Origin of the sequence: Corynebacterium sp. MSK204, from assembly GCF_030229885.1 — a bacterium.
Taxonomy (GTDB): Bacteria; Actinomycetota; Actinomycetes; order Mycobacteriales; family Mycobacteriaceae; genus Corynebacterium.
This window is the reverse complement of sequence record NZ_JASPGQ010000008.1, coordinates 1-111,602: the sequence shown is the minus strand read 5'-3', so window position 1 is coordinate 111,602 and position 111,602 is coordinate 1. Positions and strand designations below refer to the sequence as shown.

General features: G+C 61.3%; 107 protein-coding genes and 1 pseudogene. 33 read left to right on the top strand and 75 right to left on the bottom strand.

Annotated elements, in window-relative coordinates; all coding sequences use genetic code 11:
• Window positions 1-130: 130 nt before the first annotated feature.
• The 11 genes from QP908_RS06895 to QP908_RS06845 all read right to left on the bottom strand — a co-directional run bounded on the left by QP908_RS06895 (window position 131) and on the right by QP908_RS06845 (window position 9,833).
• Complete coding sequence (locus tag QP908_RS06895; protein WP_239275584.1) at window positions 131-955, bottom strand: alpha/beta hydrolase fold domain-containing protein; 825 nt, start codon at window positions 953-955, stop codon at window positions 131-133.
• A 179-nt stretch (window positions 956-1,134) separates the two neighbouring features.
• Window positions 1,135-1,812, bottom strand: a complete 678-nt coding sequence (locus tag QP908_RS06890; RefSeq protein ID WP_239270099.1) for a type 1 glutamine amidotransferase domain-containing protein — start codon at window positions 1,810-1,812, stop codon at window positions 1,135-1,137.
• A 31-nt stretch (window positions 1,813-1,843) separates the two neighbouring features.
• Window positions 1,844-2,755 carry an amidohydrolase family protein gene (locus tag QP908_RS06885; RefSeq protein WP_370657803.1) on the bottom strand — a complete coding sequence of 304 codons (912 nt, stop codon included), beginning with the start codon at window positions 2,753-2,755 and terminating at the stop codon, window positions 1,844-1,846.
• Window positions 2,756-2,800: 45 nt separating this feature from the next.
• Window positions 2,801-3,694 (bottom strand): RDD family protein, encoded by an 894-nt coding sequence (locus QP908_RS06880; protein WP_239270101.1) that lies wholly within the window; start codon window positions 3,692-3,694, stop codon window positions 2,801-2,803.
• Window positions 3,695-3,749: 55 nt separating this feature from the next.
• On the bottom strand, window positions 3,750-4,829 hold the full coding sequence (locus QP908_RS06875) for a YhjD/YihY/BrkB family envelope integrity protein (RefSeq protein WP_239270102.1): 1,080 nt from the start codon (window positions 4,827-4,829) through the stop codon (window positions 3,750-3,752).
• Window positions 4,830-4,923: 94 nt separating this feature from the next.
• Window positions 4,924-5,955, bottom strand: a complete 1,032-nt coding sequence (gene trpS / locus QP908_RS06870; protein ID WP_284771954.1) for a tryptophan--tRNA ligase — start codon at window positions 5,953-5,955, stop codon at window positions 4,924-4,926.
• An 11-nt stretch (window positions 5,956-5,966) separates the two neighbouring features.
• A complete protein-coding gene (locus tag QP908_RS06865; protein ID WP_284771953.1) occupies window positions 5,967-6,446 on the bottom strand; it encodes a DinB family protein in 480 nt (159 codons plus the stop codon).
• 15 nt (window positions 6,447-6,461) lie between these two features.
• On the bottom strand, window positions 6,462-6,653 hold the full coding sequence (locus QP908_RS06860; RefSeq protein ID WP_239270105.1) for a hypothetical protein: 192 nt from the start codon (window positions 6,651-6,653) through the stop codon (window positions 6,462-6,464).
• A 50-nt stretch (window positions 6,654-6,703) separates the two neighbouring features.
• On the bottom strand, window positions 6,704-7,651 hold the full coding sequence (locus QP908_RS06855; RefSeq protein ID WP_284771952.1) for a trimeric intracellular cation channel family protein: 948 nt from the start codon (window positions 7,649-7,651) through the stop codon (window positions 6,704-6,706).
• Window positions 7,651-8,544 carry an exodeoxyribonuclease III gene (locus QP908_RS06850; protein ID WP_284771951.1) on the bottom strand — a complete coding sequence of 298 codons (894 nt, stop codon included), beginning with the start codon at window positions 8,542-8,544 and terminating at the stop codon, window positions 7,651-7,653. Before QP908_RS06850 ends, QP908_RS06855 begins: the two co-directional genes overlap by 1 nt.
• Window positions 8,545-8,579: 35 nt before the next feature.
• A complete protein-coding gene (locus tag QP908_RS06845) occupies window positions 8,580-9,833 on the bottom strand; it encodes an MFS transporter (RefSeq protein WP_284771950.1) in 1,254 nt (417 codons plus the stop codon).
• 191 nt (window positions 9,834-10,024) lie between these two features.
• Here QP908_RS06845 and QP908_RS06840 point away from each other — a divergent pair, with 191 nt between their 5' ends.
• The 3 genes from QP908_RS06840 (at window position 10,025) to QP908_RS06830 (ending at window position 15,967) form a co-directional block, all read left to right on the top strand.
• Window positions 10,025-12,238, top strand: coding sequence for an NADP-dependent isocitrate dehydrogenase (locus QP908_RS06840; protein ID WP_284771949.1), 2,214 nt, complete (start codon window positions 10,025-10,027; stop codon window positions 12,236-12,238).
• 200 nt (window positions 12,239-12,438) lie between these two features.
• Entirely contained in the window at window positions 12,439-13,860 is a 1,422-nt protein-coding gene (locus tag QP908_RS06835; RefSeq protein ID WP_284771948.1) for a PepSY-associated TM helix domain-containing protein, read from the top strand.
• 55 nt (window positions 13,861-13,915) lie between these two features.
• Window positions 13,916-15,967, top strand: coding sequence for a M3 family metallopeptidase (locus QP908_RS06830; RefSeq protein WP_239270111.1), 2,052 nt, complete (start codon window positions 13,916-13,918; stop codon window positions 15,965-15,967).
• Here the strand turns inward: QP908_RS06830 and pdxT are convergent.
• Both pdxT and pdxS read right to left on the bottom strand, forming a co-directional pair.
• Complete coding sequence (gene pdxT / locus QP908_RS06825) at window positions 15,964-16,572, bottom strand: pyridoxal 5'-phosphate synthase glutaminase subunit PdxT (protein WP_239270112.1); 609 nt, start codon at window positions 16,570-16,572, stop codon at window positions 15,964-15,966. The genes QP908_RS06830 and pdxT overlap by 4 nt on opposite strands.
• A 10-nt stretch (window positions 16,573-16,582) precedes the next feature.
• Window positions 16,583-17,470, bottom strand: coding sequence for a pyridoxal 5'-phosphate synthase lyase subunit PdxS (pdxS, locus tag QP908_RS06820; RefSeq protein WP_126318381.1), 888 nt, complete (start codon window positions 17,468-17,470; stop codon window positions 16,583-16,585).
• 81 nt (window positions 17,471-17,551) lie between these two features.
• Between pdxS and pdxR the strand changes: the two genes are divergently transcribed.
• Complete coding sequence (gene pdxR / locus QP908_RS06815; protein WP_284771947.1) at window positions 17,552-18,868, top strand: MocR-like pyridoxine biosynthesis transcription factor PdxR; 1,317 nt, start codon at window positions 17,552-17,554, stop codon at window positions 18,866-18,868.
• A gap of 37 nt (window positions 18,869-18,905) precedes the next feature.
• Window positions 18,906-19,103, top strand: a complete 198-nt coding sequence (locus tag QP908_RS06810) for a hypothetical protein (RefSeq protein WP_023016815.1) — start codon at window positions 18,906-18,908, stop codon at window positions 19,101-19,103.
• Between the two features lie 4 nt (window positions 19,104-19,107).
• Here the strand turns inward: QP908_RS06810 and QP908_RS06805 are convergent, their stop codons facing one another.
• From QP908_RS06805 to QP908_RS06795, 3 genes are read right to left on the bottom strand one after another with little or no spacing between them, the layout of a single operon-like run.
• A complete protein-coding gene (locus QP908_RS06805; RefSeq protein WP_370657789.1) occupies window positions 19,108-19,944 on the bottom strand; it encodes an SPFH domain-containing protein in 837 nt (278 codons plus the stop codon).
• Window positions 19,945-20,589: a hypothetical protein gene (locus tag QP908_RS06800; protein WP_239275580.1), complete on the bottom strand. Its 645-nt coding sequence runs from the start codon at window positions 20,587-20,589 to the stop codon at window positions 19,945-19,947.
• A complete protein-coding gene (locus QP908_RS06795; protein WP_239268996.1) occupies window positions 20,589-23,153 on the bottom strand; it encodes a nitric-oxide reductase large subunit in 2,565 nt (854 codons plus the stop codon). Before QP908_RS06795 ends, QP908_RS06800 begins: the two co-directional genes overlap by 1 nt.
• A gap of 220 nt (window positions 23,154-23,373) precedes the next feature.
• Here QP908_RS06795 and QP908_RS06790 point away from each other — a divergent pair, with 220 nt between their 5' ends.
• The 3 genes from QP908_RS06790 to metX all read left to right on the top strand — a co-directional run bounded on the left by QP908_RS06790 (window position 23,374) and on the right by metX (window position 26,258).
• Entirely contained in the window at window positions 23,374-23,586 is a 213-nt protein-coding gene (locus tag QP908_RS06790; RefSeq protein WP_239268998.1) for a hypothetical protein, read from the top strand.
• A 252-nt stretch (window positions 23,587-23,838) separates the two neighbouring features.
• Complete coding sequence (locus QP908_RS06785; protein WP_239269000.1) at window positions 23,839-25,155, top strand: O-acetylhomoserine/O-acetylserine sulfhydrylase; 1,317 nt, start codon at window positions 23,839-23,841, stop codon at window positions 25,153-25,155.
• Window positions 25,152-26,258, top strand: coding sequence for a homoserine O-acetyltransferase MetX (metX, locus tag QP908_RS06780; protein WP_239269002.1), 1,107 nt, complete (start codon window positions 25,152-25,154; stop codon window positions 26,256-26,258). The genes QP908_RS06785 and metX overlap by 4 nt, the downstream gene beginning before the upstream one ends.
• A 283-nt stretch (window positions 26,259-26,541) precedes the next feature.
• Here the strand turns inward: metX and QP908_RS06775 are convergent, their stop codons facing one another.
• From QP908_RS06775 to QP908_RS06765, 3 genes are all read right to left on the bottom strand, one after another.
• Window positions 26,542-27,510 (bottom strand): HNH endonuclease signature motif containing protein, encoded by a 969-nt coding sequence (locus QP908_RS06775; protein WP_239269004.1) that lies wholly within the window; start codon window positions 27,508-27,510, stop codon window positions 26,542-26,544.
• A 115-nt stretch (window positions 27,511-27,625) separates the two neighbouring features.
• Window positions 27,626-27,940, bottom strand: a complete 315-nt coding sequence (locus QP908_RS06770) for a DUF3017 domain-containing protein (RefSeq protein WP_239269006.1) — start codon at window positions 27,938-27,940, stop codon at window positions 27,626-27,628.
• Complete coding sequence (locus QP908_RS06765; RefSeq protein WP_239269008.1) at window positions 27,937-28,785, bottom strand: bifunctional methylenetetrahydrofolate dehydrogenase/methenyltetrahydrofolate cyclohydrolase; 849 nt, start codon at window positions 28,783-28,785, stop codon at window positions 27,937-27,939. Before QP908_RS06765 ends, QP908_RS06770 begins: the two co-directional genes overlap by 4 nt.
• 23 nt (window positions 28,786-28,808) lie before the next feature.
• On the opposite strand from QP908_RS06765, the gene QP908_RS06760 reads away from it, so the two are divergent.
• Complete coding sequence (locus QP908_RS06760; protein WP_239269010.1) at window positions 28,809-29,279, top strand: tRNA (cytidine(34)-2'-O)-methyltransferase; 471 nt, start codon at window positions 28,809-28,811, stop codon at window positions 29,277-29,279.
• On the opposite strand, the gene QP908_RS06755 is transcribed toward QP908_RS06760, so the two are convergent.
• Both QP908_RS06755 and QP908_RS06750 read right to left on the bottom strand, forming a co-directional pair.
• A complete protein-coding gene (locus tag QP908_RS06755; RefSeq protein WP_239269012.1) occupies window positions 29,263-30,579 on the bottom strand; it encodes a PH domain-containing protein in 1,317 nt (438 codons plus the stop codon). The genes QP908_RS06760 and QP908_RS06755 overlap by 17 nt on opposite strands.
• Window positions 30,576-31,037, bottom strand: coding sequence for a PH domain-containing protein (locus QP908_RS06750; protein WP_239269014.1), 462 nt, complete (start codon window positions 31,035-31,037; stop codon window positions 30,576-30,578). The genes QP908_RS06755 and QP908_RS06750 overlap by 4 nt, the downstream gene beginning before the upstream one ends.
• 307 nt (window positions 31,038-31,344) lie before the next feature.
• Between QP908_RS06750 and QP908_RS06745 the strand changes: the two genes are divergently transcribed.
• From QP908_RS06745 to QP908_RS06735, 3 genes and pseudogenes are all read left to right on the top strand, one after another.
• Window positions 31,345-31,698, top strand: coding sequence for a hypothetical protein (locus QP908_RS06745; RefSeq protein ID WP_284771946.1), 354 nt, complete (start codon window positions 31,345-31,347; stop codon window positions 31,696-31,698).
• On the top strand, window positions 31,682-31,909 hold the full coding sequence (locus QP908_RS06740) for a helix-turn-helix domain-containing protein (protein ID WP_255716931.1): 228 nt from the start codon (window positions 31,682-31,684) through the stop codon (window positions 31,907-31,909). Before QP908_RS06745 ends, QP908_RS06740 begins: the two co-directional genes overlap by 17 nt.
• Before the next feature lie 42 nt (window positions 31,910-31,951).
• Window positions 31,952-32,216, top strand: a pseudogene (locus QP908_RS06735) (helix-turn-helix transcriptional regulator).
• A gap of 113 nt (window positions 32,217-32,329) precedes the next feature.
• Here the strand turns inward: QP908_RS06735 and QP908_RS06730 are convergent.
• Entirely contained in the window at window positions 32,330-35,449 is a 3,120-nt protein-coding gene (locus tag QP908_RS06730) for an error-prone DNA polymerase (RefSeq protein WP_284771945.1), read from the bottom strand.
• Between the two features lie 136 nt (window positions 35,450-35,585).
• Between QP908_RS06730 and QP908_RS06725 the strand changes: the two genes are divergently transcribed.
• The 3 genes from QP908_RS06725 to QP908_RS06715 all read left to right on the top strand — a co-directional run bounded on the left by QP908_RS06725 (window position 35,586) and on the right by QP908_RS06715 (window position 38,236).
• Window positions 35,586-36,449 carry a MetQ/NlpA family ABC transporter substrate-binding protein gene (locus tag QP908_RS06725; protein WP_239269019.1) on the top strand — a complete coding sequence of 288 codons (864 nt, stop codon included), beginning with the start codon at window positions 35,586-35,588 and terminating at the stop codon, window positions 36,447-36,449.
• Between the two features lie 72 nt (window positions 36,450-36,521).
• A complete protein-coding gene (locus tag QP908_RS06720) occupies window positions 36,522-37,559 on the top strand; it encodes a methionine ABC transporter ATP-binding protein (RefSeq protein ID WP_023025305.1) in 1,038 nt (345 codons plus the stop codon).
• A complete protein-coding gene (locus QP908_RS06715) occupies window positions 37,556-38,236 on the top strand; it encodes a methionine ABC transporter permease (protein ID WP_005277229.1) in 681 nt (226 codons plus the stop codon). The genes QP908_RS06720 and QP908_RS06715 overlap by 4 nt, the downstream gene beginning before the upstream one ends.
• Here the strand turns inward: QP908_RS06715 and QP908_RS06710 are convergent.
• Complete coding sequence (locus tag QP908_RS06710) at window positions 38,223-39,095, bottom strand: sucrase ferredoxin (protein WP_239269021.1); 873 nt, start codon at window positions 39,093-39,095, stop codon at window positions 38,223-38,225. The genes QP908_RS06715 and QP908_RS06710 overlap by 14 nt on opposite strands.
• 110 nt (window positions 39,096-39,205) lie before the next feature.
• Between QP908_RS06710 and QP908_RS06705 the strand changes: the two genes are divergently transcribed.
• Complete coding sequence (locus tag QP908_RS06705) at window positions 39,206-39,763, top strand: AMIN-like domain-containing (lipo)protein (RefSeq protein ID WP_239269023.1); 558 nt, start codon at window positions 39,206-39,208, stop codon at window positions 39,761-39,763.
• Here QP908_RS06705 and QP908_RS06700 read toward each other — a convergent pair.
• Both QP908_RS06700 and imuA' read right to left on the bottom strand, forming a co-directional pair.
• Window positions 39,760-41,292 (bottom strand): DNA polymerase Y family protein, encoded by a 1,533-nt coding sequence (locus QP908_RS06700; protein WP_284771944.1) that lies wholly within the window; start codon window positions 41,290-41,292, stop codon window positions 39,760-39,762. The two genes, QP908_RS06705 and QP908_RS06700, sit on opposite strands and share 4 nt — an antisense overlap.
• Window positions 41,289-41,951, bottom strand: a complete 663-nt coding sequence (gene imuA', locus QP908_RS06695; RefSeq protein WP_502868888.1) for a DnaE2-dependent mutagenesis accessory factor ImuA' — start codon at window positions 41,949-41,951, stop codon at window positions 41,289-41,291. The genes QP908_RS06700 and imuA' overlap by 4 nt, the downstream gene beginning before the upstream one ends.
• A gap of 64 nt (window positions 41,952-42,015) precedes the next feature.
• Here imuA' and QP908_RS06690 point away from each other — a divergent pair, with 64 nt between their 5' ends.
• Both QP908_RS06690 and QP908_RS06685 read left to right on the top strand, forming a co-directional pair.
• The gene (locus QP908_RS06690; protein ID WP_005277210.1) at window positions 42,016-42,435 is read left to right on the top strand and encodes a hypothetical protein; all 420 of its coding nucleotides are present in this window, start codon (window positions 42,016-42,018) and stop codon (window positions 42,433-42,435) included.
• A gap of 137 nt (window positions 42,436-42,572) precedes the next feature.
• Entirely contained in the window at window positions 42,573-43,631 is a 1,059-nt protein-coding gene (locus QP908_RS06685; RefSeq protein WP_239269027.1) for an HNH endonuclease signature motif containing protein, read from the top strand.
• 63 nt (window positions 43,632-43,694) lie between these two features.
• Here the strand turns inward: QP908_RS06685 and guaA are convergent, their stop codons facing one another.
• The 3 genes from guaA to guaB all read right to left on the bottom strand — a co-directional run bounded on the left by guaA (window position 43,695) and on the right by guaB (window position 48,141).
• Window positions 43,695-45,269, bottom strand: coding sequence for a glutamine-hydrolyzing GMP synthase (gene guaA, locus QP908_RS06680; protein ID WP_239275576.1), 1,575 nt, complete (start codon window positions 45,267-45,269; stop codon window positions 43,695-43,697).
• 192 nt (window positions 45,270-45,461) lie between these two features.
• Entirely contained in the window at window positions 45,462-46,613 is a 1,152-nt protein-coding gene (locus QP908_RS06675; RefSeq protein ID WP_239269031.1) for a GuaB3 family IMP dehydrogenase-related protein, read from the bottom strand.
• 7 nt (window positions 46,614-46,620) lie between these two features.
• A complete protein-coding gene (gene guaB / locus QP908_RS06670; protein WP_023016786.1) occupies window positions 46,621-48,141 on the bottom strand; it encodes an IMP dehydrogenase in 1,521 nt (506 codons plus the stop codon).
• 120 nt (window positions 48,142-48,261) lie between these two features.
• Here guaB and QP908_RS06665 point away from each other — a divergent pair, with 120 nt between their 5' ends.
• Complete coding sequence (locus QP908_RS06665) at window positions 48,262-48,633, top strand: DUF5319 domain-containing protein (RefSeq protein ID WP_239269033.1); 372 nt, start codon at window positions 48,262-48,264, stop codon at window positions 48,631-48,633.
• Window positions 48,634-48,652: 19 nt separating this feature from the next.
• On the opposite strand, the gene QP908_RS06660 is transcribed toward QP908_RS06665, so the two are convergent.
• Both QP908_RS06660 and QP908_RS06655 read right to left on the bottom strand, forming a co-directional pair.
• A complete protein-coding gene (locus tag QP908_RS06660; protein WP_284771943.1) occupies window positions 48,653-49,411 on the bottom strand; it encodes a hypothetical protein in 759 nt (252 codons plus the stop codon).
• 65 nt (window positions 49,412-49,476) lie between these two features.
• Window positions 49,477-50,049: a sigma-70 family RNA polymerase sigma factor gene (locus QP908_RS06655; protein WP_284771942.1), complete on the bottom strand. Its 573-nt coding sequence runs from the start codon at window positions 50,047-50,049 to the stop codon at window positions 49,477-49,479.
• Between the two features lie 419 nt (window positions 50,050-50,468).
• On the opposite strand from QP908_RS06655, the gene QP908_RS06650 reads away from it, so the two are divergent.
• Window positions 50,469-50,765 carry a WhiB family transcriptional regulator gene (locus QP908_RS06650; RefSeq protein WP_239269039.1) on the top strand — a complete coding sequence of 99 codons (297 nt, stop codon included), beginning with the start codon at window positions 50,469-50,471 and terminating at the stop codon, window positions 50,763-50,765.
• A 374-nt stretch (window positions 50,766-51,139) separates the two neighbouring features.
• On the opposite strand, the gene groL is transcribed toward QP908_RS06650, so the two are convergent.
• The 5 genes from groL to QP908_RS06625 form a co-directional block, all read right to left on the bottom strand.
• Window positions 51,140-52,759, bottom strand: coding sequence for a chaperonin GroEL (groL, locus tag QP908_RS06645; RefSeq protein ID WP_239269041.1), 1,620 nt, complete (start codon window positions 52,757-52,759; stop codon window positions 51,140-51,142).
• A gap of 9 nt (window positions 52,760-52,768) precedes the next feature.
• Window positions 52,769-53,062, bottom strand: a complete 294-nt coding sequence (gene groES, locus QP908_RS06640) for a co-chaperone GroES (RefSeq protein ID WP_005277188.1) — start codon at window positions 53,060-53,062, stop codon at window positions 52,769-52,771.
• Between the two features lie 176 nt (window positions 53,063-53,238).
• Entirely contained in the window at window positions 53,239-54,480 is a 1,242-nt protein-coding gene (locus tag QP908_RS06635; RefSeq protein ID WP_239275574.1) for an ATP-binding protein, read from the bottom strand.
• Window positions 54,481-54,586: 106 nt separating this feature from the next.
• Window positions 54,587-55,846 carry an FtsX-like permease family protein gene (locus tag QP908_RS06630; protein ID WP_239269045.1) on the bottom strand — a complete coding sequence of 420 codons (1,260 nt, stop codon included), beginning with the start codon at window positions 55,844-55,846 and terminating at the stop codon, window positions 54,587-54,589.
• On the bottom strand, window positions 55,830-56,435 hold the full coding sequence (locus QP908_RS06625; RefSeq protein ID WP_239269047.1) for an ABC transporter ATP-binding protein: 606 nt from the start codon (window positions 56,433-56,435) through the stop codon (window positions 55,830-55,832). Before QP908_RS06625 ends, QP908_RS06630 begins: the two co-directional genes overlap by 17 nt.
• Window positions 56,436-56,547: 112 nt before the next feature.
• On the opposite strand from QP908_RS06625, the gene QP908_RS06620 reads away from it, so the two are divergent.
• Together QP908_RS06620 and QP908_RS06615 are read left to right on the top strand one after the other, a co-directional pair.
• A complete protein-coding gene (locus tag QP908_RS06620; RefSeq protein WP_239275572.1) occupies window positions 56,548-57,744 on the top strand; it encodes a sensor histidine kinase in 1,197 nt (398 codons plus the stop codon).
• Entirely contained in the window at window positions 57,741-58,376 is a 636-nt protein-coding gene (locus QP908_RS06615) for a response regulator (protein ID WP_239269051.1), read from the top strand. The genes QP908_RS06620 and QP908_RS06615 overlap by 4 nt, the downstream gene beginning before the upstream one ends.
• 11 nt (window positions 58,377-58,387) lie before the next feature.
• Here QP908_RS06615 and QP908_RS06610 read toward each other — a convergent pair whose 3' ends face one another.
• The 10 genes from QP908_RS06610 to QP908_RS06565 all read right to left on the bottom strand — a co-directional run bounded on the left by QP908_RS06610 (window position 58,388) and on the right by QP908_RS06565 (window position 70,123).
• On the bottom strand, window positions 58,388-58,816 hold the full coding sequence (locus QP908_RS06610) for a hypothetical protein (RefSeq protein ID WP_005277173.1): 429 nt from the start codon (window positions 58,814-58,816) through the stop codon (window positions 58,388-58,390).
• A gap of 89 nt (window positions 58,817-58,905) precedes the next feature.
• Window positions 58,906-59,949, bottom strand: coding sequence for a tRNA (adenosine(37)-N6)-threonylcarbamoyltransferase complex transferase subunit TsaD (gene tsaD, locus QP908_RS06605; protein WP_284771941.1), 1,044 nt, complete (start codon window positions 59,947-59,949; stop codon window positions 58,906-58,908).
• Window positions 59,949-60,470 (bottom strand): GNAT family N-acetyltransferase, encoded by a 522-nt coding sequence (locus QP908_RS06600; protein ID WP_284771940.1) that lies wholly within the window; start codon window positions 60,468-60,470, stop codon window positions 59,949-59,951. The genes tsaD and QP908_RS06600 overlap by 1 nt, the downstream gene beginning before the upstream one ends.
• On the bottom strand, window positions 60,467-61,159 hold the full coding sequence (gene tsaB, locus QP908_RS06595; RefSeq protein WP_284771939.1) for a tRNA (adenosine(37)-N6)-threonylcarbamoyltransferase complex dimerization subunit type 1 TsaB: 693 nt from the start codon (window positions 61,157-61,159) through the stop codon (window positions 60,467-60,469). Before tsaB ends, QP908_RS06600 begins: the two co-directional genes overlap by 4 nt.
• Window positions 61,159-61,668, bottom strand: a complete 510-nt coding sequence (locus QP908_RS06590) for a hypothetical protein (RefSeq protein WP_239269059.1) — start codon at window positions 61,666-61,668, stop codon at window positions 61,159-61,161. Before QP908_RS06590 ends, tsaB begins: the two co-directional genes overlap by 1 nt.
• Before the next feature lie 174 nt (window positions 61,669-61,842).
• On the bottom strand, window positions 61,843-63,432 hold the full coding sequence (locus tag QP908_RS06585; RefSeq protein ID WP_284771938.1) for an aspartate:alanine exchanger family transporter: 1,590 nt from the start codon (window positions 63,430-63,432) through the stop codon (window positions 61,843-61,845).
• An 88-nt stretch (window positions 63,433-63,520) separates the two neighbouring features.
• The gene (tsaE, locus tag QP908_RS06580) at window positions 63,521-64,021 is read right to left on the bottom strand and encodes a tRNA (adenosine(37)-N6)-threonylcarbamoyltransferase complex ATPase subunit type 1 TsaE (RefSeq protein WP_284771937.1); all 501 of its coding nucleotides are present in this window, start codon (window positions 64,019-64,021) and stop codon (window positions 63,521-63,523) included.
• Window positions 64,011-65,108, bottom strand: coding sequence for an alanine racemase (gene alr / locus QP908_RS06575; protein WP_284771936.1), 1,098 nt, complete (start codon window positions 65,106-65,108; stop codon window positions 64,011-64,013). Before alr ends, tsaE begins: the two co-directional genes overlap by 11 nt.
• Before the next feature lie 114 nt (window positions 65,109-65,222).
• Window positions 65,223-67,094 (bottom strand): glutamine--fructose-6-phosphate transaminase (isomerizing), encoded by a 1,872-nt coding sequence (gene glmS, locus QP908_RS06570; protein ID WP_023030137.1) that lies wholly within the window; start codon window positions 67,092-67,094, stop codon window positions 65,223-65,225.
• A 224-nt stretch (window positions 67,095-67,318) separates the two neighbouring features.
• Window positions 67,319-70,123 carry an FAD-binding and (Fe-S)-binding domain-containing protein gene (locus QP908_RS06565; RefSeq protein ID WP_239269066.1) on the bottom strand — a complete coding sequence of 935 codons (2,805 nt, stop codon included), beginning with the start codon at window positions 70,121-70,123 and terminating at the stop codon, window positions 67,319-67,321.
• Between the two features lie 202 nt (window positions 70,124-70,325).
• On the opposite strand from QP908_RS06565, the gene QP908_RS06560 reads away from it, so the two are divergent.
• On the top strand, window positions 70,326-71,159 hold the full coding sequence (locus tag QP908_RS06560) for a dienelactone hydrolase family protein (RefSeq protein ID WP_239269068.1): 834 nt from the start codon (window positions 70,326-70,328) through the stop codon (window positions 71,157-71,159).
• Window positions 71,160-71,181: 22 nt separating this feature from the next.
• Here QP908_RS06560 and QP908_RS06555 read toward each other — a convergent pair whose 3' ends face one another.
• The 4 genes from QP908_RS06555 to glmM all read right to left on the bottom strand — a co-directional run bounded on the left by QP908_RS06555 (window position 71,182) and on the right by glmM (window position 74,944).
• Window positions 71,182-71,460, bottom strand: coding sequence for a hypothetical protein (locus tag QP908_RS06555; protein ID WP_023016768.1), 279 nt, complete (start codon window positions 71,458-71,460; stop codon window positions 71,182-71,184).
• Window positions 71,460-73,190 (bottom strand): hypothetical protein, encoded by a 1,731-nt coding sequence (locus QP908_RS06550; RefSeq protein ID WP_284771935.1) that lies wholly within the window; start codon window positions 73,188-73,190, stop codon window positions 71,460-71,462. The genes QP908_RS06555 and QP908_RS06550 overlap by 1 nt, the downstream gene beginning before the upstream one ends.
• Complete coding sequence (locus QP908_RS06545) at window positions 73,190-73,504, bottom strand: hypothetical protein (RefSeq protein ID WP_034653448.1); 315 nt, start codon at window positions 73,502-73,504, stop codon at window positions 73,190-73,192. The genes QP908_RS06550 and QP908_RS06545 overlap by 1 nt, the downstream gene beginning before the upstream one ends.
• A 96-nt stretch (window positions 73,505-73,600) precedes the next feature.
• Window positions 73,601-74,944, bottom strand: a complete 1,344-nt coding sequence (gene glmM, locus QP908_RS06540) for a phosphoglucosamine mutase (RefSeq protein WP_005277129.1) — start codon at window positions 74,942-74,944, stop codon at window positions 73,601-73,603.
• A 195-nt stretch (window positions 74,945-75,139) separates the two neighbouring features.
• Here glmM and QP908_RS06535 point away from each other — a divergent pair, with 195 nt between their 5' ends.
• The gene (locus tag QP908_RS06535) at window positions 75,140-77,065 is read left to right on the top strand and encodes a BCCT family transporter (protein ID WP_284771934.1); all 1,926 of its coding nucleotides are present in this window, start codon (window positions 75,140-75,142) and stop codon (window positions 77,063-77,065) included.
• Between the two features lie 335 nt (window positions 77,066-77,400).
• Here the strand turns inward: QP908_RS06535 and rpsI are convergent, their stop codons facing one another.
• The 6 genes from rpsI to eccCa all read right to left on the bottom strand — a co-directional run bounded on the left by rpsI (window position 77,401) and on the right by eccCa (window position 84,429).
• The gene (gene rpsI, locus QP908_RS06530; RefSeq protein ID WP_005281349.1) at window positions 77,401-77,943 is read right to left on the bottom strand and encodes a 30S ribosomal protein S9; all 543 of its coding nucleotides are present in this window, start codon (window positions 77,941-77,943) and stop codon (window positions 77,401-77,403) included.
• On the bottom strand, window positions 77,943-78,386 hold the full coding sequence (gene rplM / locus QP908_RS06525) for a 50S ribosomal protein L13 (RefSeq protein ID WP_239269129.1): 444 nt from the start codon (window positions 78,384-78,386) through the stop codon (window positions 77,943-77,945). The genes rpsI and rplM overlap by 1 nt, the downstream gene beginning before the upstream one ends.
• Before the next feature lie 358 nt (window positions 78,387-78,744).
• Complete coding sequence (locus QP908_RS06520; RefSeq protein WP_005277116.1) at window positions 78,745-79,032, bottom strand: WXG100 family type VII secretion target; 288 nt, start codon at window positions 79,030-79,032, stop codon at window positions 78,745-78,747.
• A 44-nt stretch (window positions 79,033-79,076) separates the two neighbouring features.
• Complete coding sequence (locus QP908_RS06515; RefSeq protein WP_005277114.1) at window positions 79,077-79,391, bottom strand: WXG100 family type VII secretion target; 315 nt, start codon at window positions 79,389-79,391, stop codon at window positions 79,077-79,079.
• A 133-nt stretch (window positions 79,392-79,524) separates the two neighbouring features.
• Window positions 79,525-80,739 carry a type VII secretion-associated protein gene (locus tag QP908_RS06510; protein ID WP_239269072.1) on the bottom strand — a complete coding sequence of 405 codons (1,215 nt, stop codon included), beginning with the start codon at window positions 80,737-80,739 and terminating at the stop codon, window positions 79,525-79,527.
• A complete protein-coding gene (eccCa, locus tag QP908_RS06505; protein ID WP_284771933.1) occupies window positions 80,740-84,429 on the bottom strand; it encodes a type VII secretion protein EccCa in 3,690 nt (1,229 codons plus the stop codon).
• A 152-nt stretch (window positions 84,430-84,581) separates the two neighbouring features.
• Between eccCa and QP908_RS06500 the strand changes: the two genes are divergently transcribed.
• Both QP908_RS06500 and QP908_RS06495 read left to right on the top strand, forming a co-directional pair.
• A complete protein-coding gene (locus QP908_RS06500; RefSeq protein ID WP_239275519.1) occupies window positions 84,582-86,027 on the top strand; it encodes a ubiquitin family protein in 1,446 nt (481 codons plus the stop codon).
• Window positions 86,027-87,268 (top strand): S8 family serine peptidase, encoded by a 1,242-nt coding sequence (locus tag QP908_RS06495; protein WP_239269080.1) that lies wholly within the window; start codon window positions 86,027-86,029, stop codon window positions 87,266-87,268. Before QP908_RS06500 ends, QP908_RS06495 begins: the two co-directional genes overlap by 1 nt.
• On the opposite strand, the gene eccB is transcribed toward QP908_RS06495, so the two are convergent.
• The 12 genes from eccB to secY form a co-directional block, all read right to left on the bottom strand.
• A complete protein-coding gene (gene eccB, locus QP908_RS06490; protein WP_239269082.1) occupies window positions 87,265-88,548 on the bottom strand; it encodes a type VII secretion protein EccB in 1,284 nt (427 codons plus the stop codon). The genes QP908_RS06495 and eccB overlap by 4 nt on opposite strands.
• A gap of 92 nt (window positions 88,549-88,640) precedes the next feature.
• Window positions 88,641-89,522, bottom strand: coding sequence for a tRNA pseudouridine(38-40) synthase TruA (gene truA / locus QP908_RS06485; RefSeq protein WP_239269084.1), 882 nt, complete (start codon window positions 89,520-89,522; stop codon window positions 88,641-88,643).
• A gap of 381 nt (window positions 89,523-89,903) precedes the next feature.
• Window positions 89,904-90,416, bottom strand: coding sequence for a 50S ribosomal protein L17 (gene rplQ, locus QP908_RS06480; protein ID WP_005277082.1), 513 nt, complete (start codon window positions 90,414-90,416; stop codon window positions 89,904-89,906).
• A 67-nt stretch (window positions 90,417-90,483) separates the two neighbouring features.
• Window positions 90,484-91,494 (bottom strand): DNA-directed RNA polymerase subunit alpha, encoded by a 1,011-nt coding sequence (locus tag QP908_RS06475; RefSeq protein ID WP_239269086.1) that lies wholly within the window; start codon window positions 91,492-91,494, stop codon window positions 90,484-90,486.
• Window positions 91,495-91,608: 114 nt separating this feature from the next.
• A complete protein-coding gene (rpsD, locus tag QP908_RS06470; RefSeq protein ID WP_023016758.1) occupies window positions 91,609-92,214 on the bottom strand; it encodes a 30S ribosomal protein S4 in 606 nt (201 codons plus the stop codon).
• Window positions 92,215-92,235: 21 nt separating this feature from the next.
• Window positions 92,236-92,640 (bottom strand): 30S ribosomal protein S11, encoded by a 405-nt coding sequence (rpsK, locus tag QP908_RS06465; protein ID WP_005277076.1) that lies wholly within the window; start codon window positions 92,638-92,640, stop codon window positions 92,236-92,238.
• Between the two features lie 3 nt (window positions 92,641-92,643).
• Entirely contained in the window at window positions 92,644-93,012 is a 369-nt protein-coding gene (rpsM, locus tag QP908_RS06460; protein ID WP_023025213.1) for a 30S ribosomal protein S13, read from the bottom strand.
• A 182-nt stretch (window positions 93,013-93,194) separates the two neighbouring features.
• Window positions 93,195-93,413 (bottom strand): translation initiation factor IF-1, encoded by a 219-nt coding sequence (infA, locus tag QP908_RS06455; RefSeq protein ID WP_003854422.1) that lies wholly within the window; start codon window positions 93,411-93,413, stop codon window positions 93,195-93,197.
• A gap of 259 nt (window positions 93,414-93,672) precedes the next feature.
• Window positions 93,673-94,464, bottom strand: coding sequence for a L,D-transpeptidase (locus tag QP908_RS06450; protein ID WP_239269088.1), 792 nt, complete (start codon window positions 94,462-94,464; stop codon window positions 93,673-93,675).
• 68 nt (window positions 94,465-94,532) lie between these two features.
• Window positions 94,533-95,327, bottom strand: coding sequence for a type I methionyl aminopeptidase (map, locus tag QP908_RS06445; protein ID WP_239269090.1), 795 nt, complete (start codon window positions 95,325-95,327; stop codon window positions 94,533-94,535).
• Window positions 95,327-95,872 carry an adenylate kinase gene (locus QP908_RS06440; protein WP_126318292.1) on the bottom strand — a complete coding sequence of 182 codons (546 nt, stop codon included), beginning with the start codon at window positions 95,870-95,872 and terminating at the stop codon, window positions 95,327-95,329. The genes map and QP908_RS06440 overlap by 1 nt, the downstream gene beginning before the upstream one ends.
• Window positions 95,872-97,197, bottom strand: a complete 1,326-nt coding sequence (secY, locus tag QP908_RS06435; protein ID WP_239269092.1) for a preprotein translocase subunit SecY — start codon at window positions 97,195-97,197, stop codon at window positions 95,872-95,874. The genes QP908_RS06440 and secY overlap by 1 nt, the downstream gene beginning before the upstream one ends.
• Before the next feature lie 377 nt (window positions 97,198-97,574).
• Here secY and QP908_RS06430 point away from each other — a divergent pair, with 377 nt between their 5' ends.
• Entirely contained in the window at window positions 97,575-98,882 is a 1,308-nt protein-coding gene (locus QP908_RS06430) for a class I SAM-dependent methyltransferase (protein ID WP_239269094.1), read from the top strand.
• 11 nt (window positions 98,883-98,893) lie between these two features.
• Window positions 98,894-100,396, top strand: coding sequence for an FAD-binding oxidoreductase (locus QP908_RS06425; RefSeq protein ID WP_239269096.1), 1,503 nt, complete (start codon window positions 98,894-98,896; stop codon window positions 100,394-100,396).
• Window positions 100,397-100,502: 106 nt separating this feature from the next.
• Here QP908_RS06425 and QP908_RS06420 read toward each other — a convergent pair whose 3' ends face one another.
• The 7 genes from QP908_RS06420 to rpsH all read right to left on the bottom strand — a co-directional run bounded on the left by QP908_RS06420 (window position 100,503) and on the right by rpsH (window position 103,429).
• Window positions 100,503-100,643 (bottom strand): hypothetical protein, encoded by a 141-nt coding sequence (locus tag QP908_RS06420; protein ID WP_239269098.1) that lies wholly within the window; start codon window positions 100,641-100,643, stop codon window positions 100,503-100,505.
• A gap of 142 nt (window positions 100,644-100,785) precedes the next feature.
• Window positions 100,786-101,232: a 50S ribosomal protein L15 gene (gene rplO / locus QP908_RS06415; RefSeq protein WP_005277000.1), complete on the bottom strand. Its 447-nt coding sequence runs from the start codon at window positions 101,230-101,232 to the stop codon at window positions 100,786-100,788.
• Window positions 101,233-101,235: 3 nt separating this feature from the next.
• Window positions 101,236-101,421 (bottom strand): 50S ribosomal protein L30, encoded by a 186-nt coding sequence (gene rpmD, locus QP908_RS06410; protein ID WP_005276997.1) that lies wholly within the window; start codon window positions 101,419-101,421, stop codon window positions 101,236-101,238.
• 3 nt (window positions 101,422-101,424) lie between these two features.
• Complete coding sequence (gene rpsE, locus QP908_RS06405) at window positions 101,425-102,048, bottom strand: 30S ribosomal protein S5 (RefSeq protein WP_005276995.1); 624 nt, start codon at window positions 102,046-102,048, stop codon at window positions 101,425-101,427.
• A gap of 40 nt (window positions 102,049-102,088) precedes the next feature.
• Window positions 102,089-102,490, bottom strand: coding sequence for a 50S ribosomal protein L18 (gene rplR / locus QP908_RS06400; protein ID WP_023025204.1), 402 nt, complete (start codon window positions 102,488-102,490; stop codon window positions 102,089-102,091).
• 3 nt (window positions 102,491-102,493) lie between these two features.
• Window positions 102,494-103,030, bottom strand: coding sequence for a 50S ribosomal protein L6 (gene rplF / locus QP908_RS06395; RefSeq protein ID WP_023025203.1), 537 nt, complete (start codon window positions 103,028-103,030; stop codon window positions 102,494-102,496).
• A gap of 15 nt (window positions 103,031-103,045) precedes the next feature.
• Window positions 103,046-103,429, bottom strand: a complete 384-nt coding sequence (gene rpsH, locus QP908_RS06390) for a 30S ribosomal protein S8 (protein WP_005276990.1) — start codon at window positions 103,427-103,429, stop codon at window positions 103,046-103,048.
• A gap of 354 nt (window positions 103,430-103,783) precedes the next feature.
• Between rpsH and QP908_RS06385 the strand changes: the two genes are divergently transcribed.
• Together QP908_RS06385 and fdhD are read left to right on the top strand one after the other, a co-directional pair.
• Window positions 103,784-104,032, top strand: coding sequence for a DUF6457 domain-containing protein (locus QP908_RS06385; protein WP_005276987.1), 249 nt, complete (start codon window positions 103,784-103,786; stop codon window positions 104,030-104,032).
• Complete coding sequence (gene fdhD, locus QP908_RS06380) at window positions 104,032-104,850, top strand: formate dehydrogenase accessory sulfurtransferase FdhD (RefSeq protein ID WP_239269102.1); 819 nt, start codon at window positions 104,032-104,034, stop codon at window positions 104,848-104,850. The genes QP908_RS06385 and fdhD overlap by 1 nt, the downstream gene beginning before the upstream one ends.
• Here the strand turns inward: fdhD and QP908_RS06375 are convergent.
• Window positions 104,847-105,632, bottom strand: coding sequence for a formate/nitrite transporter family protein (locus QP908_RS06375; protein WP_239269104.1), 786 nt, complete (start codon window positions 105,630-105,632; stop codon window positions 104,847-104,849). The two genes, fdhD and QP908_RS06375, sit on opposite strands and share 4 nt — an antisense overlap.
• 610 nt (window positions 105,633-106,242) lie before the next feature.
• Between QP908_RS06375 and QP908_RS06370 the strand changes: the two genes are divergently transcribed.
• The 3 genes from QP908_RS06370 to QP908_RS06360 all read left to right on the top strand — a co-directional run.
• Window positions 106,243-106,767, top strand: a complete 525-nt coding sequence (locus QP908_RS06370) for a sortase (RefSeq protein WP_239269105.1) — start codon at window positions 106,243-106,245, stop codon at window positions 106,765-106,767.
• A gap of 233 nt (window positions 106,768-107,000) precedes the next feature.
• The gene (locus tag QP908_RS06365; protein ID WP_239269106.1) at window positions 107,001-110,417 is read left to right on the top strand and encodes a choice-of-anchor M domain-containing protein; all 3,417 of its coding nucleotides are present in this window, start codon (window positions 107,001-107,003) and stop codon (window positions 110,415-110,417) included.
• A gap of 1,002 nt (window positions 110,418-111,419) precedes the next feature.
• Window positions 111,420-111,602, top strand: a 183-nt coding sequence (locus tag QP908_RS06360) for a hypothetical protein (RefSeq protein WP_284771932.1), incomplete at its 3' end; no start/stop codon positions are given.

Here is a 111,602-nt window from a genome sequence, read left to right as displayed (position 1 = left end):
AAAACCGGCTACCGGGCGGCTACCGCCACCCCGGTACCTGGTACCGCCTTACCGGTCCCTAAAACAAGCCCGCGTCAGACTGGGGCGGTTGCTGCATTTTCACCTACACTTCGCGCCACATAAAGTGCGGCTAGAGGTGAGAACCGAGGTGCTCGATAAGATCTGCCAGCATTCTGCGCGACTGGGGCGCACGCGGGCGTACCTGATCGAAGCCGTGATAAGCACCTGCATACACATCAAGTGTGGTCTCGACTCCGGCGTTCTGCAGTGCGGTAGCAAAGGCTACGGATTCATCATGAAAAAGGTCGATGTCTCCCACGCCGATCCACGTGGGCGGCATCCCCGAGTGATCCGAACGCGTCGCCGGCGATGCATACGGTGGCAGCGGGGTTCCTAAATGGTCCTTGCCTAAGTACATATCCCAAGCGCCGCGATTTAAATTCGGAGGACAAATAAACTGCCCCACCGCACCCTCTTTAACAATGGTGCGGTGATCAAGCATTGGATAGACCAATCCAAGCGCTCGAATGGAATGACCTTCATCCACCGTGCGCTGGGCAAGGCCTGCGGCCAAGCCACCGCCGGCGCTATCGCCAGCGACCGCAATGCGCGAAGTATCCGCGCCTAAAAGCTCGCCATTTTCCTGCATCCAGCGCAAAGCGGCATAACACTCTTCCAGATCCGCAGGAAAAGGTTCCTGCGTGGATTTGTGATAGCGCGGTGCGATGACGATGGCCCCCAGCTCCGATGCGATGAGCGAAGTTTGGGGATCATGCATCGCGGGACCACCGAGCAGGTGACCTCCGCCGTGAATCCACATCACCACGGGACGTGGCTCGGCTGGCGCTCCATCTCCGCGTGGAGTAATAACGCGGGCACGGAATGCTTGGCCTTCAAAAGAACAAGATAGCTCTTCGATGTCCACCGGACGCCACTTCGGACGTGCCACGTCCATATTGGCAAATAACCTGCTCGTTCGAGCGAATCGATCACCCGAAAGCAAGTGCAGCGGCAGGTACAGTAATGGGCTGCGAAGCTCAGGAGCAACGCTGCGTAGATAAGGACGGCGGCTCTTTATATATGCCGCCGCCCCTACTACCGCACTACCTGCAGCGAGAGCTTTCAGCGCCCGCATTAAAAGTCGCGCAGGATGCGCTGTGCCAAAGGCTCAGAGGATGCTGGGTTCTGGCCCGTGTAGAGGTTGCGGTCAACCTCGACATAAGGCTGCATCGGATCGGTCTGCTTGAAATCAGCGCCGAGCTCGCGCAGGCGGGTCTCAACAACCCACTTGGCAGCGGCGATGGTCTCCTCGCCCTCTTCGGCGTTGGTAAAGCCGGTCATGGTGTAGCCCTTGAGTGGCCAGTTGTCATTGTCCAGCGCGAGCAATGCAGCCGGTGCGTGGCAGACCAGGGATAGCGCGCGACCGGAGTCGATGCGCTCCTGCAGCAGCTTGGCAGAGTCCTGGTCATAAGCCAAGTCCTCCATCGGGCCGTGGCCGCCGGGGTAAAAGACGAGGTCGTAGTCGGCTTCCTTAACATCGGCCAGGTTCAGTGGGTCTTCCAGGTCCGGGCCGATTTCTGCGAGGTAGTTCTCCTGCTCGGCGCGGTCGCCCTCAGACAATACCTCGAGGCTGTACTCGTCTACTACTGGTGCCTTTGCGTTCGGCGTAGCAAAGTCGATATCCCAACCAGCGTTCTTAAACACGCGGTGCGGAGCGATGAGCTCCTCGGCCCAGTAACCGGTAGGGCGGGCGCTGCCATCAGCAAGCGTCCACTTATCAGCGGCGGTAACAACGAATAGTGCGGAAGGCATGTCTTCCTCCTTTATGTAGATTAACTATCTATTACTCTTCGGAAGCGTTGTCATTCAGGTTCATTGAGAACCCGGAATCTTGGAGCGACTCCTCAGTATCGGGGCCGGCAAGTTCCGGATCGGAGAGGTCCTCGTAGGCCGGAAGGACAACGGTCTCAAGGATACGCTGCCTTGTTTCTTCGGTGTCGAAAATATTCTCAATCGCCTTCACGGTAAGATCGAAAAACTCCTCCAGTCCGTACCCAAAGGTCTCGCTCAAGGCGAGAAACTGCCTGCTCAGCGTGGAATCTCCGGAGGAGACCGAGCAGGTAAAACCAAGCTGCTGTAACAGCGGCAGCGGGTGATCAGTGAGTTCCTCAACATCGTCCACGGGCGAAAATACCAGTGGAATGTGTCGGTCACGGATCCATCCGGAGGCCTTGCCTGGGCGGATTCCATCGACATCGGCGGTGAAATCATCAATCATATTCACCGGTCGCAGCAAACGGTTCACGCCGGCCTGGGCGGCGCTTTCGGTAGCGGCGAAATCCTCGCCCACCGCGATCTGGGTAGGCAGGTACTTCGTGCGGAACTCCGCCGCGGCGGCAGCATTCCCCTCCGGCAGGGTGTAGCCAGCAATGCCCGCAGAGTCCTCGGCATTAGCCGCCGGCTCTGCCGCCTCGAGGACAAACCGTACCTCGAGATCTCCGAATCGTTCCGCGGCCACCTCGCGTACGACTGCGGACGTATCGAAAGAGTAAGCCGCAGGGTTGAGCTGCAGCTCGGCGTAGACCAGGTGGTCATCGGCAAGCTGGGCGCACTGCTCGCGGATATCCGCGTTCAATTCCTCCGCGGTGCTGGCCTGCGAGCGGACCGGTTCCCACAGGGATACCTTTGGAAGTTGTTCCACCACGCTCTCGGCGGAATCCTTATTTTCGGGGCTAATTAATGGTGCATCGTGCATGCGCACCATCGTAGGTATCTGCCCGAAGTTGCGCCATGCGGCGTTCTACTTGCGCGGCTTCCTCTTAACCACTTCGGCGTTTGCGAGATCGTCGTGGGAACCGCGCAGGTTGTTTTCCTCGTTGATGGTGGTCGCGTGCACCACCGCGCCCAGCATGCCCACCAATTGCCCAATGCCAGGGATCACGTTGATAAGGCGCCACCACTGGCGCTTGGCGGACTGGCTAAGGCTGAGCTTTTCCTTCGTATCCACGTCCCGCACGGTATAGCCGGCAAGAATCTTTGCCGGGCTAGCGCCCATCCATACCTCGCTGCCCAGGACGTAAACCACCATCACGATGCAGGCAACAACAAAGGACAACGCTTCCACATCCGCGAGCTCGTCGACGCCCGCGCCAACCGCGCTGCTGATGCCGCCGGCCAAGAAAAAGTCCAAGATGCCCATGCCGATGCGCGTTTCCTGGGACGGCCGTTTCTGCGCTTGGTGCTGGACTGGCGCCGGCGCGGCAGCGGGCGATGGCACCATCTGCTGCTGCGGCGAGGCATGCTGGGCGAATGGATCGCGCGCGTACGGGGAGGCATACGGGCTAGGCTGGGCAAAACCCGGCACCTGCGCCGGGCCCTGCGGTTGATCGTGGAAGCTCGGTTGCGGGCGCGGCGCCGGCGACCACTGCCCCACCGAGCTCAGCGTGCCGAGCTCGCCCCACGTCGGGCGGAGACCAGTGCGCAATGCTTCATCGTATTCGGCCCTCTTCTTCGCCGAACCCAGGATGCTGGCCGCTATGCGCAGCTGGACGCGCCGCGGCTCATCCTGGTTATATCCCTGCTGCCCGAGCTTGATGTCTTTTGCTTCCAATAAAACGGAAAGCTCATCCTCGCCACCATTGCGGTCGAGGTCCCACTTTTCGTAGAAGTCTGGGGCAATATCATCGGCGTTCATAGTGTCCTATCTTAAAGGTATAGCTCGGCGCACTCCTCCCCCGTAGGGAGGATTTTTATTTCCGGCGGAAAAGCTTCGCCACGCCCACGGCCGCAGCGCCCAAAGCGGCACCCACGCCGAAGACCGCGCCGGCCGGTGCGCCCTCGCGCACCTCATTGCGCACGCGAATAACGGCGGGTTCTGGAACCGGCGGGTGCGCATACTTCAGGGATTCTGCGGTCGTCGCAGTCCATGCGGAGATATACAGCACCACGCGCCACACCAGGTACATGACAATCATCAGGACGATGACCGGGCCAAAGACCGCACCGGCCGGGCTGCCGGTGGCAGAGGACATAATCACCGTGGACAGCTGCTTAATGGCCTCGAATGCCACCGCACCAATGGCAGCGCCGATAAAGCCGGACTTCTTAGGCACCTTCGTGCGCGGCAGGATCATAATCAGCCACCACATGACGATGAAGTTGGCGATAAGTCCCAGCAACAAGCCACTGAAGAAGAAGACATAACCCATGCCGGGGAAAGAATCGATACCTAAGAGGTCAAATATCTTCTGCGTAAGGCCGGAGGAACCCGCCGCGGTCACGCCGAAGGCGACGACAAAGGCAATGATCAGGCCGATAAGCCCCAGAAGGTCAGAGAACTTCTTTTTCAGGAAGGAGCCGCCGTCATTGGCATCGATGCCCCACATGGCAGAAATGCCGATGCGCAGGTGGTTCATCCACCCCAGTCCGGACCACAGAGTAGTCAAACCACCAATACCGAACATGGCGCCGCGCTGGTCGATGGCCGTATCCAAAATCTCATTGACCGACTCGCTGAGGTTCCCGTCAATGGAGTCGGTGATATAGGACTGCAAGTCATTGAGCAGGTCCTCACGGTTAGCAAGGACAGCGGCGATGGTGGCCACCAGCAGCATCGCCAACGGGAAGATGGACAGGACCGAGTAATAGGTAATGCCAGCAGAAAACTGGTTGCCGCCTTCTGCGGCATAGCGCTCCTGCATGCGCATGAGGTGGTCAACAAAGGGCGATTTACGCCGTACCTTATCTATCGCTCCCGGATCATCGGCGTTCGCACGCTCGATGCCGTAGTGGTCCGTCTTCTTAGAGGAGGATTGCGTGGTGGTGGACACGTGCTTCCCTTCTTGTTCGCACAGCGCTTATCCCGTATAGCGTAGCTGGCAAACACCCACTTGTCCCTCGGTGGGGTGGGTTAAGGGGTACCTACTACCTGCGCGGGCGAGGAAGGAAGCCGACTTTTTCATAGACGGCATCGACAAGCGGCTGCGCTACTTCCTGTGCGGTCTGGGCGCCGCGCTCCAAGATGCGCTCCAGCTCGCCGCGATCCGCCATGAGCTCGTCATAGCGCTGCTTGAGCGGGGTGGTAAAGGCCTCGAGCGCCTCCGCGGTATCCACCTTCAGGTGCCCGTAGCCCTTGCCGGCGTACTTTTCCACCAAGGAGTCGATGGACTCGCCGGTCAGCGCGGACTGGATGACCAGCAGGTTCGATACGCCCGGCTGGTTTTCCCGGTCGAAGGCGACCGAGCCCAGGTCATCGGTCACGGCGGACTTAATGCGCTTGGCAGAGGTCTTCGGGGCGTCGAGCAGGTTGACCAAGCCCTTGGGGTTGGGGCCGGACTTAGACATCTTGGACGTCGGGTCCTGCAGGTCATAGATCTTCGCCGCGCCCTCTGGAATGAACGGCTCCGGCACGTGGAAGGTCTCGCCGTATTTATTGTTGAAGCGCTCAGCCAGATTGCGGGTGAGCTCCAAGTGCTGGCGCTGGTCCTCGCCCACTGGCACGTAATCCGGCGAATACAGCAGGATATCGGCGGCCATCAGGATGGGGTAGGTAAAAAGGCCCACCGAAGTGCGATCGGCGCCGCGCTTGGCGGATTTATCCTTGAACTGCGTCATGCGGGAGGCCTCACCGAAGCCGGTCAGGCACTGGAATACCCAGGTCAGCTCCGCATGGGCGGGCACGTGGGACTGGACGAAGAGGGTGGATTTCTCCGAGTCGATGCCCAGCGCGATGAGCTGCGCCGCACCGGCCATGGTGCGGTTGCGCAGCTCCTCCGGATTCTGCTCCACGGTAATCGCGTGCAGATCCGGGATGAAGTAAAAGGCATCGTAGCCTTCCTGCAGATCGATCCACTGCTTGAGCGCTCCCAAGTAATTTCCCAAGTGATAGGAATCAGCGGTGGGCTGAATGCCGGAAAGTACGCGGGATGCAGAATTAGATGCAGTGGAATCAGTCATGTCAGGTAATGTTACTCCGTCATTTTTGCTTGTTGATTGGCCGCCCCAAGATGCTGCGCGGCATCATCAAAAATCGAGACCAGCCGGACACCGCGGGTAACGTGCGGCGTCCACGAGGTGTCGATCACGTCATCGAGGTTGTCATCCTCCAGCGAGGTCACATACGCCTTGACCTGCTCCAATGCTTCCTGGGTATAGCTGCGGAGCTTGCCGATGTCCTGCGTGGTCACGGCACGCGCTTCCTCCGCCGATTGGCCATAGCCCATGGCGTCCGGCAGGTCGAGGTCGTAGCGCTGCCACAGCTCTTCTTCCCCGGTCAGTTGCGCAAGCTGCAGGTCTGCCATGCGGCCAGTGTGCCATAGCAGCCACGTGATCGAGTTCGGGTGATCACCAAAGTGCGCATTGGCGGTCTCGTTGCTCAACTCCGGCAATGCGGAGAGCGCATCGAGCGGGCGCTGCGCCATGTCCGTGAGCAGATCGATAGCTTTCATCTCAGACCTTTCCCCTTAGACCTTGCGGGAGGTGGGGCTGACGATGTCCATGAAGATGGCGAAACCGGTCACCATGAAGGCACCGCCGACGCCCATGAGAACGATGGGGCCAAGGAAGGCGAAGGACGGTCCGACAGTAGTCCACCACCAGATGCTCAAGGCGAGGATTACGGCGCCAAGGACAAAAGGAATAATTGCGCGAGCCATGAACTTTCTCCGTTGCAGATTTCGAAATTTTTAACGTGTTTATACTAGCACTACTGCTTGTGCTTGGGGGTCCTTTGCCTGCCCACATCCTCCTTGTTGAAGGTCCATTGCTGCTGCGCATCCACTCCCCTCGCCCCAGGTGAGTGCTTGCCGCTGGGGCGGGTAATGGATGAGCGGGCGGTCGGCCGTGCAATCCGGTTGTTATTTAGCTCCTCGAGGCTGAGCGGGGAGGAAAAATCGCTTGCGTTGCGCTTGCTGCGGCCCAGCGGCCGGGTAATCGGGCTGGCGTAGCGGGTGGCCGCGCCCGCCTTCCGCTTTGCACGGCGGGCACCATCGCGCACGATGCGCGCCGATAGCCGCAGGCGCGGATCCATCTGTTGCTCACCATCGCGGTATTCAAAGACGGGCAGGCCCGTCTTGAAGTAGATAGCCGCAAGGCGCGCAGCGAAGCAGACCAAGGCGGTAATGATCGCCGTGGGTTCCTCCGATAGCCCGGCGCGCAGGAGAATCATGTAGAGTCCGGCCGCGAGGATCGAGATGGCCGCGTAAAATTCGCCAGAAAATACCAGCGGAATGCGGTCTGAGAGCAGATCACGCAACACGCCGCCGAAGACGCCGGAGATGACCGCGGATACCGAGGCGATGATGAAGCCGTAGCCCAAGTGCGCGGCAATCTGGGTGCCCAGCACGGAAAAGACCGCCAGCCCCAAGGCATCGAGGATGAGGAAGAGGTAGCGGAAATAGTGCATGAGGAAGGACATGCCCACCGTGACGATGGCGGCGGCGATGACGATGACCAGATAGATGGGGTGCTCCACCCAGGTCAGCGGCGGATCCGCGAGCACGATATCGCGGACGGTGCCGCCGCCTAGCGCCGTGATGGAGGCGATCATCGTCACGCCGAAGAGATCGAGCTTCTGCCGTCCGGCCGATAGCGCAGCGGTCATGGACTCGGCGGTAATACCAATGACGTACAGGACGCTAAATAGCGGCGACATCAGGCGTATTCCACCAGGAGCGGCGAGTGATCGGACCAGCGCTGCTCCACGGTCGGGGCCTTATCCACCCAGGTGCGCTGCGCGCGATCGAGCAGCGGCTGAGTTGCGGCTTGGTAGTCGATGCGCCAGCCCGCATCGTTATTGAAGGCCTGGCCGCGGTAGGTCCACCAGGTATAGGGCCCATCGGCCTCTGGGTGGAGCCGACGCGCCACGTCGAACCACTGCGGCGCGGTGGACGGCTCCCACGGCGTGGTGCCCGCGTAGTCCACGACGCCGAGCCACTCACCCAAGTTCTTTTTCTCCTGCGGCGTCTCATCCGGGAAGCTGCCGAAGACGTGGTCCAAAAAGGCGCGCTCTTCTGGCAGGTGGCCGGCCTTCTTCTCGTTGGCCTTATTATTCTTCAAATCCTGGGCGCGGTGGCAGATATTCCAGTCGCCGCCGATGACCATGTCCTTATCGGCGTTTTCTGCCAGCACGGAATCGAATTCATCCAAGAAGCGGTATTTTTCATCCAGCTTCGGCGAATCGGTATCGCCGGAGGGCAGATACAGCGAGGCCACGCGGATATCGCGGGTGGTAGCGGCAATCCAGCGGCCGGCGTCGGTGAAGGAACCGAAACCGATTTCGACATCGGCAAGCGGCGTGCGAGAGAGGATGCCTACTCCGGCGCGGCCCTTGGCGGCGGCATCGGCAAGCTCCAAGTGCCAGCCCGCCTCCAGGGCTGGTGCCAGGGCCTTTCTGGCTTGGTCCGGGGTGGCGCGGACCTCTTGCATCAGCACGATATCGGCCGGGGTCTGTTCCAACCAGGCATTCATGCCGGGGTTATTCTCATTGCGCTGCTTGCACGCGGCGCGGATTCCGTTGACGTTGACGCTAGCGATGGTAAGGCTCATGGTGCTCCAGAATATAGGCGTGTGCGGTGGTAGTTCTAGCCGCGATTGGCAAGGCGTTTTTTATCCCACATTGTTATCGCCCACACAACGCAACCCGCGGCCGCCAAGCCGGCGCCCGCCAGCGCCGGAGCAGAGTAACCCAAGCCCGCGCCGACGACGATGCCGCCGATGGTCGCACCGGCCGCGTTCGCGATATTGAGCGCGGACTGGTTGAGCGCTGCGGATAAGGTTTGGGCATCGCCCGCCACGTGGACCAAGCGTAGCTGCAGGGATGGCACCAGCGTGGAGCCCATAAACGCCACCATGCCAAAGCAAATGGTGGCCGGGATGGCGTGGCTGGACAGGAAGTAGAAGGCCGTGAGGATGATGATCAGGCTGGCCAAGGCGAAAATGATCCCGAATTCGAGGTTGCGGTCCGCCAACCAGCCGCCAAAGGCATTGCCAATCGTCATGCCAATGCCGTAGGCCATGAGCACGACCCAAATCAGTCTATCGCTCAGGCCCGCGACCTCGGTCATGGTCCAGGAAATATACGTGTAGACGGAGAACATGCCGCCGAAACCCACCACGCCCATGATGACGGTGAGCCACACCTGGCTGTTTTTAAAGGCGCCGAACTCGGTGCGGATATCGGTCTGTTTCATCTCCGTCATGTGCGGCATGAGGAAGAACAGGGCCACGGCGGTAATAAGGCCGATGACCACGACCACCAGGTAGGCCGCGTGCCAGCCCAGCGCGGAACCCAAGGCCTGTGCCGCGGGCACGCCGATGACCGTGGCGATGGCAAGGCCCATGCCCACAAAAGCCATGGCCTTGCCGCGCCCGCCGGGAGGGGCCATCGATGCCGCAGATAGGTTGGCCACGGAGAAATACGCGCCGTGGGGCATGCCGGCGATGAAGCGTGCCACCATGAGCACCCAGTAATTCGGCGCGAGGACCGAGAGCAGGTTGCCCACCACCAAAAAGCCGATGAGCAAGAGGATGAGGCGGCGGCGCGGGAGCTTGCCGGTAAACGCCGCAATCAGGGGCGCACCGACCACCACGCCGAGCGCGTAGGTAGTAATCAGCGTGGAGGCGGTATCTTCAGAAACCCCGAAATCCTCCGCGATCAGCGGCAGCAGGCCCATCGAGACGAACTCGGTAGTACCGATAGCAAACGCACCAAGGGCCATCGCCACCATGACGATGGTGCGGCGCGCAGTAGAAATCTCCGTCTGGCGGGGCAAAGGCCGACGGTGAATGCGGTGTTCATGGGCGCTGCGCGGGCTTAACTGATCGATAATTTTCACGAGGGGCGACGATACACCCCACCTGCGCATAAAGCATGTTCAGGGCGTGGACAGGTGAAGAGATTTACCCAGCGCATGGCCCCGTGACCGATGCCACCCAGCCCCAGAATGTACCGAGCGCTCCACATGGAGCGGACAAAATCGGTAATCTGGTCACCTGAAGAAATTTTCCCACATTTAATAGGAGAATCATGGCTAAGATTACGTGGACCCGTACCGATGAGGCGCCGCTTCTGGCGACCTACTCCCTCAAGCCCATCGTGGAGGCCTTCGCTTCCACCGCGGGCATTGACGTAGAAACCCGCGATATTTCCCTGGCTGCCCGCATCGCCGCGCAGTTCCCGGAGCGCCTCACCGAGGAGCAGAAGGTGGAAGACGCCCTGGCTGAGCTGGGCAAGATGGCCAAGACCCCAGAGGCTAATATCATCAAGCTGCCGAATATCTCGGCTTCCCTGGTGCAGCTGAAGAAGGCCATCGCCGAGCTGCAGGCCGCCGGCTACGATCTGCCTGATTACCCGGATAACCCGTCCACCGACGAGGAAAAGGACATCGCGGCCCGCTACGATTCCGTCAAGGGCTCCGCCGTTAACCCTGTCCTGCGTGAGGGCAATTCCGACCGCCGCGCGCCGGAGGCCGTAAAGAACTTTGTTAAGAAGCACCCGCACCGCATGGGTGAATGGTCCAAGGATTCCAAGACCAACGTCGCCACCATGGACGATAACGACTTCCGCCACAACGAGAAGTCCGTCATCATCCCTGAGGAAGACACCCTGTCCATCGTGCTGAAGACCGCCGACGGCGAGCAGACCCTGCTGCCGGAACTGCCGGTTCTTAAGGACGAGGTCATTGACGGCACCTTCATGTCCGCCAAGGCCCTCGATGAGTTCCTGCTCCAGCAGGTCAAGCGCGCCAAGGAAGAGGGCGTGCTCTTTTCCACCCACCTGAAGGCCACCATGATGAAGGTCTCTGACCCCATCCTCTTCGGCCACGTGGTACGCACCTACTTCGCCGATGTCTTTGATAAGTACGGCGATGAGCTCATCTCCGCCGGCCTGAACGGCGAGAACGGCTTGGGCTCCATCCTGGAGGGCCTGGACAAGCTCGACAATGGCGAGGAGATCAAGGCTGCTTTCGACACCGCGCTTGCCGATGGCCCCGATCTCGCCATGGTCAACTCCCACAAGGGCATCACCAACCTGCATGTGCCTTCCGATGTCATCATTGACGCCTCCATGCCGGCAATGATCCGCACCTCCGGCCACATGTGGAATAAGAACGACGAGGAGCAGGACACCCTCGCCGTCATCCCGGATTCCTCCTACGCCGGTGTGTACCAGGCCGTCATCGAGGACTGCAAGGAAAACGGCGCCTTTGACCCCACCACCATGGGTACCGTTCCGAACGTCGGCCTGATGGCCAAGAAGGCCGAGGAGTACGGCTCCCACAACAAGACCTTCAAGGTGCCCGCTGCCGGCACCGTTGAGGTCCGCAACTCCAAGGGCGAGGTGCTCATCGAGCACGACGTCGAGGCCGGCGATATCTGGCGAGCCTGCCAGACCAAGGACGAGCCGATCCAGGATTGGGTCAAGCTCGCCGTCAACCGCGCCCGCCTGTCCGGCATGAAGACCATCTTCTGGCTCGACCCAGAGCGCGGCCACGACCGCAATATCCAGTCCCTGGTGGAAAAGTACCTGAACGACCACGACACCGAGGGCTTGGACATCGAGAGCCAGGATCCGGTCACCGCTACCAAGACCTCCATCGAGCGCATCCGCCGCGGCGAGGACACCATCTCCGTGACCGGTAACGTGCTGCGTGACTACAACACGGACCTCTTCCCCATCCTCGAGCTGGGCACCTCCGCAAAGATGCTGTCCGTGGTTCCACTGATGGCAGGCGGCGGCCTCTTCGAGACCGGTGCCGGCGGCTCCGCCCCGAAGCACGTCCAGCAGGTGCAGGAAGAAAACCACCTGCGCTGGGATTCCCTCGGTGAGTTCCTGGCGCTGGCCGAGTCCTTCCGCCACGAGAACCAGACCAACGGCAACGAAAAGGCCGGCGTGCTGGCCACCACCCTGGACAAGGCCACCGAGCGCTTGCTCAATGAGGGCAAGTCCCCATCCCGCAAGGTGGGCGAGAACGACAACCGCGGTTCCCACTTCTTCCTGGCCACCTTCTGGGCCGAGGAGCTGGCTAACCAGACCGAGGATGCCGATCTCGCGGCCGCCTTCAAGGACGTCGCCTCCGAGCTTTCTGGCAAGGCCGATGAAATCTCCCAGGCTCTTATCGATGCCCAGGGTGAGCCCGCCGACCTCGGCGGCTACTACTGGCCCAACGACGAGAAGACCTCCGCTGTCATGCGCCCCGTCGCACAGTTCAACGAGATCATCGACGGCCTGAAGAAGTAAGAGCTTTCTTCACCAGCTAGATTTCACCGCGCGTTCCCTTTGCAGGGCGCGCGGTGTCGTCGTTTTCGCCCCCCTCGTTTTCACACAACTGAAAAAATTTTTCACCTTCCGGGAACCAGGGTTGCCTAAGTTCCGACTATTAGTGCAGTTGATATCAGCACCCATGCAACTGACCACTAAGCACGAAAGAGAACTATTTTATGAGTCGGACGGCTCTGCGTTCCTTCATCCAACGCATACACTTCTACGGCGGCATGTTCGTCGGCCCCTTTATCCTGATCGCGGCATTGACCGGCTGCCTCTACGCACTGGCGCCCACCCTGGAAAATTTTGCTTACCGCGACGTCATGACCGTCGAGGAAGTAAATAACCCGGTAAGCCTGGAGGACCAAATCAGCGCTGCCCAAAAGGAGCACCCGGAAATGCCGGTCTCCCAGGTGTGGCCGGCAGAATCGGCGAAGGACTCCACGCGCGTGCTGGTGGCGGATCCGGGCATCGACGAGAGCCTGCAGCGCACCGTGTTTATTAATCCGGCCGATGGCGAGGTCATTGGTGACTACCCCACCTATTCTGGCCTGGGCGAAATGCCGCTGCGCCGCTGGATCTCCTCGCTGCATGAAAGCTTCCACCTGGGCCAGCCGGGCGAGCTCTATTCCGAGCTAGCCGCCTCCTGGCTGTGGGTCCTGGCCTGCGGCGGCCTTTACATGTGGTGGATTCGCCGCCGGCCTAAGAAGGCTGCCGCGCCGCTAAAGAACCAGCCGCAGCGCTCCAAACGCTGGAAGGCCACCCGCCTGCACTCCACGATGGGCGCTTGGATTTTCATCGGGCTCATTGGCCTGTCTGCCACCGGCATCACCTGGTCCCAGCTGGCCGGCGGGAACGTCAATTCCGTGGTGGAGAAAATGAACTGGAAGGCCACGCCGGTAGAAACCGCGCTTACCACCGATTCCTCCGCCGATGCCGCACACGATGCCCACGCCGGGCACGAAGGCCACGGCGCCCACGGCACTCACGGTGGGGATGCGGAAGCTGCGGGCGAGGCACTGGAGCCGGCGGTCATCGCCGAGCAGGCCGAGCGCGTCTATGCCACCGGCCGCGCGGAAGGCCTAACCGGCCCGCTGCGCCTGTACGCGCCGGAAGACACCGACTCGGGGTGGAAGGTCAGCGAGCGCTGGGTCGAGTGGCGCTATACCTCCGACGAGGTCTCCGTCGACGGTTCCACCGGCGAGGTCATCGACCGCCTTCCATTCTCTGAGCTGCCGCTGTTTAGCAAGCTCAGCAGCTGGGGCATCTACCTGCACATGGGCATCATGTTTGGCCTGCCGCTGCAGATTGCCCTCTTCGCACTCGGCCTCGCCATCGCCGCCATGGTGGTGCTGGGCTACTACATGTGGTGGAAGCGTCGGCCGCAATTTGCACCTGGCTCCAAGCGGCACTTCTCCTGGGCCACCACCGGCCTAGGAGCGCTCTTTGCCGCCACCATCGGTGTATTTATGCCACTTTTGGGCATTACCCTTGCCGCATTCCTCGTACTAGACATCATCTTGATGAATACCGGAAAGCGCAAGACCACCGCGCCAAAGAAGCAGGATGAAGACGCGGAGCTCGTTCCCGTGGGCTAGCAATCTTAGTGAATACCATCACACAGGGTGGAGTTAATGGGTACATTGGTCATTTATGACTAATCCATTACTCCACCCTTCATCGTTGCCCTACCAACTCCCGCCGTTTGCGGAGATTAAGGTCGAGCACTACCGCCCCGCCTTCGACGAAGCGCTCGCGCGCCACGACGCCGAGCTTGCCGCCATTACCGAAAACACCGCCGTCCCCACGTGGGAAAACACCGTGGAGGCCCTCGAGCGATCCGGCCAGGACCTCGACCGCGTCATGGCGGTCTTTGGCAACCTTTCTGGCACGGACGTCACCGATGAGATGGAAGTAATCGCCGCCGATATCTATCCGCGCCTGTCCGCCCATTACGATGCGATGTACCAGGACGAAAAGCTCTACCAGCGCATCAAGGACGCCACCCCACCCGCCGGCGATGAGGAGGGCGCGCGCCTGCACGAACACCTGCTGCGCACCTTTGCGCGCCAGGGAGCGGATCTCGATGCCGCCGGCAAGGCCCGCCTCTCCGATATCAACCAGCGCCTCTCCGCCCTCTCGGAGGAATTCGGCCGCAATCTCATGGCCTCCACGCGCGAGCGCGCCGTCGAGTTCACGGAGGAAGAGCTCGAGGGGCTGCCGCCGGAGCGCATCGCCTCAGCCAAGGCGGATGCCAAGGCCCTAGGCCGCGAAGGCTATGTCATCCCGCTCGAGCTGCCCACCGTACAATCGGAGCAGTCCCGGCTGGCGCAGGAGGGGGCGCGCAGAAAGCTCTATGCGGCATCGGCAAGCAGGGGCTCCGAGAACAACATTCCAGGGCTTATCGAGGCCGTCCAGCTGCGCGCCGAACGCGCCGAGCTGCTGGGCTATGCCTCCCACGCCGATTACGTCATCGCGGAAGAAACCGCTGGCAGCGCCGATGCCGCGCGCGACATGCTCGCAGACCTCGCCCCCGCGGCCGCGGCCAATGCCGCCGGCGAACACAAGCTATTAGCCGAGGAAGCCACGCTCAACGAGCAAGACTTCCACGCCGCCGACTGGCCCTACTGGGAATCCAAGGTCCGCGCCCGCGACTTCTCGCTCGACGAGGAAGAGCTGCGCCAGTACTTCCCCCTAGACAACGTCCTTACCCAGGGCGTATTCGCCGCCGCCGAGCGCCTGTACGGCATTACCGTTATCCCGCGCGAGGACCTGGAGGGCTATGCCGAGGGCGTGCGCGTGTGGGAGGTGTTCGACAAGGATGTCGAACACAAAGAACAGGGCGAGCACGGAGATAAGGGAATCGGCCTGCTGCTCACGGATTACTTCGGTCGCCCCACCAAGCGCGGTGGCGCGTGGATGAGCCAGTTCGTGGGCCAATCGGGCCTGCTGGAGCGCAAGCCGGTCATCGTCAACGTGCTGGGCATTACCAAGCCCGCCGATGGTTCCCAGCCCCTGCTGAGCCTGGACGAGGTGCACACCCTCTTCCACGAATTCGGCCATGCCTTGCATGGGCTGCTTTCCGATGTCCACTACCCCACCTTCGCCGGCACCAACGTCCCGCGCGACTGGGTGGAATTCCCCTCGCAGATCAATGAGAACTGGGCGCTGGATAAATCGCTGGTCAAGCAGTACGCGCGCCACGTCGATACCGGCGATCCGATCTCCGATGAGCTGCTCGATGCCGTAACCGCCGCCTCCGAATTTGGCCAGGGCTTTGCCACCTCGGAGTACTTGGCGGCCTCCATTATCGACTTGGCGTGGCATTCGCTCAGCGCCAAGGATGCCGCAGCGCTGGATGCTACCTCGGAGGCGGTGGACTCATTCGAGGAGGAGGCCCTGCGCGCGGTGGGCCTGGATAACCCGCACATCGCCCCGCGCTATCGCTCGACGTACTTCAACCACATCTTCGCCGGTGGCTACTCCGCGGGCTACTATTCCTACCTGTGGGCGGAGGCGCTCGATGCCGATGGTTTTGAGTGGTTCAAGGAGCAAAGCGATCTGCGCGCCGCAGGACAAAAGTTCCGGGACCTCATCCTCTCCCGCGGCGCCTCCCGCGATTTCGGCGCGGCCTACCGCGACTTCCGCGGCCGCGATAAGGACGTCGCGCCGCTGCTCAAGCGCCGCGGCCTATCCGGCACCTAGCGGATACTGGCCAGCCAGGCGGCATGCACGCGCGCCTCATCGTTTTCTTCCGGGTGAAAGCTCAAAGCGGTGACGGTGCCGTGGCGCACGCCCACGACCGCCTCCTCCGCGCCGTCGTGCGGCACGGTCGCGATGACCTCCACGCCCTCGCCCACACGGGTGACCAGCGGGGCGCGGATAAAGCTGGCCTCGATGGGCAGCGTTTCTTCCCCGACCGCGACCGGCACGGTGCGCTCGGCGGAAAAGCGCTGGTTGCCAAAGGCATTGCGCCGCACGGTGATATCGAGCAGCCCCAGGGTCTGCTGGCCCGGCGAGGGGTTATCCAGCTCGCGGGCGCAATAAATCAGCCCGGCGCAGGTGGCGAGCACGGGAAGGCCTGCGGCTACAGCCGCCCGCAGTGGATCGGCCACGCCGAAGGTGCGGGCGAGCTTGTCGATGACACTCGACTCCCCGCCCGGGATCACCAGCCCATCCAGCCCCTCGAGGTCGTGCGGCACGCGCACCCGGCGCGTGTCCGCCCCCAGGCCTTCAAGGATGCGCAGGTGCTCTTCCACGCCGCCCTGCAGCGCGAGCACCCCGATCGTGGCGCTAGCTTCTTGTGGCATGACCACGCGATTACCAGCCGCGCTCGGCTAGGCGGTGCGGTGCCGGCACATCGCCGACATTGATGCCGACCATGGCCTCGCCCAGGCCGCGGGAGAGCTTGGCGAGCTCGGCGGGGTCATCGTAAAGCGTGGCGGCCTTCACGATGGCCTCCGCGCGCGCCGATGGGTTACCGGATTTGAAGATGCCGGAGCCCACGAAGACGCCTTCGGCACCCATCTGGCGGACGAGGGCGGCATCGGCAGGCGTGGCCACGCCACCGGCAACGAAGAGGACGACCGGCAGCTTACCGGTCTCCGCAACCTCCGCAACCAGGTCGTACGGCGCCTGGAGTTCCTTGGCGGCGACGTACAGCTCGTCGCGGTCGAGGTGCTGCAGGCGGGCGATTTCCGCGCGAATGGTGCGCAGATGCTTGACGGCCTCGGAGACATCGCCGGTGCCGGCCTCGCCCTTGGAGCGAATCATGGCCGCGCCCTCGGTAATGCGGCGCAGGGCCTCGCCCAGGTTGGTCGCACCGCACACGAATGGCACATCGAAGTCCCACTTATTGATGTGGTTGACGTAATCGGCGGGGCTGAGCACCTCGGACTCGTCGATGAAATCCACGCCGAGCTCGCCCAGAATCTGCGCCTCGACGAAGTGACCAATGCGCGCCTTCGCCATCACGGGGATGGATACGGCGTCGACGATGCCCTCGATAAGCTCCGGATCGGACATGCGGGCCACGCCGCCCTGGGCGCGGATATCGGCAGGCACGCGCTCAAGTGCCATGACGGCGCTCGCGCCCGCATCCTCGGCGATGCGCGCCTGTTCCGGGGTCACGACGTCCATAATGACGCCGCCCTTGAGCATGTCAGCTAGTCCACGTTTCACGCGCGTGGTCGCAATGTTTTCGGTCATGCGCTCTATACTGCCCTGCCCAAGTGGTACAAGTAAAGAACCATTTCCCGCGTGTTGGGTTGTACCACTTATACTGTTCTTATGCCCCTGCGCCTCGACCCCGCCGATACGCGCGCCCTGCCGGTCCAAATCGCCGCCGCCGTGCGCGCCGATGTCACCTCCGGCGCCCTGCTGCCCGGCGAACCCGTCCCCTCCACCCGCGCGCTGGCCACCCAGCTCGGCGTCTCCCGCGGCAGCGTCGTTACTGCGTATGAGCAGCTCACCGCCGAGGGCTACCTCAGCGCTGAGGTTGGTTCCGGCACCGTCATCAATCCCCGCCTGCCCCACAGCCCGCCGCCGCGCCCCGAGCCCGCGCCGCAGCCCGCTCCCACACCCGACCTGCTGGAATTGACGCCCGGCCTGCCCGATACCGCCGGCATCATCACCCCCGAATGGCGCGCCGCCTGGCGCGATGCCGCCGCCCAGCCGCTTTCCGATGCCCCTCCACTCCCCCACCACATAGCCAACCACCTGCGCCACATGCGCGGGCTGCGGGTGGATCCGCGCCGCATCGTCGTTACCGCCGGTGCCCGCGATGGCCTAGCCTTAGTGCTGCGCACGCTCGGTACCGCGCTGCGCGTCGGTGTCGAATCGCCCGGCTACCCCAGCCTGCGCCGCATCCCGCAGGCGCTTGGCCATGAGTTGGTGAACGTGCCCACCGATGCCGATGGCGTTACCGTTCCCGATACCGACCTCGACGCGCTCATTGTCACCCCAAGCCACCAGTACCCGTATGGCGCCTCGCTGCCGGCCGAACGCCGCGCCGAACTCGTCGCCTGGGCCCGCCAGCATGGCGCTTTACTCATCGAGGATGACTTCGATTCCGAGCTGCGCTACGTGGGTCAACCGCTGCCCGCGCTCGCCGCGCTCGCCCCAGAGCGCACCGTGTTGCTAGGTACGTTTTCCACCGTCATTTCGCCGTCCATCGCCTGCGGCTATGTGGTGGTCCCGGATGGGCTGCGCGGGGGCATCGACAAGCAGCGCGAAATCTTTGGCCAGCCGGTCGGCACCATCCCACAGGCCGCGCTCGCCCATTACCTGGCAAGCGGGGCGCTGCGGCGCCACACCGGCCGCATGCGCCGGACCTATAAGCGCCGCCGCGACCTCGTGGCCGATGCCCTGGGCACTCTCCCCGGCGCGCGCCTGCTGCCCATCAACGGCGGCCTGCACGCGGTTTTGCCCTGCGATCCGGCCATCGTCCCGCGCGCCGCCGCCCGCGGCATCAAGCTGACCCCGCTGCGCGAATACTGGGGCGGAGTGGACGCCGAAGACGGCGTCGTTTTAGGCTTTGGCCACCTAAGCGATGACGACCTGCGCCACAGCCTGAGCGCAGTCGCCGCAGCCCTGCGCGAGTGTTAGCCTGAAATTAAATACCCCCGCACAGAAAGGCGTAAGAATGACGCTTGGCCCGCTCGAACTTCTGCTCATGCTCATCCCGCTAGCTATCTACATCGGACTTATAGCCGGTGTCATTTATTTAATCGTGCAGGTCGCGCGTAATTCCAATGATATTAAGCAAAATTCGCAGGCCATCGCGCAGCTTCGCGAGGCACAGAAAAACGGCCCCTCCGCTGGGCAGGGGCCGCATTCTTAAATGCCTAGTCCGCAGGCTTTTCCGTATTTACCACCTGCGAGAAGTTCTCGCTGAATTCCTTGAACCCCTTATTAAAGGTGCCCAGGTTTTCCATGAAGCCACCCATGATGTCTATGGGCAGCGGAAAAACGATGGTGGAGTTTTGGTCCGCGCCGAGCTCCAGCACCGTTTGTAGGTAGCGCAGCTGCAGCGCCGCCGGAGCCTTGCCCAGCTCCTCGGCGGCCTCGCGCAGCTCGCGGGAGGACTGCAGCTCACCGTGGGCCGAAATAACCTTGGCGCGGCGCTCGCGCTCCGCCTCCGCCTCGCGCGCCAGGGCGCGCTGCATCATCTCTGGGATCTCAACGTCCTTAATCTCTACGATGCGGGTCAGCACGCCCCACCGTTCAGTTTGGCCGTTGATGATCGCCGCCAGGTCCTCGTTGAGCTCCTCGCGGTGGGCCAACAGGTCATCGAGGCTCGCCCGCCCCAAGAGCGAACGCAGGGTGGTCTGGGCAATCTGCGAGGTGGCCACGGCGTAGTTTTCGACCTCGAGGACCGCCTTGCTCGAATCGGTGACCTCGAACATGACCACCGCATTCACGCGCACGGACACGTTATCCTTAGTGATGATTTCCTGCGGCGGAATCGTCAGCGTCACCACACGCAAATCCACGCGCTCCAGCTTATCGATGCCCGGCAGCAAGAAATGCAGCCCCGGCTCCAGCATCGGCCGCAGGTGGCCAAAGCGGAAGGTCACGCCCCGCTCGTACTGCTTAATCACCTTGAGCGAGTAGGACAAAAATACCCCGATGAGGGCGATGATGATGCCGATGACGATCGGCCAGAATACGGGAGCGGACACTTAGACTTCCCCTTCCAGTTCTTGACGCACCGAGCGATAGCGCGTGGATTTTCCGTACTTCGAACCATAGCGGTCAACCTGCGCTGCCAATTCCGCCTCGTGGTTATCCATCTCCGGCACCACCAGCTGCGGCGCGTTCGAGGGAGTATTCCACAGGTGCCGGGCCAGCGGGTACACGCCGAACCCGGTGATGATGAGTACCGTGGCCAGCGTCAACGCCACCTCCGAGGGCGAATGATAGCTAATCAGCGAGGCCAGCGGCAGCAGGTAGCCCATCGCCGCGACCGCCAGCGCGATGCCGCGGTGGAAGCGCCCCGAATCCGAGTGCGGCCACGGGTCCAATTGGCGCGTGACCTCCCGGCCATGGTGCGAGACCGTGCACTGTTGCTTGACTGGGCAGGTATTGCACACGGTCGGGTTCGCACGGTAGCGCATGACGCGGTTTTCCGGGTCGAAGCTGGAGGGCCAGAGCCAGTGATCTTCGGGGCATCGCCAAGCATCGTGGTCTTCCAAGTACCGGAACGTGCCGGATTGGTTGGACATGGTGCGGTTGGCGGTTTGTTGCGCGAGCAAGTCGAATACCCAGGCCACTGCGAGCAGGAAAAGCCCGTAGCACGCGGATAGTACGGTAAATGCACCCGGCATTAGTCGTCCTTCTTATCCGAGCGGTAGGTACCGCCCCACTTGGTGCGCGATTCAAATTCCTGGCGCGGCGCGGTGGCGGAATCGCCGCGCTCGGCATCGGGATCTTCCTCCTCAACGAAGGCACCGCGCTCATCGATGTACCCGTAGCGCCGGCCCGTGGAGCTGCGCTTGTCGACGCGCCCCTTGCCGCCCGAAACCAGCCCCACCGAGGAGCCCACGGGGACCTCGCCCGCGTGGTCGTCCTCGTCCGGGGTGATGATGCTAAACAGCGGGTTGGTTGGGTGTTCCTCCACCGTTGGGATCTCCTTTTTGTAAAGCACGCCGCGCAGCGCCATCCAGAGGAAGGGCAGGACGCCGAGGAGGAACATGACATCGCCAGGCAGGCGCAGCCATTCCATGATGAAGTTGCCGGGCTGGGTGATATAGCCCAGCGACCGCGCTTCCACGTAGCCCGATCCGACGGATTCGTAGAGCTGCATGATGCCAAGCGGCAGGAGCGAAATGACCACCATCCACAGCAGGCCCAGGTTTTGCAGCCAGAAAGCCCAGCCCATGGCCTTATCGGACCACTTGTCCTTGGGGATGAGGTAGCGCAGCGCAAAGACCGACAGGCCCACGGCGAGGAATCCGTAGACGCCCATCATCGCGCCGTGTGCGTGGTTGGCGGTAAGCGCCGTGCCGATTTCGTAGTAGGAGACGATGGGCAGGTTGACGAGGAAGCCGAAGATGCCCGCGCCCAAGAAGTTCCAGAAACCGACGGAGACGAGGAACATGACCGCCCAGCGGTGCGGGAAGGGGCGCTCGCCCGAGGCGCGCTGGCGGGAGCCCAGCTGCATGAAGGTCCATGCTTCAACGGTCAACAGGGTCAGCGGCACGACCTCGGCGGCCGAGAAGAATGCGCCCAGGGCCATGTGCTCGACCGGGGTGCCCGAGAAGTACAGGTGGTGCATCGTGCCCAGCACGCCACCGGTGGAATAGAGGATGACGTCCAAGAAGATGATGCCTAGGGCGATCTTTTCGCGGACCACGCCGAGCAGGACGAAGACGTAGGCCACCATGACGGTGGTAAATAGCTCGAGGAAGTCCTCCACCCACAGGTGAACCACCCAGAAGCGCCAGAACTCAGCGACGGAGATGTGGGTTTCCGATCCCGCCAGGTTGCCCACCGCGTAGAACGCTGGGATGGCCAGGCCGGCGTAGAAGAAGAGCCACGGCATATTGGACTTGTGTTCATTTTTCAGGCGGCCGCGCAGCTGGCGGTAGATGATGCCAATCCACACGAACATGCCGATGGTCAGCAGCACCTGGAAGAAGCGCGGCAGGTCCAGATACTCCCACTGCTGAGAAAAGAGCGTGCCCTCTTCGATGTAGCCCATGGTGGAAAGCCATTCAAAGGCCATGGAACCAAAGACCACGACCGCGATGGCGCCGAGCAGGAACCATACGAGCCAATTCTGCTTCTTCGGTTCCTTCTTACCCACGAACGAGGCCAGGAAGATACCGGCTGCCAAGAGCCCGCCGGCGGTCCACAGGAGGGAGAGCTGCACGTGCCAGGTGCGCGAGACGTTATAGGGGAGGATTTCTTGCAGCGGTATGCCAAAGAAGCCGGTTAGCTCCGTGCGATAGTGCTGGCTGGCCGCACCCAGCAGCGCCTGAATCAAGAACAGCAACGCAATGACTAGGACGAACCAGGCCACCACCTTTTGCGACTTAGTCAGCCCGACCTCGCCCGGTTGCTTAAAGTCCAGGTTCGGCGCTTCTTCCGAATGCCAACCGATGGACTTGGACCACCGGCCGTAAATGGCAAAGATCAGGCCGGTACCGCCGATGAGCGCGATGAGCGAGAGCACCGACCACACCACGAGGTCCGCGGTCGGGCCGTTGTCCACGCGCGATTCCGCTGGCCAGTTATTGGTATAGGAATAGTCCTGGCCCGGACGCTCTGCCGCCGAAGCCCACGCGGTCCAGCCGAAGAAACCGACGAGGTTATTGATGTCTTGCTCATCGGTAATAAAGTCCGACGGCAAGCCACTGTTGTGGGAATCCGGGCCAAAGTACTGCGCGTAGTAGTCCTTATTGGCCTCGAATGCCGAAATCTGGTTATCGGTCCACTCCAGTACGCCCGTTTCTTCGTCATAGCGGTTGGTGCGGAATTCTTCTACCACGGCTTCTTCGGGAGTGGCGGAGGAATCAACGAAATCGGGCATACCATTCGCGTCGTTTTCCTCACGGGCATGGTCGAGGGCGCGGCGCAGGTACTCCGCCGTATAGTCTGGGCCCAAGTAGGCGCCGTGCCCCAGCACGGAGCCGTATTGCTGCAGGCCGCGGGCCTGGTACAGCGCCTGGCCGTTAGTGATTTCGTCCTTGGTGAGGACCGTTTCGCCCGTGGATTCGGAGACAATCTTTTCCGGCAACGGCATGGATGCGTCATAGGTGCGGTACGCCAAGAATCCCATGACCAAGAAGCCAAAGATCATCACGAGGGCGATGCCCTGCACCCACACGTTGCTCACCTTGAGGACCGGTTTCTTCCGGTCTTCAACCCCAGTCGTGGTGGTGGCCATAAAGTGTCCCTTTCACAGTTGTAGAGAGTTCGACATACATCATTATGAACGGGCAAAGCGGTGTTAAATAGTCGAACGGAGCACCTCTACCCCCATTCACCCTCATTAGACGGACCGCACGCGGTCACTATTGGAAAAATCGGTGCACCATATAGCCGGGTTCCGCCCCAGAATGCCCACCCAGCTTGTTTACCCCCGGTTTTTCCGTAACAATTAATGCATGACATTCGCAGAGCACACCAAGCGCAATTGGCTCATCACGTTCTTCGCCGCGATCTTCCTCGCCGCCATCGTCTGCATGATTTTCTTAAACGATCCGCACCGCACGATGGTGGTCGCCATGGTCTTTATCGCCTCGGCAATCCTGCTCTTCGGCGCGATCCTCGGAATCTGGTACCTATTTCGCCGCAAGGACACCAAAGACCCGCAGTAGTTAGGCTGGGCAGCTTCCCGAAGCCTGCGAGCAGCGGCGCCGCGATCACGATGCCCATCCATGACGCCGCGCTTTCCGATGTCGGCCGCCCCGCCTTCGACACCATGCTCACCAAAGCCGGAGTACAGGGCTATAAGCGGCTAAGCCCAAGCGATTAATTTACCGCTTAGTCTATTTTTATTCTCCGACTACCCTGCGGTTTCGCGCCAGGGTGCTGTACGTTACATACCGCTTGGTCTAGTCTTGCGTGGCATGACGACGAAATACGATAACTCCAACGCAGACTGGTCCTTCGCTACCCGCTCCGTTCACGCAGGCCAAAACCTCGACGGCGCGCACAACTCCCGCAACGTGCCGATTTACCAAACTACCTCGTACGTCTTTGATGACGCCGAGCACGCGGCCAACCGCTTTAACCTCTCCGATGCAGGCCCCATCTACACCCGCCTGACCAACCCAACGCAGGATGCGCTGGAAGAGCGCCTGGCCTCCCTTGAAGGCGGTGTGGCCGCCGTGGCCTTTGCCTCCGGCCAGGCCGCAGAGACCGCGGCCATTTTCAACCTCGCCTCGGCAGGCGATCACATCGTCACCTCCCCGCGCCTCTACGGCGGCACCTCCACCCTCTTTACCGTCACCCTCAAGCGGCTTGGCATCGACGTCACCCTCGTCGAAAACCCGGACGATCCTCAGTCCTGGCAGGACGCCGTGCAGCCTAATACCAAGGCCTTTTACGGCGAGACCTTTGGCAACCCGGTAGCCGATGTCCTCGACATCCCAGCCATCGCCGAGGTGGCCCACACTAACCAGGTCCCGCTCATCGTGGATAACACCATCGCCACCGCGGCGCTGGCCCGCCCGCTCGACTTGGGTGCGGACATCGTCGTGGTTTCGACCACGAAGTTCTACACCGGCAACGGTTCCGCGGTGGGCGGCGCGATTATCGATGGCGGCTCCTTCGACTGGACCGTCGAGCGCGACGGCAAGCCAGTATTCCCCTACTTCGTCACCCCGGACGAGGCCTACCACGGCCTAAAATACGCCGACCTCGGCGCCCCCGCCTTTGCACTCAAGGCCCGCGCCGGCCTGCTGCGCGATACCGGCGCCGCCATTTCCCCATTCAATGCATGGCTGACGCTCAATGGCATTGAGACGGTAGGGCTGCGCATCGACAAGCACAATGCCAACGCCCAGGCCGTGGCCGAGTACCTGGAAGGCCACGCCAAGGTGACGAAGGTCAACTACGCCGGCCTGGATTCCTCGCCGTATAAGAAGATTAAGGAGAAGCTGGGTTACTCCTATACCGGCTCCGTGCTGTCCTTCGATATTGACGGCGGGCGCGAGGAAGCATGGGCGTTTATCGATGCCCTGAAACTCCACTCCAACCTCGCCAATATCGGCGATACCCGCTCGCTGGCGGTTCACCCGGCGACCACCACGCACTCGCAATCCGATGATGCCGCCCTGGCCGCGGCGGGTATTGCGCAGTCCACCATCCGTTTGTCCGTGGGCATTGAAGATATCGACGACATCATTGCTGACCTCGAACTGGGATTTAAAGCACTGGCATGAGCTGTATAAGTATCGGCGATTTTCGCACCGAAGCAGGCGCCACGCTTTCCGATGCCCACATCGCCTACCACCGCTTCGGCCATTTCCTCGGCGATCCGCACGGCGGAAATAACGTCATTTTGGTGGAACACGCGCTGACCGGCAATGCCGATGTGGCCGAGTGGTGGTGTGATCTCATTGGCCCAGGCAAGGCGCTGGATACGACGAAGTGGTGCGTTATCGCCATGAACGCACTCGGCGGCTGCAATGGCTCCACCGGCCCCTCCTCCCCGCATGCGGATGGCCGCAGTTGGGGATCGCGCTTTCCGGCGCTATCCATTCGCGATTTGGTGGCCGCGGAGAAAAAGGCGCTAGAAGAGCTGGGGATAACGCGCGTGCATGCGATCATCGGTGGTTCCATGGGTGGAGCGCGCACCTTGGAATGGACGCTGATGTACCCGGATGCGGTCGATGCCGCGTGCGTTATTGCCGTCTCCGCGCGCGCCTCCGCGTGGCAGATTGGTATCCAGTCGGCGCAGATTTCCGCGATTGAACGCGATCCCTTCTGGCACGGCGGCGACTATTATTCCTCCTCTCAGCGTCCCCGCGAGGGCCTGGCGGCGGCGCGGCGCATCGCGCACTTGACGTATCGCGGCGAGCAGGAAATCGATGAGCGCTTTGGCGTCCAAGCCCAAACCGGCGAAGAACCGCTGGGGCCCTACCGCCGGCACGACCAGCGCTTCGCTGTGAATTCCTACCTGGATTACCAGGGCTCGAAGCTGGCGGATCACTTCGATGCCGGTTCCTACGTCACGCTTACCGAGGCCCTCAACCGCCACGACATCGGCCGCGGCCGCGGCGGCCTGAACCGCGCTCTCGGTTCCTCGCAGGTACCGACCATGGTCGTGGGTGTTGACACGGACATCCTTTATCCCTACCACCAGCAGGAACACCTCTCGCGCAACTTGGGCAACCTGCTGGCCATGGCGAAGGTAGTCTCACCCGTTGGCCACGATGCATTCCTCACGGAATCGCGCCAGATGGACCGCATCCTGCGCAACTTCCTCACCCTGTCCCAACCGCACCCGCTGGACGTGGACAGCACCATCGACTACGCCATCTAGCCGTCCCCGCCTGCGCACGGCCACTCGGCCCCAGACACAGCTGCTTGCAGTGACAGGTGGTTCGGCGTGGCTGGGCGAGCAGCGCACGGGTGGCCATCGATCTGGCGCGCAGGTTTACGGTCGCGGGTGGTCCGGCACACGAACAGGACGCGGCGCGAGGCAGGCAGTGGCGGGGTCCGGATCGAGGGGCGCGATGTGTGGCTAGCCAGGACTCTTTACAAAAGGCATACAGAAGGATCGCCGAAGCGGCGCAGCATTTACTGCGCTGGCTTCGGCGATGTTTTTATCGGGCCCAGGGCGGGCGCCACACGATTCCTTCGTGCGGGCGGCGCTCTAAGCGCCCACGACGGGGCGAGGCATTCGGGTCATCGTCGTTAACGGAGTTGTGGTACTTGCAGGCGATGGTCAGGTTCTCGGCATTGGTCTCGCCGCCGAGCAGCCACGGTTGCAGGTGGTGAACCTGGCATTCATCGGCCGGAATATGGCAATCGGGCCACGGGCACACCGGATTTTCCGCCATCGCCATCTGCCGCTGCTTCCAGGTGGCCAGCCGGCGCGTGTGGTACAGGTTCACGGGACCGGTGACGGGGTGGATGAGGGTGATGAGGCCGGCATCGGCAAGCGCGCGCTCCGCTAGCTGCGCACCGGTGATGGTGGCGCCGTTGGTCAGCTGCAGGGTGACCTCGTCCTCGCCGTGGGTGACCTTCACCATGTCATCCAGGGTTAGGACCACGTTGGTGGTGATGGTGGAGGTAGCCGCGCCCTCTGCAAAGACCCGGCGCGCATCGTCCACGGTGGAGACGTGGTTATTAATCTCGGCCACCAAGTCCGATTCCGCGGTGATGGTCAGCGTCCACAGGTCATCGGTGCGGCGGGTGAGCCGGACGCCCTCCGCGCGCTTCTGGGTGCGTTCCTCCTTGACGCGGCGGCGGGCGCGCTTTTCTATCTCGCTGGTAGAAACGTTGAGCCGGCACAGCTCCTCGCGCAGGGCCCACGCCGCGCGCTGGGTCTTCAGCTTCTGCGCGTGCACCTCAATGATTTTCAGCGCATCGAGCGGGAGCGCGGTTTTGCGGGCGGCGCGCTGCTTGGCGCTAAACGATGTCCTACCAAAATACGTATCCGCCAAGCGCGCGAATTCCGCGGCCTCTTTATCGCTGAAACCGCGGTCTACCAATTCGGCTTCGGATAGCCCGGCGCACTCCCCGATGAGCGCCATCGGGGAGTTTATCGCTGCGAGGTAATCCGAAATCATGGCCCCGAGCCTAAACCGCAGGTAGCGGCGGGCGCGAGGCCAAGAGTGCTGCGGCTGTGGATAACCACGCGACACGCCGCAGATTGGTGATACTGAAACAATCACCTGTGGATAACTAGCTGCCCAGCGCGTCCACGGAGTAGGCGAGAAAGGCCATCAGCGCGCCGATGACGCCTGTAAACGTGGCATCGAAGCGGCGCGAGCGCACCGCCAGCACGCCGACGCGGCTCGAATCGCACGTCAGGCGCACCACCGTCAGCCACAGCAGCGCAAGCCCGAGCAAAAAGGTGGCCCTGCGCCAATACTCGAAAATGGCGTAGCCGCCGGACAGGGCCACCCCGGCGATGAAGAGCCCGATGGCCACCCACTGCACGGAGGCGGGCAGCGGGGACGGTGTCAGGTGCGCGTCGTGGGGATTGTCTAAATTCACGCCAGTTTTTCCGCGCGCTCAACGATGTTGCGTACCAAAAAGGCGCGCGTGAGCGGTCCGACGCCGCCTGGGTTGGGCGAGACGTACCCGGCCTTATCCCAGCAATCGGGGGCGATATCACCGGTGAGCTTGCCGTCGACGCGGGACACGCCGACATCGAGAAGCGCGGCGCCTTCCTTAATCATGTCCGCGGTGAGCATGTGTGGCTGGCCGGCGGCGGCGATGACGATATCGGCATCGCGAGTTTCGGCGGCGAGATCCTTCGTGCCGGTGTGGCACAGGGTAACGGTGGAGTTCTCGCTGCGACGGGTGAGCATCAGGCCAATGGGGCGGCCGACGGTCACGCCGCGGCCGATGACGACGGTCTTGGCGCCGTTCAGCTCCACGCCGAAGCGGCGCAGCAGGTGCAAGCAGCCATTCGGGGTGCACGGCAGCGGGGCCTCCTCATTGAGCACGAGCTTGCCCAGGTTGACCGGGTGGAGGCCATCGGCGTCCTTTTCGGGATCGATGCGCTCGAGGATGGCGTTTTCATCCAGGTGCTTGGGCAGCGGGAGCTGGACGATGTAGCCAGTGCAGGCGTCATCGGCATTGAGCTCATCGATAACCGCCTCAAGCTCTTCCTGCGAAATATCCGCCGGCAGGTCCTTGCGAATGGAGTTGATGCCCAGCTTTTCGCAATCGCGGTGCTTCATCTTTACATAGGACTGGGAGCCTGGGTCCTCGCCCACCAGAACGGTGGCCAGGCCAGGGGTTATCCCCTTATCCTTCAAGGCGGCCACGCGCTCGGCGAGGTCCGCAAAAATCTCGTCACGGTACAAGGTGCCATCTAGTTTGGTAGCGCTCATAGCCCCCATCCTAGACTGAAGGCATGAGCCAGCTGCACATCGTCTTTGATAATCCCGTCATTCCCACCAATACCGGCAATGCCATTCGCACCGCGGCGGTAACGGGCGCGAGCCTGCACCTGATTGAGCCACTGGGATTTAACTTTGACGATAAGCACTTGAAGCGCGCCGGGCTGGACTATCACGACCTGGCGGATGTGCAGATTCATAAGGATTTCGACGCGTGCATGGAGGCGCTGCCCGGCGCGCGCGTTTTCGCGTTTACCACGCATACGGATAAGTGGTTTACGGAGGTCGACTACCAGGATGGCGACGTGCTGCTCTTCGGCACGGAGCCGACAGGCCTGCCAGATGAGCATGTCAACCATCCGCGCATCACCGATCAGGTGCGCATTCCGATGGTCCCGGCTAGGCGCTCGATGAACCTCTCCAACTCCGCATCAACCGCGGTCTTTGAGGCCTGGCGCCAGCTGGGGTTTAAGGGAGCGGTGTAAGTTCTGGCAGGTCGCGGGAGCGCAGGCGGTTGAGGAGGGCGTGGGCATCGGCAAGCGCGAGGTTGCGCGCCGCCATCTTGACGGGCCCCTGCACGAGGTCGAGCTCCACCGTGGCCAGGCCGAATAGCTGGGAAATCGGGCCGCGGCGCAGGGTGAGCTCCTGAATGTGGCGCAGCTCGATGGCCTGGACGCGGCGGTTGAAGCGGCCGGCGCGCACGATGACGTAGTCGCCGGCCAGCGCGACGGTTTGCTGCCGGTAATCGATGGGCGAGACCCATTTGGCGCGCGCGGGCGAGGCGTAGGTCGGGGCGGCATCGGCGGGCAGGAATTGCCGGGCTTGCTCGCGCTTGCCGACGGGCACGATCCGCGTCGACCCCGATCCCTCGCCGCTGGCCGTGCCACCGTAGCCGGCGACCGACACGCGCGTTTCGTACCAGCCGAAGGGCCGCCACAGGAACGGCTGGGTGACCTGGACGGCGTGGATGCGCTCGAGGCGGATGTTTTGGCGGCGGCGATCGGCAAGGCCGTAGGTGATATTGAGCACGTCATCATCAAGGCTGGCGGTGTAGCGCCACGAGGAGTCAATCACGTTCCAGGCGCGCGGGACAGTAGCCAAAAGGATGGGCAGCGTGATGGTCAGGGACATCGGCGTGACCACGAGGAAGATGAGGGCCGCAAGCAGGACGATCGTGGACGCGTGCAAGGCGGCCGCGGCCAGGGAACGCGCGATGGGGATTTCGGGGATGAGGACGTTGTCTTCCCCCTCGGCCAGCTGTTCCTCAGCTGGCCGCTCTTCAACTGGCTGCTCTCGCGGCTCACCGTGGACTCGGGAGAGGATTTCGGCGCGCAGGGCCTCGGCATCGCGCTTTGTCAGGAAGGCGATTTCGATGGCAGACGACTGCCCGCCGGCCGTTTCCACGCGCACGGCCGCGAGCCGAAAGAGGCGGGCGATAACGGGCTCGACGACGTCTACAGCCTGCGTGCGGTCATAGCGTGCCGTGCGCTGCTGCTTCGAAATAACCCCGCGGCGCAAGGTGAGTTCCTCCTCGCCCAGCTGGTAGCCCATCTGGCGCCACCACACGCCAGAGACGAGCCAGACCACCGCGCACACTGCGATGAACCCGGCCAGCGCGAGGCCAATATCGCGCAGGTCTGCCGCACTGTGTTCCCCGGTAACGAAGGCAAAGATTCCGCGCAGCGCCTCCATATTGACGTTTAAGGCAAATGCTGCGATGACGGCCAGGATGACCGACCACAGCCGCAGCAACGGGGTCAAGCGGTGGACGCGGTGGTACTTCATAGCCCGCTCATCCGTTCGCGGGCGTGGTGGGTGAGGCGGGTGCGGAGGGCATCGGCAAGCGGGGCTTCCAAACCCTTCACCGTGGCGTCCGTGGTTGCGGAGGCGGTGTGCAGCTGCAGCTCCTTGAGCCCGAAGGCGCGCTCGAGGGGGCCGGCGGTCACGTCCACGAACTGGATGCGGCCGTAGGGCACGACGGTGAAAGAATGCCACAGCTTGCCGCGCGTAATGAGCAGCTCATCGTCGGTTTCGCACCAGCCCATCCGGCGCACCTGGGCGGGGATGAGCCAAAGCAGCCAGAAAAAGAGGACGGCGAAGAGCCCCGCCGCCCAGTAGAACCACGGGGTCCACCAGTACCCTGCCGCTGCGGCCGCCGCGGCGAAGATAATCGTCCAGCCCAGGTGGCGGATGTAGCGCACCTTAACCAAACGCGGCGAGACGGGGTTCATTTCTTCGCTCATAGCTATTGACAGTAGCAATCGAGCCCGCACTCTTGCGCAACTTATCGTTAATCGATATTATCGAATTACGACAACATCGAAAGTCGATAAGGAGTCGACGGAAAGGATTGTCACGACCACCCCACAGGCCACCTCTCAAGCTGAGCGCCGCGAAATTAACGCGGCGGCCGCCTTCTGCCTGTTCACCATTGTCATCCTCGGCCCCACCTACCTTCGCGACCTTGTCACCGGACGCTTTTCCACCACACTGAGTGCGGCCATCCCGGAAGGCCTTAGCAAGCACAACCTCGACGGCGGGCCATTCTGGATGCTCACTGCGGGGCTCGTCGTCAAGATTGCAGAAATCTTGATTATCGCGTTCTTTGCCTACCGCTTGGTCAAACCAATGCTTCGTGGGCAGGTTTTCAATACGAAAAATATCCGCTTCCTTAATGGAATGACCTTTGGGATTTTCGTCTGGTTTATCGGACGCTTCCCACTCGAAGGGATGGGCAATAACTGGGCTTCCTCGCAGCTCGAAATTGACTGGTGGGCCAACCAGAGCGGATCCTCATTAGGCGAGCTTGCGCTGCCCTACCTTTTTGTCTGCACCCTCCAGCTCTTCTCAGTTGCCATCAAGCGCGGCAGCAAGCTCGAAGAGGAGGTTGAAGGCCTTGTCTGAGGGGCAAGAACCCCAGGTGATCTGCCACCTCGACCGGATAATGGAGGAGCGCGGTATTACCGGAGCGGCGCTCGCCAAAGAGGTGGGCATCACCCCAGTTAACCTGTCCGTCCTGAAGAATAATCGCGCCAAGGCCGTGCGCTTTAACACCCTTGCGGCACTGTGTGCGGCGCTGGACTGCCAGCCGGGCGATATTTTCGAAGTGGAATAGAAAACCTTGTCTTTACTTTGGGTTTATGCAATATTCTGACCCATATCTCCAAAGAAAAAGCCCTCCGCACCCATCTATAACCTGGGTACGTGTGCTGCGCGCCGAGCGGGACATGTCGCGCGCCCAGCTGGCTGAGGCCATCAACGTCAACCCGCAGACCGTCGGCGCCCTCGAGCGCGGGGACCACTCCCCCAGCCTGGACCTAGCCTTCCGCGTCTGCGAGGTCTTTGACCTCCCCGTGGAGGCTATCTTTTCCCGCCAGGAGCTTTCCCCGATGTCCACCGAAATCTATAGGAAGAACTCCTAATGGCTAACTAGCTCACCGCAAGCGCCTAGTCCTGCCCGGCGAACTTTTCCTCGGCCTGTCCACCGCATTTGGGCTGCAAATCTTCGGTGCGGAGCGGGTCGCAGCGCAGGAAACTAGCGGAAATCGCGGGAGCCGCGGGAGAGGAAATCGCCAAAATCCAGCGGCTCAAGCTTGTCTGCAACCACGCTTACCGCGCCGGTGGCATTTTGCACGATGCCGCGGATGATAAGGGCGCGGGCGGTGCGGGCGAGCACCTTCTGCCGGGACCACAGCCCGGGCGAGACCATGACATTCATCAGGCCGGTTTCATCCTCCACGCCCAAAAAGGTCAGGCCGGAGGCGGTGCGCGGGCGCTGGCGGTGCGTAATGATGCCGGCGATGCGTACGCGTGTGCCATCGGGGACGTGGGGAAGGTGGGAGGAAGGCAGGACATCGCCAAGCGCGGCCCTGACTAACTCCATAGGCTGCTTATCGTGGGTGACGCCGGTGGCGGCGACATCGGTAGCCATTAGCTCGAAGGCCGACATGCCGGGCAGGTGCGGCGAGGCGAGCGCGGAGGTGCCCGGCAACATGCCCTCGCGCTCGGTGGCGGCGACGCCAGCCTGCCAAAGCGCTTGGCGACGCTCCAACCCCAAGCACTCCAGCGCCCCCGCCGTGGCCAGCGCCTCCACCTGCTCCACGCTGAGATCCGCCCGGCGCGACAGATCGGAGACGCCGCTAAAGGGCGCGGCGGCCTCCACGCGCTCGGCGGCCTTATCCCCCAGCCCCTTGATGAGGTTGAGGCCCAACCGGATCTCGCCGGTGGGCAGCGCCCTGGCCTGCGCGCCGGAGTCGTTGATACTCACTGGCAGCACGCGCACGCCGTGACGCCGGGCGTCCTGAATGAGCGACTGCGGCGAATAAAAGCCCATGGGCTGCGCGCGCAGCAAGCCCACGCAGAACTCCGCCGGGTAGTGATGTTTGAACCACGCGGAGAAATACACCAGCGAGGCGAAGGACTGCGAGTGCGATTCCGGGAAACCGTAGGCGGCAAAGGCGGTGATCTTGGCCCAGAGCTTCTCCGCGACCTCGCCATCGATGCCGTTGGTGGCGCGCAGTCCCTCGAAAAAGCGGCTGCGCAGCGCGGCCATCTTGGCCGGCGAGCGCTTCGAGCCCATGGCGCGGCGCAGGTCATCGGCCTCGGCGCCGGTAAAACCGGCGGCATCCACCGCAATCTGCATCAGCTGCTCTTGAAAGAGCGGGATCCCCAGGGTCTTACCCAGCGATTTCTCCAGCACCGGGTGGTCATAGGTCACGGGCTCGAGGCCATCGCGCCGGCGCAGGTAGGGGTGCACGGAACCGCCCTGGATGGGGCCGGGGCGGATGAGCGCGACCTCCACCACGAGGTCGAAGAAGCAGCGCGGTTTGAGCCGCGGCAGCGTGGCCAGCTGCGCGCGGGACTCCACTTGGAAGACGCCGACGGCATCGGCGCGGCAAAGCATGTCATAGACCGCGGGTTCGGCCAAGTCGAGCTCCCACAGGCGCACCTTGCGACCGGTGGTGGCGCGCACGGCATCGATCATGTGGTGCAGCGCCTCCAGCATGCCGAGGCCCAGCAGATCGAATTTCACCAGCCCGGCGGCGGCGCAATCGTCCTTATCCCATTGCAGCACGGAGCGGCCTTCCATTCGGGCCCATTCCATCGGCACCACGTCCGCGATCGGCCGGTCACATAAAACCATGCCGCCGGAGTGGATGCCGAGGTGGCGCGGCTGGTCGAGGAATTGCTCGGCGAGTAAGGAGACATCGGCAGGCGGCTCAGCTATGCCCTTTGACCACGCATCGGCCGAGCCCTGCGGGTAGCCCAGCGCGCGGGCGGCGTCGCGGGTAGCCCCCTTGCGGCGGTAGGTAATGACGTTGGCAACCTGTGCTGCGCGGTCGCGGCCGTGGGTGCGATAGACGTACTGGATGACCTCCTCGCGCCGTCCAGATTCGATGTCGATGTCGATATCGGGCGGGCCATCGCGATCCGGCGACAGGAAGCGCTCGAAGAGCAGCTGCGCCGAAATGGGCTCGGCGTTGGTAATGCCCAGCGCGAAACAGACGGCGGAATTGGCCGCCGAGCCGCGCCCCTGGCAGAGGATATTTTCCTGGCGGCAAAAATCCACCAGGTCGCAGACGATGAGGAAGTAGCCCGGAAAGCCCAGCTGCTTGATGATGCCCAGCTCGTGCCGCATCTGCTTTTTCGCCTTGGCCTGTATTTCGGGCGGGCGCGAGGCGTAGCGCTTTTTACCGCGCCGCCACACCTCGTGTTCGAGCCAGCTCATCTCGGTGTGCCCCTCTGGGACGACAAAGTCCGGCAGGTTGGGCGCGAGGGCACCCCAGGTAAAGGAGCACTCGCGGGCAAGGCGCACGGTTTCGGCGATAAGCTCGGGCCGGCCGGGAAGCAACTGGGCCATCTGCTCGCCGGAGCGCATCCAGCCTGCGCCCATCGGGTGGGCATCCGGTGCGGCTTCCTCTAGGGATTGGCGGTGCGCCAAGGCGCGTTTGGCGGCGGCGAGCCGTACCTGGTCGCGCGTTGCTGCCGCAGGTCGAGCGGTTGCTATGGCGCGGAGATTATTGTACTTATCCAGGAAACTGTGGTGATCCGCATCTTCGGGAGACATTGTGCACGCATATTCGAGAACTATGCTGTCTATTTTTATTCTTTCGAGAACGTGATCGATTTTTTGTATAGCCTCCCACCCCAGCAGGAAAAAGCACTCTTCCTCCAGCTCGCGCGCCACGGCATCTAGGGGCGGGTACGCGACACTCCCCTTCTCGCCGGCGTCCATCCGCGCGCGGGCAATAAGGCGCGAGAGGCGACGATAGCCTTCCGGCGTGCGCGCCAGCACGGTCACTGGGCCCTCAGCGAGGGAAAGCTCCGCGCCATACATGGCCGGAAGGCCCGCTTTAGCTGCGGCTTCCGCAAATTTCATCAGGCCGTAGAAGCCATCCCGATCCACGACGGCCAACCCCTCGAGGCCAAGCTCTAGGGCGCGGGCGACCAGCTCTTCCGGCTCGGCGGCGCCATCGAGAAAACTATAGGAACTTACCGCATGTAGCTCCGCAAAGGGCACAGCGGAGCGCCCGCGCTGGACGGGGTCATCGCCGCCGCCAAGGTGATGTACGGCGGCGGGCGCGGCGGTATCCTTGCCGGATAGTATCCTTTCTAAACGCGACCACGGTAGCGCCTTTCCACCATTAAATTTCACCCTTCACAGGGTAGTGTCGAATCAGTGTTCTATACAACCCGGCGCGATGAGACGTGTTCAATAGACAAAGCGGTTCGCTTATTGCTAGATTGCTAAACGGTCAATTTATTTAAACTCCTACATGTAAGGGGACCTCATGCAGATTCGTCGCGCAGCGGCCACTACCGCCGCCGTTACCGTCGCCGCCACTAGCCTCGTGGCCTGCTCCTCCGACGCAGATGATGACAAGACCATCGCCGTTGGCACCACCGATGATGCAAAGCAGGCCTGGGTTGCCTTTGAGCAAGAAGCCAAGGACGCCGGCTACGACATCGACATCAAGTCCTTCTCGGATTACAACACCCCGAACCAGGCCCTGAACCAGGGCGAGCTGGATACCAATAACTTCCAGCACCTGAAGTTTCTGGCCGAGTACAACCACGGCAACGGCACCAACCTGGTGCCCATCGTTGCCACCGAAATCGTGCCGCTGGCGCTGTTCTGGAAGGGCCACGACTCTCTCGACGGCATCGAGGGCGAAGAAGTTGCCATCCCGAATGACTCCACCAACCAGGGCCGCGCCATCAACGTGCTGGTCCAGGCTGGCCTTATCACCTTGAAGAAGGACGGGCTTATCACCCCGACCCCGCTGGACATCGATGAGAAGAAGTCCAAGGTCAAGGTCGTGCCGGTCGATGCCGCCCAGACCCCATCCGCACACGGCGAGGGCACCCCGGCGATTATCAATAACTCCTTCCTGGAGCGCGCCGGCATCGACCCGGCCACCGCCGTCTTCCAGGATGACCCGAACTCCGAAGAGGCAGAGCCTTATATCAACGTCTTCGCCGTTCGCGAGGAAGACGCCGATAACGAGGACATCAAGAAGCTCGCCGAGCTCTGGCACTCCGATGCGGTACAAAAGGGCGTCGACGAGGACTCCGCAGGCACCTCCGTCGAGGTCGAGCGCACCCCAGAAGAACTCCAGGAAATCCTGGACAAGCTCGAAGCAGATTTGGACTAATCACCCTTGCCTTCTACCCCGCCGGTTTTCACCCCGGCGGGGTTTGGCACTTCCCCGCTAAGGACGCAACCCGTGGCAGATTCCACCCAGAACGGCACTCGCATCGAGTTCCGCAATATCACCAAGGTCTTCCAGCAGAAAAAGGCCGAGGTCAAAGCTCTTGACGATGTCTCCTTGACCGTCGATTCCGGCGAAATCATCGGCATCATCGGCTACTCCGGCGCCGGCAAATCCACCCTGGTCCGCATGATCAACGGCCTGGACACGCCCACCTCCGGCGAATTGCTGCTCGATGGCCAAAATATCGTCGGCATGTCCGAAAAGAAGCTGCGCGGCATCCGCCGCAATATCGGCATGATCTTCCAGCAGTTTAACCTCATGAACTCCCGCACTGCGGCGGGCAATATTGAGTACCCGCTGCAGCTGCAGGGCATCGGCAAGCGCGAGCGCCAACAGCGCGTGCAGGAGCTGCTGGATTTCGTTGGACTGGGAGATAAGGGAAAAAGCTACCCGGAGCAGCTTTCCGGCGGCCAGAAGCAGCGCGTGGGCATCGCGCGCGCCTTGGCCACGAATCCGTCGCTGCTGCTTGCCGACGAAGCCACGTCCGCCCTCGACCCCACCACCACGCAGGAGGTCCTCGACCTGCTGCGCCGGGTGAATAAGGAGCTCGGCATCACCATCGTGGTCATCACCCACGAAATGGAGGTCGTGCGCTCCATCGCGGATAAGGTTGCGGTGATGGAAAATGGCCACGTCGTGGAGCAAGGCAGCGTCTACCAGGTCTTTTCCAATCCCCAGACCGCCGTGGCCGCCAAGTTCGTCGCCACCTCGTTGCGCAATGAGCCCGACGTGGTGGAAACCGATGACCTGCTTGCCCACGAAGGCCGCCTGTTTACCATCAACCTGACCGAGGAATCCGGCTTTTTCGGCGCCGCCGCCAAGCTGAAGGATGCGGGCGTATCCATCGCCGTCGTCCACGGCGGTATTACCACCTTGCAGCAGCACTCCTTTGGCAAGCTCACCGTGCGCTTGAGCGGCGACGACGCCGCCATCGAAGAGTTCTACCGCGCCCTATCTGCCACCACTCAAATTGAGGAGATTGAACGATGAACGTCAACTATCTCGCCGCCGCCGACTGGGACCGCTTGGGCGGATCGCTTGTCGATGCCATCGTCGACACCCTCATCATGGTCTCGACCACCCTCGTCGTCGCCGGCATTCTGGGCCTAGGGCTCGGCATCTTGCTCTATACCGCCCGCCCGGGCGGCATCCTGCAGAATAAGGCCGTCTACCTGGTGGTCAACCTGCTGGTGAACTTCGTTCGTCCCATCCCGTTTATTATTTTGCTGGCGTTTGCGCAGCCGCTCACCGTCGCCGTGATGGGCGGGTCCATCGGCCGCGAGCCGGCCACCTTCGTGATGGTCATCGCCGCCACGTTCTCCGTAGCGCGCGTGGTGGAACAAAACCTCGTGGCCATCGACCCAGGCGTTATCGAGGCCGCCCGCGCCATGGGCGCTTCACCGTGGAAGATCATTACCTCCGTAATCATTCCGGAGGCCCTCGGCCCGCTGATTCTGGGCTATACCTTCCTGTTTATCGCCATCGTGGATATGTCCGCCATGGCCGGCTACGTCGGCGGCGGCGGACTGGGTGACTTCGCCATCGTCTACGGCTACCGCGCCTTCGAGTGGGAAGTCACCGTCGTGGCCACGCTTATCATCATCGTGCTGGTGCAGGCCGCGCAGTTCTTCGGCAACTGGCTCTCCTCCAAGGTTATGCGCCGCTAATAAGCTCCACGCCCGTGGCTACAAGCGCCTTGCCGGTCTTGGGCGCGTCGCCGCAGGAAGAGACCACTCCTTCCACGGCGCGCTGCTCGAGCGTCACGCTCCACCGCCGGCCATCGGCATGCGTGACCACGGGGCCCTGTTTTTCGTCCTCTGCGTGGAGCTGGCCGTAGTAGAGGTCCTCGGAGTCATCGATAAGCTCGCGCGCTACCGCCAACTCCGCCACCTGGCCGCGCGGGCCGAAGATGCCGCGCCCGCGATTGACCGGGTAGAAATACTTTCCTTGCGCCGCCGCCGCAATCATCTGCGCGGCGGCTTCTTTATTCATCCGGCCAAAGGAATAGGCCCAGGGCATGAGCATGACCGAGGGCGCGAAGCGGTGCCCCTTCGTGTGCGAGGTTTCCCACACCATATCCGGGTAATCCTCCACCAGCTCCGCGGCGAGCGGCCGGCCCTTCACGGCGCAGCACTTATCGCGCTTAGCATGGGTGCACACCAAAACCAGCGGCGTATCGAGGGTTCCTCCCCCGTTGCGGCCTGGCGCGGTGAGATCCAAATCCAGGATCTTTTCCGGGCCGGTCAAAAGGATCAATTCCATCACGCCCTGCTCGGCCCACACCAGGTAGCACCGGTGCATGGTGCCGATTTGGCGGCCATCGCGGCCGGGGCGACGAATCAATTGCAGCCCGGCCTGACCGTTGAGCTTTTCCTTCAGCTGGGCCGTGAGCTCCGGGCCAAAAGTATCGCCATCAAGCACATCGCGCGACCAGCCGCCGGGCCACTCAAAGAGGACAAACACGGACTCTTTTTTCGCCGTGCCGGGCAGCGGTTCCACCTGGTAATCTGAACAGAAATCGGTCATGTACCCTAGCCTAACCTGTCTGCAACTCAGCTCACATATTTGGCAACAATTCGGTCAAGATCTGCCCCCAACGATAGGCAGTAATTACTAGAAATTATACTCTAGTGGTCATGTATAAAGCCCGCCTCTCGCTCCTGCTTGCCGCCGCAGCCTTCCTCACCGGCTGCAGCACCGAATCAGCGGATGACACCACCATGGCGGCCTCTGTGGGAAACTCGCACATCAACCCTCTGGGTGAGGCGGATATGAGCATGAAAACGCTGCGCCCTGAGGCCCCCTCAGAACTCGTGGTGACCAAGGTGCGCGTGGGCCAGCACGATGGTTTCGAGCGCGCCGTCTTCGAGCTTGAGGGCGAAGGCTCCCCGGGCTGGTTCGTGGATTATGCCGATAATCCCAAGCAGCAAGGCTCCGGCCAGCCCATCAACTATGCCGGCGATACCGCGCTCAATGTCAATATCGACGGCGTTGTCTATCCGTTTGAGGCGGGCATCGACGAGCCGCGCATCGGCATCGTCGAGGCACCTGCCGGTGGCGTTATTACCCAAGTGGTCAACGGCCGCACCTATGAGGGGCGCAGTCAGTTTGTCATCGGCATGAACCAGCGCAAGCCTTATTCCGTACAGGTACTAGAAAATCCCACGCGCCTCGTGGTAGATATTCGCTCCTAATACGTCGCCTCCACGCGCCAGCGCCCCTCTGACCACACCAAGAGCCAGGCGCGCTGGCATTGCTCCCGCTCAGCCTGGCCCACAATTTGTAGCCGCGCCGCGTGCTGCGGCTTTTCGGTCCACCACTGCGTATCCACCGGCCACGGGCCAGCCCAGCCGATGACGCGGTAGCGGTGTGCGCCCCACCCGAGCGCCACGGGTACAGAGGATAGGAGGGCCTCGGCGGTGACGATGACGTCCCGCGCGGCGGCATCGATAAGCCGAATGCGCGCGGCCGGGTGGTTCGGCCCACCGCCTAGGCGCGCGGGAAGCGGCGCGGGGAGCCTGCCCGGCCAGCTGCCTTGCGGCGTGGCATCGCGCTGCTCCCCATAGGGAACGTACTCGATACGCTCGGCCGCCCCGCGGCCACCGGCGGCCCGCGGCTGCAAGACGCGATCTATGCCCAACTGCGATTGCACGCGCGAAATTACCCGCTTGACTTGTTCCTGTGAGGCATCCCCGCCCCATAGGCCATCGGCCTGCGGCCTAGCTACCTCCACAGGCTCGAGCACCAGCCGCACGATCGCGGCACCGTCCTTGCCGCTCGAACGCGCCGCCGTAAGCCACCCATCCAGCTGCCAGCGCACCCGGTTCGCGGTCGCTTGCTCCGTCAACGCCTCGTGCGTGCGCCATACCCGGGCCACAGTTTCACCAGTGGCCAGCTCCGCCACCACGCGCAGGCGCACGCACACCACTTCCGCTTCCGCCAACCGCACGTGCAGCTGCGCGGCCAAGTGCCGAGCCACGAATGCCGCCGCATCCACGCGCTCGATGGATTGCTCGCTGCTCACGGACAGATCAGGCCGCGCCATTTCCGGGGACACGCGCTGGTCCGCCCGCGCGTGCGCCACCTCATGCGCGCGTTTTCCCTGCTGCCCAAACCGGGTAACCACCTGCTTAAACGGCAGCGCCGCCACATCACCCAGCCGGCGCACGCCCAATTTCTGCAGCTGGGCCACAAACTCCGCAGAAAACCCCAGCGCGGCCTCCGCGGCTAAAACACTCACGGGCTGGGCAGCCAAGAAATCCCGCGACTCTCCCTCCGGCACCACCGCGCCTACCCCGCGGTGCCGAGCCGCGATGATGGCCGTGGCAATCTCGTCTGCCACACCAAGGGTGGAATCAAAACCGGCGTGCGCGGTGGCATCGGCAAGCATCTCCAACGCCTCCGGCCCGTGGTAGCGCAGCGCCGCCCCCGCATCCACGATGGCCAGGCCGGGCCGCAGCACCTCTACGGACGAGGCCACGGCATCCAAGCCCGCCGCAATCTCCGCGAAGGCCGCGCCGTCCCTATCCGGGTTCGCCTCCATCACCTTTACCTCAGGGCAAATCGCTTGGGCCTGGCGCAGGCGCATCCCGCGCCGAATGCCGGCCCGGCGCGCCGCGCTATCGCAGACCAGCACCGCATGATTGCGCGCAACCAGCACCGGCCCCGCCTGCGCAACCGCCTGAATGGGCCAATCCGGAAACCACACCGCAGCCACCCTCATACGGCCTCCAACCTGCGGGCTTCGCCCATGGTGAGACTGCCGCGCGCCGTGCCCTTTTTCGAGTCCACCGCAAGATCGATATCCACGCCGCGGATGCGCCCGCTGCCCTTGCCGATGCCCCGATACGTACTCACCTCCGCCCCAATGCGCACCGCGGTGCCCGGCAGCCGCGCACCCACGGTCAGCACCGCGGCCTGCCCGCCGCGGATCTTCGCCCACACCGGCCGCGCCTTGGCCGGGCTCAGCTCGCCGGGCGGGCCATGGTGGATAATAAGGTCCATGCCCTCTGCCAGCACGCTGGTTACTGCCCATGACTCCAGGCCCGGATCGGGGACGGTGACCACGTTATTGAGCTGCCCTATTTCGGCAACCTGTGCGAGAGAAAGATCCGGCCACCCCACTATCCCCACATGGCCCCCGCGGGCCGTAAGATGGCAGATAAGCTCCACCACGAGCGCGGGACATTCCGCGCACGAGACCACCTTCCGCCGGGCGAGCCCACCTGCGGGAAGTAGCCGCGCCAGCTGGGGAAGGGTGTCTACCAGCTCGTCTTCATCCTCCTGCTCCATCGCCTGCATGCGGGCGCGCAGCACCGCAACGCGGTCGGGCCTATCCAACCCTGCCACCGCTTTTTCCAGGCGAACGTTCGTTTGACTCACCCATACAGTATGAACCCCCAACCGGACACATGCAACTGTATGTTCGAATGGTAGCCTTAAGCGCATGAACCTGAACGAGGCCTACGGTGCTATGCGCGAGAATCCAACCCCCATCCCCACCCCGCCGTGGGTGCGCCTCGGATCCTCCATCCTGCTCGGCGCCACCGTCGCGCTGCTGACCACCCGCACCCATTTCTTCGCCACCCTATCTGGGGCCGCGGTCTGCCTCGTGGCGGCCTTCGTCTTGGTCTTTGCCCACCCCTACCGCCGCGAGATGCGATCCTATGCCGACCGGCACGATGCCGATCTCATCCCCACCATCGCGCAGCTAGTCCCGCTGATGATTCTATGGCTCCTCATCATGCTCGCGCCCATCCTAGGCCTGCCCGCGTGGGGCTCGGCGCTGGTGTGGGTTGCGGTCTCATGTATAAGTTTTATCGCCTTCCCCCACGTGGATGGCACGCGCCGGCTGGCCTTCGTCTAATCCATGCGACACTGCGGGGACTTATCCACAGGATTTCCCCGAGTTTTCGCGCTGCGGATCCGGGTTATCCACAGTTTGTGCCCTTGCGGTTGCCCTAGCAATTGAGCGCGGGCTGCTACCGCCCTAGCGTAGGCGGCATGAACGCACTCGAGACCTACCTCACCGCCCTCGCGCCCGGCATGGATATCATCGCCGCGTGCCGCGGTCTATCTGGGTCTGAGCTCATGGAGCGCGGCGCGCCCGATACCATCGCCGCCGACCTGCTCCTTTTGTGCGAAAGCTACTACGGCCGCACCGCCTTTAGCCGGATGCAGCGCCGCGCCATTGCCGATGCCCGCACCAACGCCCACCCCATTGCCCTCCTCGCCGGCATCGAGCGCGTGGTTAATCGCGCGCCCAGCAAGAAGCAGGCGTGGGAGCTGCGCGCGGAATGCTGTGCGATGTCCGCGGAGATGAGCGCCATTATCAAACACGCCCGGCGCCGGGTGCGCGAGATGAAAAAGTCCACGGTCAGCCCCGGCGTGCGCACCTATCGGCGCCCCAATGACTACTGGACGCTCGCCATTACGGGTACCTCCCGCTTCATTGCGGATCTGCAGGGCGCGATTACGGCCGCCGATAAAAAGCCGCTGCAGGCGGTGGAAGATATCTTCTTCGGTACAGGCAGCGCCGCGCGTTCCACGGTGGTCACCAACGCCGTCGTGCCGCTGGAGAAATTCATTCGCATTCGCGATGGCCACGGCGACGACGTGCAGCTCGATCTCACCAATGGCGCGACCATGTCCGGAACCGAGTACCTGCGCCGCGTGCTTAACGATGCCGGCTATTCCGCCCCCGGCCTCAGCGGCAGCGGTGACGGTGAAACGGGCTATGTCACCCTCGTACATCCGGTGGAGGGGCCGGTCAACCTCTACCGCACGGCGCGCGTGGCCACCGATAAGCAGAGGATGATGGCGGCCGCGGAAAATCCGCGCTGCGCCTGGCCCGGATGCAATCAGCCGGCCGATTTATCCCAGGTCCACCACCTCACGGCCTGGAGCCGCGGTGGGGAGACCAATATGAACAACCTCGTCGTGTGCTGTGCTTACCACAACGGCATCAACGACGACGATCCCAATGCCCCGCCCCGGCGCGGGCGGCTAGAAAGAGTGGGCGGTCGCATCGTCTGGCGGCCACCGGTGACACCCCGTAACTAGCCGCAGGCATGCGAAAAGGCGCTCAAGCACTGAGCGCCTTCTACGCATGCCGTTTTGTGGTTTTTACTCCCACTCGATGGTTCCCGGTGGCTTGGAGGTGCAATCCAAGACCACGCGGTTGACGTCCTTAACCTCGTTGGTGATGCGGGTGGAGATCTTCTCTAGCACGTCATACGGCAAGCGGGTCCAGTCCGCGGTCATGGCATCCTCGGAAGATACCGGGCGCAGCACGATGGGGTGGCCGTAGGTGCGGCCATCGCCTTGGACGCCGACGGAGCGGACATCGGCAAGCAGCACGACCGGGCACTGCCAAATCTCCTCGTCCAAGCCGGCGTTGGTCAGCTCGGTGCGGGCAATCAGATCCGCCTGGCGCAAGGTCTCGAGGCGATCCTCGGTAACCTCACCAATGATGCGGATGCCCAGGCCGGGGCCTGGGAAGGGCTGGCGGCCGACGATCTCTTCCGGCAGGCCCAACTCGCGGCCCACCGCGCGCACCTCGTCCTTAAAGAGTAGACGCAGCGGCTCGACGAGCTCGAACTCGACGTCATCTGGGAGGCCGCCGACGTTATGGTGCGACTTAATATTGGCGGTACCGTCGCCGCCGCCGGATTCGACGACGTCCGGGTACAAGGTGCCTTGGACGAGGTAGTCGACGGTGGAGCCGGCGGGGGCATCGGCAAGCACGCCGGCCACGGCGCGCTCGAAGGAGCGAATGAACTCCGCACCGATAGCCTTGCGCTTTTCCTCGGGGTCGCTAACACCCGCCAGCTTCTTGAGGAAGGCCGAACGCTCGTCGGCAGTGACCAGCTTGGCGCCGGTCGAGGCCACGAAGTCAGTTTCGACCTGCTCGCGCTCGCCCGCGCGCAGCAGGCCGTGGTCGACGAAGACGCAGGTCAGGCGATCGCCGATGGCGCGCTGCACCAAGGCCGCGGCCACGGCAGAATCCACGCCGCCGGACAGGCCGCAAATAGCGCGGCCCTCCTCGCCTACTTGGGCGCGAATATCCGCGATGAGCTGCTCGGCGATATTATCGGCGGTCCAGTTTTGCTCCAGACCGGCAATCTCCGTGAGGAAGCGGGTAAGCACTTCTTGGCCGTGCGGCGAGTGCAACACCTCTGGGTGGTACTGCACGCCGGCCATCTGCTTGGCCGGGCACTCCATCGCGGCGACGGGGGCGCCGGCGGAGGTAGCGGTTACGTCGAAGCCCTCGGGGGCGGCGGCGACGGCGTCGCCGTGGGACATCCACACCTTGTGCGTGGGCTCGAGGCCCTCGTGCAAGATGCCGCCCTTGACGTCGATATCGGTGCGGCCGTATTCACGCTCACCGGTAGACGATACGGTACCGCCGAGAATGTGGTTCATGGCCTGGAATCCGTAGCAAATGCCGAAGACCGGAACGCCAAGCTCTAGCAGCTCAGGCTTGAGCGCCGGGGCGCCGTCGGCATAGACGGACGACGGGCCGCCAGACAAAATGAGCGCGGCGGGGTCCTTGGCTTTGATTTCCTCGATGGAGGCGGAGTTGGAAACAACCTCGGAGTAGATTTTGGCCTCGCGCACGCGGCGGGCAATGAGCTGCGCGTACTGAGCGCCAAAGTCCACGACGAGGACTGGGCGCGGGGTAGTATTTGGCTTAGTCACGCCCCATAGTCTAACCCATAGGCCCCGCGGCCCAGGAAGCGCTTACCTATGTGGGGCATTGCGGCGGCTTTCGCGCCGTGGGGCGCGGGCCGCACAGGCAACTCGCCATGCAAGGGGGGGCGGGAGTGCAGCTGCGAGGGGCGCAGCGGTGCGGCGCGGGTCCCGCACGATGCGAGGCGCGCCGCGTGCTACTTAATAGCGCACCGCGAGCTCGACCTTCTGGAACGACTTCAGGTCGGTGTACCCACACTTTGCGAGGGCACGCCGCAGCGCACCCACAAGGTTGGTGCGGCCGAATGGCTCGCTGGATGGGCCATGCAGCACGGTTTCCAGGCTCGGCGCAGCCGCGGGTGCGGCATCGCCTGCGGTAAGAAAATCCACATCGAGGTCGGTATCGACGCCGGCGAACTGCGCATATCCGCGCGGGAACCGCGGGTGGCCTGCGGTAGCCGGCCAGTACCATCCCCTACCGCCTGCCTCTCGGGCCTGGGCGAGAAGGGGGCCGAGCGCGACGCTATCGGCACCGCAGGCAAAGGCCTTGGCGATGGTCCCGGAGTTATCGAATTCCGCATCCGCAATGATGTGCACGTAGCGACCTTCGGTCTCGTCGAGGTAGTCACGGCGGGCCGCGGCGGCATCGGCAATGGCGGTGGCCATGGCGGTATCGATGCCGACGGTTTCCGCGTTGGTCGTCACGCCCGCGCCCACGATGACGCCGGCCGCCCCTGTGCGCATTAGGTGCAGCGCCGTGGTGTAGTCCGCCACGCCACCGGCGATGACGGGCACTTCGAGCGAGCCGATAAATTCCTTCAGGTTCAGCGGCTCGCCGCCCGTGGCGACGTGCTCCGCGGACAGCAGCGTGCCCTGGATGAACAGTAACTCGGCCCCAGCCGCAATGGCCTTCGGCGCCATCTCGCGGGCATTTTGGGGCGAGACGCGCACGGCGACGGTCACACCGGACTCGCGCACTTGGGCAATGCGGGAGGCAAGGAGGGCATCGTCAAGCGGGGCGGCGTGCAATTCCTGGATGGTGGAGTTATCGCCCGGCTGGGAATAGATGCGTGCCAAGGCACCCTCAAGGTCCTCGTGGCGGCCCCACAACCCTTCGGCGTTGATGACGCCGAGCCCGCCCTGCTGGCCCATCTCGATGACGAACTCGGGCGTGGCGAGCGCATCGGTGGGGTGCGAAACGAAGGGGGTATCGAAGGTATAGGCATCGATATTCCACGTGGTATCCACGTCCTTGGACGAGCGCGTGCGGCGCTGGGGAACGATGGAGACCTGGTCTAAATCAAAGGTGCGGCGGGCCTCGCGGCCGATGCCGATTTCGGCGTATTCACGCATGTTTGTCCTAGCGGTAGTTCGGGGCTTCGGCGATTTGCTGCAGGTGGTGCGGGTGGGATTCCTTCAGGCCCGCGGCGGTGATCTGGACAAATCGCTTGGTCTTGAGCTCATCTAGGGTGGCCGATCCGGTATAGCCCATGGCCGCGCGCAGGCCGCCGATGATTTGGTGCACGATGGCATCGATCTCGCCGCGGAAGGGCACGCGACCCTCCACGCCTTCTGGCACCAGCTTGTCCTCGCTGCGCACGTCGGCCTGGAAGTAGCGGTCCTTGGAGTAGGAACGCTTTTCGCCGGAAAGCCCGCGGCCCTGCATGGCGCCCATGGAGCCCATGCCGCGGTAGCGCTTGTACTGCTTGCCCTGGTAGACCACGATGTCACCGGGCGCCTCGGTGGTGCCGGCGAACATGGAGCCCAGCATGACGGTATCGGCACCGGCGGCCAGCGCCTTGGCGATGTCACCGGAGTACTGCATGCCGCCATCGCCGATGACCGGCACGCCCGCGGGGGCGGCGACGGCTGCGGCTTCCATCAGCGCGGTGATCTGCGGCGCACCAACGCCGGCCACGACGCGTGTGGTGCAGATGGATCCCGGGCCGATGCCGACCTTGATGGCGTCCGCGCCGGCGTCGATCATCGCCTGGGCTGCCTCGCGGGTGGCAAGGTTGCCGCCGATGACATCGACCTTGTCGCCAAAGTCCTTCTTCACGCGGGAGACCATCTCGAGCACGCGGTTATTGTGGGCGTGGGCGGAGTCGACGACGAGGGCGTCAACGCCGGCATCGACAAGCGCGGCGGCGCGCTGATAGGACTCCTCGCCGGTACCAATGCCCGCGGCAACCAACAGACGACCGGAAGCATCCTTGGAGGCGTTGGGGTACTGCTCGGATTTGACGAAGTCCTTGACGGTGATAAGGCCAATGAGCTTGTTATTGGCATCAACAATAGGTAGCTTTTCTACCTTATTGGCCGACAGCAGCTCTAGGGCCTCGTCCTTGGACACGCCCTCGCGCGCGACGACGAGCGGCATCGCGGTCATGACATCGCTGACCTTGCGATCAAAGTCCGGCTCGAAACGCATATCGCGGTTGGTGCAAATGCCCAGCAGGGTGCCGTCCTTATCCACGACCGGCAGGCCGGAAATGCGGAAGCGGGCGCACAGGGCATCGACCTCGCCAATGGTCATCTCGGGGCGGGCGGTGACCGGGTCCGTAACCATGCCGGACTCAGAGCGCTTGACGATTTCTACCTGCTCAGCCTGCGCTTCCGCAGACAGGTTGCGGTGCAGCACGCCGATGCCGCCCTGGCGCGCCATGGCGATGGCCATGCGGGCCTCGGTTACGGTATCCATCGCTGCGGATGCCAGCGGCACGCCCAGGCGAATATTTCGGGTAAATTGCGCGCCGGTATCGACCTCAGAGGGCACGATATTGGACTCGGCGGGCAAAAGAAGCACGTCGTCGAAGGTCAAGCCGCGCAGGGCTACCTTGTTCGGGTCATCTCCACCAGTGTGAATAGGGTAATCGCTCATCGAGGTATCTCCTTAAACAGGTTCAGCGGCTACCCCAACTGTAGTGTGTGCCCGGCCAATGACACCATTCAGGCTAGGGGTTAATTGCCTTAAGCGGGCAAGTTCAATAGGCTCGCAGGCGTGAACTTCTTCGCCAATATGCCCCGCGATCCTTTTGCAGACGATCCGAATGACCCCGCCTCCTTCCTGGAGGAGGACGAGCAGGTCATGCCGCTTTCCGATGAAGACCGCCTCGCCCTCATCCACGATCTCGCCCTGGTAGAGAAATTCGCAAGTGTGCTCGGCCCGCGCGGGATCGATGGCATCTTCTTCCTGTGTGAAGACTGCCAGGAAAACCACTTCTACGAGTGGGATATTATGGCCGCCAATATGCGCGCAACGCTGGCGGGCGAGCTCGCCCCAGTGCACGAGCCTGGAGCAGAACCCGACCCGCGCCGCTACGTGCCGTGGGACTACGCGCTAGGCTACTTGGACGGCCTCGAGGGCCGCTAGGGTTGTAGCACTGCCCTCGCTACTCGGCGCCCGCCCCCAACTGAATAGTTGTGGTGGGTGCTTCTTCGGGCTCGCGCGTCTCCGGCTGCGGATTCGCTGGCGCCTGCTCCGTTACCACCACGGTTGAGGTCTCGTACTGCGTTTCCGTTACGGTCTTCGGCGCTGGCTCAGGATTCTCCTGCGACTTTTGGCCCGGCGCGGTCTCGGTGGCGGTTTCCATCACGGTTTTCGTCTTCGGGCGGGCAGGACGCTTCTTTTCGGCTTCTTCCTTGGCGGCGATGGCATTTTCTTCTTTGCCTTCAGCCTCTTCGAGCTTGGTGCGGGCTTCCTTCATAAGCTCGCGCGCACCTTCGATATCTCCCTCTGCCGCGCGGGATTCCATCTCATCTAAGGTGCCGGCCAACTCCACGTTGCGGGTCTCATCCGGCCTATCAAATACGCCAGAATTAACCATGACCCCGCCCGCACCGGCGAGGATGACTGTGGCGGCGGCCGCGCCGATAAGTCCATGCATCACGGGGCGATTGCGCCGGCGAGACCGCGCCTTATCGAGGCTGATGACGGCCGGTTCTTCCTCTACCCCATCCACGCGCGGGGCTGGCGGCATCTGCTTATCGATGTCCCCCTTCAGCCCCAACAGCAGCCCAGCGAGCTCATCGCTGCCATTGGAGGGATCCTTGCCCTGCGACAGCTCGGTGAGGAATGCATCATCATCTACCAAGGGCTGGAGCTGCTCCGTCAGGTCATCGTTATTCTTTTTAGAATGCTTGGAGGCCATGATGGTTTCTGTCCCTCCTTCCTTTCTTAAGGTTTACGCGTGTCTCTAGAGCGGGGGTTGTGGCTTTAGCCCTCGGTGGCTAATTGTTGCCCAAGGGCCTTTCGCAATTGTGCGAGAGCTCGGTGCTGTGCGACGCGAACCGCGCCCGGGGTAGACCCCACGATATCGGCGGTTTCTTCTGCCGAAAGCCCAACGAACACGCGCAAAATAACGATGTTTTTTGCCTTGTCACTTAAGGTATCGAGCAAGGCGCGCATTCTGTTACTACCATCATTTTCTAGCGCCCATTCCTCGGGAGTCGCCTCGTTTGCGGTGCTTTCTGGAAGCTCCTCGGCGGGCGTGGAGCGATCGCGGCCCATGGCGCGGTGGGCATCGGTTACCTTATTAAAAGCGATGCCGTAGACATAGGCCATGAAGGGTCGGCCCTTATCTTCATAGGATTCGATAGATGTGGCGACGGCGAGGCAGATTTCTTGGGTCACGTCCTCCGCGGTGGGCTGGCGCCCGCCACCGATGCGCGCACGACAATAGTGCAGCACCTGCGGATGAATAATTTGCAGGATAGATTGCAGTGCGCGGCGGCTTCCACCAGCGGCCAGCGGAACGAGATCCGCTAGCTCTTTATCCTTATCGCTCACGAGTGCACCCTCTGCAGACTATTAAATCGATATTCAACCATATTTCCTCTGGGGCAGGGAGTGCAAAGGGACAACTGCCTTGCACACCTCCGCCTCGGCACTGCCCTTGCTTGGCGATGCCCCAGCAAAGAAAACCCCACCAAGAAACCCGTGCCCAGCGGTTGTACCCGCTTTGAAGGCGGGTTTATGGCCCCTGCACAATAGAAAGAGGAAAATTCATAATTCGTTAACCTTAGCCATTATTGCAGGTAAATGGGCGCTAACGAGTCCCATAAATAGATACAATACCTAGAAGTTAAATACTAGTAACCCTTTGTTTACCAAGACGCGACACACTACAAATCGTTGCGGTTCGCGGATGACTCTCCACCGGCCGCCAGCGTAAGAATTCTCGTCCTGTTATAAGGAGCTTAAGAAACGTGTCTCAGTCCAAGTCTCTTCTCGGACCTACTGCAGATGTATGGGATTGGCAGTTGCAAGGTGCGTGCCGCGGTGAAAACTCGGACGTGTTTTACCATCCAGACGGAGAGCGTGGCCGAGCCCGCGCCCAGCGCGAAAATCGCGCCAAGGCCATCTGCAATTCCTGCCCGGTTATCGAGCTCTGCCGCGAGCACGCCCTGCGTTCGGCCGAACCGTATGGCGTCTGGGGCGGCATGAGCGAGTCTGAGCGCGTGGTGGCGCTGCGCAAGCGTCGCCGCGAGACGGTCAACGCTTAACCCAAAAATTAAGTTAGCGCGCAGAGCCCACACACCGCGTTCGTGGCGGGCGGGAGTGCGGGGTTCCGAATTATCCCTGCGTAGCAAGCGCCTGCTGCAAATAACGCCCTGTGAGGGACTCCTTCGAGCCCGCTAAGTCCTGGGGCGTGCCGCTAAAGACGAGGCAACCTCCAGCTGAGGAGGACCCCTAAGCTTGGCGCCTTTTGTGAACTATCCTCTCTTCTGCTGCCGCTGGCGGCTAAAAAGGCCTACCGTGGCATCGCACGGGTTATGTGGTTCCCGCGTGCTTTACGTATAAGCCAGAAGCCCGCCGCAGCCTCCCCAATAAGGCGGGGAAGGCGCGGCGGGCTATGGGGCTAGGTATAGCGCAGGAATTAGTGGTGGTGATGGCCGTGGCCGGCCTCAGCGTTATCTTCTTCCTGCGGCTTTTCCACGACGGATGCCTCGGTGGTAAGAACCATGCGGGCAACGGAGGTGGCATTGACCACTGCGGAGTGGGTGACCTTCACGGGATCGATGATGCCGTTATCAATGAGGTTGCCGTACTCCAGGGAGTTGGCGTTAAAGCCTTCACCGTTGGCCATCTCAGAAACGCGGGAGACGATGACAGAGCCATCGAGGCCTGCGTTTTCTGCGATCCAGAATGCCGGTCGGGTCAGAGCGCGGGCGACGGCGAGCACGCCGACCTTAGCCTCGCCCTCGAAGTCCTGGGCAAAGGACTCGAGTTCCTTAGAGATCTGCACCAGCACGGAACCGCCGCCGGCGATGACGCCTTCTTCTACGGCCGCGCGGGCGGCGTTGATGGCGTCCTCGACGCGCAGCTTGCGCTCGTTGACCTCGGTCTCGGTTGCGGCACCAACGCGGATAACGGCGACGCCGCCGGAGAGCTTAGCCAAGCGCTCCTCGAGCTTTTCCTTATCCCAGGTGGAGTCGGTGCGGGCGATTTCGCCGCGGATCTGTTCACGGCGATCATCGAGGGCTGCGGCGCTGCCGCCGCCATCGACAAGCACGGTGTCTTCCTTGGTGATGGTCACGCGGCGCGCGGAACCCAGCACCTCGAGGCCGACTTCGTTCAGGTTGACGCCCACCTCAGGGTCCACCACGGTGGCGCCGGTAACTACGGCCAAGTCATCCATGAAGCCCTTGCGGCGCTCGCCAAAGTACGGTGCCTTCACGGCGGCAACCTTCAGGACCTTGCGGATGGAGTTGACCACGAGCGCCTGCAGCGGCTCGCCCTCAACGTCTTCCGCGATGATGAGGGTCGGGCGGTTGGTCTCCGCAATCTTTTCCAACAGCGGCAAGAAATCCGGCAGGGAAGAAATCTTGTTGCGGACGAGCAAAATGGCGGCATCGTCAAGCACGGCGTGGTTAGTCTCTTCCTCCGTAGCGAAGTACGGGGAAAGGTAGCCCTTGTCAAAGGAAATACCTTCGGTGACATCCACGGTGGAGTCCATGGTCTGGGACTCCTCGACGGTGACGACGCCGTCCTTTCCCACCTTTTCCATGGCGCCGGCAACCATCTCGCCGACCTCCGGATCGCGGGAGGACACGGTGGCTACCTGCGCGATTTCGGAGGCGGAGTTGACCGGAGTGGCGCGTGCTTTGAGCTCCTCGACGGCCTTTTCCGCCGCTGCGGAGATGCCGCGGTTGAGCTCAATTGGGTTAGCGCCGGCTGCAACGTTGCGCAAGCCCTCAAAGATAAGCGCCTGGGCCAGCAAGGTCGCGGTGGTGGTGCCGTCGCCGGCGATGTCGTTGGTCTTGACCGCAACGGACTTAACCAGCTGCGCGCCGAGGTTCTCGAAGGGCTCCTCGACGTCGATATCGCGGGCGATGGTCACGCCGTCATTGGTAACGGTCGGGCCACCGAAGGCCTTGGACAATACGACGTTGCGGCCGCGCGGGCCGAGGGTGACCTTGACGGCATCAGCCAGCGTATCGACGCCGCGCTGAATTCCCTCGCGGGCTTCTTGGTCGAATGCAATAAGCTTTGCCATAAGTAGTTCCTACTTCTCGATGATGGCGAGGATGTCGCGCTGGCTCAGCAGCAAGTACTCTTCGCCGTCGTACTTCAGCTCGGTGCCGCCGTAGCGGGAGAAGACAACGGTGTCGCCTTCCTTAACGTCCATGGGGATGCGGTCATCGTCGTCTTCCCAGCGGCCCGGGCCGACGGCAATAACGGTTGCTTCCTGCGGCTTTTCCTTTGCCGAATCCGGGATAACCAGGCCGGATGCGGTGGTGGATTCTGCTTCTACGATCTGTACGAGGACGCGGTCCTCAAGCGGCTTAATAGTTGCCATGATGTTTCCTCCGTATTGTTCGTTTGCGCACCTTAATGGCGCGCGCGTGCCGGTTGTGGATGTCCAGCACAGCCGTCGTCGCGGGTGAACAACTGTGGGTCAAACAACCTGATTAGCACTCTACCCTCGTGACTGCTAACCCTCAACAATGACGCGATCCCCGCTGCCGGACCGCGCTACGGCGCCAAGTGCGTCAGGGACACCACGTGTACTCCGCTCGGATGCCGAAAGCTCAGGTTTCCTCCCGTCACGATCATTAAGACGGGCGGGACCTCCCATTCAAAGCGCTCTGCGAAGGCCTGCAAATTGCTTGCCGCCTTCTCAATGATCTCTTGGCTTTGCCCCAATTTAATTTCTACGAAAACGGTCCTGCCTGCCAGCTCAAATACCGCATCTACTTCCAGCCCAGATGCGTCACGGGCGTGAAAAATACGCTTTCCACTTAACACCGCTAAGTCGTGGACTACTTGGGATTCAAAAAGCTGCCCGGCAAAGGCAAGGTTGCGCAGCAACTTGTCTGGGGACGCGTCCACGGCAGCAGCGGCCAACGCCGGATCCGCCAGATGCCTCTTCGGTGCCGTTCGCAGACTAGCCCGCGAGCGCAGATGAGACGACCACGCCAGCTGTTCTTCCACGATGAAGATGCGCTGCAACGCAGCAAGGTACTCGCTGACCGTAGCCCTTTGCGCGCCAATATCGGCAGCAATAGAAGAAATGGACTGTTCTGTGGCTACCCCACGGGCAAGCGAACGAATAAGTGTCGTTACTTTTACCGGATCCCTTCGCACACCATCGGCGGCATTAATATCCACGTGGGCCACAGTATCGATATAACTGCGCAGATTCTCCTGCGCCGCCTCAACGGAATAATTCCGGTTTGCGGGCCAGCCGCCATGCGCCATGCGCGTAATGACCCCTGCAACATCCACGACCGTTTCCCCATTCGACTGCGGGGATTCCTGAGCTACCAATTCGGCTAATGATACTGCGCCATTAGAATGCCCCGACTCATAAAAACTGAAGGTCTTCATCCGCAGCCTGGCTATGCGCCCCGCACCCGAGTGCCTGGATTGTTCCTCCATTGGCGCAGTCGACCCAGTAAGAATGAACTGCCCAGGCGCTTGCCGACGGTCAATCTCATGCCGCACCAAGTTCCACAACTGCGGTTTTTCTTGCCACTCATCAAAAACTCGCGGCGTATCCCCCTCCAACGCCAAATCCGGGACGGTGCTGAGCTGCATGTCGAGGTTTAAATCCGTATCCACCTGGACAAGACTGCCCGCAATTTGCCGAGCGGTCGCGGATTTCCCACAGCCCTTTGGGCCTTCTATCAACACTCCACCGGATCGCTGCAGGGCTCCATGAAGCCGCGAATCCTCTACTCGCGGGAGATAAAAATAGCCTTCTTGACCAGTCATTTTAAACCCATCCATCAGTTTGAGTGCGTTCTACCCATCAGAATATCAGAGTTTCACCCATCAGTTTGAGTGCGTTCTACCCATCAGAATATCGGCGATCCATCCATCAGTTTGTACGGATCTGGGCGGTTGAGCGCAGGAATCCCGCGAGAATGAGCTTGACCGCACACAGCGCAAGAAACATGGCGCCAAAAATTAGACCGAATGGCGCCCACCACACTCCGGCAAGCCCCTCCCACAGCGCGCTCATCCCGGAATAGAAATCGGGATGCAACAGGTGGTTGAGCAGCGCGACCACCGTCACGCTCAAGGTGATGACTATGGCCGCGGCAGTAATGGTCAGGCAGAAGGCCTCGCCCACCTGCACCCGCGCCCACGCCACCGGCGCGGCGCCGGCCAATCGCAGGCCGCGCACATCGCTGGCGATGCGCGAGCGCATGATGAGTGAGGTCAACACCGCACCAACGATGCTTGGGGCAACGACTGGGCCGAGGAATGCCGCGAAGACTCGCCCCGATGACAGGGTGTCGAGGCTGTCCGTACCTTTGAGCATCATCACCCCAGAGCCCACCGCCACGATCAGGCCGCCGAGCAGCACCCACGGCACGATATGAGGCACGGAAAAGCGGCGGCGCACCCGCACGTTGGCCCCGGCGATGCCGCACAAGCGCGTCCATTGGTCCACGGCGGGCATCAGCCACGGCGTCATGAGTGCAACCAGGATGACCAGCCCCATAGAGGCGGCGAGGCTATCGCCCGGATCCTCTATCTGCAGGCAGCCGTAGACGGCACCGCCTACCAAACCAACGGCAACAAGGCAGCGCAGCACTACCCACACCGGGCGCGGTTCCACCCGCGGGCGAAAGACCCGGCGCAGCGGTATGAGGGCACCGCAGACCGCCGATGCCACGCAGACGGATACGGCGATGCGGATGACCAGCGGGGTAATGGCCAACTCCGGCATGGGAATCCCGTCGCTGCGAAAGGCCGCGGCCATGGGGTCGACCAATAGGCGCGCCGGGAAGGTCCCGATGAGCGCCGCGATAGCGCTCACGGCACTCACCTGCCCCACGATGAAGCTATTGATCATCCACCCAGGCATGCCGATCATGCGCCACGAACGGTACACGGGTTCGCGCTCCTCAATGATCAGCCGCATCTGGGACAACGTGATCAACACAACGGCGCAGACCGCCATGCCCAGCACGGTGCCGCCGAGCGGCCCAGTGGGATCTTCGTCCGCGTCCGAGGTGGCCACCAGCATCGATACCGCCAGCGCGCACGCGGCCGAGGAAACCACCATGGTTAGCGCCACGGCAAGCCATGAGAGCCAATTGCTTTGTAAGTCCTTAAGCCACACCAGCATGGTTGGCCTCCTGGAGCTCAATGATGCGGTCGGCGGCCTCTGCGGCGAGGTGCGAGTGGGTCACCATGACCACCGCGGCCCCACCCCGTGCGGCGGTGCGGAGGTGGGTGAGGACGAGCTGGGCGGTGGCATCGTCAAGCGCGCCCGTGGGCTCATCAGCAAAGATATACGGCGCACCGGCCAGCAAGGCGCGCGCAACGGCGACGCGCTGCTGCTGACCGCCGGACAGCTGCGCGGGCAGGCGGCGCTCCAGCCCGTCAAGCCCCAAAGACTCGAAGGTCTTCTGCACCGCGTCCCGGGTGCAGCGCCGGCCGGAAAAGTGCGCGGTCAACGTGGCATTTTTGCGGGCGTTGAGCGATTCCAGCAGGTTATAGTCCTGGAATACGAAGGCGCGCTCTGTGCGGGCCGGCGCGTTGACCGTGCCGGAACTGGGCTTATCCAGCCCGGATAGCAGGTTCAACAGCGTGGTCTTGCCGCTGCCGGATGGCCCCATAATCGCGACAAATTCCCCCGGCTCGATGCTTAGGTCCACCTCGGCGAGTGCGGTATGGCTGCCGTAGCGCTTGCTCAGATTTTGTGCTTTTAACATGCCTTCCATTCCACCGGCCGTGCCCCGCACGCGCGATGGGGAAGGCTGCCCGAAAAATGGTGGGGCTAGCTCTACTGCCACCACCCCGGCGCGGCGGCTAGGCTGAACGGATATGCGAACTGTCAAGGCCAACGGGTGGAGCCTCGTCCTCGGAATACTTGCCCTTCCGGGACTGGTGATTTCGGTGCTCATGCTGCCGTGGATTCCGCTGGTAGCCCGCGCCGCGGAGTTTATCGGCCGTTTTGGTGCGAAGTGGATGGGCGTTGATATTCCCCCACGGCGGGCCAACCGTTGGTTTGATTGGCAGCAGTTTTATCACCTTTTACTGCAGCTTCTTATTTGCGTGGCCTGCTTTGCCAACTGGGTCTCTGTCGGTTTTGTCGCGGGCGTACTGGTTATCGCGCCGTTTATTCCGCAGGCCGAGTTCAACGTCGGCGAGTGGACCACCGATAATCGCCCATTGATTTTTGTCGTGTGCTGGCTCGCGGCCGCCGTGCTCTTCGTCCTACTGGTGGTGCTCAACCGCCTGCTGGTCAAGGCCTCCATTTCCCTCACCCGGCTCGCCCTGAGCCCCTCTGCCCAGGAGTTGGCGGCCTCGCGCGCCACGCTTATTGATGCCTTTTCGGGTGAGCGCCGCCGCATCGAGCGCGAGCTCCACGATGGCCCCCAGCAGTACCTCACCGCGCTCAAGCTCAACCTGGCCGCGGCAAAACTCCAGTCCCCGCCCGAGGCTCAGCAGGCGCTTGCCGATGCCGAACATAACGCCACCCAAGCCCTATCCGCCCTGCGCGCTACCGTGCGCGGCATTGCGCCACAAGTGCTTTTCGATGACGGCCTCATCCCTGCCCTCGATGAGCTCTTGGCCCACAGCGGGCTCGACGCGGAACTGCACGTCGAAGGCGCGGAGCGATCGATTGGGGAAACCACGGCGCTGCTGGCCTACCACGCGGTAGCAGAGGCGCTGACCAACGCCTCCACCCACGGCGCGGCCACCGCCGCCACCGTGTCCATCTGTTTTGGCGACGATCTTCGCCTCAGGGTCCGCGATAACGGCACCGGTGGCCTCTCTACAGGAGGGGGCCCTAGCGCGTCTAGCACCGCGCATTCCCGTGTCGGTGCTGATACCAGCGCCGACGCGACTGCCGGCACGGACACCAGAAAGACCGCGGGAACGACTGGGGGCACTGGCCTGGCCGGGCTGCGCGAGCGGGCCGCGGCGCTCGGCGGCAGCGTCGACTTCTCCCCCGCGCACGCAGAAGGACAAGGAGCAACCTTAACCATGTCACTACCGCTGAAGGAGGCCCGATGAAACTCTTATTGGCAGAAGATTCTGCCCTCTTGCGCGCCGGGCTGGAGCAGCTGTTAACGACACTGGGCCATAGCGTGACCGCCGTCAACGATGCGGAGAAATTGCGCGCCTGCGCGGACAGCGATGACTTCGATCTGATCATTAGCGATGTCCGCATGCCGCCCACCATGAGCGATGATGGGCTGCGCGCCGTGCACGATGTGCGTGCGGCAGACCCGTCGCAACCGGTGGTGGTGCTCAGCCAATACGTGGCGGCAAGCTACTTGGACCGGCTTTTAGAGCACGGCGGATTCGGCTACCTGCTCAAGGAGCGCGTATCCGATGTGGACGAATTCGTACGCACCCTAGAAGAAGTGGCGGGCGGTGGCACCGTGGTCGATCCAGAAGTGGTCACCGCCCTGCTCTCCGCGCGGCGCACGGGGCTGAGCCAATTAACCGCCCGCGAACGCGAGGTTTTGGGGCTTATGGCGCAGGGCTTGAGCAATCAAGAGATCGAAGGCAAGCTGGTCTTAACCGCCGGGGCGGTAAGCAAGCACGTCTCCAATGTTTTTCTCAAGCTCGGGTTTCGGCCAGAAGACGCCAATCGCCGCGTCAAGGCCGTGCTAATGTGGCTGCGCCACACCGAGAGCTAAAGGAGGGGTGCTTACGCGCTCTTCGTGGAGTTAATGACCGCCGCGCGCCAGAGCGTGTACTCGTCAGGAAAATCCTCGCGGTAGTTTTTCACCGCGCGGATGCCGTGCTCGACGGAAGCGATGACCTCATCGATGGAGTCCTCCTCGCCCTCTGCATCCACGAAGATGACCGGGCCGCTAATAGCGCGGATGGGATCCTGCAAAAAGGCGGAGTTTCCAGTGTCCGCGGCATTGCGCGCTAGGGATGCTACCGGGTTGGGCTCGGCGCCTTCCTGCTTGGCTTCTGGGTTATAGAGCGCGGCGTAGGTCGTGCCGTCATCTTGAAAGACGACGGAGACGCGATCCTCGGTGGTGCCGCCCAAGAACTGGTTGGCGTGTTCTAATTCGAACTCGATTTTGCGGCGAGTGAGATCGGGGTTGACGAGGAAACCAACGGTCATGAGAGAAAGCTCCTTTAAAGCGGAGAAGGCGTGAACTCGTTAAAGGTTACCGCCGCTTCCCCCACCTCGCAGTGCGAGGAAGAAGAACTTTAGGTTAACTGCGGCTCTTCCACGTCCAGTTGCGTATCAGTGCCAATACCCAGGCTCGACGGTGCAGCCCTCTCATGAATGAGCTGGGCGCCAAGGGCGGCAATCATCACGCCGTTATCGGTGCACAGGTTAAACCGCGGCACGCGCAGCTCCACACCAGCGGCGTCGCAGCGCTCGGCGGCTAGCTCCCGCAGCCGGGAATTGGCCACCACGCCGCCACCGAGCAGGAGCACCTTCGCCCCGGTATCCTCGCAGGCGCGAATGGCCTTGGCGGTGAGCACATCGGCCACGGCCTCTTGGAACGAGGCGCATACATCCTCCACGGAGATGGTCTCGCCGGCCTTTTCGGCGCGCTCCACATAGCGCGCAACGGAGGTTTTCAATCCCGAGAAGGAAAAATCATGCCGGTGCTCGCCGCGCAGGTCCTCGGCGCGCGACATGCCGCGCGGGAAGTCGATGGTGGGTTTTCCGCGGCTAGCCAGCTTATCGATGACCGGCCCGCCCGGGTAGCCCAGCCCTAGGAGGCGGGAGACTTTGTCGTAGGCCTCACCGGCGGCATCGTCAAGCGTGGAGCCCAACTCGCGCATGGGCTTTCCCACGGCCTCGACCTCGAGCAGCTGGGTATGCCCGCCGGAGACTAGCAGCGCGACCGAGTGCGGCAGGCTCTCGCCCTCGAGGTTGGCCACGGCTACGTGGCCGCCGAGGTGGTTGACGCCATAAAAGGGCACGCCCCACGCGGCGGCATAAGCCTTGGCAGCGGAAGCGCCGACGAGCAGGGCTCCTGCCAGGCCCGGGCCCACGGTGGCGGCAATGGCATCGGGCTTATCGATGCCCGCCTCATCCAACGCCGCCCGCATCACCTGCGGCATGGCCTCCAGGTGCGCGCGGGAGGCGATTTCGGGCACGACGCCGCCAAAGCGCGCGTGCTGCTGCATCGACGAAGCAACGGCATTGGCGATAATCTCCATGTGGCCGTCCTGGTCGAGCTCGACGATGCCCACCCCGGTCTCATCGCAGGAGGACTCGATGCCCATGACCTTCATTACTGCTCCTTTGCTTCGCGCTGGCTTGCTTGTGGCGACTGGCTGGCGCGCACCATGACGTGCGCATCCGCGCCGGAGGGCTGATAATAATTGCGGCGAATCCCCTCGACGCTAAAGCCATAGCACCGGTATAGCTCGATGGCGGGATCGTTTCCCACGCGCACCTCTAAGAAGATGGGCGCGCTTTTTAAGTCCGCGATATAGCAAATATTGTCCATCATCATGCGCGCGATCCCGCGGCGCTGAGCCTTTGGATCGACGCCGATGGTGTGGATTTCAAACTCCGGGTCTGCGGCTGGACCCATCATGCCGATGCCCGCATAGCCCAATAAGACCGGCTCCTCGTCGCCTTCTGAAGCTGCGGGTTCGAGGGCGCCTTCCACCCCGAGATAGAAGTTGAAGGGTTGGGCCATTTCTTGCTCAAATACCGCTTCCGTCCACGGAGTTTCACCGGGAAAAAGCACCTTTTCCAGTTCGGCGCAGCGCGGGACATCGGCGGGGGTGAGCTCGCGCAGGTTCACAGGCGCACCTCTGGAATGGCTGCGGAAAGCTGCTGCTTTTTGGGAGGAACCGCATCGGGGCGGCGCAGGTACATGGGCACGAATGGCGCCGGATCCGCGCCGAGCTGCGCGACGGCCACCAGGCCCTCGGCGGTGGGTGCGGCCTCACTACGCGGCAGCGCGGCGAGTTCTTCCGGCAGTTGGTCGGCCAGCTTCTCTGGGATGACCACCTGCGCGATATCCTGCACGGAAAGCTCCCCCGGCTTCGATACGTCTGGGCCAGCCAGGCGTTGTCCCGCGCGGTAGGTGGCCCAATAAATCTCCTTGCGGCGGGCATCGGTGGCAACTAGCGCCGCGTCCGCCGCGTCCCTTTCATCGGCTGCATCGGCCCCCGCTAACGCGGCGTGCGCGATGGCATCGTGGGTGCAGACGCCGTGGAGGGGGATGGAGAGGGCATCGGCAAGCGCCTGCGCCGTGGCCATGCCGACGCGCAAGCCGGTAAAGGGGCCAGGGCCCACGCCCGCCACGATGGCATCGAGGTTGCCGAGCTCCAGACCGGTCTCGCTCATCACCTCGAGGATGGTGGGCATGAGCCGTTCATTATGCGCGCGCGTATCGGCCAGAACGCGCTGCGTCAGCTGCCCAGACTCGGTGTCGACTACCCCGGTGACCAGGGCGGTCGTCGCCGTATCGATGGCCAGGACGCGCATTAGCCGACCAGCTTCCACACGCCGTCTTCGCTCTGGAAGGCCAGCGGCTGGGAGCCCTGAACCAGCGGAACCCCGCCGTCTAGGCCGTGGCCCTGCTGCTCCATGGCCTTAACCTGCGCATTGATCGTTTCGCAGACCTCAACCTCGGAGGAATCCAGTTCCTCTACATAGGGATCGACGCTGTGGCCCAGCGCCATGACGTAGCTCTTGCCCTCAGGAACGACGCCGTCCTCAAAGGTGATGTCATCAGGGTTCGGGGCAGCTTCCTTGACCTTGTCTTCCGCCATGCCCGGGCAGATGAAGCCGATGGCGCTGTAGTCCGCGCCGTAGACATCAGAAGGAATGAGCGACATTACCTCAAGGTTCCGCGGGGCATGCTGCAAGGTGTTGGTGAGGTTGCCCTCCAGGGAATCCTCATCACGCAGGGTAGCCCCTGCAACGAGCACCATCATCACAATGATAAATAGCGCGATAATGGTCGTGGTTAGGTTGCGAGCAAATTTAGTCATGGGGTGAGTAACGCTCCTCGGGTCAAGGGGGTCCTATATGTACATATGGTGAAGTGATTGTCAGTTCTATTACCGAGGCTACTCGGCGGCCAACAAGCACTCACCCACTGGGTAGTGCCTGCCAGTGTAGGCGGATCACCCAGTGGGTGAATAATTAGCGCGGGACATATGGGGCTAAAGCAATAACAATAGCAGCACCTGAGCGGCGATAATCTTGCCAATGATGGTGGTTGGATACACCGTTGCCCAGCCGCGCCCGGCAAGCTCCGTACCGGTTTGGCCCCGGATATAGGCAAACACGGCAGGGTTCGTGGTCATGCCGGCCGCACAGCCCATGGCCTCGTCCCACTTCAAGCGCAGCACCAGCATGCCGATGACGCCGATGAGGATGGCCGATACCAAGGTAATGATAAAACCAACGCCGATGATGGTCAGCGAGGACGGATCCGTGAGCGCATCGCGGAACGATGCGCCTGCCGATGTCCCCACGCCCGCCAGGAAGAGCGTCAGACCCAGGTTCGAAAGTGTTTCCCTGGTGTGGAAGGGCATCTGCCAATTGATGGGGCCGGTGCGGTTCAGGTAGCCGAGGAATAGACCGACCACGACGGGGCCGCCACCAAAGCCCAGCTGCAGGGTCGATCCGCCCGGCATGGGAATGGGGATAAGGCCCAGCAACATGCCCAAGGTCAAACCGATGGACATGGATAAGAGGTCAGCGTTGCCAAGCGCCGATTCGGAATCGCCCAAGTACTTGCGCACTTCGCGCACGTGGTGCGAGCTACAGACCACGCGCACGCGGTCGGAGTAATTCAACACCATATCCGGGTGCGGGACCGCATCGCTATCGCCCTTGCGCACGCGCGCGATGATAAAACCGTGCTCGAGCGCATCGATATCGCGGATGCGCTTGCCAGCAACCTTGGGGTTGGACACGGTCACGCGCTTATACTGCAAGCCAGCCTCGGGGGTGAGCTCGACGGGATATTCCTCACCGAGCACCTCAATAGCACCGGCGACGTCCTTCTCGGAGCCATTAATAAGGAACGCTTCGCCCTTGCGCAAGGGCATATCCGGGTGCGCCAGGCGGTGGTGCTCCATATCGGAGATCTCGCGGGTGGCCACCACGGTGTACCCGGTGACGCGGTACAGGTGCCCTGCCGTATCCGGGAAGTCTTTGGTCAACCGCACGCCTTTAGCCACCAGCGGGGCGGGAATCATCCCCTCTTCTTTGGCATCCGCCTCGTGGTCTACCTTCAGGATCTTCGCGCCGATGGCGGCGACTAGGATCGCACCGATGACCGCGCCCGGGTAAGCCAGCGAATAGCCGACGACCGGGGTGGAGTTGCCCAGCATATCCACCACCGCCGCCATACCTGGGGTGGACGAAAGCGAACCGGCAAACATACCGGCAGCTACATCGGTATCGAGGCCAAAGACGCGGATGAGTCCAAAGCCCACGCCCACGAGCAGGACCAACATGCCGATCATAAAGACGGTCAGTTTCCAGCCACGGGTAGCAAATTCACGGACGAACGACGGCCCGAAATTAAGGCCAATGGCATAGACAAAGATGGCCAAGCCGAATTGATACACCAGCGGTGGAATCTGGATATCCGGGTTGGCGGTAGAAAGCCCGAGGGCCACGAACATCGCTGCCGCAGCGCCAAGAGAGATGCCAAAAAATTTGATTTTGCCGATGGCCAAACCAATGGCCATGATGGCAAAAAGGGCGAGCAGAGGACTAGAGGCTAGGAGATCTAACACCCTTTAAGGATCCCGCACCTTAAATATCTAAAGCAACTTGATGCCCTAAGATGTCCATCACTTATACCTTCAAATTAATGAGACCTACCTAATCATTGTGGCGCCACGACCAGCTAACGCGGCGCACGTCCTCATCGGCACCGGCAAACTCCGCCGGTTCGCGGTCGATGCTGACAAAGAGGTACCTATCTGCGATCTGCTCGATAAGGCCGCCGCCCCATTCGGCGACAACGACGGCATCGGCAAGCTCGGTATCCAAATCCAAGGCATCCAGCTCCCCCAAGGGATCGCCGGAATTGGCCCCGCCCTCGTCCAAGAGGCGGTACGCATCCACGTGCACCAGGTCCGGTCCCCCAACCCGGGAGCGGTGCACGCGGGCAATGACGAACGTGGGCGAGGTAATCCGGCCTTTGACCTGCATGCCTTGGGCTATGCCTTGGGTGAAGGTGGTCTTGCCCGCGCCCAATGGGCCATCCAAGATGACGACATCGCCGGCTTCCAGCGCGGCGCCCAATTCCTTGCCGCAGGCGTGGGTTTGTTCCACCGTTGCCAGATCGCGGGTTCCAGACTCCGGAAAATTACTGCGCATCGGCCCCTCCTATATATTCGCGTTCAGTGCGGCCGGTGGGCCGGCACACCACTTCATAGTTTATGGTGCCCACGGCATCAGCAAGCTCGGTGGCAGACATGCCGCCCTGGCCAAAGATGGTGGCCTCATCACCGGGGGCAATGCCGTGTGGATTTTCTCCTAGATCCACCACAATTTGGTCCATGCACACCCGGCCCACCTGGGGATAGAGTCGCCCGCCGATGCCCACCTGAAGGTGTCCCTGGTACGCCCGTGGCAGGCCATCGGCATAGCCACAATCCACCGTGGCCAGGAACCCTGGCTTATCCGCGCTCCACGTGCGCCCGTAACTGGTGGCCTCATTCTTATCGATCGGCTTGAGCCCAAAGACGTTTCCGGACCACGTCATTGCCGGGCGCAGGCCATGGTTCCGTCCCGCGATGGGCTCGAGCCCATAGCACGCGAGGCCGACGCGCACCTGGTCAAAGTGCGCCGATGGGCGCGAGAGCGTGGCTGGTGAGTTGGCTAAATGATTGACCGGGCACTTCAAACCGGCCGCGCGCGCCGCATCCAGGGCGCGCCGAAACTCTTCTTCCTGGGCGTCATTATGCTCATTATCCGGATCGTCCGCGCAGGCAAAGTGGGACATGAGGCCCAGGACGGTGATATGCGGGGCGTCCCGCAGCAGCGCAAAAACCTCATCCCAGTCCGCCTTATCCACCCCGGAGCGGTGCATTCCGGTTTCGACCTTGATATAGACCTCGGCGGGAATTTCCGCTTCCACCAGCTTCCGCGCCTGCGCCGGGGAATTGACCGCAATCTGGATGCCAGAGGCTAGGGCCTCTTCTAGTACCTGATCCGACTGCCAGATCCACGCCGCAATGGGTGAATCCACACCCATGCGGCGCAGCTGCACGGCTTCTGTCAGCGTGGCGACGCCAATGGAATCCGCCCCCGCTTCCAGCATCACGGGCACGACCCTTTCTACCCCGTGCCCGTAAGCATCCGCCTTCACCACGCACATCAGCTTGACGTCTGGGCCGATCTTCTCCTTAATCAGCCGCACATTATGCGCGATGGCAGCAAGGTCAATTGTGGTTTTCAGCATGCCACTATTGTGCCACTTTCCACCCGCGCGCTGAATTTACTGCAGATATGCGCAAGACCCCTCCCCCGCCCAGTGCAAGCAAGGGCGAGAAAGGGGTTTGCGGCACCGGAAAGGTTATTCCACGGTCACGGACTTGGCCAGGTTGCGCGGCTGGTCAACGTCATACCCCTTGGACTTTGCCACGTGTGCGGCAAAGATCTGCAGGGGCACCGTAGCAAGGAGCGGCTGCATCAACGTCGGTGCCTTAGGCACGCGGATGACGTGGTTAGCGTAATCCTCTACCGCGGTATCGCCTTCTTCTGCGATCACGATGGTAATGGCACCGCGGGCGCGGATTTCCTGGATATTGGATACCACCTTGGAGTGCAGCGAATCGCGACCGCGCGGGGAGGGCACGATGACGAAGACCGGCTGTCCCTCCTCGATCAGCGCGATCGGGCCATGCTTGAGCTCACCTGCGGCAAAGCCTTCCGCGTGTAGGTAGGCGATCTCCTTGAGCTTCAGCGCGCCTTCGAGGGCGACCGGGAAGCCTACGTGGCGGCCCAAGAAGAGCACGGATTCCGCATCCTTCATGGAGTTGGCCAGGCCAGCTACCTGCTGTTCTTCATCGATGACGCTTTGTACCTTATCCGGCATATTGCGCAGCTCAGCAAGAACCCCCTGAATTTCATCAGAGAACATATTGCCGCGCAGCTGTGCCAGGTACAGGCCCAGCAGGTAGGTCGCGGTAATCTGCGCCAAGAAAGCCTTGGTGGAGGCCACCGCGATTTCGGGACCCGCGTGGGTGTAGAGCGCCGCATCGGATTCTCGCGGAATGGACGAGCCCTGCGTATTGCAGATGGCGATGACCTTCGCGCCCTGCTGGCGGGCGTGGCGCACGGCCATCAGGGTATCCATGGTCTCGCCGGACTGGGACAAGGCCACGACTAGAGTCTTCTCGTTGACAATCGGATCGCGGTAGCGGAACTCGTGGGCGAGCTCAACCTCGGTGGGGATGCGGCACCAGTGCTCGATGGCGTACCGCGCCACATGGCCGGCATAGGCCGCGGTACCGCAGGCAATCACGATGATCTTATCGATGGACTTCAAGACGGACTCATCGATGCGCAAGTCATCTAGGGTCAGCTGGCCCTGCTCATCAAAGCGGCCCAGCAAGGTATCGCGCACGGCGGCGGGTTGATCGTGGATTTCCTTTTCCATGAAGGAATCAAATCCGCCCTTTTCAGCGGCGGCCGCGTCCCACTTGATCTCAAAGGACTTGCCCTCGGTGGGGTTGCCGTCGTAGTCAGTAATGACGACATCGTCAGCAGTGATGGTGACCACCTGGTCATTGTCCATTTCCACTGCAGACTTGGTGTAGTCAATAAAGCCCGAGACGTCAGAGCCCAAGAAGTTTTCACCCTCGCCCAAGCCGATGACCAAGGGCGAATCGCGGCGGGCGGCAACGATGCGATCCGGCTGGTCAGCGTGAATGGCCAGCAGGGTAAACGCACCGTCGAGGCGCTTGGCGGTCAGCTGCATTGCCTTGGTGAGATCCCCTGCGGCGTCGTTGTGGAAAACATCACCAAGCAACGCCGCGGCAACTTCAGTATCGGTTTCAGAAACGAAGTTGTAGCCCTTGTTCAACAGCTCGGTGCGCAGCTCCGCGAAGTTTTCGATGATGCCGTTGTGCACCACGGCCAGCTTGCCACCGTCAACGACGTGCGGGTGTGCATTGAGATCGGTCGGACCACCGTGGGTGGCCCAACGGGTGTGCCCGATTCCCAACACGGAATCCTTCAGCGGACGAGCTGCGATCTCATCATCCAAGGCAGCAACCTTGCCCGCCTTCTTCCGCCAGCTAATCTCCCCATCGGCGTACATCGCCACACCAGCGGAGTCATAGCCGCGGTATTCCAGTCTGTGCAGACCTTCCACGACTACATCCAGAGCGAAGTATTCGCGGTCACCGCTAGCGTGACCAACATATCCAACAATTCCACACATAAAAAGGAATCCTACCTCATTGGTCAACAAGAACCGGGGGTTGGACTAGGGGCCTGTTATTTATAGCCGCATACTAATTCGGGCCGTTTATAGTTACCGAAAACTGGCCTGCACAACGCTAGTTTTCGCACCCTCGGTGGGCAACCCTCCCGCGCCGCAACTGACCGAGTTGTGGGAGAAGAAGGGGCATCGGCAAGCAGCCGCGCCCCTTCCCTTCCGGACCGTTAGCGGGTAGCGCGCTCCAGCATCTCCAAGACGTGGTGATAATCCTCGCCGGTGGCGCGGGTCATGCCCAGCTCACACGTGCGGTTAGTAGAGGCGTGATACTGCGCGCCCAGCTCCGTGACCTGGGCGGCCTCAGCGCGGGTGGCGGACTCCGTGAGCTCCGGGTGGAGCATGCCGCGGTCGCCGGCATAACCACAGCAATTCCAGGCCGTGGGGATGTGCACCTCCGAGGCCGCGGCCCGGGCGACCTTTTCAACATCGCCCATCATGCCGAGCTGGAACGCCGAACAGGTTGGGTGAATCGTCATAGAATCCACCGGCTGGGTGGTCTCGAGGCGCGGTAGCAGCGTATCGGCAGTAAAGCTCAGCGCATCGATGACGGTAATGCCAATGGATTCCAGCATCTCCTGAAAGCCCGCGGTACAGCTGGAAGCATCCACGATCACGGGCAGGCGGGCGTTATCTGTGGCCTCCATGATGCTCTCGCGCACGCGCTGCTCCATGATGTCGTGGCCCTTGCGCATGCCCTTTGAGGACCATGGCGTTCCGCAGCAGAGCTTCTCGATGCCCCTGGGCACCTCCAGCGCGATCCCCGCCCTCTCCAAGACGGTAATGAAGGCCTCCGTGGCACCCATGCCCTCACCTTGCGGGGCGAACATGGAGTTTACGCAGGCTGGAAGATAGATTCCCGCGGTCTCTGCATAGCGATCTCCCACGCGCCCGGCCAAACGCTCGCGGGACTTGCCACCCTTGCCTAGCTCCGGCTGGTATCCGGGCACGGTATCGGGGCCGACGAGCGAGCGGGCCACATCGGTGACCTTCGTGACCAACTGCGCCGGCAACATGTGCGCGCCGGTGAGCGCCGTTGCGGCACCGCGGCTGGTGAACTGCCAATTCTTGGCGGCAGTAAACCAGACCTTTTCTTCGGCGGCCCCGGCATTCTCGTGGCGCAGCTTCTTGATGAATTTACCGGTATCAATGCCCACTGGGCAGGCGGTTAAACACATAGAATCCACGGCGCACGTATCGATGCCCATGTACTCATAAGCCTCATCGAGTTCTGCAACCAAGTGCGTATCGCCGCTTTCTTGCGCCCGCTGGCGGGCACGGCGCACCACGATGCGCTGGCGCGGGGTCAAGGTGAGGTCCCTCGACGGGCAGACCGGCTCGCAATAGCCGCACTCAACGCACGGGTCGATTTCCTCTTCCACCGTGGGGTTGAGCTTGATATTCGTAATGTGCGCATCGGGGTCATCGTCCAGAATCACACCCGGGTTCATCGTGCCAGCGGGATCGCAGGCGCGCTTGAGCAGCTGCATGACCTCGTAGAGCTCATCGCCGTACTGGCGGCGCACATACGGGGCCATGGCGCGGCCGGTGCCGTGTTCGGCCTTGAGGTTTCCCTCTGCCGAAAGCACCAAGTCCACCATTTCCTCATTGAAGTTGTTATAGCGACCAATGGCGCTATCGCCTTCGAAGCGGTCCGTTAGAAGGAAGTGGATATTGCCGTCTTTCGCGTGGCCGAAAATGACCGCATCGTCGTAAGAATAGCGGGTAAAAAGCTCCTGCAAGGAGGAACAAGTATCGGCCAAATCGCCCACCGGCACCACAACGTCTTCCAATAGCGCCGTGGTTCCGGAGGGCCTCGCTTCTGCCACCTGGGCATACAGGCCCTTGCGGAAGTTCCACGCGGCGGTGCGGGTGGGAATATCGGCAGAAAATTCCGCCGGTGATTGCAGGTCCAATTCGCGCAATAGGGACGAGCCCTTGTGTTCTTTTTCCCGCAGCTCTTCTTTGTCATCGGATTGGTACTCGATGAGCAGCGCGGCCTGCGAATCCACATCGAAGCCGGTAATGGCCTGCGGGACCTTATCGAATCCTTGGCCCACGCGAATGGAGGCAGAATCCATCAGCTCCAGGGTGGCGGCACCGGTATCCACCAGGGAAGGTAACGCCTTCGTAGCGGCGGAGAGATCGTTAAAGACCGCCACAGTGGTCGTCGTGAGGGCTGAGATGTGCACGGTGCGAAAGACCGCTTCCGCGATAAACGCCAAGGTTCCTTCGGAGCCAACCAAGAGGTGTTCAAAGAGCTTGACGGGGCTATCAAAATCCAGGAAGGAATTAAGCCCGTAGCCCATCGTATTTTTCAGCTTGAAGTGGCGGCGGATGATATCTACTGATTCCTGGTTATCGCGCACGCGGCGCTGCAGGCGGGTCAGCGTATCCACCAGCTCGGGTTCTTGTGCTTGGAATTGCCGGTCCGCATCCGCGTCCGCGGTATTGATCACCGTGCCGGAAGGCAAGACAAAGGTCAGCGATTCCAAGGTGTTATAGGTATTGAACTCGGTGCCGCAGGCCATGCCGGAGGAATTATTCGCCACCACGCCGCCGATGGTGCAGGCCGCCTCGCTCGCCGGGTCCGGGCCGAGCTTGCGGTTGCGCAGCCCCAAAAGCGCATTGACTTGGCGCACGGTCGCCCCTGGCTGCACGCGTACCCGCTTGCCGTCATCGAGGACTTCTATGCCCCGGAAATGCTTGCGCACATCCACTAAGTAACCCTCGCCGGAGGCCTGACCTGCCAGGGAGGTACCGCCCGAGCGCAAGGTCACCGGAATACCTTGCTGCCGCCCCGCCTTGAAAATGGCGGCCACGTGTTCTGCCGAACGCGCTTCAATAACGGCCTTCGGGGTGTAGAGGTAGTGCGAGGCATCGGAGGCATAGGCCACTCGGTCGATGATGCCGGTCTTTACCTCCGGTCCATCCTGCGGAAACAATTGGTCGATCGTGAGGGTGCCGGTAGTCATATGCGGCGACCTGCCTTCCCAGAGAAGCATAGAAAATGTTACCTAGTGCACATTTTCGCCTGGTTTCTCGACAGTGCGCAAGTAAGGCAACCCATAGAACTTCGGTGCCGCGCACCCCTTTTGGCCTCCCCGAATCCCCCGCATGTGCCACTCGCCACCCCTTGCCACCAGCACGGGGTGATCTTCATCTATCCTAGAATGCGTGTCTGCGAATTTGAAGAAACACTTAGGAACGTTATCGAAGCGTGGCCGCAACCGCGTGCTGGTTGGCGACCTCGATTATGCGGGTATTACCGGCAAAGTTTATACCCCTGCGGAAGGCCAAGGCCTGCCCGCCGTCGCCTTTGGCCACGATTGGATGCACAAAATCAAGGATTACCACGCCACGCTGCGCCACCTCGCCAGCTGGGGCATCGTCGTGGTCGCCCCCAATTCTGAGACCGGCATGTTCCCCGATCACCGCAACCTGTCTGCAGACATGGAATCTGCGTTGCAGATCGCCGCTGGGGTGAAGCTGGGCACCGGCAATATCACCGTATCGCCGGGCAAGCTCGGCATGGTAGGCCACGGCATGGGCGGCGGCACCGCGGTACTGGGCGCGGTCGATAACCCGAAGGTCAAGGCCGTCGCCGCGATTTATCCCGCCGTGACCGCCCCGTCCGCCGTCGAGGCCGCCCGCAGCCTCGATACGCCGGGCCTAGTCATTGGCTCTGGGCGTGATGACATTTTCAATGCCGGAAACCCCGCCAAGCTGGCCTATAACTGGCGCGGCCAGGTGGCCTATCGGGCCATCGATAAGGGCACGCAGGCCGGTTTTAGCGAAGATCGCTTCCGCAAATTGGCTATCGGTTCCGGCGCCTTCCAATCCGGCCCCACCGAAATCGCCCGCGGCCTCGTCACCGGTTTCTTGCTCTCCACCCTCGCCGGCGAGTCCGCCTATGACGGCTTTGCGGATCCTGAGGCGAGCGCGAAGAAGGTAGAAAGCTTTATCGGCGATGACCTAGCCGAGCGCGCCGGCGTTGCCCTCGATGACTAAAAGCTAATCCGCTGAACTAGGCCTATCCACGTCGCAGCACAGATTTCACCTGCCCCGATGCGTTATTGACACGCGTTGGGGCAGCACTATTTCGGCGCCACGTTCCAGCAGCTGCTTGCCGATGCCCCACCGCATCACCGTCTCTTCCCCCACGCTGCTCATTTTTGGCCTGCTGTACGGCCTTGGCCGTGGACTTTTCTAGCTCGTCTTGGGCCTTCGCCAGGCTTTTTTCAAATTCCAACATGCGTCGCGCGGTGCGCTCGCGAAACCCCTGCGCGAATTCTGCAAAATCGTTATTCATTACCACTGCCCTGCCTTTCGTGCAGTCACGGATGGTTCATCTGAGCTTGGCTCTGGTGCAGGCTCGGGGGCCGGAGCAGGTGCCGGTGGCTGTTCAGGTTCCGGTGCTGGTGCGGGCTCAGGTTGAAGCTGCGGCTCTGGCGCAGGTGCACCAGCTCCAGCGGCTTCTGCTGCCTGCAGGTGCTGTACCTTTTCTGGAGGCGGGGCCGGTTCTTCCACCTGGGAAAGCTCCGGAGGTGGCTCAATTGTTCCTTCTTCCGGGCACAGTTCAGGCGCGGGCTCGGGTTCCGGTTCTGGTTCTGGCTCAGGGCAAGGTTCTGGTTCAGGCTCCGGTGCGGGCTCGGGTTCCGGTTCAGGCGCAGGTTCCGGTTCCGGTTCCGGCTCTGGGCAATCTGCATCGGCGATATTTTCCAGGCACTCCGCAGCGCCCTCAATGATGAGGCCTACACCTACCAAAGCGATTCCTGCACCGACGATTCCCAAGCTGCCGCTGCAGGAGGACTCGATGTCACAGGCCGCATCATCTTCCACGGCAGCCGGTGTTGTTGCTTCTTCTTCGCATTCAGAATCTTCCGGCACAGGCTCAGGTACTGGGTCCTGTTCAGGCTGCAGTGCGGGCTGTTCCGGTTGTTCTGGTGGGCAGTCTTGTGGTTTGGGTTCCGGCTCAGGATCCGGTTCCGCGTGCGCCGGGGTGGTCGTGGACTCGTTCTGTCGAGGCGGCTCGTTTACGAAACCGCGGCACTGTTGGCACTGGCACCCGGAAGGGTGCTGCTCAGGTGCGGGTTCAGGAGCCGGCTTCGGAGCCGGTCCTGGTTTCGGCTCCGGTTGCGGCTCGGGAGCTGGTTTCGGCTCGGGTGAGGGTTGTGGTTGCGGTGCCGGTTTCGGATCTGGCTTCGGCTCTGGGGTCGGCTCTGGCATCGGTTCCGGATTGGGCGGGCACTCAGCGGTGGATGCGGGTTGCGTCGGCTGCGCTGGCTGTGGCGGGGTGGAGTCGGCGCCGCCTCCGCCATCGGGCATCGGGCGCGTGGGAGCTGGCGTATCTGGGCACTTTTCCACTGGCGGTGGGCAAGAATCCTCCTCGGCCTCTGCCGGCTCGGGGCATTCCTCAGGAAGAGGCCGCTCGCAGACGCATTCGCAGCGGGATTCAAACTCGTCGTAACAGGATTCAATGGCATCATCGCGGTCCCGGCACGTGCTGGCGATGGAGTCATTGGTGTCATCGATGATCTTCGCACCAATGGTGGAGACGATGGGAATAATGAACTTGGCCAGCGGGTGCCTGGTGGCCACCATGGACAAGATATTGAGCAGCGGGATGACCGCGGAAATCAGCTCGGTGAGTGCGGTGTCGGAGGTATCGACGACATCGGAAATAGCGCCCGAGCATTGCTTGGCAGAGTCAGTAAGCTGCTTGCTTTCATCGCGGTGGATATCAAAGTCTTTTTGAATGCCGGTCAGGTGCTCGCGCAAGGTGCCGTTTGCAAAATCGGAGTCGTCAGTGCGCAGGAAATCCGCAAGCCCCTTTCCACCACCGTGCGGAAGATTGCCGCCCACCGCGGAAATGGTATGGCGCAGAATGTTTTGTGGGGCGATTCCATCTACCGCGCTGATGAGCTCACTCAGAAGCCCCAAGGGCATGCTGGGGCCGGAGTAATTTCCCAGGCATGCCAATTGGAACTGCGAAATGGCGGCGGAATAATCCCCTAAAAGCGATTTAGTCAGCGCACTCATTAGTCCACTGCCTTTCCGCTTTCTCCTGCAAAGGAGCGGCTAAAGCCGGCATCGTACGTGGCGAATGCGCGCATCTGATCGTGTGCTGCCTGGCCTGTGGCAGAGATATTGTCTAAGCGCCACGTTCCATTGTCATGAATGCGCGCAAGGATGCTTCGTATGCGCTCGCCGTGGCCGGAAAAATTCCGCCCAGCCGCGGCAACGGGAAAGTCTGGAACATCGGCGCGGTGGGCTTGGCGCTGTTCATCGTTGGCGCTTATAGCTTGTTGTAGTGCGGACATCGCCTCTGCGGGGCGAAGAAAAACCTCAGACATCGGTATAAATCCCCAAATCCATATGCGGTAAGTGTGCTCACTTTCATTGGACTGGGGTTTATACCAAATGGTTCCCGGTACTTCTTATTTTCCTGCCTATACCGAGGCGACGACGGCAGAAAGCCTACCAGCTACCTTGCGGGCGTGTTCTTCTTCGGCCGCTTCTACCATGACGCGGAACAGCTCTTCGGTACCAGAGGGGCGAAGCAGGACGCGGCCGGTTTCCCCGAGCTCTTCTTCTGCCTCCACGATGGCCTGCTTGACCTCGGCAGAATCCATGATCGCGGCCTTATTGGACACCGGAACGTTGATGAGCACCTGCGGCAATACGGTCATCACGGAGGCCAATTCCTTCAGGCTCTTTCCGGACTTGGCCATACGCGCCATGATGGAAAGACCGGTGAGGGTGCCATCGCCGGTAGTGGAGTCATCGGGAAGCACGACGTGCCCGGATTGCTCGCCGCCCAAGGAGAAATCGCCGCGGTGGAGCTCTTCGAGCACATAACGATCGCCCACCGCCGCGTGGCGGACCTCAATGCCTTGCTCCTCCATGGCAAGCGTCAGGCCCAAATTGGACATGACCGTGGCCACGAGCGTGTTAAAGCGCAGGTCATTGTCTTCCTTCATCCCTACCGCGAGCAAGGCCATGATCTGATCGCCATCAACCACGTTGCCTTCGGCATCGACGGCGAGGCAGCGGTCCGCATCGCCATCGTGGGCAAGACCCAAATCGGCACCATGCTCGAGCACCGCTGCCTGGGCTTTTTCGATATGGGTAGAGCCACAATTTTCGTTGATATTAAAGGCATTTGGCCGGTGGTAAATCGGGATGACCTCAGCGCCTGCTGCTTCATAGGCGCTCGGAGCAACCTTCGAGGCCGCGCCATTGGCCGTATCCACAACCACCTTGATGCCGCTCAAGTCAGTGGAGACGACCTCCTTCAGGTGCGCTAGATAGCGCTCACGCCCATCGGGCGCCTCCGAGATAATGCGGCCCAGCTTGGTGCCCGTCGGGCCCTCCTCAACGAGGTTATCCATAGCGGCCTGAATCTTATCTTCCACACTATCCGGCAGCTTCTTGCCGCCAGCGGAGAAGAACTTAATGCCGTTATCTGGCATCGGGTTATGGGAGGCAGAGATCATCACGCCGAGATCCGCACCATAATCATCCGTCAAAAAGGCGATAGCTGGGGTAGGAAGCACACCCACGCGCACAACGTCCACGCCGCGCGACGCCAAGCCGGCGGCGATGGCGGCATCGAGCATCTCGCCCGATACGCGGGGGTCACGGCCGATGATTGCCAATGGGCGGCGCTCATAAGATTCGCGCTGCGCAGTAAAGACCTCCGCCGCCGCTTGTCCCAGCGTCAAGGCCAAAATGGGAGTCAGCTTTTTATTCGCGAGGCCGCGAACTCCATCGGTTCCAAATAGTCGAGTCATGAAAACAATTATGCCCTGTAAGTCCCACCCGTTGCATGTTTGGGGCATCGACAAGCGAGCTAATTAGGTAACCAACATCACGAAAAATGTCCTTGTGATGAAAAGCAAAATTTGCTTAAAGTAGTACTTTTTGGCATTTATATGAAATTATTAGCTAGGTTATACTTCACTCTTTTGCCTTAGAGAGGATCAACGATGAACGAACCTAGATCTTCAGGTGACAAGTCACCTGAAACTACCTCGCAGAAGGCACGGTCAGCCATTGCGAAAGCCGCTTCTGGGGAACGCGCTATTCATCCAGCCCTCATTCCCGGAGTAAGTGTCGAAAACACCCGCGCCGATTTTAAGACCAATAAAACGGTCTTTGCGGTGGCGTTGGCATCAACCTTTGCCGTTATCCTGTGGGCCATCATCGCCCCAGATAATCTGGCTAGCACAGGAAGTACCATGCGGGCGTGGGTCGTCCAAAACTTTGGATGGCTATTTACGATCATCATGATTGCCACCACGGCATTCCTGCTGACGATCGCTATCGCCCCAACCGGCAAAATTAAGCTCGGCGCCGATGATTCCAAGCCCGATTTCTCCCGCAACGCATGGATCGCCATGCTCTTTGCCGCTGGTATGGGAATCGGCCTGGTCTTCTACGGCCCGATGGAGCCGCTTGCCCTATTCTTGACTCCCCCGCCGTATCTTTCCGGCGTCGAATCCGGCAGCCAGGAGGCCATCCTTCCGGCCTTTGCCCAGGCAGTACTTCACCACGCTACGTTGCCGTGGATGATCTTTGCACTGGTGGGCGGCGCGCTTGCCTATGCCGCTTATCGACGCGGCCGTATCCCGCTTATTTCCTCGCTCTTTGAACCCCTCATTACGGATTCGAATAACCGGGTATTTGGAAAGATCGTCGATATCTTCGCGGTTTTGGTCACCCTCTTCGGCACGGCTACCTCCCTGGGTATCGGTGCGCTGCAGATCCGCACGGGTACCTCGATCCTTACCGGCAAGCCTTTAGAGGGCAACGGAATCATGGTGGTGATCATTACGATCCTCACCATCCTTTTCATTCTTTCCGCGATGTCCGGCATCAAGCGCGGCATCCGCATCCTGTCCAATATCAACATGGGCTTGGTCATCGGCCTCGCGGTCTTCGTTCTCATCACTGGGCCGACGCTCTACATCCTGGATCTGATTCCCGCCTCCCTGCTGCAGTTTTTCAAGCACTTCGAAGACATGATGTCCCTGTCCGCCTCCCAGGGTGAACCAGAAAAGGAATTCGTCACCGCATGGACCATGCTGTACTGGGCGTGGTGGATTTCTTGGTCGCCCTTCGTCGGTATGTTTATTGCGAAGATTTCCCGCGGGCGCACCATTCGCGAATTCGTCTTCGTCATCATGCTCGTGCCTACCACCCTGTCGCTTTTCTGGTACGTCATCTTTGGTGCCACGGCTATCAAGACTCACCTGGATGGAGACGGAATCGAGATTGAAGGTTCCGGCGAGAATGTGATGTTCGATCTCATGAGATCGCTGCCGCTATCTAGCATCACCACGGTCATCGTCCTCCTCGCTGTGGTCGTCTTCTTCAATACGGCTGCTGACTCCGCTACCAACGTCATGGGCTCCATGTCCCAATCAGGCCGACCAATTCCCTCGACGTCGATTTCCGTTATTTGGGGCGTTGCCCTAGGTGGCATTTCCTTGTTCCTGCTGCTCATCGCCGGCAAGGATGCCCTGAGCGGCCTGCAGTCCATCATGGTCTCCAGTTCGCTGCCGTTTACCTTCATCCTCATCGGCATCATGGTGGCGTGGGGCAAGGACTTGGCACGCGACCCTGCAATACTGCGCAGGAAATACGCCCATGCCGCCATTGAGCGCGGCACCCACTTGGGCCTCCAAGAACACAACGGTGACTTCGTATTCAGCTCTTCCGCCGTTCCAGAAGCCCACGGTGCCGGGGCAGAAATTGAAAACGATGACCCGTACCTCCACGAGTGGTACACCATCAACGCATCGGATGAATACCTCGCAGAGCAGGCAGCCCTCCGCGAAGAGCGCCGCGCCGAGCTCAAGAACTTTGCAAAGAAGAAAACCGAGGACAAGGCCGCAGAAGACGATGAGTAATCTCTCCGCCTAACCGGACCTCTCCCCTAGGCCCTAGGCCCTCGGTCCCTAGCCCGTCTCCATCGCACTGCGCATTAGCGCTTCCCGCGATGAGAGGCGGGCTTTTCTCTGTTCCTACAGTCCGTGGTGCGCTGCGGCGTGAGGGCGCTTCATCGCGCCCTCGACTGAGCGCTTATGCCTCACGCACGGCTAAGCCTCAAGAGGCTGGCCAAGCGGGGTTTGGCCGGCCCAATCGGAGGGGCATCGGCAAGAGCGATAAAACGACAAAGCCGCCGCCTCCCAGAATGGGGAAGCAGCGGCAGTGTACGGCGCTTGCGCGCGCAGTAGAAGCGAGATTAACGCTTGGAGTACTGCGGTGCGCGACGTGCCTTGTGCAGACCAGCCTTCTTACGCTCAACTGCACGAGCGTCACGGGTGAGCAAACCAGCCTTCTTCAAGGTGGAGCGATCAGCCGGGTTGTAGATGTTGAGCGCACGAGCGATAGCCAGGCGCAGGGCGCCGGACTGACCGGTCGGGCCACCACCGTTAACGGTGACCTTCAGGTCAAACTGGTTCTCGCGGTCCAGCAGGGTCAGCGGGGTGAGGATGTCCTGCTGGTGCAGCTTGTTCGGGAAGTACTCAGCGAACTCGCGGCCGTTGACCACGATCTGGCCGGAGCCAGCAACGAGGCGAACGCGAGCGACGGCGCGCTTACGGCGACCGACGGTCTGAATTGGGCCCTCGTGAACCGGAGCAGCGGCCTCAACCTCTGCCTCGGTCTCAGGGTTGGCGCTAGCCAACGAATCACCGATGGTGTTGGTGAACTCTTCGGTAGCGGCGCTTGCTGCAGCGATGTCAGCAGCCTCGGCTACATTGTTGTCGATGTTCTGCTCAGCCATTACTGTGCCACCTGCTTAAACTCGAAGGTTTCCGGCTTCTGACCGGCGTACGGGTGCTCATCGCCTACGAAGACGTGCAGCTTCTTGATGGAAGCGCGGGAGAGCTTGTTGTGCGGCATCATGCCGGCAACAGATTCTTCGATAACGCGGACCGGGTTGGCGTCCAAAGACTGACCCAGGGTCATGGACTTCAGACCGCCCGGGTAACCGGAGTGGCGGTAGCGCAATTCGCGGTCGCGCTTGTTGGAAGAAACGTGAATCTTGTCAGCGTTGATGATGATGACGTGGTCACCGGTGTCAACGTTGGGTGCGAACTGTGGCTTGTGCTTGCCGCGCAGCAGGTCTGCCACGGTGGAAGCAAGCTTGCCCAGCACCACGTCAGTAGCATCGATGACGTACCACTTGCGGGTGATGTCACCGCTCTTTGGGTGGAAAGTAGACAAAATGACTCCTTGAAAGTCTGTCTCGGAACTGCCGGCCAGCGCTAAGCATCCATTCGCTTCCCAACAGCGGCCGGTGGAGACCTGCGGGAAGCGCTTCGCCAGCTGCTTGCCGACGAGCGAACACATAGGGCTACAACTTTAGCCGCTACCGGAGTAAAAGACCAAAACGCCGAAACCGGCACCTTCCAGGAAGAAAAGGTACCGGTAAAAGAGGTTCTATGTGGCAGTTTGTGTAAGTGGCGCGGTAGGGGACGGCGGCTGCGTTCGCCTCCTGCCAGATGGATACGGGCACGGGCACCGCCCGACTCCCCTACTGCGCTTTAAAGAAGCAGGCTAGATAGATGCTGCCAAGGGCGCGTTAGCCCCAGCTAGCGGCGGCGCGGCGGTTGACATCGCTCATGGCGTCATTGCCCTGGGACACGGTCTTGGAGATGGTTGCCAGCACGGTATTGAGTTCCTGCGCTGCCTTATCCCACTTGGCCTGGGCCTGGTTATAGGCCACTGCGGATTCACCTTCCCAGGTGCTCACCATGGGCTGCAGGCGGGATTTGAGGTCGGCCAAGGTGCTGTTGATGCGGCCGGAGGTGGCGTTGATATCGGCTGCGGCAGAAGAGATGGCGCCGAATTGGTACTTGATCTCGGACATGTCGAAAATGCTTCCTTTCGAATTTGCTGGTGGAGGTGACTGGGTTACAGGGCGAGGCCGCCGCCAACATTGGAGAAGGCCTGGGTGTTTTCGGCTTCGACGTTGTCGAAGTTGTGGGCATTGCTGCGAATGTTTTCAGAAATCGAGGTCAATGCCTCGCGCAGTTGCTGCGCGGAGGTGTTGTAGCGCTGCATCAAGTTATCGAATGAAACCTGCGCCTGGCCGGCCCAGCTGCCGCGGACAGAATCAACGACACCCTGCAGACGGGTGAGCTCGCCTTGGACCTCGTCATTGGTGTTATCGACGCGGCCGGCGGTGGAGACCATGACATCGGCTTGTGTCTTAAAAGTCTGAGACATAACAGTGCGCCCCTCCTTAGGGCGGGAAGAGATGTTGAGTGTGATTTCCCCCGAAAAAGCTTCTGTGCTTTCTCACCGTTATTGGACTGTGCTCAGACCCATTTGGTTCCCGGGATGTTAAAAACTTTTCTGTTTATTTCTTGCTCAGGGATTCGGTGGCCATCCGGCACGCGGCTTTTTGCACGGCATTAGCGTTATGCCGGGTATGGCACCCCACCGACATGTGGTGGCCGGTATCTTCCCATATGGTCCATTCCACTACGGAGCCATCGCCGGGGTCTTCTACATAGTGCAAACGCCCCGCGTCCTCAGATACATCGCGCAGTTCTGGATCCTTATCCACCTGGGCTTTGATTTCATCAAAGAGCGCCCTGGCTGGAACGTTGAAAAGCGAGTCCGCCGCTAAGAGAATCCTTAGATCAGGGTCTTCTCCTGTAGCGGTCACCAGGCCTTCCTCCACAGTGGCCTGAAATCCGGTGGGAAGGACGACGGACAGCCCTTCGATATCAAGGCGCTTTTCGCCTGGGTTGAGCTCGCCATCACCGCCCGCGTCGCCAGCCGCGTCCGCGTTGTCATCGCTGCCACCACCAGATTCGTCCGTCGGCACGGAATCGGCGGCGCTCGCAGCGGTGGCACTTCCAGCGGTGGTGACCGCCTCGCCGTCTTCCTCATCATTGGACGCATTCGCGCCCATGGCCCACCACGAGGCGCCGACGACGGCGAGGATCACCACGACGATCGCGACGTGGAACATGTCGATGGCACCTATCCAGCCGCGCAGCTTATCGGCCCACCGGGTGCCCGTTCCTCTCTCCTTTCCTGCTCGCTTTCCAGTTCCGGTTCCGGTTCCGGTTCCGGTGCCAGTCTCGGTTTCCATTCCCGATTCCGCGCGTTCCATGGATATATCCATCTGGGCTGTGGGCGCGGATTCTGAAGCGTCTGCAAGAGCCGCCGAAGCCGATGCAGGCACTGTTTCCTGCGCCCCTGCCTCGCCCGCAACCGATTCAGCCTCTCGTACTGGAGTTGATTCCGGTGCGGGCGTTGCGTCCTGCTGCCGCACGCGGGCGCCAGCTACATCGAGTTGTCGGGTCAGGATGGTGACGGCCTCGCGGGAGACGGCGGTGCCAGAGGGATCCGCGATGACGGATACGTCCACGTCCGGCCAGGCGGATCCAGCGATCTTCGCAATCTGGTCCATGACGTGGCCTAAGGCCTTGCCTTCTACGATGCCTGTTCCGGCGAGATCGTAGCGGTACACGGTTTCTGGGCCTTCAAAGATGGTGGCCGCATCCATGACGGTCACCGTAATCGTTGCCGTTGGTGCGGAGATAGGCGTTTCTGTAGACATTTATTCTTCTCCTTCCCCGTAAACCACCTGGGCGATTCCCAAGTTTTCGCCGCGGATGCTCCATTGCCCGCGCCCAGGCGGCTGGTGGCTGGGCTTGAGCCCGAAGATGGTGCCTTCATCGCGGTCGGCATCGAAAAGCAGGAATGCGGGTTGCAGGTCGCGCACCGCGGAAAAGAACTGACCGAACAGCGCCCGGCCGATGCCGCCGGATTTTCGGGCGATGACCATGTGCAAGCCGATGTCCCGCGCGTGCGGCAAGAGATCGATCAAGGGCGCGAGGGCGATATCGCTGACCAAGTCCGCATCATCTACCACCACGTAAATATCCGGGCCCGCCCACCAATCGCGGGCGGCGAGCTGCTCTGGGGTGATATCCGGTCCCGGCAAGCGTTGTTCCAGCGTGCGAACGGTATTGACGATTTCCTCCTGCGCACTGGATTGCGTTGCGGCATAGGCCGCCACCATGTCCTGATCCAGCGTGCCCAGATGGGCGCGGCGCTGATCGATGACCACCAGTCGCGCCGCCTCGCGCGGAAGGCGGCTAATCCCGCGCATGACCTGCGCCAAGAAGTTGGACTTGCCGCAGCCTTGGGCGCCGATGGCAACCAGGTGTGGTTCGCGCTCCGGATTCCAGGCCAAGGTGGAAAGGTCGCGCCCGCCGATGCCCCACGGGATGCCGCCAGTGGGGGCTTCGCCATGGGCAGCCAGCGCCTCTGGGGTCAGGACCGCGGGCAACATCTTCAGCTGCGGGGCGGGAACGGCGTTAGCATGCACGCGGCAGATATGGGCAATATCTTGATTCGAGGTGTGCGCGAGCAGCATATTTTCGCCGGCCTGTGTCAGCCCCCTGCCCGGAGCGCTGGGCAGTTTTTGCTGCAGCTTGCGGTCAATAAGCGAATCGAGCGCCTCACCTAAGCGCAGCTCGAGGCGGTTTGCGATGAGATCCCTAATCGCCGGGCGCATCGTGGTCCACCGGGAGGTGGCGATGACGACGTGTACGTTGGCGGAGGCGCCGTCCGCAACGATATCCGTGATGGATTCGGCTATATCCTCAAACTCCGCATTGGATGGGCCGATGTGGTGCCAGCCATCGATAATCAAGAAGGTCTCGCGCGATTCCGGCCGGCGAATAAACCCGGCAACCTCATCGACGATGCGGCGGATCTTTTCGCCTTCTTCGCGCCCGGCTACCCCGGCAACGTGCGGTAGCCGGTCGAGGGCGGCTAGCTGCCCACCGCCCAAGTCGATGACATAAAAACGGATATCTTCCGGCCGCCGGTTGAGTGCTAGGGAGGAGACTATCGTGCGCAGCGCGCCCGACTTGCCGGATTGCGGTCCCCCGCACAGGGCAAGGTGGCCGCCGTGCTTGTGAAAGTCGATGACCAATTGGTCTTGGCGCTGGTAGTAAGGCCTATCGATGACCCCAATCGGCGCGGATAGTTGCCCTGCGGTGGAACCCGCATTCTCCATATCGAGGGACGAAAGCTCGATGACCGGCGGCAGCGGTGGCAGCCAGATGCGGTGGGCCTCCTGGCCCCGCGCGGCGGCCTCCTCACCGGCGGCGCGAACCACCTCGGTAAGAACCGATGTGGATTCATCCATGACCACCGAGGGCGAATTCTGTGCAGCGGCATCGTCCTGCGCCCAGCCTGTAAAAAGCTCCACCCGGCGCGGCGGCCCTGCAGGGTTGCCATCTTGGTCCGTGGCCGCGTGCGTCCCCGTGCCAGGTGCAGCCCGGCGCGCGAGCGGCCCTGATACGTAGGAGGCCTGAAACCGAGTGAGATCCTCGGCATCGGATTTGAGGTAGCCGGCGCCGGGTTGGCCGGGAAGGTGGTAGGCATCGGTGACGCCAAGGACCTGGCGGGATTCGGCGGAGGAAAAGGTTTTCAGGCCGATTCTGTAGGACAAGTGGGAGTCCAGCCCCCGCAAGCGCCCTTCCTCAAGCCTTTGGGAGGCCAAAAGCAGGTGCACGTGGAGGCTGCGCCCCAAGCGCCCCACGGCAACGAAGAGCTCGGCGAAATCCGGGTGCTGGCCCAAGAGCTCGGAAAATTCGTCCACGACGATGACCAGCGCCGGCAAGGGGCCGTAGTCCCGCACGGCATCCGCAGAGGCGTTGTACTCGCCCACATTGGCAAAGTTTCCCGCGGTGCGCAGGAGCTCTTGGCGGCGATTCATCTCCCCGGAAATGGCGTCATACATGCGCTCTACCAGGGTGGATTCTTCTTCAAGATTAGTAATGACCGCGGAGGTATGCGGCAGGCGGTCACAGCCTAGGAAGGTCGCACCACCCTTGAAGTCCACCAACACCAGGTTGAGTTCATCCGGGCTATGCGTGGCAGCAAGCGCGGTGACAAGAGTACGCAGGAGCTCAGATTTACCGCTGCCCGTCGCCCCGATGCACAGGCCGTGCGGCCCCATTCCGCCGTGCGCGGATTCTTTGAGATCCACGGTCACCGGCTGCCCGATTGAATCGATGCCAATGGGCACCATGAGCCGCGAGGCGCCATCGCGCCCGTGCCACATGCCGCTAGCTGCCAACTCATCCACGCCGCTGTAACCAAGCAGCCCCAGCAAATCATTGCCCCGGCGCCCAGAGGTGCTATCGGGGCGGCGAAAGACCGCCATCCGGCGGGCCATAATCGTGGCCGAGGCAGTACCTAAACTATCGGGTGTACCCAGTTCTTCCACGCCCGCGGCCGTGACCGCCTGCAGGGTATCCGCCGCGACGAGGCACAGGCCTTCTTGTTCCGCGCGCAGGCTCAACGCAGACGACGGCGCACCATCTACCTCAATGACGGTGGTATAAGAATCGCCGTGGAAGAAGTCTTCGGTGCCGGTGGTCAGGAGGGCATCGACAAGCACAATGCGAAACCGCGCCTTGTCCGGCTCCCGGGTGTGCGGCAGCCATTTCAGCCACTCCCAATCGCCGCCGATGGCCTCGATCCCGATGGTCTCGGGGCCGTGCGCCAGGGCTAGTTGCATGACGAGGGCGCGCACCGTATCGCGGGCATTATTGCCGGTAAAGGATAAAAACCTAAAGGCCTGCAATTGGATCACCACCGGCATATCGGGCACGGTGCCCACCGCCTTGATGGCCTGGCGCATGCTCACCGCACAGACCGGGTCCAGGTCCTCGGTCGCACCAGAATCAGGCACGTTGATGGGCGTGCACAACGTGGTGGGCCCAGTGCCCACGCGCACCTCCAAGGCATCCGGATCATCAGGCCCGCGCTCCCACATGCGCCGCGATCCCACCAGCGGTTCCAACCCCGCCGGATCCGGGTGCCGATACAGCTCGTGTGCGCGCTGCGCACCGGCATTATCCAGGGCCTTTTCCCGCAGCGCCTTAATGTGGCGCAAGTAAGTCCGCCGGGTTTCATCCGGGTCCTGCCCGCTATTGTGCGGCCCAAACATCATGGCCATGCTGGCCAGCATCATCAGCGGAAACATCAAGGATACCGGGCTGATATGCCGCGAATCGCCCGCGCCCAGCACCATCAACGCCACCATGCCCAGCATGGCGGCGATCATCACGATGGGCAGCAGCAGGCGCACCAGCGGCACCGGCTGTGGGCGCACCGCTTCCGGAACTTCCTCTGCCTCGATGGTGCCGGTGGGAAGCGGCGGTGGCGCGTCCCGAAGCGGCATGGACAATGGCTCCACGATGTGGGTTTCCCCGATCCCAAGCATGGGTAAAATCCTCCCCCGATCCACACGCTTAGCGCTCTTGGCCCCCTGCCAAGATTCCCCGCGCTGCGGTGGACACGACGCCACCAGTAAGCCACAATATGTGGCATTGGGCAAGGGGGACGCCCACAATCTTTAGACAATTCGGGGGAATTATGACCGCTCCAACGGCGCATCACCTGCGCCTTACCATCCGCATCCACGCAGACTCCTTCCACAAGGAAGCAGACGTGGCATTGCCATTAAGCTCCAGCCTCGGCGAGCTCATGGCAGAACTTACCGATCTTGTCGATGCACCCGCGATCGACTCACCCTGGCGCGCCAGCACGGCATCCGGGCGCACCATCGACCTCACCGCACCGCTTGCCGCCACGCCGCTTGCGGAAGGCTCCATCCTGGTGCTCTCCCCGCGCGAGGAGCGGCCCGCGCCCGTAATCCGCGATGCGGCCGAATCCCTCGCCGCCCAAAGCCGCGACGACACCACCTCCGCCATTCCCATCGTCTGGGCGTGGACTGGGCTTGCCGCGGCCTTCGCCGTGGCCTGGGTGCTCTCACTTCCGGCGGTGGCCTGCGCCGGGCTCGCCATCGCGGCCTTCGTGCTCGCGCTGTGGACGCGGGCGCTATCGCTTGTCATGCTCACCCTGGCGGCAGGGGCGGCGAGCGGGTGGGCGCTTATTTCGCCCGCGCTTGCCGATGCCCCCTATGCCGCCCTCAGCACCAGCGCCACCCTCCTCGCGGCGTTATTGGCCTGCCACCTCACCCGGTTAAGCACGGTACGCATTACCTCCGGTGTGCTCACCATCGCCGGGCTAGTGCTCATTGCGGCCGTGAGCTACCTGCTTCCTGGGCTCAGTGGGAATTCGGGCATCGGCACGAGCCACGGCACCGCAGCGGCCGCGGGCACCGTTATCGCAGGCGTCATTGTGCTTGCCACCGCCCCCGCGCTGACCATCGCCACCGCGGGACTCAAGGTGCCGCAATTGCCCACCGCAGGCCAAGACCTCGCCGTATCGGATGAACTCCAGCCCGATGTGGACGATCGCGCCACCCGCGCCGGGTACGCCTACGAGGGCATCTGCTGCGCAATCGCGCTCTGCCTCATCCCGGCCCTTATCGCGCTCAGTTTCACCGGCACCGGCACCCTCGTGGCCACGGACGGGACCGTGAACGAGGCGGGAGACGCTTCCATCGGTTCTCGCATAGCCGTGCTCTTCGGCACCGGTTTAACCGGGCTCGGCTTCGTCCAAGCGCTCTGCGTCTCTGTTGCCGGAACGGTGGTCATGCACGCCGCGCGTCACGGGCGCGTGCTTGCCAGCTGGGCTCTCATGCTCGTCGCTATGGTTGCCTGCCTCACCGCCTGCTTGTGCGCCGTGCATGCGATTGCCACCAATGGGCTTGCCGGCGCTTGGGCGCCGACGGCGGTCGCCGCCCTCCTGCTTGCCGCGATGTTAAGCGCACCACTGTGGACGGCCAAAATGAGCGAGGTGGAACCAACAACCATCGCCTGGTTCGAACGCATCGAGTCCCTGACCATCGCCGCCTGCCTGCCGCTTGCCGCGCACCTCGCCGGGATCTTCGAGCTCATTCGGGGGCTAGGATAATGCACCACAATCGCTCGCGTCGTTCTTCCGTACTACCTGGTTTCAGCGGCAGTTCAAGGCTTGCTGCTTGTGCCCTCACCGCGTGTGTCCTCGCCGAAACCGGCGGCTTCATCGCAGCAGCTCCCATCGCGGGCGCGCGGGAACCGGACCGGGAATGCGCCACCGCGCATCCTTCTCCCCTAGCGCCAGAACCTTCCGAGGATCAGCGCGCCTACCGCTCCCAGCTGCATTCCTTTGCCACGGGCGAGGGCATTAAGGTAGCCGTCATCGATACCGGCGTTGCCCACCACGATCAGCTGCCGAATCTCACCGCAGGCGCGGACCTAGTCACTCCGGAAGAACCGGATCCGCACCGGGATTGCGACCTGCACGGCACCGTTGTAGCCGGCATCATTGCCGGGCACGATATTGGCATCGCCCCGCGATCTGAGATCCGCGCCATCCGCCAAACCAGCGCGCATTATCGCCAATACGATGGCACGGCCGGCGAGTCCGACGAGGACAGCACTACCGGCTCGCTCGACACATTGGCCAGCGCCATCGATCATGCCGTGGAGGACAACGCCCAGGTCATCAATATTTCCGTCGTGTCCTGCGTTCCAGCGAAGACCGCGCAGCGCATCGATAGCTCCCGCTTGGATGAGGCGCTCGGCCACGCGGAAGATGCCGGCGCGGTAGTCATCGCAGCCTCCGGCAATATTTCCTCCGGCACCTGCGAAGAAGGCGATCACGTCTTTCCCGCTGATTCACCGACCGTATTATCCATTAGCGCCCAAGAGGATGCCCACGCGCTGGCGGAGTACTCCCTCACGCCTGCCGATGGCCCACAATTATCCGCCCACGGCTTCGTCCCTTTAGCGCTTAATCCCGCCGGTGGCTGGGCAGACGGGAAGAACCAACAGGATTCCCTGGCGCAGTTTCATGGCACCTCGTTCGCGGCTCCGGTGGTTAGCGGCACCGCCGCCTTATTAGCCGAGCGCTACCCAGACGCCAGCGCCGCCGATATACGCCAACGTCTCCTCTCTGCCGGCGAGCCCGGCAACGGTTTCATCGACCCGCTCGCCGCCCTGACCCATATCGATGGCGAATATGCCGCACCCGCGCGCGATCTGACCATCCAACCCGCCAAAGACGAACACTCCCCAGCGGCGAGCCGTACCGGGTGGGTGATCGGCGGGTTAGTCCTGCTGCTGACCGGCCTGACGGTTGCCCGCGGGCTACGCCGAGCCAAGTCGGCCTAGCGGCTGACCTGCAGAGCTTCGTCCCGGTCCAAGCGCGAGGCTTCTGGCAGTAGCCGGATGATTTCCCACGGAACCTCCGCCCCGATACCGGTGCCGAGGGCCTCCAAGAGTTCCTTATTGTCCACCGCATGGCGCTGCCCCGTCGGCGAGACAACGTGATAGCCATGCCCGGTATCCACACCAACTCCTCCTGCCGATAGCCCACCGAAGCGATCCGCTATGCCCTCACCTGCGAGCGCTACCGTCCCGGGGTTCTCAGTCACCATCGCTGCCCCACCGTTGCTATCGGCGCACATCCAGCCCTCACCTGGGTCAACGAAGTCGAAGGTGGTGGCGGGCAGGCGGAAGTTTAAGGGGGAATCGGCAAGCGCGCCTATCTCTCGTGGTGAGGCTTCTTTGCGCGTCGCGCCGTAGCTAACCAGCATGTCAGCCTGGGTGGCGGAAAGCTCGGCGACGCCGTCGTCCGTCCGGGCCCACTGATCCTGCCCGGTATCCATGATGTCCGGCAGCGGATCGGGAAACGTCAGCGGCGGCTGCTCCGCAAAGGCATTGAGCAATTCCGCGGGAACGGGCCAGGCATGGGTGCTCCCGTCGATGCCAATCCCGCGGCGGATGACCCGGCCCTCCGTGCTCTGCGCATCGGGTAAACGCACCCGCCCGTCCGCGGTGAGCAGCCACTGCGTGCCATCCGTTTCTGCGAGCGCAGCACGCTCCTCCCCAAAGCCCTCCTGCGGCGGATCCGCTACCACGATGACCTCTTCTTGGGCCACCTGTTGGCTATCGATGCTGGTGGGGTTATCGGCAGGCTGCTCATCGTGTCCGGCAAGGCACGCCGCCCACGAGCGCTGCGGGGTCTCGCCCGGTGCGGCCAAATAGCCGGGCGCATCCGAAATCCCCACGGGAGTGCCCAACGAGGCCTCGCGTAAATGCTCGTCCCCAATGGTCTGCGCCTCGGCCGCCTCGCCGGCGATGATCCGCGCGGAAGAGAGGTTGTAAACGGGGTGGTACGTATCGTTGACATCCACGAAGAGCTGGCCCTGTTCCGAGCGCACGATGGGCGCGTCCCCTGGCTGCGGGCTCGGCTGCAACCAGGCTAAAAGCCCAGAACCGACGGCCAAAAAGGCCACGCCTACCCCGCCGAATATCATCGCCTTGCGGCGGCGGGCTAGCGGATCATGGATCATGCGCGTATCGCCCAATACGAGCCCGTGTTCCACGCGGCGGCGCAAAAATTTATGGCCCGAGACTTGGGCCTTCGTCGTTGGCAATGGACGTGCCATGAATTTCCCCCCGAAATTTCCCCGAAAGTCTAAATAAACCCAGACCTCAGGCTAGCGTAGGCTCCACGGCCCTGCCACTTGGCAGCGTGTTTTCACAAGGTCGTGCGCTTTTCCCTCGTCATATGCGCGCGCGCGGACATGTCGCCCGCCTCCGGGTAATCCACTTGTACTAAGGACAAGCCCCTCGCCGGTGCTACGGGAATGCGAGAGGAGCGCTTGGTTTCCTGAAGCAATGCCGCGGCAAAGTCGACGTCCATGCGGCCTTCCCCAACGCTTAAGCAACAGCCCACCAAAGAGCGCACCATCGACCAGCAGAAGGCGTCCGCGGTCACCCGGGCTTCAAAGAGCTGCGGTTCTTCCGGTGTCGAGACATCCTGCCAGCTAAATTCCTGTAATTCTCGAATGGTGGTGGCATTCGGCTTGGCCTTGCAAAAGGCCGCAAAATCGTGCAGGCCTACCAGCGCGTTGGCCGCATCCTGCATGGCATCGATGTCTACCGGTTTGAACCATTCGGCCGTATCGCGCGCCCGCGTCGGCAGCGCACCCCGCGGGCTGGTGGTTATCCGGTACACGTAGTGCCTACGCAGCGCAGAAAATCGGGCATCAAAACCTTCCGGCGCCACCTCGCAGCCGTGCACCCGGACGTCTTCCGGCAACAGCTTGGCAAGCCTGCGCACTAACTTTCCCGGATCGCCTCCTACGGACCGTTGTTCCAACATCTCTTGCGGTACGTCCACGTGCGCCACCTGCCCGCGGGCATGGACGCCCGCATCCGTACGTCCGGCCACCGTCAGCGGCACCTCCGTGCGCGCGATCATGGCCAGCTGCTCCTCGAGCACGCCCTGGACGGTACGCAGTCCGCCCTTTTGCTTAGCCCAGCCGTGGAAATCGGTGCCGTCATAGGCCAGGTCTAACCGGAGCCGAACGAATCCTTCCGCTGGTCCCTCATCTGCGATCGGTGCTGCTTCAGTCATGGTGGACCTAATGCTACCGGAGGCGGCGGCGGGTTCCCGAAATGTGCAACTTCTCCTGCTACACCTCCCCTATTCGTTTTGAGCAGAAAATGCAATATCTGAGGGCCGTAATTGCTCAGTTATCGCAGTGGAGGATGCGCATAAGAGGTTGCGCGGGTGGATGCGCGGGTGGATGCGCGACGAAACCGGCTCATAGTCACACTAAAATACCGAGGCCCAGGAGGTCGCGGCGCAGGGGCTGAGGGAAAACGACAAAAGCCGCCTTCCCGTCTCTCTTCGTAAAGAGTATGGGAAGGCGGCCATTGTGCGCTACTGCTGCGAGTAGTCGGTGCAATCCACGCGCGGCGTTAGGGCCGACGCGGATTCAGTGGCCGAGGGAGATTACTTCTCCTCGGACTCCTCAGCAGAGGTGTTCTCAGCTGCGGTGTCCTCGGCCGGAGCCTCGGTCTCTGCAGCCTCGTCTGCCTGAGCTTCTTCAGCCTCAGCGGCCTTGGAAGCGGCAGCGCGGGTAGCGCGGTTAGCCTCGGAGGTCACGGTCTCCTCAAGAACGAGGGAGATCTGGGACATCGGGGCGTTATCACCGGTGCGGTTGTCCAGCTTGATGGTGCGGGTGTAGCCACCCTCACGGTTCTCAAACTTCGGTGCAACCTCGTCGAACAGGTGGGAAACAACATCCTTGCGCGGGATGAGCTTCAGCACTGCGCGGCGGTCAGCAATGGTGCCGGACTTAGCCTTGGTGATGATCTTTTCGACGTACGGGCGAAGAACCTTCGCCTTGGCATCGGTGGTCTTGATGGCGCCGTGCTCGATCAGGCTAGCTGCCAAGTTGCTCAGCATGTGAGCTTGCTGCTTGGCGGAGCCACCGAGACGGGCACCCTTCTTCGGGGTAGGCATTGTTTACTCCTCGTGTGCGGTAAAAGTTGAGCGCGCGGCAACGAGTGCCGCAGTTCAGGGTGATTCTTTACTCGGAATCGTCCGCAGCCGGGTCCTTGAAGTCACCGGTTTCTGCGTCGTAGCCCTCGAGCTGGGTGGGGTCGAAGTCCTCAGGGGTGTCCTTCAGAGCAAGGCCCAAGTTAGCCAGCTTGATCTTTACCTCATTAATCGACTTCTGACCGAAGTTGCGGATATCCAGCAGGTCGGACTCGGTGCATTCTGCAAGCTCGCCGACGGTGTGGATTTCCTGACGCTTCAGGCAGTTATAGGAGCGAACGGAGAAGTTCAAGTCCTCGATAGGCATGCCGTAGGCGGCGATATACTCGGTCTCCTGCGGGGAGGGGCCGATCTCGATGCCTTCGGCTGCGTTGTTCAGCTCGCGTGCCAGGCCGAACAGTTCGACCAAGGTGCCGCCGGCAGAAGCCAGGGCATCGCGGGCGGAAATCGAGTTCTTGGTTTCGACGTCGATGGTCAGCTTGTCAAAGTCGGTGCGCTGCTCAACACGAGTAGCTTCGACCTTGTAGGAGACCTTCAGCACTGGGGAGTAGATCTGGTCGATTGGAATACGGCCGATTTCCCCAGAGGTTGCGGCAGCCGGGACGTAGCCACGGCCGCGCTCAACGACGAGCTCAATGTCCAGCTTAGCGGTGTCATTCAGCGAAGCGATGTGCAGATCCGGGTTGTGGATCTCCACGCCAGCCGGCGGCTGGATATCGCCCGCGGTGACATCACCAGGGCCTTCCTTGCTCAGGTACATAACCACCGGCTCATCGAAGTCGGAGGACAGGACCATGCTCTTGATGTTCAAGATGATCTCAGAAACGTCTTCCTTCACACCGTTGATGGTGGTGAACTCGTGGAGCACACCATCAATCTTGATGGAGGTTACCGCTGCGCCCGGGATGGACGACAGCAGGGTGCGACGCAGCGAGTTACCGAGGGTGTAACCAAAGCCCGGCTCGAGCGGTTCGATAACGAACTTGGAACGAGACGAGTCGATGAATTCCTCGGTGAGCTGAGGACGCTGGGAAATGAGCATTTCAATTCTCCTTTTCGGCGACCGCTATTTGACGCCGGTAGAGGGGGTAAAAATCTTGAGGTTGAAGATTCCTGATGGACCGCGTGGCCGTGAAGGGCCGTGCGGTATAACAGTTTACTTCGAGTAAAGCTCGACGATGAGCTGCTCTTGCAGCGGAATGTCGATCTGAGCGCGCTCGGGCAACTGGTGCACGAGGATGCGCAGCGTATCAGGAACGACCTGCAACCATGCCGGTACGTTGGCATCGATAAGAGCGTCCTGAGCGTCTTCGAACCATTCCATCTTCTGGGACCGCGGGCGGACATCGATGATGTCGTACTGCGTAACCCGGTAGGACGGGATGTTGATGTTCTTGCCGTTCACGGTGAAGTGACCGTGGGAAACGAGCTGGCGAGCCTGGCGGCGGGTGCGTGCCAGACCGGCGCGGTAAACCACGTTGTCGAGGCGGGTCTCCAGCAGGATGACCAGGTTGTCACCGGTCTTGCCTGGGAGGCGGTTAGCCTCGGTGTAGTAGCGGCGGAACTGACGCTCCAGCACACCGTAGGTGTACTTTGCCTTCTGCTTCTCCTGGAGCTGCAGCAGGTACTCAGATTCCTTGATGCGGTTGCGGCCAGCCTGTCCCGGAGGGTACGGGCGGCGCTCGAATGCCATGTCTCCGCCGACCAAGTCGACGCGAAGACGGCGGGATACGCGGGTAGCGGGGCCAGTGTAACGAGCCATTTTCTTACCTCTTTCCTTCCCTTAAACCTTGCGACGCTTGGTCGGACGGCAGCCGTTGTGCGGCTGTGGAGTTGCATCCGTGATCGAGGAAACCTCGAGGCCTGCAGCCTGCAGGGAACGGATGGCGGTCTCGCGGCCGGAGCCCGGACCCTTGACGAATACGTCAACCTTCTTCATGCCGTGGTCCATTGCCTTACGTGCGGCGCTTTCAGCGGCCATCTGCGCAGCGAACGGAGTGGACTTGCGGGAACCCTTGAAGCCAACGTGGCCGGAGGATGCCCAGGAGATAACAGCACCGGTCTGATCGGTGATCGAGACGATGGTGTTGTTGAAGGTGGACTTGATGTATGCGTGGCCCAGAGCCACATTCTTCTTGACGACGCGACGGCCGGAACGGCGTGCGCCGGAACGAGTCTTTGGAGGCATGAACTACTTCTTCTTTCCTGCGATCGTCTTCTTCGGGCCCTTACGAGTACGCGCGTTGGTCTTCGTACGCTGACCGCGTACCGGCAGACCGCGACGGTGGCGCAGACCCTTGTAGCTTCCGATTTCAATCTTGCGACGAATATCAGCCTGAACCTGGCGGCGGAGGTCACCCTCTACCTTCCAGGAGCCTTCAATTGCGTCACGCAGTGCCGAAACCTGTTCATCATCCAGGTTGTCGGTGCGCAGGTCAGGAGAAATGCCAGTCTTTTCTAGCAATTCCTTGGCACGGGTTGGACCGATGCCGTAGATGTAGGTGAGAGCGACCTCCATACGCTTATTGCGTGGGAGGTCAACACCAGCTAGACGTGCCATAAGGCGTGTCCTTTCGGGTTGTTACGGCGGTTTTCTCCCCATCCGTCCCGCTCCATGCAACGCTTCGCCCGGACCGTGCCGGGGATCCTTGGGTTGCTTACCAGTGCGGGCTCAGGCCACCGTAGCCTGAGGTGTACAGGACAAAACCATGCTTCGCCCTTGGGTGAGGAGGCTGACTGTGTTTACTTGTAGCGGTAGACGATGCGTCCGCGGGTCAGGTCATAAGGAGACAGCTCTACGACGACGCGATCCTCCGGGAGGATGCGGATGTAGTGCTGACGCATCTTACCGGAAATGTGTGCAAGAACCTTGTGCCCATTGTCGAGCTCGACACGGAACATTGCGTTTGGCAAAGGCTCGACGATGCGACCCTCTACCTCAATTGCGCCTTCCTTAGCCATAACCTCTACTTTTCTGGCGACAGACAAGTACCTGTCACCTGCATGTTTGTTGTCTACTGCGGTGGTGCAAGCCAACCAGACCTACTGGCGCTATACACCGTCAAACCAGCATACGCTGCAGCGACACGATTTCCAAACCGTACGCACTTTCATAAATCCCAAACCAGCGGAGTAAAACTAAAAATACCCTCGAGCTCAGTTCCTGATTCTGGAACCAAGCGCGAGGGCGAGGCGCGTTAACGCGGTGAGCTACATCGAATTAGTAGATGTAGACCTTGTCACCAATCTGGACATCGTTCCAATAGCGAACCGCGGCATCGTACGGCAGATGCACGCAACCGTTGGAGTCAACGTTGGTGTTGTCCAGGTGGAAAGCGTGGCCGTTATTGGTGAAGTAAATGGAGTACGGCATCGGTGCGTTATTGAACTCGCGGGAGATTTCGTCCTTCACCTTGCGGTTGACGTGGAAGGTACCGCGCGGGGTTTCCTCACCCACCATGCCGGCGGACATGGATGGGGAAATGTAGGAGACGTCGCCACCTTCCTGCAGCCAGGTGCGGCGGCCGTCAAGGTCGACACAGATCTTGGCGTCTGCCGGGCAGGAACCGCGGTCGAACTGGTTAGCGCGGCGCTGCTCCTCCGCACGGCGCGCCGCCTCTTCAGCCTTCGCCTTTTCTTCCGCAATCTGCTGTGCGTGTGCGCGCTCAGCGGCCTCGCGAGCCTGGCGTGCTTCCTCGTTCTTCTGCGCAACTAGGCCCGGGAAAAGGAATTCCAGTGCACTATCCACTGCGGACTGTACATTCGGTGCCAGTTCTGGGGCGTACTTCTCAGCCTGATCCAGGATGTCAGTACGGGTCTGCCATGCCTGGTCACGGGTCTGGCCTTGGAAGTTATCAACCTGCTGCTGGGCCTGTGCGGTGAGCTGGTCGAGATTAGGGAGTTGCTGAGCAGAAGCTGCCGGGGCGCCGGCAATAGTGCTCAATGCCATGACGCCAGCCACTGCTGGTGCAGCAACGGTGGCACTTAACTTGCGGAGGCTGAATTTAGACATAGTGGTGAGTATAAACCTTTCAGGGAATTATCGCCTAGTTTAAGCGGCGATTTTTCGGGGAATAAGTATTAGTAGCGCCTGGTGAGGATGCGCGGGCCGTCCACCGTCGCGGCCACCGTGTGCTCCCAGTGGGCGGCAACGGAGCCGTCGAGCGTGACCACCGTCCAGTCATCTTCTAGCACCGCACTATCGACGGTGCCCAAGGTGAGCATGGGTTCGATGGCCAGGACGGAGCCCTCCTGGATGAGGGGACCGCGGCCGGGCTTTCCCTCATTTTCCAAGTAGGGCTCTTCGTGCATGGTGCGGCCAATGCCATGTCCGCCGTAACCATCCACGATGTAGAGGGATACGCCAAACTTGTCCTCTGCGCGGTAAGTCGCCTGCTCCAGGGCGTGGGAGACATCCGTCAGGCGGTTGCCCGGCACCATCGCCTGTAGCCCTTCCATGAGCACCCATTCGGTCGCCGCGTTCAATGCCGCAACGCCCGGGTCGAGTTCGCCGATGGGAAAGGACCACGCGCTATCTCCTACCCACCCATCGAGGGTGGCGCCGCAGTCGATGGAGACGAGGTCGGCATCGGCAAGCACCGTCTTAGCATCCGGGATGCCGTGCACGATGACATCGTTAACGGAGGAGCAAATGGAGCCCGGAAAGCCTTCGTAGCCCTTGAAGGTAGGGGTGGCACCGGCATCGCGGATTGTCTGTTCCGCCACCGCATCGAGCTCCAGCGTGCTCACTCCTGGCGCCGCCGCGGCACGGACTGCTTGCAGCGCCTTGCCGACGATCTCGCCAGCCGCCTGCATAGCATCCAGCTCGCCCGGGGTGCGGGCGGGAATGCGCTTGGTGCGGCGCCGAAAAGCCATTACTTGCCCAGCGCTTCCATGGCGCGAGCGTTGATCTCTTCGACGGAGCCTTCTGCCTTGATGGGGATGATGGCATCGCCGTAGTGCTCGATGAGCGGGAAGGTCTCATCGCGGTAGACACCCAGGCGGGTGCGGATGGTTTCCTCGTTATCGTCGGCGCGGCCGCGGGCCATCATGCGCTCGACAACGACGTCCTCAGAAACCTCGAAATTCAATACGCCGTCGAGCTTTTCGCCCTTCTTGGACAACAGCTCTTCCAGGATGTCTGCCTGCTCGGTGGTGCGCGGGAAGCCGTCCAAGAGGAAGCCGTTTTTGGCGTCGTCTTGGCTGAGGCGCTCTTCTACCATGCGCGCGGTGACATCGGTAGGCACTAGCTTTCCGGCGTCAATATAGGACTTCGCCTCAACGCCCAGCGGGGTGCCCTCGCCAATATTGGCGCGGAAGAGGTCACCGGTAGAGATGTGTGGAACGCCGAGCTTTTCGCTCAGGATTGCTGCCTGGGTGCCTTTGCCAGCACCGGGAGGGCCAAGAAGTACAAGACGCATTATTTCAATAGTCCTTCGTAGTTGGATTGGAGAAGTTGGGATTCAATTTGCTTGACCGTGGTCAACGCGACGGAGACCATAATCAAGATGGCGGTACCGCCAAAGGCGGAGGTGCCGTTAGCAGAAGAGTGGCCGACGCCGAGGTCCAGGAGGATATTCGGCAAAATGGCAATCAACGCCAAGTACAGGGCACCGACGCTGAGCAGGCGGTTCATAACAAAGCCGAGGTACTCCGCCGTAGGGCGGCCCGGGCGGATGCCTGGGATGAAGCCACCGTACTTCTTCATGTTATCCGCTTGCTCGGCGGGGTCGTACTGCACCGAAACGTAGAAGTATGCGAAGAAAATGGTCAACAGGAAGTACAAGACGATGTACTGCCAGGACGACGGCGCCTGCAGGTGCGCAATGACATTGCGCTGCCACCAGTTATCCGGGGTGTTCACGGAGCTGGAGTTGACGATCTGCGTGATCAGCACCGGCATGTAGATAAGCGAGGAGGCGAAGATGACTGGGATAACGCCGGCCTGGTTGACCTTGAGCGGCAAGTAGGTGGAAGAGCCACCGTACTGGCGACGGCCCACCATGCGCTTGGCGTACTGCACCGGGATGCGGCGCTGGCCCTGCTCGATGAAGGTAATGCCGACGACCAAGACGATAAGGCCGACCAACACCATCGCGAAGACCATGCCGCCGTTGTTTTGCAGGATATTCATGCCATCGGTAGGCAGGCGCGTAGCAATACCAGCGAAAATGAGCAGGGACATGCCGTTGCCAATGCCCTTTTCCGTAATCAGCTCGCCCATCCACATTACGAGGACGGCACCGGAGGTCATCGTCACCACGAGCAGGATGAGGGTGAAGAAGTTGCGGTCTTCTGCTAAGACCGGCACGCCCTGGCCCAGCAGCTGCTCGCGGTCCGCCAGCGCGACGATGCCGGAGGATTGCAGCAGCGCCAAGGCGACCGTGAGGTAGCGGGTGTACTGGGTCATTTTCGCCTGCCCAGATTGACCTTCCTTCTTCAGCTGCTCAAAGCGCGGGATGACCACGGTCAGCAGCTGCACGATAATGGACGCCGTAATGTAGGGCATGATGCCGATGGCGAAGATCGACAGCTGCAATAGGGCGCCGCCAGAAAACAAGTTAATCACGGAGTAGAGGTCTCCGGATTCCTCTGTCAGTTGACGCAAGCGTCCTGCAATTGACGCGTAATCTACACCCGGCGACGGGATCTGTGCACCGATGCGGTACGCAATGATCATCACGACGGTGAAGACGATCTTCTTGCGTAGGTCGGCATCCTTAAAAGCCTGCAAAATGGCGGACACTACAAAATCCTCCTGGCCTACCGCTGTCACGCGCGAATCTATGGATTCCTCACGCAGCAACACACGGAGGTGGACACTCGTTGGCCCCCTCAGGGCTCCACATCTTTCTCACACGGCGTTAAGAAGTAAAGACAAGGAGTCCCAAAGGAACGGTGGAACACTTTTGACCCCATAACCCTACCAGCTATATAACTGCGAGCCACATCTAACCCGCATTATGTGACAATGATTGCCCATTCTTTCGCGCTTATTCCGCTAGGGGTTTACCATGTTAATTATTGCCCTGCGCAATTTTCTACCCGTAGGATTCCGGCCTTGCGGTCCCTAAACACCAAGGTCGTTATTGGTGTGACCCCAACATTGCGAAAGAAGTCTGAATGAGCAAAAAATTCACGCCGATGACCGTTGCTGAGATCATCGACGTCTTCATCCCTAGTCCCAACCCGTTCCGCTGGGAGGCCTTTGATGGCTCGGCCACCGGCCCTGTCGATGCCGAATACAAGGTCACCATCAATAGCCTTGGCGGACTTGCTTATATCGCCACCCACCCAGGCGACGTCGGATTCGCCCGCGCCTATGTCACCGATGGCATCTCTGTAGAAGGCGAGCACCCCGCCCACCCGTACGGCATCTTCAATGCCCTGCACGCCATGTATGACAAGTTTGAAAAACCCAGCGCTAAAGACTTGGCCCGCGTGGTTCGCTCGCTGGCTTCCATGGGCGCTTTCCACATCCAGCCGGTGCCTGAGGTAGAGCGCGCCTCTTGGCTGCGCCGCAAGCTGCACGATGGCCTGTCCAAGCACTCCAAAGAGCGCGACGCCGACGTTATTTCTGATCACTACGACGTGGGCAATGACTTCTACGAGCTCTTCTTGGGCGATTCCATGACCTATACCTGCGCCTACTTCCCCACCCCGGACGCCACCCTGGAGGAGGCACAGGAAAACAAGTACCGCCTCATCTTTGACAAGCTGCGCCTGAAAGAAGGCGACACCCACCTAGACGTGGGCTGTGGCTGGGGCGGCATGGTGCGCTACGCCGCACGCCGCGGCGTGAAGTCCATCGGCGTGACCTTGTCGCAAGAGCAGGCCGAGTGGGGCCAAAAGAAAATCGAGGAAGAAGGCCTACAGGATCTGGCCGAGGTCCGATTCATGGACTACCGCGATGTCACCGAAGAAGGCTTTGATGCCATCTCCGCCATCGGCATCATCGAGCACATCGGCGTGCAGAACTACGATGACTTCTTCAAGTTCATGTACAGCAAGCTCAAGATCGGCGGCCTGATGTTGAACCACAACATCACCTACCCGGATAACCACAAGACGCCCAAAGGCGGCTTCATCGACCGCTATATTTTCCCCGATGGCGAGCTCACCGGTTCCGGCAACGTCACCAAGGCCATGCAGGACAATGGCTTCGAGGTCTTCCACACCGAATCCCTGCGCTTTGATTACATGCGCACCCTGCACGAGTGGTGCGAGAACTTGAAGGAGAACTGGGAAGAGGCCTGCAACCTGGTAGGCCTGCCCACCGCCCGCCTCTACGGCATCTACATGGCCGGCTCGGAGTGGGGCTTCGAGCGCAATATCATTAACCTCTACCACTTCTTGGGCATCAAGCTCGGCGAGGCCGGCTCCCGCGCCGGCGTGCCTGAGCGCCGTTGGTGGGAAGACAGCCGCTTTTAAAAGGAGCCCATATGACCCTTTTGGATCACTTACGCGAGCGCGTTTCTGCCCTGCAGCCGCGCCCCGTCGACGCCGTGCGCATCGAGCCCGTAGGCTGGCAGGCCCACCGCGCCGGCGTAGACACCTTACTGCGCAGCTTCCGCGAGGTCCCCGCCGGCAAGCGCGTGCGCTTGGCCAAAAAGACCTCTAACCTCTTTCGCGGCCGCAGCGAGAATCAGGTAGGCCTTGATGTCTCCGACCTAGGCGGGGTTATCGAGGTCGATCCCCTCGCCCGCACCGCCGATGTGCAGGGCATGTGCACCTACGAGGACTTGGTCGATGCCACCTTGCCGCACGGCCTCATGCCGTTCGTCGTTCCGCAGCTTAAGACCATCACCCTGGGCGGCGCGGTGACCGGCATGGGCGTGGAATCCACGAGCTTCCGCAACGGCCTGCCGCACGAGTCCGTCATCGAGATGGATATCCTGACCGGCACCGGCGAAATCCTTACCTGCTCGCGCGAGCAGAACGTCGATCTCTTCCGCCTCTTCCCCAATTCCTACGGTTCTTTGGGCTACGCGGTGCGCCTGAAGATCGAGCTCGAGCCCGTCCCGCCTTACGTGGAGCTGCGCGAGCAGCGTTTCCACACGGTGGAGGAGGCAAGCCGCGTGCTTGCCGATGTCTCCGTCAACCACACCCACGAGGGTGAGTCCGTCGATGGCCTAGACGGCGTGGTCTTTTCCGAGGACGAGGCTTACCTCGTCTTCGCCCGCTTTACCGATGAGGAGGGCCCTACCTCCGATTACACGCGGGATAAGATCTACTACCGCAGCCTGCAGCACGCCCAGGGCATGCGACGCGACCGCCTTACCATCCGCGACTATATCTGGCGCTGGGATACCGACTGGTTCTGGTGCTCGCGTGCCTTTGGCGCCCAGAACCCCAAGGTGCGCAAGGTCTGGCCGCGCGAGCTGCGCCGCAGCTCCTTCTACTGGAAGCTGGTGCGCCTGGACCGCAAGTACGAGTTGGAGTACAACTTCATCAAAAAGCCGCACGGCAAGCCGCGCGCCGAGCGCGTGGTCCAGGATATCGAGGTCACCCCGGAAAACCTCCCGGAGTTCCTCCACTGGTTCTTCCAGGCCTCCGATATCCAGCCGGTCTGGCTCTGCCCCATCCGCCTGCGCGATGGTGTGGGCGATCTCGTGGGCACCGGCGATATTGCCGCCGAGTCCCAGGACCCCTGGCCGCTCTACCCGCTGCGCCCCGGAAAGACGTGGGTCAACGTCGGCTTCTGGTCCGGTGTGGACGGCGATCACGTCGATCCCAGCGCCCCCGGCAATGGTGCGTTCAACCGCGTCATTGAAGAGAAGGTCAATGACTTGGGCGGCCACAAGTCGCTGTACTCCGAGGCCTTCTACTCCCGGGAGCGGTTCGAGGAGCTCTACGGCGGAAAGCTTCCCGATGCCATCAAGGCCGTAACGGACCCCGATGACCGCTTTCCCGGCCTCTTTGAAAAGACCGTGGACGAGGCCTAGGACGGGTCCCAAAACACATAAGGGTGGAACGCTAGTGAAAGCGTTCCACCCTTTTTGCAGCTACGGGCCCAATCCCTGACAGGGCCCGAGGCTTTAATCAGCGCGACTACTGCGCTTGGGCCACCTGCGCGGTCTCAGCGTTATCCGGCTGGGACAGCTGCGGGTTGGTGTCAACGGGGCCGGTGGAGCCGGCGAGCGCAAGCACGGCGGAGATGACAGCGGCAAGGAATGAAGAAATGGACGACATAGCAAAATCCTAGCTAGTAGGGATGAGTGTTTACGGTGATAACACTACCACTGCCATGCATACGCCCGCATAGATCGACTACACCCCCTCACCCCGCACATAAGGTGCGAGGAAAGGGGGTGTAGTTATTCCCTAGTCCAGATTACTTGGTGTTGGCGGAACCGCCAGCAGCCTCAATCTTTTCTACAGCGGACTTGGAGAACTTGTCTGCGGTGACGTTCAACTTAACGTTGATGTCGCCGCTGCCCAGAACCTTGACCGGCTGGTTAGCGCGGACGAGGCCAGCAGCTGCGATGTCAGCGACGGTGATGTCGCCGCCATCGGCAAACTTCTCGGCCAAGTCAGCCACGTTAACAACCTGGTACTCAACGTGGTTCGGGTTCTTGAATCCCTTGAGCTTAGGCAGACGCATGTGGATGGGCATCTGTCCACCCTCGAAAGCAGCGGGAACCTGCTTACGAGCGCCGGTACCCTTGGTACCGCGACCAGCGGTCTTACCCTTGGATGCCTCACCGCGGCCAACGCGGGTCTTGGGCTTATTTGCTCCTGCGGTTGGGCGCAGGTCGTGCAGCTTGATGATATCAGCCATGGTTTACTCCCCTGCCACTTCTTCGACGGTGACCAGGTGGCGAACCTTGTGAACCATGCCGCGGATGATCGGGGTGTCCTGCTTAACAACGGACTGACCGATGCGCTTGAGACCCAGAGCCTCAATGTTCTTGCGGTGGTTCGGCTTGGTGCCCACCAGGCCCTTTACCTGTGTAATCTTCAGAGCCATTGTTTATGCCTCCTGACCTGCGCGCTTGCGCAGCATACGGGCCGGGGTGACCTCTTCGATGGACTTGCCACGGCGTGCGGCAACCTCTTCGGGGCGGACCAGCTGCTTGAGGCCGTCCACGGTTGCGCGGACGACGTTGAGTGCATTGTCGGAGCCCAGGGACTTCGACAGAATGTCCTGCACGCCAGCGCATTCAAGCACTGGACGAGCAGCACCGCCGGCGATGACACCAGTACCAGGAGCGGCGGGCTTCATCATGACGATGCCCGCTGCGTCGCGACCCTCTACCGGGTGGGTGATGGTGCCGGCAACCATAGGTACGCGGAAGAAGTTCTTGCGAGCCTCTTCTGCACCCTTCTGGATTGCAGCCGGAACTTCCTTAGCCTTGCCGTAGCCAACGCCTACCTGGCCCTGGCCGTCACCAACGACGACGAGAGCGGTGAAGGACATGTTGCGGCCACCCTTGACGGTCTTGGAGACGCGGTTGATGGTCACAACGCGCTCGATGTACTTATCGCGCTCGTTGTCCTGCTGGTTACGACGATCGTTGCGACGGCCGTTGCCGCCGCGGTTGTTCTTGTTGTTCTCGGCGGAGCGTCCGCCGTCACGCTGTTCACGGTCCGACATTACGCGATCCTTCCGTTGATGTTTCCGTTGACGATGATCATTAGAACTTCAGACCACCTTCACGTGCGGCGTCTGCCAGCGCAGCGACGCGGCCGTGGTACTTGTAGCCTGCGCGGTCAAAGACGACCTGCTCAATGCCAGCGGCCTTGGCGCGCTCAGCAATCAGTTCGCCCACCTTGGCAGCCTTTGCCTTCTTATCGCCCTCGAATGCACGGATGTCCGCTTCCATGGAGGATGCGGAAACCAGGGTGTGGCCTGCCAAGTCATCGATGACCTGGACGTGCATGTGGCGCGAAGAGCGGTGCAGGACCAAGCGCGGGGACTCAGGGGTGCCACGCAGGGTCTTACGGATACGGAAGTGGCGGCGTGCGCGTGCTTCGCGACGACGAGAAGAAATGTCCTTGCCGACTGGAGTGCGCTTCGTGTTTTCAGTGTTTGCCATTGCTTACTTACCCGTCTTTCCGACCTTGCGACGGATCTGCTCGCCTTCGTAGCGAATACCCTTGCCCTTATAAGGATCGTCCTTACGCAGGCGACGGATATTAGCGGCGATCTGTCCGACTAGTTGCTTGTCAATACCGGTAATGGACAGCTTGGTGTTGCCGTCCACTGCGAAGGTGATTCCCTCCGGAGCCTTAATGAGGACCGGGTGGGAATAGCCCAGGCTGAATTCCAGGTCCTGGCCCTTTTGCTGCACACGGTAGCCGACACCAAAGATTTCCATCTTGATGGTGAAGCCCTCGGTCACGCCGATGACGGCGCTGTTGAGCAGCGAGCGGGACAGGCCGTGCAGTGCACGGTGCTTGCGGTGATCATCAGGGCGGGAAACGGTCAAGATGCCGTCTTCCACGTTGATGGTGATCGGATCCGGAACGTTTACGCTCTGGGTACCCTTAGGGCCCTTGACCTCAACGTCTTGGCCGTTGATGTTGATTTCGACGCCGTTTGGTACGGCGATCGGTGCTAGACCGACTCGAGACATGTGTCAAACCTCCCTTTACCAGACGTAGGCGAGAACTTCTCCGCCTACGCCCTTCTCCTCAGCCTGACGGTCAGTCAGCACACCGTGGGACGTGGAAATGATAGCCACGCCCAGGCCGCCCAAGACCTGTGGCAGTTCGGTGGACTTTGCATACACACGCAGACCCGGCTTAGACACGCGACGCAGACCAGACAGGGAACGCTCGCGGTTGTTGTACTTCAGCTCGAGGGACAGGGTGTGGCCCTCAACGGTGTAGTCAGCGATGTAGCCTTCCTGCTTCAAGATGTCAGCAATGTTTGCCTTCAACTTGGAGGTAGGCATCGACACGACGTCGTGGTGTGCGTTACTTGCGTTACGCACGCGCGACAGCATGTCGGCAATAGGATCAGTCATAGTCATATGAGTGACCGTGTACCTTTCTCGTTGCGGTTCCCGTGCTCACCAAAGCGTTTTCCGTGTGATTTCGGGCTACTCACGCTCCTCACGGTCAATACCGCAAGGCGCTCGCCACCCTTTGATTCAGACAACGGTCCGCTATAAACGGCGAGGGGCCTACAACAAAGTTGATGTTCAATTCTTTTTCGGCTCTGCGTTTTACCAGTTCAGCACGCAAAACCCGCAAGGCTTTGCGCGTGCACCGGCTGCAGCGCAGGCACGCCGGAACACTTTACGCCATATCCTGCGGTTTTCCAAATAAATCCCCTGCATTCATTACAGTCGGATACAGCGCCACATAGTTGAGGAGTAGTTGAGATGAGTACCGAGAACGAAGATCCGATCCGCACCGCCCACCAATGGCTTGAAGAAGCCGCGCGGCTATTAAACCTCGAGCCACATGAGGCCACGGCGCTGACCCGGGAACTGCTGGATTTAACCAAGGACGTGGCCCATACCCAGTCGCGGCCGGCAGCACCGTTGACGGCGTTCGTGGTGGGGTTGGCATCGGCAAGCACGGCAGAAGCCAAGGTAAATATCGAAACCCTCAAGGAGGCGCTGAAGTAATGGCCGGACGCAAGAATGCCACCTTCGCTGTCACGAAGGTCCGCTTGGGCGAGCATACGCAGGTAGATACCCGCGCCGATACCGTCGCCGGTGAGGAGCCGCTTGAGATTCGCGTGGGCGGGCAGACCATCACCACCACCATGCGCACCCCGGGCCACGATATTGAGCTGGCGCACGGTTTCCTCCACTCCGAGGGGCATATTGCCGCGCTTTCCAATGTCACCACTGCCCGCTACTGCGCCGGTTCCACCGTCGAGGGCATGAATACCTATAACCTGCTGGACATAGACTTGGTGAAGAATACGCCGTTGGACTTGAGCGATCTCCGCCTGACCACGACGACGTCCGCCTGCGGGGTGTGCGGCACTTCGTCCATCGAGGCGCTGGCAAAGAAGTCGCGCTACCCCATCCCCCAGATCCCCGTGGACCCACAGCTGGTGGTCCAGCTGCCGGAGAAGCTGCGCGCCGCCCAAAAGGAATTCCGCAAGACCGGCGGAATCCACGCCGCCGGCGCATTTACCCTCGAGGGTGAGCCGGTGGTCATCCGGGAGGACATCGGCAGGCACAACGCCGCCGATAAGGTTATTGGCCACCTGCTCATGGAAGAGCGCCTGCCCGCCGATGACCTCATTTTGGTCATGAGCTCCCGCGCCAGTTTCGAGCTGGTCCAAAAGGCCGCCATGGCCGGTTTTGGCATGCTCGTTGCCGTCAGCGCCGCCTCTTCCCTTGCCGTAGAGACCGCCCGCGAGACCGGCATGGCGCTAGTGGGCTTTGCCCGTGCCGATCGCTTTAACCTTTATTCGGGCACGCTGGCCTAGTCGCGGTAATCTTCCGGCCCATTATTGAGCCAGGCGTATACGCCACCGATGAGCAAGCCGCCGCCGATGAAGTTGCCAATCCACACCAGCGTCCAGTTGAGAGCAACATTGCCAACGGTCAGCGCGGCCGGCAGCGGATCGCTGCCGAAGAAGGTGAGCGCGAAGAGACAGAAATTGGCAATCACGTGCTCCAGGCCTAGGCCCACGAAGATGCCGATGATCGGGACGATGACGATGAACTTCGACACGATTTCCTTGGCAAAGACCGCGCCAACGATGCCCATATTGACCACGAAGTTCGCGGCCATGCCCTCCACGAGCATTCCCTGCGGGGATTTGGTCAGCTTGCCTTCAGAGATGGTGACCAACAGGTGCGAGGGATCCATATTCGCGAGCTTGGCAGACATGCCCATGACGGCGGCAAAGATGATGGCGCCGACAAGGTTAAAGATCGTGGTAATAAGCAGTACGTAGAAGGCCTTGCCCCAGGACAAGTGTTTCTGCATCGCCCCGTAGACCATGTACATCATATTGCCCGTGGCCAGCTCAGCACCGAGGATAACGATGGCGAAGAGGCCTAGGCCGAAGAACAGGGCAAAGATCACGGAGCCCAAGCCTGGGGCAAGCTCTTCCACCGCTTGGCCAACGACGCCGGCAAATACGGTGCCGATGCACAGATACACACCGGCGAGAATTGCGCGGACAGAAAATCGTGAAAATGATTGATCGAGTAGGGCGGCCTTTTTCAGGGATCCGGCCTTGGCAGCTTCGTTGAGAGACACCGTTTTTATTTTCCTTATTTAGCTGTACTTATACGGACAAGAGAATCACGGAGTATCGTAGCGGTTAGCGCAACCGCTGCCTCGATAAGCCGGAAAAGAAAATTATTACTCTAAGCTGGGTTCACACCCACCCCTATTGTCCCTAGTTTCCTCGGAGGTCGCAGTGGAGCACCAAGACCACCCACGGAGGAAGGGATCTCACTTATCCGCAGCGCAACCGCGCCACACTACATCCTTAAATCACAACACTCCAGGCCATGCTTCTAGCGTTGCTGATAAAAATTCCCGGCCCAAAGGTGGATCTGGCCGGCACCATTCCACAGAGCGCGATTGGCGGAAAGCAGAGCATCACGCGCGTCACATCCAAAGCCGTTACCCGAATCGCAGGATAAAAGAGACCTCAGCTCCAAGGCACCGAAAAGCCCCTTCTTCCCCTTGGGATCGCTTTAAAGGCGCATGGGCGTCCTCCGGAGTCCTTCGAGTCTCAGCCGGCATCGTTGCAACGATCCTCGTCATCAGCACGATCGATCGCAGCATCAATACGTCCGAACGCAACATCAGCTCGCCCGAAGGATTAGATACTAACCAAGTTTCTGCAGAAAATGCTCCCGTGTTCGAACCGTCCGCGGCAGTAGAAATGTTTATCCCTGCCATCGACGTCCATGCCCAATTTGAGGATGGCACGTGCCGCGTAGTCGATGGCGCCATAAACCCTGACACCATGGATAAGGCTTGCACTTATACTGCCGATGACCGCCCCTACTCCCTGCCTAGAACAAATGCCGACGATATCGTCGTTATCGCTTGGCACACCGGCGCCGGCGTGCCTGCCGTATTCAATAAGCTTTACGATGGCGCTGCCAACGAGCACAAGGTCAGCATCGGCGACAAGCTGTACGTACGCACCAAGAATTCCGACCAGAACTGGCTCACCTACACCGCAACCGATCTCCATGACCCCGATAAACAAGGCCTAGCCGGTGACTCCAGCGTATGGGGCGAGGACGCGATGCCAGGCAGGCTGCTGACGACTAGCTGCATCCAGCCCGCCAATCCCCTCGAGGCCGCCGTGCGCAATGCCGTCGTGGGATGGCAATTCGAGGGCACCACCCACACCGCGGACGACAAAGTTTAACCGCTCAGCAGCACTGCGGTCACTCGCCCGCCTTCCGCTTATCCGCTCCTTTTCCTCAGCTTTACACAGTCCCCGCTTCCGCAACCGGAGGTGGGGACTTTCTATATCTTCTTTCCCAGCTCGCGGGCAAAGGTTCACTATTTTCAACAACGCTAACGATAACGGTTTGCAATAGTGTAGTATTCGTCGCAACCTATATAAAAGTTCACTGCACCTAACCTTGGGAGAACCTTATGCCGTTGCGCACCTCACTACCGCGCCTTGCCACCATAGTCGTGGTCTTGGCGCTCGCGTTATTCCACGCTCCCTTCGCCCTCGCTGAGGACGCCCCACTTGTCCGCACCCAAACGCACGTAGATTCCCCGCACGCGGTGTGGAAGGACGGAAACTTCAAACTCATGTCCAATAGTGCGGGCCTAGTCCCCATCGAGGACACGATCAACTGGGTCAGCCACGGCCGCGTCGATGGCGGCCTAGGAGCCTATGCCTGGCGCGTTCCCGATGACCCGCGCTTCGAGTTTCTCAATGCCGAGAAAAACCAGCTCATGTACTACGGCGGCCCCGCAGTAGGCTTCCCGAAAAACACCATGCCCATCTGGGCTGGGTTCGGTGCCGCCGCGGATCTTCCCACCGATCAATTCCGCGATAAATCCTTCAACATGGAAATCGTTGATTTTAAGGGCCCCGGCCGCATGGAGCTGTTTACCTACAGCGACGAGAACTATCCTCTGAACCGCCTCTGGTCCTCCCACGACCCGGGATTCCGTACCACCTGGGTCAATGCAGGCACGCACACGCATAACGCCACGACGTTTACCCGTCCTGGCCACTACGAGGTCACCTACCGCGCTTCTGCGCGAAAGAAGGATGGCACTTTCATCCACTCCGAGCCACAAACCTTGGTCTGGCAGGTAGGCGGAACCAACCCCGCCGAGCGCACGATCACCGACCTTGATACCGCCTTTAACGACGCCAAGTCTGAATACTCAGGCTCCGAAGGGGCCGAGTCCAACGCTCCTATATTTAAGATGGCTCCCTCCAAGGCCGATACAAAGGGCGCGAAGCAAGGCATCCTCACCACGCTCTCCCTCGATACTGGCAATGCCAAAGACTCCGGCCGCGCCGTATTCACCATCAACGGCCACTACCTTGCCGAGCGCAAGGTAGAAGGCGGTAAAGCTTCGTGGGATGAAATGATTGGTGATGAAGAATCCAACTTCCAAGCCATCTTTATTCCCGACAATGATTCCCCAAGCCCTCGCTGGGTATCCGAACCCGTAAAGTCCTGGACCAGCACCGATGGGGAAAAGGACGATGAAGATGCCGAAGCTTATACAACGAAAAGCGGCGAGCTTCCTACCCCTGAGATGGAAGAGATAGAGCCGTTTGAGACCGATCCCCTTAAGATCGAGAGCTCAGATATCACCGTGTCCACCAGCGAGGTGTACGGCGATGGTGACCGCAATATCGACATCACCGTAGAGCCCGAAGATGACCGCACCACGGTGCGCGTTACCGGCGGTTTCTACAAGGTAAATGGCGAACCGATGACCAGCCTGCCGGAAAAGCATATTGCAGATTGCGAAATCAGCTTTACTTCCGGGCCGGGGCAAAGAACGAGCAGGCAACTCATCGATAGTTGTAAGCAGCCCGGATACCAACTCATGCTGCGCATCGTTCCTGATTCCCGCTCCGATGCCGGTGGCGCCACGCTATTTAGCCATACTCACAAAGATGCTTATGAGCCGATCGCTGAGACCACCGTCTCGTTCGCTGAGGCTTCTGACTCCACGGATTCACAGGAACCAGAAGGATCGGAGAAGCCAGAAGACTCCGACGCCCCAGAGAAGCCGCAGGATTCGGAAGAATCAGAAGGCTCTGCCCCATCCAAGAATCCATCGCCTTCCACGACCTCGAAGCCTTCTGTTCCCAAGATCCCCTCACCCAAGCCGCAGAACCCGAAGGATAAAGACACCCCGCACAAGGAGCTCAATCTGCACCGGGGTCACGTAGATATCTCCCCGATCCACGAAGATGGTGAGCTGCACCTGGGCATCAAGGACGAGACGAACCTGTACCACATTGGTGCAATCTGGCGTAAGCCTTCCGATGTCTTTTTCACCGTTCCAAAGCAGGTCAAGTCCACTTTGAACAAAGACATTCCGCACTTTGGAAAGAAAGGCAGCGCTGCCTACGTCCTGCCAGAGACACAGCGCACCGGTGTAGTGTGGCCTGGGCTCAGCACTGAGGATGCTTACAAAGACACCAAGAAGAATTACACCTTTACCTTCACCCCCGTCAGCGCCCCGAAGGACGGCGAATGGTTGGCATACCAGGCTGATCAGACCGGGCTGGACCAGCGCCTTGCCGGCAGCGATGACACGCATTCCTACACCACCGAAACCGCAGAACACATGCACCTCAACTGGGCATTCAACAAACCCGGTACGTATGAAGTTGGTGTCACGGTCGCAGAAAAAGACGGTAAGCCTGCGAAAAAGGCTGTTCTGCGCTTCAAGGTAGCTACCGAGGATTCATCATCTGCTGCCCCACCCACTACTGGGAACGACAGTGCCACTGAAGGCGACTCCAACGGCACGGAAAGCACCACACCGTCGAAGGAACCAAGCCCAGAGACAACGGAACCTGCTCCCAGCGCAGAACCGTCTAAGAAGCGCGAGATTACCAAGGGCCACATCGACTTCGGGCCAAAGGTTGTGGACAACAAGCTCGGCTTCTATGTCAACGAAGACGACCAACACAACGTGCCTGAAGACGTAGCGCTGCGCATTCACGATGCCCGCCGCGTGACGGTCGCTGACTCCCTGGCTAAGACGCTGTCTTTTACCGGAATGGTAAAGACTGGCTCAACGATCTACCACCTACCATTGCAACAGGACCACGACGCTGTGTGGCCGGGGTGGGACACGATCAAGGTGGGGCAAGACTACCGTGACGCCGCGATCGAAGTTCGCCCTAAGTCGGCACCTACGGACGGAAAATGGTGGGCCGGCCACACTGCCTCCCTAAACACACCGGCACGCACCTTAGCCGATAGCAACGGTACCCATACGATCAAAGGCGTTGAGGATGGTCCTTTCCACGTCCACGCGCACTGGATTTTTACCGAACCAGGGCGCTACGAAATGGAAATGCGCACCGTCAACAACGACGGCGACAAACTCACCGACTGGCACACCGTGACCTTCCTCGTGGGCGATTCAACCACCCAGCCCGGTGGAAAAGGCACTGACAAAGAAGGCGAAGAGGAAGAGGGCAAGCCCGCAGACTCCTCGAAGGTTAAGCAGCCAGGCGCTACCAAGCCAGATAACGGCTCGAATAGCACCGACACTAATAAGCCGGGGTCCGATAAGTCCAAGGCAACTAACTCATCTGGATCGAATGCGGGCGCTAAGGCATCCATGGGAAATGGCGCTGGGAAGTCGAACGGCTCCACCAAGTCCACTACTGCTAAGGGCGCAGGCAGTGGCTCTGGTCCAAGCTCCGGATCCGGCGGAGGCTCTTCCAGCCCCCACAACGGCGCACTAGCTTCTACGGGTGCCAATATCGGTTGGGTTCTCGTGCTCGCCGCACTCTTTGTTGTCGGCGGCATAGTACTGGTGAAAAAGCGGTCTAAAGGCAGTCAGTAGCCCTTAAGCTCCGGGGTTCGTTGACCGCCCAACCGCAACGAACTCTCACCGAGGAACTGCTCCACGACCTTAGAACCCAAGAAGCATCAACCCCTAACGCAGAGCTCAGCCCCGAGCATGGTCGATTACTAGCTCGGGCCGGGCTCATTTTGCGTTTTAAAGTGGTTTTTACGCACCAAGCCTTTAATCTCTGCCCGAATAGGTTGGAAGCTAACCTGGACTGCTGCATTCAGCATGTTAAACATAGTTCAATGGAATATGCCGGGTATCTACCTACCTTCCTGATTCATTCCTTTTGACAAAGAAAAACTATGCATAATAAATTTAGCTAACTGTTTACGGGTTCTTGGGAAAGTCAGTGGAAATTGAGCCCGTATGCAGTGATGACCCAAATAAGTGATAGAATAGACTGACCACTAAGAGAAATTGGGTCTATGCCGATCACCGTGATGACCTGAGCTATTTATAACCAATGGATGGACGAAGGCTCCCCCGTGAGAAATGTGATTAGCTTTGTTTAGTCGTATATCGAAATCTGTTTTACTTCCTTTAATCATTCTTGTATCCACTTCTCTAGCGGGCTTTTTCTGGGGAGAATTAAGTGTTTTCCCTCTTGCTATGGCAGTAATATACTTGACCCTGTATAACGCCTCTATACGTAGAGATTTTTACCCAAGATCGGAGTCTGGGGTATTTTTCGTCGGGTTTGTGCTATCCATTTTTGGTGGATTAATGAATGATTCAAACTACACGTTCTCCCTCGGGCTAATGATAGGTTCGACCCTCCTTATGTTAATAAGACTTAATAAGGAGGACTCAACCGGACCAAGGAAGTGAAGTGTCTGGCCATATAGCTTTTACCATGGCCACTGATATTCCCATCTACTTCTGCCGTCCAGGATCGCCGTGGGAGAGAGGCAGCAACGAAAACACCAACGGTAGGCTCAGAAGAAACCTTGCCAAAACAGTGGCCTGTACATCTACGCCGCCACGGACCTAGAGATGATCGCCAACATTCACAACCACAAACCACGCAAAGCACTCAACTGGCGCACCCCAGCCGAAGTCATGATGAGGTTACCCTCGTTTAGTGGACACCCGATTAGTGCGGATCTTGTGTCCGTAGGAGAGGATGTTCATTGTGAGTTCGTCAAGGAAGAAGTACACCCCGGAGTACCGGCAGGA

Coding starts and splice junctions, on each gene's coding strand:
- eccCa (WP_284771933.1), bottom strand. CDS start 84,429: ATGCTTGGGATCGGGGAAACCCACATCGTGGAGCCATTGTCCATGCCG.
- truA (WP_239269084.1), bottom strand. CDS start 89,522: ATGACTGAAGCAGCACCGATCGCAGATGAGGGACCAGCGGAAGGATTC.
- QP908_RS06810 (WP_023016815.1), top strand. CDS start 18,906: ATGACGCTTGGCCCGCTCGAACTTCTGCTCATGCTCATCCCGCTAGCT.
- alr (WP_284771936.1), bottom strand. CDS start 65,108: ATGCTGAAAACCACAATTGACCTTGCTGCCATCGCGCATAATGTGCGG.
- QP908_RS06685 (WP_239269027.1), top strand. CDS start 42,573: ATGAACGCACTCGAGACCTACCTCACCGCCCTCGCGCCCGGCATGGAT.
- rplO (WP_005277000.1), bottom strand. CDS start 101,232: ATGGCTGATATCATCAAGCTGCACGACCTGCGCCCAACCGCAGGAGCA.
- QP908_RS06710 (WP_239269021.1), bottom strand. CDS start 39,095: ATGACCGATTTCTGTTCAGATTACCAGGTGGAACCGCTGCCCGGCACG.
- rpsM (WP_023025213.1), bottom strand. CDS start 93,012: ATGGCACGTCTAGCTGGTGTTGACCTCCCACGCAATAAGCGTATGGAG.
- QP908_RS06610 (WP_005277173.1), bottom strand. CDS start 58,816: ATGACCGTTGGTTTCCTCGTCAACCCCGATCTCACTCGCCGCAAAATC.
- groES (WP_005277188.1), bottom strand. CDS start 53,062: ATGGCAACTATTAAGCCGCTTGAGGACCGCGTCCTCGTACAGATCGTA.
- QP908_RS06545 (WP_034653448.1), bottom strand. CDS start 73,504: ATGTCTGAGGTTTTTCTTCGCCCCGCAGAGGCGATGTCCGCACTACAA.
- QP908_RS06590 (WP_239269059.1), bottom strand. CDS start 61,668: ATGACTAAATTTGCTCGCAACCTAACCACGACCATTATCGCGCTATTT.
- QP908_RS06835 (WP_284771948.1), top strand. CDS start 12,439: ATGAGTCGGACGGCTCTGCGTTCCTTCATCCAACGCATACACTTCTAC.
- trpS (WP_284771954.1), bottom strand. CDS start 5,955: ATGACTGATTCCACTGCATCTAATTCTGCATCCCGCGTACTTTCCGGC.
- QP908_RS06550 (WP_284771935.1), bottom strand. CDS start 73,190: ATGAGTGCGCTGACTAAATCGCTTTTAGGGGATTATTCCGCCGCCATT.
- QP908_RS06625 (WP_239269047.1), bottom strand. CDS start 56,435: ATGTTAAAAGCACAAAATCTGAGCAAGCGCTACGGCAGCCATACCGCA.
- QP908_RS06750 (WP_239269014.1), bottom strand. CDS start 31,037: ATGAGCGAAGAAATGAACCCCGTCTCGCCGCGTTTGGTTAAGGTGCGC.
- QP908_RS06860 (WP_239270105.1), bottom strand. CDS start 6,653: ATGGCTCGCGCAATTATTCCTTTTGTCCTTGGCGCCGTAATCCTCGCC.
- QP908_RS06865 (WP_284771953.1), bottom strand. CDS start 6,446: ATGAAAGCTATCGATCTGCTCACGGACATGGCGCAGCGCCCGCTCGAT.
- QP908_RS06745 (WP_284771946.1), top strand. CDS start 31,345: ATGCTCACTGCGGGGCTCGTCGTCAAGATTGCAGAAATCTTGATTATC.
- QP908_RS06775 (WP_239269004.1), bottom strand. CDS start 27,510: ATGATTTCGGATTACCTCGCAGCGATAAACTCCCCGATGGCGCTCATC.
- QP908_RS06365 (WP_239269106.1), top strand. CDS start 107,001: ATGCCGTTGCGCACCTCACTACCGCGCCTTGCCACCATAGTCGTGGTC.
- QP908_RS06620 (WP_239275572.1), top strand. CDS start 56,548: ATGCGAACTGTCAAGGCCAACGGGTGGAGCCTCGTCCTCGGAATACTT.
- QP908_RS06700 (WP_284771944.1), bottom strand. CDS start 41,292: ATGAGGGTGGCTGCGGTGTGGTTTCCGGATTGGCCCATTCAGGCGGTT.
- QP908_RS06885 (WP_370657803.1), bottom strand. CDS start 2,755: ATGCACGATGCACCATTAATTAGCCCCGAAAATAAGGATTCCGCCGAG.
- QP908_RS06495 (WP_239269080.1), top strand. CDS start 86,027: ATGCACCACAATCGCTCGCGTCGTTCTTCCGTACTACCTGGTTTCAGC.
- rpsI (WP_005281349.1), bottom strand. CDS start 77,943: ATGGCTGAGCAGAACATCGACAACAATGTAGCCGAGGCTGCTGACATC.
- QP908_RS06890 (WP_239270099.1), bottom strand. CDS start 1,812: ATGCCTTCCGCACTATTCGTTGTTACCGCCGCTGATAAGTGGACGCTT.
- pdxS (WP_126318381.1), bottom strand. CDS start 17,470: ATGACCGAAAACATTGCGACCACGCGCGTGAAACGTGGACTAGCTGAC.
- QP908_RS06800 (WP_239275580.1), bottom strand. CDS start 20,589: ATGCCGGGTGCATTTACCGTACTATCCGCGTGCTACGGGCTTTTCCTG.
- QP908_RS06675 (WP_239269031.1), bottom strand. CDS start 46,613: ATGCGTGAATACGCCGAAATCGGCATCGGCCGCGAGGCCCGCCGCACC.
- QP908_RS06520 (WP_005277116.1), bottom strand. CDS start 79,032: ATGTCCGAGATCAAGTACCAATTCGGCGCCATCTCTTCTGCCGCAGCC.
- QP908_RS06425 (WP_239269096.1), top strand. CDS start 98,894: ATGACCCTTTTGGATCACTTACGCGAGCGCGTTTCTGCCCTGCAGCCG.
- QP908_RS06715 (WP_005277229.1), top strand. CDS start 37,556: ATGAACGTCAACTATCTCGCCGCCGCCGACTGGGACCGCTTGGGCGGA.
- rpsH (WP_005276990.1), bottom strand. CDS start 103,429: ATGACTATGACTGATCCTATTGCCGACATGCTGTCGCGCGTGCGTAAC.
- rpsE (WP_005276995.1), bottom strand. CDS start 102,048: ATGTCGGACCGTGAACAGCGTGACGGCGGACGCTCCGCCGAGAACAAC.
- rpsD (WP_023016758.1), bottom strand. CDS start 92,214: ATGGCTCGTTACACTGGCCCCGCTACCCGCGTATCCCGCCGTCTTCGC.
- tsaB (WP_284771939.1), bottom strand. CDS start 61,159: ATGCGCGTCCTGGCCATCGATACGGCGACGACCGCCCTGGTCACCGGG.
- QP908_RS06755 (WP_239269012.1), bottom strand. CDS start 30,579: ATGAAGTACCACCGCGTCCACCGCTTGACCCCGTTGCTGCGGCTGTGG.
- QP908_RS06765 (WP_239269008.1), bottom strand. CDS start 28,785: ATGAGCGCTACCAAACTAGATGGCACCTTGTACCGTGACGAGATTTTT.
- groL (WP_239269041.1), bottom strand. CDS start 52,759: ATGGCAAAGCTTATTGCATTCGACCAAGAAGCCCGCGAGGGAATTCAG.
- QP908_RS06450 (WP_239269088.1), bottom strand. CDS start 94,464: ATGTCTAAATTCAGCCTCCGCAAGTTAAGTGCCACCGTTGCTGCACCA.
- QP908_RS06420 (WP_239269098.1), bottom strand. CDS start 100,643: ATGTCGTCCATTTCTTCATTCCTTGCCGCTGTCATCTCCGCCGTGCTT.
- metX (WP_239269002.1), top strand. CDS start 25,152: ATGAGCTGTATAAGTATCGGCGATTTTCGCACCGAAGCAGGCGCCACG.
- pdxR (WP_284771947.1), top strand. CDS start 17,552: ATGCCCCTGCGCCTCGACCCCGCCGATACGCGCGCCCTGCCGGTCCAA.
- QP908_RS06385 (WP_005276987.1), top strand. CDS start 103,784: ATGAGTACCGAGAACGAAGATCCGATCCGCACCGCCCACCAATGGCTT.
- QP908_RS06725 (WP_239269019.1), top strand. CDS start 35,586: ATGCAGATTCGTCGCGCAGCGGCCACTACCGCCGCCGTTACCGTCGCC.
- QP908_RS06515 (WP_005277114.1), bottom strand. CDS start 79,391: ATGTCTCAGACTTTTAAGACACAAGCCGATGTCATGGTCTCCACCGCC.
- QP908_RS06660 (WP_284771943.1), bottom strand. CDS start 49,411: ATGGCCTCCAAGCATTCTAAAAAGAATAACGATGACCTGACGGAGCAG.
- rpsK (WP_005277076.1), bottom strand. CDS start 92,640: ATGCCTCCAAAGACTCGTTCCGGCGCACGCCGTTCCGGCCGTCGCGTC.
- QP908_RS06830 (WP_239270111.1), top strand. CDS start 13,916: ATGACTAATCCATTACTCCACCCTTCATCGTTGCCCTACCAACTCCCG.
- QP908_RS06430 (WP_239269094.1), top strand. CDS start 97,575: ATGAGCAAAAAATTCACGCCGATGACCGTTGCTGAGATCATCGACGTC.
- tsaD (WP_284771941.1), bottom strand. CDS start 59,949: ATGAAGGTCATGGGCATCGAGTCCTCCTGCGATGAGACCGGGGTGGGC.
- QP908_RS06790 (WP_239268998.1), top strand. CDS start 23,374: ATGACATTCGCAGAGCACACCAAGCGCAATTGGCTCATCACGTTCTTC.
- QP908_RS06500 (WP_239275519.1), top strand. CDS start 84,582: ATGACCGCTCCAACGGCGCATCACCTGCGCCTTACCATCCGCATCCAC.
- QP908_RS06555 (WP_023016768.1), bottom strand. CDS start 71,460: ATGAATAACGATTTTGCAGAATTCGCGCAGGGGTTTCGCGAGCGCACC.
- pdxT (WP_239270112.1), bottom strand. CDS start 16,572: ATGCCACAAGAAGCTAGCGCCACGATCGGGGTGCTCGCGCTGCAGGGC.
- QP908_RS06880 (WP_239270101.1), bottom strand. CDS start 3,694: ATGAACGCCGATGATATTGCCCCAGACTTCTACGAAAAGTGGGACCTC.
- QP908_RS06440 (WP_126318292.1), bottom strand. CDS start 95,872: ATGCGTCTTGTACTTCTTGGCCCTCCCGGTGCTGGCAAAGGCACCCAG.
- QP908_RS06795 (WP_239268996.1), bottom strand. CDS start 23,153: ATGGCCACCACCACGACTGGGGTTGAAGACCGGAAGAAACCGGTCCTC.
- QP908_RS06630 (WP_239269045.1), bottom strand. CDS start 55,846: ATGCTGGTGTGGCTTAAGGACTTACAAAGCAATTGGCTCTCATGGCTT.
- QP908_RS06615 (WP_239269051.1), top strand. CDS start 57,741: ATGAAACTCTTATTGGCAGAAGATTCTGCCCTCTTGCGCGCCGGGCTG.
- glmM (WP_005277129.1), bottom strand. CDS start 74,944: ATGACTCGACTATTTGGAACCGATGGAGTTCGCGGCCTCGCGAATAAA.
- QP908_RS06475 (WP_239269086.1), bottom strand. CDS start 91,494: ATGCTCATTTCCCAGCGTCCTCAGCTCACCGAGGAATTCATCGACTCG.
- tsaE (WP_284771937.1), bottom strand. CDS start 64,021: ATGCGCAGTAATTTTCCGGAGTCTGGAACCCGCGATCTGGCAACGGTG.
- guaB (WP_023016786.1), bottom strand. CDS start 48,141: ATGAGCGATTACCCTATTCACACTGGTGGAGATGACCCGAACAAGGTA.
- QP908_RS06855 (WP_284771952.1), bottom strand. CDS start 7,651: ATGTCGCCGCTATTTAGCGTCCTGTACGTCATTGGTATTACCGCCGAG.
- QP908_RS06705 (WP_239269023.1), top strand. CDS start 39,206: ATGTATAAAGCCCGCCTCTCGCTCCTGCTTGCCGCCGCAGCCTTCCTC.
- rplF (WP_023025203.1), bottom strand. CDS start 103,030: ATGTCTCGAGTCGGTCTAGCACCGATCGCCGTACCAAACGGCGTCGAA.
- QP908_RS06535 (WP_284771934.1), top strand. CDS start 75,140: ATGAACGAACCTAGATCTTCAGGTGACAAGTCACCTGAAACTACCTCG.
- QP908_RS06785 (WP_239269000.1), top strand. CDS start 23,839: ATGACGACGAAATACGATAACTCCAACGCAGACTGGTCCTTCGCTACC.
- QP908_RS06840 (WP_284771949.1), top strand. CDS start 10,025: ATGGCTAAGATTACGTGGACCCGTACCGATGAGGCGCCGCTTCTGGCG.
- QP908_RS06895 (WP_239275584.1), bottom strand. CDS start 955: ATGGACGTGGCACGTCCGAAGTGGCGTCCGGTGGACATCGAAGAGCTA.
- eccB (WP_239269082.1), bottom strand. CDS start 88,548: ATGGCACGTCCATTGCCAACGACGAAGGCCCAAGTCTCGGGCCATAAA.
- QP908_RS06510 (WP_239269072.1), bottom strand. CDS start 80,739: ATGTCTACAGAAACGCCTATCTCCGCACCAACGGCAACGATTACGGTG.
- infA (WP_003854422.1), bottom strand. CDS start 93,413: ATGGCTAAGGAAGGCGCAATTGAGGTAGAGGGTCGCATCGTCGAGCCT.
- QP908_RS06760 (WP_239269010.1), top strand. CDS start 28,809: ATGAGCCAGCTGCACATCGTCTTTGATAATCCCGTCATTCCCACCAAT.
- rpmD (WP_005276997.1), bottom strand. CDS start 101,421: ATGGCTCTGAAGATTACACAGGTAAAGGGCCTGGTGGGCACCAAGCCG.
- rplQ (WP_005277082.1), bottom strand. CDS start 90,416: ATGCCTACCCCGAAGAAGGGTGCCCGTCTCGGTGGCTCCGCCAAGCAG.
- QP908_RS06690 (WP_005277210.1), top strand. CDS start 42,016: ATGAACCTGAACGAGGCCTACGGTGCTATGCGCGAGAATCCAACCCCC.
- map (WP_239269090.1), bottom strand. CDS start 95,327: ATGGCTTTTCGGCGCCGCACCAAGCGCATTCCCGCCCGCACCCCGGGC.
- fdhD (WP_239269102.1), top strand. CDS start 104,032: ATGGCCGGACGCAAGAATGCCACCTTCGCTGTCACGAAGGTCCGCTTG.
- QP908_RS06850 (WP_284771951.1), bottom strand. CDS start 8,544: ATGAGCCTTACCATCGCTAGCGTCAACGTCAACGGAATCCGCGCCGCG.
- rplR (WP_023025204.1), bottom strand. CDS start 102,490: ATGGCAAACACTGAAAACACGAAGCGCACTCCAGTCGGCAAGGACATT.
- QP908_RS06565 (WP_239269066.1), bottom strand. CDS start 70,123: ATGACTACCGGCACCCTCACGATCGACCAATTGTTTCCGCAGGATGGA.
- glmS (WP_023030137.1), bottom strand. CDS start 67,094: ATGTGTGGAATTGTTGGATATGTTGGTCACGCTAGCGGTGACCGCGAA.
- QP908_RS06635 (WP_239275574.1), bottom strand. CDS start 54,480: ATGACTGGTCAAGAAGGCTATTTTTATCTCCCGCGAGTAGAGGATTCG.